Source organism: Rhizobium sp. SVR5-9E (genome assembly GCF_056755095.1).
On the sequence record NZ_JBNDHS010000004.1, the window covers coordinates 1 to 112,538 of the forward strand.

The 112,538-nt window shown below is 60.0% G+C and carries 106 protein-coding genes, 2 tRNA genes and 1 pseudogene (1 of these 109 running past the window's edge); 30 read left to right on the forward strand and 79 right to left on the reverse strand.

Translation table 11 applies throughout. The features are described from left to right. Positions 1-1,200 (reverse strand): FAD-binding protein (locus ACPYOJ_RS03450; RefSeq protein ID WP_481415004.1); only part of this gene is annotated, 1,200 nt, incomplete at its 3' end. Positions 1,201-1,337: 137 nt separating this feature from the next. Between ACPYOJ_RS03450 and ACPYOJ_RS03455 the strand changes: the two genes are divergently transcribed. After that, positions 1,338-2,234, forward strand: coding sequence for a LysR family transcriptional regulator (locus tag ACPYOJ_RS03455; protein WP_481415005.1), 897 nt, complete (start codon positions 1,338-1,340; stop codon positions 2,232-2,234). Here ACPYOJ_RS03455 and ACPYOJ_RS03460 read toward each other — a convergent pair. After that, positions 2,231-3,388 (reverse strand): adenosylhomocysteinase, encoded by a 1,158-nt coding sequence (locus ACPYOJ_RS03460; RefSeq protein WP_481415006.1) that lies wholly within the window; start codon positions 3,386-3,388, stop codon positions 2,231-2,233. The two genes, ACPYOJ_RS03455 and ACPYOJ_RS03460, sit on opposite strands and share 4 nt — an antisense overlap. Before the next feature lie 90 nt (positions 3,389-3,478). Beyond that, positions 3,479-4,360, reverse strand: coding sequence for a LysR substrate-binding domain-containing protein (locus ACPYOJ_RS03465; protein WP_481415007.1), 882 nt, complete (start codon positions 4,358-4,360; stop codon positions 3,479-3,481). 254 nt (positions 4,361-4,614) lie between these two features. Between ACPYOJ_RS03465 and ACPYOJ_RS03470 the strand changes: the two genes are divergently transcribed. The 5 genes from ACPYOJ_RS03470 (at position 4,615) to ACPYOJ_RS03490 (ending at position 9,937) form a co-directional block, all read left to right on the forward strand. Further along, complete coding sequence (locus ACPYOJ_RS03470; protein WP_481415008.1) at positions 4,615-5,127, forward strand: NUDIX hydrolase; 513 nt, start codon at positions 4,615-4,617, stop codon at positions 5,125-5,127. Positions 5,128-5,189: 62 nt separating this feature from the next. After that, positions 5,190-6,683 carry an inorganic phosphate transporter gene (locus ACPYOJ_RS03475; RefSeq protein ID WP_481415009.1) on the forward strand — a complete coding sequence of 498 codons (1,494 nt, stop codon included), beginning with the start codon at positions 5,190-5,192 and terminating at the stop codon, positions 6,681-6,683. A gap of 15 nt (positions 6,684-6,698) precedes the next feature. Next, positions 6,699-7,436, forward strand: coding sequence for a 16S rRNA (uracil(1498)-N(3))-methyltransferase (locus ACPYOJ_RS03480; RefSeq protein ID WP_481415010.1), 738 nt, complete (start codon positions 6,699-6,701; stop codon positions 7,434-7,436). A gap of 149 nt (positions 7,437-7,585) precedes the next feature. Further along, positions 7,586-8,959, forward strand: coding sequence for a glutamate--cysteine ligase (locus tag ACPYOJ_RS03485; RefSeq protein WP_481415011.1), 1,374 nt, complete (start codon positions 7,586-7,588; stop codon positions 8,957-8,959). An 87-nt stretch (positions 8,960-9,046) separates the two neighbouring features. Then, positions 9,047-9,937: a DUF937 domain-containing protein gene (locus tag ACPYOJ_RS03490; protein ID WP_481415012.1), complete on the forward strand. Its 891-nt coding sequence runs from the start codon at positions 9,047-9,049 to the stop codon at positions 9,935-9,937. Between the two features lie 87 nt (positions 9,938-10,024). Here the strand turns inward: ACPYOJ_RS03490 and ACPYOJ_RS03495 are convergent, their stop codons facing one another. Next, entirely contained in the window at positions 10,025-10,324 is a 300-nt protein-coding gene (locus tag ACPYOJ_RS03495; RefSeq protein WP_481415013.1) for a DUF1127 domain-containing protein, read from the reverse strand. 201 nt (positions 10,325-10,525) lie between these two features. Between ACPYOJ_RS03495 and ACPYOJ_RS03500 the strand changes: the two genes are divergently transcribed. Further along, positions 10,526-11,482 (forward strand): LysR substrate-binding domain-containing protein, encoded by a 957-nt coding sequence (locus tag ACPYOJ_RS03500; protein ID WP_168828496.1) that lies wholly within the window; start codon positions 10,526-10,528, stop codon positions 11,480-11,482. A gap of 3 nt (positions 11,483-11,485) precedes the next feature. Here the strand turns inward: ACPYOJ_RS03500 and ACPYOJ_RS03505 are convergent, their stop codons facing one another. Continuing rightward, positions 11,486-12,115 carry a TetR family transcriptional regulator gene (locus ACPYOJ_RS03505; RefSeq protein WP_481415014.1) on the reverse strand — a complete coding sequence of 210 codons (630 nt, stop codon included), beginning with the start codon at positions 12,113-12,115 and terminating at the stop codon, positions 11,486-11,488. 175 nt (positions 12,116-12,290) lie between these two features. After that, positions 12,291-13,787: a catalase gene (locus ACPYOJ_RS03510; protein WP_481415015.1), complete on the reverse strand. Its 1,497-nt coding sequence runs from the start codon at positions 13,785-13,787 to the stop codon at positions 12,291-12,293. Positions 13,788-13,907: 120 nt separating this feature from the next. On the opposite strand from ACPYOJ_RS03510, the gene ACPYOJ_RS03515 reads away from it, so the two are divergent. After that, a complete protein-coding gene (locus ACPYOJ_RS03515; protein WP_481415016.1) occupies positions 13,908-14,813 on the forward strand; it encodes a hydrogen peroxide-inducible genes activator in 906 nt (301 codons plus the stop codon). Here ACPYOJ_RS03515 and ACPYOJ_RS03520 read toward each other — a convergent pair whose 3' ends face one another. From ACPYOJ_RS03520 to ACPYOJ_RS03540, 5 genes are all read right to left on the reverse strand, one after another. Then, positions 14,814-15,689: a dienelactone hydrolase family protein gene (locus ACPYOJ_RS03520; protein ID WP_481415017.1), complete on the reverse strand. Its 876-nt coding sequence runs from the start codon at positions 15,687-15,689 to the stop codon at positions 14,814-14,816. A 97-nt stretch (positions 15,690-15,786) separates the two neighbouring features. Further along, positions 15,787-16,209, reverse strand: coding sequence for an MAPEG family protein (locus ACPYOJ_RS03525; protein ID WP_481415018.1), 423 nt, complete (start codon positions 16,207-16,209; stop codon positions 15,787-15,789). A 66-nt stretch (positions 16,210-16,275) separates the two neighbouring features. After that, a complete protein-coding gene (locus ACPYOJ_RS03530; protein WP_481415019.1) occupies positions 16,276-16,836 on the reverse strand; it encodes a hypothetical protein in 561 nt (186 codons plus the stop codon). 2 nt (positions 16,837-16,838) lie between these two features. Further along, on the reverse strand, positions 16,839-18,323 hold the full coding sequence (gene guaB, locus ACPYOJ_RS03535) for an IMP dehydrogenase (protein ID WP_481415020.1): 1,485 nt from the start codon (positions 18,321-18,323) through the stop codon (positions 16,839-16,841). Positions 18,324-18,500: 177 nt separating this feature from the next. Next, a complete protein-coding gene (locus ACPYOJ_RS03540; protein WP_481415021.1) occupies positions 18,501-19,493 on the reverse strand; it encodes an MBL fold metallo-hydrolase in 993 nt (330 codons plus the stop codon). 243 nt (positions 19,494-19,736) lie between these two features. Here ACPYOJ_RS03540 and ACPYOJ_RS03545 point away from each other — a divergent pair, with 243 nt between their 5' ends. Further along, positions 19,737-21,161 carry a DHA2 family efflux MFS transporter permease subunit gene (locus ACPYOJ_RS03545; protein ID WP_481415022.1) on the forward strand — a complete coding sequence of 475 codons (1,425 nt, stop codon included), beginning with the start codon at positions 19,737-19,739 and terminating at the stop codon, positions 21,159-21,161. A 5-nt stretch (positions 21,162-21,166) separates the two neighbouring features. Here the strand turns inward: ACPYOJ_RS03545 and ACPYOJ_RS03550 are convergent, their stop codons facing one another. Genes ACPYOJ_RS03550 through ACPYOJ_RS03560 form a run of 3 tightly spaced genes read right to left on the reverse strand, consistent with a single transcriptional unit; the run spans position 21,167 to position 23,916 of the window. Beyond that, entirely contained in the window at positions 21,167-21,550 is a 384-nt protein-coding gene (locus tag ACPYOJ_RS03550) for a VOC family protein (RefSeq protein WP_481415153.1), read from the reverse strand. A 56-nt stretch (positions 21,551-21,606) separates the two neighbouring features. Further along, positions 21,607-22,326, reverse strand: coding sequence for an RlmE family RNA methyltransferase (locus tag ACPYOJ_RS03555; protein WP_168828487.1), 720 nt, complete (start codon positions 22,324-22,326; stop codon positions 21,607-21,609). A 6-nt stretch (positions 22,327-22,332) separates the two neighbouring features. Further along, positions 22,333-23,916, reverse strand: a complete 1,584-nt coding sequence (locus ACPYOJ_RS03560) for a Ppx/GppA phosphatase family protein (RefSeq protein WP_481415023.1) — start codon at positions 23,914-23,916, stop codon at positions 22,333-22,335. 244 nt (positions 23,917-24,160) lie between these two features. Here ACPYOJ_RS03560 and ACPYOJ_RS03565 point away from each other — a divergent pair. After that, a tRNA-Gln gene (locus ACPYOJ_RS03565) sits at positions 24,161-24,234 on the forward strand. An 87-nt stretch (positions 24,235-24,321) separates the two neighbouring features. Then, positions 24,322-24,636 (forward strand): DUF6538 domain-containing protein, encoded by a 315-nt coding sequence (locus ACPYOJ_RS03570; RefSeq protein ID WP_481415024.1) that lies wholly within the window; start codon positions 24,322-24,324, stop codon positions 24,634-24,636. 95 nt (positions 24,637-24,731) lie between these two features. Here the strand turns inward: ACPYOJ_RS03570 and ACPYOJ_RS03575 are convergent, their stop codons facing one another. From ACPYOJ_RS03575 to ACPYOJ_RS03585, 3 genes are all read right to left on the reverse strand, one after another. Next, positions 24,732-25,448 (reverse strand): hypothetical protein, encoded by a 717-nt coding sequence (locus ACPYOJ_RS03575; RefSeq protein ID WP_481415025.1) that lies wholly within the window; start codon positions 25,446-25,448, stop codon positions 24,732-24,734. A gap of 117 nt (positions 25,449-25,565) precedes the next feature. Beyond that, positions 25,566-26,024: a hypothetical protein gene (locus ACPYOJ_RS03580; protein WP_481415026.1), complete on the reverse strand. Its 459-nt coding sequence runs from the start codon at positions 26,022-26,024 to the stop codon at positions 25,566-25,568. 416 nt (positions 26,025-26,440) lie between these two features. Then, positions 26,441-26,833, reverse strand: coding sequence for a GFA family protein (locus tag ACPYOJ_RS03585; RefSeq protein ID WP_481415027.1), 393 nt, complete (start codon positions 26,831-26,833; stop codon positions 26,441-26,443). 261 nt (positions 26,834-27,094) lie between these two features. Here ACPYOJ_RS03585 and ACPYOJ_RS03590 point away from each other — a divergent pair, with 261 nt between their 5' ends. From ACPYOJ_RS03590 to pepT, 3 genes are all read left to right on the forward strand, one after another. Beyond that, positions 27,095-27,907, forward strand: a complete 813-nt coding sequence (locus ACPYOJ_RS03590) for a chromate resistance protein ChrB domain-containing protein (protein WP_481415028.1) — start codon at positions 27,095-27,097, stop codon at positions 27,905-27,907. A gap of 6 nt (positions 27,908-27,913) precedes the next feature. After that, positions 27,914-29,320, forward strand: coding sequence for a chromate efflux transporter (gene chrA, locus ACPYOJ_RS03595; protein ID WP_481415029.1), 1,407 nt, complete (start codon positions 27,914-27,916; stop codon positions 29,318-29,320). A 135-nt stretch (positions 29,321-29,455) separates the two neighbouring features. Further along, a complete protein-coding gene (gene pepT / locus ACPYOJ_RS03600; RefSeq protein ID WP_481415030.1) occupies positions 29,456-30,688 on the forward strand; it encodes a peptidase T in 1,233 nt (410 codons plus the stop codon). Positions 30,689-30,733: 45 nt separating this feature from the next. Here pepT and ACPYOJ_RS03605 read toward each other — a convergent pair whose 3' ends face one another. From ACPYOJ_RS03605 to ACPYOJ_RS03635, 7 genes are all read right to left on the reverse strand, one after another. Next, positions 30,734-31,201, reverse strand: a complete 468-nt coding sequence (locus tag ACPYOJ_RS03605) for an SRPBCC family protein (RefSeq protein WP_481415031.1) — start codon at positions 31,199-31,201, stop codon at positions 30,734-30,736. Between the two features lie 105 nt (positions 31,202-31,306). Then, positions 31,307-32,929 (reverse strand): ABC-F family ATP-binding cassette domain-containing protein, encoded by a 1,623-nt coding sequence (locus ACPYOJ_RS03610; protein ID WP_481415032.1) that lies wholly within the window; start codon positions 32,927-32,929, stop codon positions 31,307-31,309. Positions 32,930-33,153: 224 nt separating this feature from the next. Continuing rightward, a complete protein-coding gene (locus ACPYOJ_RS03615) occupies positions 33,154-33,318 on the reverse strand; it encodes a DUF1328 domain-containing protein (RefSeq protein ID WP_022717247.1) in 165 nt (54 codons plus the stop codon). A gap of 92 nt (positions 33,319-33,410) precedes the next feature. Beyond that, positions 33,411-33,938: a hypothetical protein gene (locus ACPYOJ_RS03620; RefSeq protein WP_168828479.1), complete on the reverse strand. Its 528-nt coding sequence runs from the start codon at positions 33,936-33,938 to the stop codon at positions 33,411-33,413. 75 nt (positions 33,939-34,013) lie between these two features. Beyond that, the gene (locus ACPYOJ_RS03625) at positions 34,014-34,808 is read right to left on the reverse strand and encodes an anti-sigma factor family protein (RefSeq protein WP_481415033.1); all 795 of its coding nucleotides are present in this window, start codon (positions 34,806-34,808) and stop codon (positions 34,014-34,016) included. Further along, entirely contained in the window at positions 34,805-35,410 is a 606-nt protein-coding gene (locus ACPYOJ_RS03630) for an RNA polymerase sigma factor (protein WP_481415034.1), read from the reverse strand. The genes ACPYOJ_RS03625 and ACPYOJ_RS03630 overlap by 4 nt, the downstream gene beginning before the upstream one ends. A gap of 40 nt (positions 35,411-35,450) precedes the next feature. Then, the gene (locus ACPYOJ_RS03635) at positions 35,451-36,002 is read right to left on the reverse strand and encodes a tetratricopeptide repeat protein (RefSeq protein ID WP_481415035.1); all 552 of its coding nucleotides are present in this window, start codon (positions 36,000-36,002) and stop codon (positions 35,451-35,453) included. 168 nt (positions 36,003-36,170) lie between these two features. On the opposite strand from ACPYOJ_RS03635, the gene ACPYOJ_RS03640 reads away from it, so the two are divergent. The 3 genes from ACPYOJ_RS03640 (at position 36,171) to ACPYOJ_RS03650 (ending at position 39,047) form a co-directional block, all read left to right on the forward strand. After that, positions 36,171-37,223 (forward strand): type III polyketide synthase, encoded by a 1,053-nt coding sequence (locus ACPYOJ_RS03640; RefSeq protein WP_481415036.1) that lies wholly within the window; start codon positions 36,171-36,173, stop codon positions 37,221-37,223. Then, positions 37,220-37,723, forward strand: coding sequence for an isoprenylcysteine carboxyl methyltransferase family protein (locus ACPYOJ_RS03645; RefSeq protein ID WP_481415037.1), 504 nt, complete (start codon positions 37,220-37,222; stop codon positions 37,721-37,723). Before ACPYOJ_RS03640 ends, ACPYOJ_RS03645 begins: the two co-directional genes overlap by 4 nt. A gap of 76 nt (positions 37,724-37,799) precedes the next feature. After that, positions 37,800-39,047, forward strand: a complete 1,248-nt coding sequence (locus tag ACPYOJ_RS03650) for an NAD(P)/FAD-dependent oxidoreductase (RefSeq protein WP_481415038.1) — start codon at positions 37,800-37,802, stop codon at positions 39,045-39,047. Positions 39,048-39,074: 27 nt separating this feature from the next. Here the strand turns inward: ACPYOJ_RS03650 and ACPYOJ_RS03655 are convergent, their stop codons facing one another. The 9 genes from ACPYOJ_RS03655 to ACPYOJ_RS03695 form a co-directional block, all read right to left on the reverse strand. Continuing rightward, the gene (locus ACPYOJ_RS03655) at positions 39,075-39,461 is read right to left on the reverse strand and encodes an ester cyclase (RefSeq protein ID WP_481415039.1); all 387 of its coding nucleotides are present in this window, start codon (positions 39,459-39,461) and stop codon (positions 39,075-39,077) included. A gap of 91 nt (positions 39,462-39,552) precedes the next feature. After that, positions 39,553-40,086, reverse strand: coding sequence for a gluconokinase (locus ACPYOJ_RS03660; RefSeq protein WP_481415040.1), 534 nt, complete (start codon positions 40,084-40,086; stop codon positions 39,553-39,555). A 27-nt stretch (positions 40,087-40,113) separates the two neighbouring features. After that, the gene (locus ACPYOJ_RS03665; RefSeq protein WP_168828470.1) at positions 40,114-41,067 is read right to left on the reverse strand and encodes a dipeptide ABC transporter ATP-binding protein; all 954 of its coding nucleotides are present in this window, start codon (positions 41,065-41,067) and stop codon (positions 40,114-40,116) included. Then, the gene (locus ACPYOJ_RS03670) at positions 41,064-42,080 is read right to left on the reverse strand and encodes an ABC transporter ATP-binding protein (RefSeq protein ID WP_481415041.1); all 1,017 of its coding nucleotides are present in this window, start codon (positions 42,078-42,080) and stop codon (positions 41,064-41,066) included. The genes ACPYOJ_RS03665 and ACPYOJ_RS03670 overlap by 4 nt, the downstream gene beginning before the upstream one ends. Next, positions 42,080-42,970 (reverse strand): ABC transporter permease subunit, encoded by an 891-nt coding sequence (locus tag ACPYOJ_RS03675; protein ID WP_168828468.1) that lies wholly within the window; start codon positions 42,968-42,970, stop codon positions 42,080-42,082. The genes ACPYOJ_RS03670 and ACPYOJ_RS03675 overlap by 1 nt, the downstream gene beginning before the upstream one ends. A 9-nt stretch (positions 42,971-42,979) precedes the next feature. Then, entirely contained in the window at positions 42,980-43,984 is a 1,005-nt protein-coding gene (locus ACPYOJ_RS03680; protein WP_168828467.1) for an ABC transporter permease subunit, read from the reverse strand. 87 nt (positions 43,985-44,071) lie between these two features. Next, positions 44,072-45,667 (reverse strand): ABC transporter substrate-binding protein, encoded by a 1,596-nt coding sequence (locus ACPYOJ_RS03685; RefSeq protein ID WP_481415042.1) that lies wholly within the window; start codon positions 45,665-45,667, stop codon positions 44,072-44,074. 332 nt (positions 45,668-45,999) lie between these two features. Next, complete coding sequence (gene rirA / locus ACPYOJ_RS03690) at positions 46,000-46,479, reverse strand: iron-responsive transcriptional regulator RirA (protein WP_481415043.1); 480 nt, start codon at positions 46,477-46,479, stop codon at positions 46,000-46,002. Positions 46,480-46,639: 160 nt separating this feature from the next. After that, positions 46,640-48,136, reverse strand: coding sequence for a CoA-acylating methylmalonate-semialdehyde dehydrogenase (locus ACPYOJ_RS03695; RefSeq protein ID WP_481415044.1), 1,497 nt, complete (start codon positions 48,134-48,136; stop codon positions 46,640-46,642). A 114-nt stretch (positions 48,137-48,250) separates the two neighbouring features. Here ACPYOJ_RS03695 and ACPYOJ_RS03700 point away from each other — a divergent pair, with 114 nt between their 5' ends. Further along, positions 48,251-49,132: a LysR family transcriptional regulator gene (locus ACPYOJ_RS03700; RefSeq protein ID WP_481415045.1), complete on the forward strand. Its 882-nt coding sequence runs from the start codon at positions 48,251-48,253 to the stop codon at positions 49,130-49,132. On the opposite strand, the gene ACPYOJ_RS03705 is transcribed toward ACPYOJ_RS03700, so the two are convergent. From ACPYOJ_RS03705 to ACPYOJ_RS03725, 5 genes are all read right to left on the reverse strand, one after another. Then, a complete protein-coding gene (locus tag ACPYOJ_RS03705; protein ID WP_168828462.1) occupies positions 49,133-49,294 on the reverse strand; it encodes a hypothetical protein in 162 nt (53 codons plus the stop codon). It lies immediately after the preceding gene. A gap of 23 nt (positions 49,295-49,317) precedes the next feature. Further along, positions 49,318-49,755, reverse strand: coding sequence for a DUF4174 domain-containing protein (locus ACPYOJ_RS03710; protein ID WP_481415046.1), 438 nt, complete (start codon positions 49,753-49,755; stop codon positions 49,318-49,320). A 128-nt stretch (positions 49,756-49,883) separates the two neighbouring features. Beyond that, complete coding sequence (locus ACPYOJ_RS03715) at positions 49,884-50,126, reverse strand: helix-turn-helix domain-containing protein (protein WP_168828460.1); 243 nt, start codon at positions 50,124-50,126, stop codon at positions 49,884-49,886. 193 nt (positions 50,127-50,319) lie between these two features. Then, a tRNA-His gene (locus ACPYOJ_RS03720) sits at positions 50,320-50,396 on the reverse strand. Positions 50,397-50,525: 129 nt separating this feature from the next. Continuing rightward, positions 50,526-50,975 (reverse strand): phasin, encoded by a 450-nt coding sequence (locus tag ACPYOJ_RS03725; protein WP_481415047.1) that lies wholly within the window; start codon positions 50,973-50,975, stop codon positions 50,526-50,528. Positions 50,976-51,185: 210 nt separating this feature from the next. On the opposite strand from ACPYOJ_RS03725, the gene ACPYOJ_RS03730 reads away from it, so the two are divergent. Next, the gene (locus ACPYOJ_RS03730; protein WP_481415048.1) at positions 51,186-54,716 is read left to right on the forward strand and encodes an ATP-binding protein; all 3,531 of its coding nucleotides are present in this window, start codon (positions 51,186-51,188) and stop codon (positions 54,714-54,716) included. Positions 54,717-54,941: 225 nt separating this feature from the next. Here ACPYOJ_RS03730 and ACPYOJ_RS03735 read toward each other — a convergent pair whose 3' ends face one another. Next, complete coding sequence (locus ACPYOJ_RS03735; RefSeq protein WP_481415049.1) at positions 54,942-56,894, reverse strand: acetoacetate--CoA ligase; 1,953 nt, start codon at positions 56,892-56,894, stop codon at positions 54,942-54,944. Positions 56,895-57,057: 163 nt separating this feature from the next. Here ACPYOJ_RS03735 and ACPYOJ_RS03740 point away from each other — a divergent pair, with 163 nt between their 5' ends. Further along, positions 57,058-58,950 (forward strand): AsmA family protein, encoded by a 1,893-nt coding sequence (locus ACPYOJ_RS03740; protein ID WP_481415050.1) that lies wholly within the window; start codon positions 57,058-57,060, stop codon positions 58,948-58,950. Position 58,951: 1 nt separating this feature from the next. On the opposite strand, the gene ACPYOJ_RS03745 is transcribed toward ACPYOJ_RS03740, so the two are convergent. The 5 genes from ACPYOJ_RS03745 to ACPYOJ_RS03765 all read right to left on the reverse strand — a co-directional run bounded on the left by ACPYOJ_RS03745 (position 58,952) and on the right by ACPYOJ_RS03765 (position 64,571). Next, the gene (locus ACPYOJ_RS03745) at positions 58,952-59,770 is read right to left on the reverse strand and encodes an ABC transporter permease (RefSeq protein ID WP_481415051.1); all 819 of its coding nucleotides are present in this window, start codon (positions 59,768-59,770) and stop codon (positions 58,952-58,954) included. A 3-nt stretch (positions 59,771-59,773) separates the two neighbouring features. After that, the gene (locus ACPYOJ_RS03750) at positions 59,774-60,685 is read right to left on the reverse strand and encodes an ABC transporter permease subunit (RefSeq protein ID WP_481415052.1); all 912 of its coding nucleotides are present in this window, start codon (positions 60,683-60,685) and stop codon (positions 59,774-59,776) included. Positions 60,686-60,688: 3 nt separating this feature from the next. After that, positions 60,689-61,831 carry an ABC transporter ATP-binding protein gene (locus ACPYOJ_RS03755; protein ID WP_481415053.1) on the reverse strand — a complete coding sequence of 381 codons (1,143 nt, stop codon included), beginning with the start codon at positions 61,829-61,831 and terminating at the stop codon, positions 60,689-60,691. Between the two features lie 95 nt (positions 61,832-61,926). Continuing rightward, positions 61,927-63,024: a polyamine ABC transporter substrate-binding protein gene (locus tag ACPYOJ_RS03760; protein ID WP_481415054.1), complete on the reverse strand. Its 1,098-nt coding sequence runs from the start codon at positions 63,022-63,024 to the stop codon at positions 61,927-61,929. A 134-nt stretch (positions 63,025-63,158) separates the two neighbouring features. Further along, positions 63,159-64,571: a helix-turn-helix domain-containing protein gene (locus ACPYOJ_RS03765; RefSeq protein ID WP_481415055.1), complete on the reverse strand. Its 1,413-nt coding sequence runs from the start codon at positions 64,569-64,571 to the stop codon at positions 63,159-63,161. Between the two features lie 183 nt (positions 64,572-64,754). Here ACPYOJ_RS03765 and aceA point away from each other — a divergent pair, with 183 nt between their 5' ends. Together aceA and ACPYOJ_RS03775 are read left to right on the forward strand one after the other, a co-directional pair. Continuing rightward, the gene (gene aceA / locus ACPYOJ_RS03770) at positions 64,755-66,044 is read left to right on the forward strand and encodes an isocitrate lyase (RefSeq protein WP_481415056.1); all 1,290 of its coding nucleotides are present in this window, start codon (positions 64,755-64,757) and stop codon (positions 66,042-66,044) included. A 21-nt stretch (positions 66,045-66,065) separates the two neighbouring features. Further along, a complete protein-coding gene (locus ACPYOJ_RS03775) occupies positions 66,066-66,302 on the forward strand; it encodes an SMc00767 family acetate metabolism repressor (protein ID WP_481415057.1) in 237 nt (78 codons plus the stop codon). Positions 66,303-66,442: 140 nt separating this feature from the next. Here the strand turns inward: ACPYOJ_RS03775 and ACPYOJ_RS03780 are convergent, their stop codons facing one another. Further along, positions 66,443-67,312, reverse strand: a complete 870-nt coding sequence (locus ACPYOJ_RS03780) for a LysR family transcriptional regulator (protein ID WP_481415058.1) — start codon at positions 67,310-67,312, stop codon at positions 66,443-66,445. Positions 67,313-67,398: 86 nt separating this feature from the next. On the opposite strand from ACPYOJ_RS03780, the gene ACPYOJ_RS03785 reads away from it, so the two are divergent. Beyond that, positions 67,399-67,641: a hypothetical protein gene (locus tag ACPYOJ_RS03785; RefSeq protein ID WP_481415059.1), complete on the forward strand. Its 243-nt coding sequence runs from the start codon at positions 67,399-67,401 to the stop codon at positions 67,639-67,641. On the opposite strand, the gene ACPYOJ_RS03790 is transcribed toward ACPYOJ_RS03785, so the two are convergent. The 4 genes from ACPYOJ_RS03790 to ACPYOJ_RS03805 form a co-directional block, all read right to left on the reverse strand. Then, entirely contained in the window at positions 67,614-69,458 is a 1,845-nt protein-coding gene (locus tag ACPYOJ_RS03790) for a methyl-accepting chemotaxis protein (protein WP_481415060.1), read from the reverse strand. The genes ACPYOJ_RS03785 and ACPYOJ_RS03790 overlap by 28 nt on opposite strands. Before the next feature lie 196 nt (positions 69,459-69,654). Next, a complete protein-coding gene (locus tag ACPYOJ_RS03795; RefSeq protein ID WP_481415061.1) occupies positions 69,655-72,189 on the reverse strand; it encodes a methyl-accepting chemotaxis protein in 2,535 nt (844 codons plus the stop codon). A gap of 286 nt (positions 72,190-72,475) precedes the next feature. Further along, complete coding sequence (locus ACPYOJ_RS03800; protein WP_481415062.1) at positions 72,476-72,619, reverse strand: hypothetical protein; 144 nt, start codon at positions 72,617-72,619, stop codon at positions 72,476-72,478. A gap of 153 nt (positions 72,620-72,772) precedes the next feature. Continuing rightward, positions 72,773-73,960 (reverse strand): BaiN/RdsA family NAD(P)/FAD-dependent oxidoreductase, encoded by a 1,188-nt coding sequence (locus ACPYOJ_RS03805; protein ID WP_481415063.1) that lies wholly within the window; start codon positions 73,958-73,960, stop codon positions 72,773-72,775. Positions 73,961-74,075: 115 nt separating this feature from the next. On the opposite strand from ACPYOJ_RS03805, the gene ACPYOJ_RS03810 reads away from it, so the two are divergent. The 5 genes from ACPYOJ_RS03810 to edd all read left to right on the forward strand — a co-directional run bounded on the left by ACPYOJ_RS03810 (position 74,076) and on the right by edd (position 81,029). Further along, the gene (locus ACPYOJ_RS03810) at positions 74,076-75,512 is read left to right on the forward strand and encodes a glutamine synthetase family protein (RefSeq protein WP_481415064.1); all 1,437 of its coding nucleotides are present in this window, start codon (positions 74,076-74,078) and stop codon (positions 75,510-75,512) included. 13 nt (positions 75,513-75,525) lie between these two features. Next, on the forward strand, positions 75,526-76,824 hold the full coding sequence (locus ACPYOJ_RS03815) for an NAD(P)/FAD-dependent oxidoreductase (protein WP_481415065.1): 1,299 nt from the start codon (positions 75,526-75,528) through the stop codon (positions 76,822-76,824). A 133-nt stretch (positions 76,825-76,957) separates the two neighbouring features. After that, positions 76,958-78,433 carry a glucose-6-phosphate dehydrogenase gene (gene zwf / locus ACPYOJ_RS03820; RefSeq protein WP_481415066.1) on the forward strand — a complete coding sequence of 492 codons (1,476 nt, stop codon included), beginning with the start codon at positions 76,958-76,960 and terminating at the stop codon, positions 78,431-78,433. 11 nt (positions 78,434-78,444) lie between these two features. Beyond that, positions 78,445-79,143 carry a 6-phosphogluconolactonase gene (gene pgl, locus ACPYOJ_RS03825; protein ID WP_481415067.1) on the forward strand — a complete coding sequence of 233 codons (699 nt, stop codon included), beginning with the start codon at positions 78,445-78,447 and terminating at the stop codon, positions 79,141-79,143. Positions 79,144-79,208: 65 nt separating this feature from the next. Further along, positions 79,209-81,029 carry a phosphogluconate dehydratase gene (gene edd / locus ACPYOJ_RS03830; protein ID WP_481415068.1) on the forward strand — a complete coding sequence of 607 codons (1,821 nt, stop codon included), beginning with the start codon at positions 79,209-79,211 and terminating at the stop codon, positions 81,027-81,029. Between the two features lie 52 nt (positions 81,030-81,081). On the opposite strand, the gene ACPYOJ_RS03835 is transcribed toward edd, so the two are convergent. From ACPYOJ_RS03835 to ACPYOJ_RS03860, 6 genes are all read right to left on the reverse strand, one after another. After that, positions 81,082-81,435, reverse strand: a complete 354-nt coding sequence (locus ACPYOJ_RS03835; RefSeq protein ID WP_481415069.1) for a hypothetical protein — start codon at positions 81,433-81,435, stop codon at positions 81,082-81,084. Positions 81,436-81,602: 167 nt separating this feature from the next. Then, complete coding sequence (locus ACPYOJ_RS03840) at positions 81,603-82,691, reverse strand: ABC transporter ATP-binding protein (RefSeq protein WP_481415070.1); 1,089 nt, start codon at positions 82,689-82,691, stop codon at positions 81,603-81,605. Between the two features lie 19 nt (positions 82,692-82,710). Further along, positions 82,711-84,363, reverse strand: a complete 1,653-nt coding sequence (gene bglA, locus ACPYOJ_RS03845; protein ID WP_481415071.1) for a beta-galactosidase BglA — start codon at positions 84,361-84,363, stop codon at positions 82,711-82,713. Positions 84,364-84,397: 34 nt separating this feature from the next. After that, the gene (locus tag ACPYOJ_RS03850; protein WP_481415072.1) at positions 84,398-85,561 is read right to left on the reverse strand and encodes a carbohydrate ABC transporter permease; all 1,164 of its coding nucleotides are present in this window, start codon (positions 85,559-85,561) and stop codon (positions 84,398-84,400) included. A gap of 1 nt (position 85,562) precedes the next feature. Then, on the reverse strand, positions 85,563-86,576 hold the full coding sequence (locus tag ACPYOJ_RS03855) for a carbohydrate ABC transporter permease (RefSeq protein ID WP_481415073.1): 1,014 nt from the start codon (positions 86,574-86,576) through the stop codon (positions 85,563-85,565). A gap of 161 nt (positions 86,577-86,737) precedes the next feature. After that, positions 86,738-88,099: an ABC transporter substrate-binding protein gene (locus tag ACPYOJ_RS03860; protein ID WP_481415074.1), complete on the reverse strand. Its 1,362-nt coding sequence runs from the start codon at positions 88,097-88,099 to the stop codon at positions 86,738-86,740. 276 nt (positions 88,100-88,375) lie between these two features. Here ACPYOJ_RS03860 and ACPYOJ_RS03865 point away from each other — a divergent pair, with 276 nt between their 5' ends. Continuing rightward, the gene (locus ACPYOJ_RS03865; protein ID WP_481415075.1) at positions 88,376-89,398 is read left to right on the forward strand and encodes a LacI family DNA-binding transcriptional regulator; all 1,023 of its coding nucleotides are present in this window, start codon (positions 88,376-88,378) and stop codon (positions 89,396-89,398) included. Between the two features lie 3 nt (positions 89,399-89,401). Here ACPYOJ_RS03865 and folD read toward each other — a convergent pair whose 3' ends face one another. The 4 genes from folD to ACPYOJ_RS03885 all read right to left on the reverse strand — a co-directional run bounded on the left by folD (position 89,402) and on the right by ACPYOJ_RS03885 (position 94,238). Next, positions 89,402-90,301, reverse strand: coding sequence for a bifunctional methylenetetrahydrofolate dehydrogenase/methenyltetrahydrofolate cyclohydrolase FolD (folD, locus tag ACPYOJ_RS03870; RefSeq protein ID WP_481415076.1), 900 nt, complete (start codon positions 90,299-90,301; stop codon positions 89,402-89,404). Positions 90,302-90,422: 121 nt separating this feature from the next. Next, positions 90,423-92,081: a GumC domain-containing protein gene (locus ACPYOJ_RS03875; RefSeq protein ID WP_481415077.1), complete on the reverse strand. Its 1,659-nt coding sequence runs from the start codon at positions 92,079-92,081 to the stop codon at positions 90,423-90,425. A 114-nt stretch (positions 92,082-92,195) separates the two neighbouring features. Further along, positions 92,196-93,038, reverse strand: a complete 843-nt coding sequence (locus ACPYOJ_RS03880; RefSeq protein WP_481415078.1) for a WecB/TagA/CpsF family glycosyltransferase — start codon at positions 93,036-93,038, stop codon at positions 92,196-92,198. 267 nt (positions 93,039-93,305) lie between these two features. Beyond that, positions 93,306-94,238 (reverse strand): LysR family transcriptional regulator, encoded by a 933-nt coding sequence (locus tag ACPYOJ_RS03885; RefSeq protein WP_481415079.1) that lies wholly within the window; start codon positions 94,236-94,238, stop codon positions 93,306-93,308. 93 nt (positions 94,239-94,331) lie between these two features. Here ACPYOJ_RS03885 and ACPYOJ_RS03890 point away from each other — a divergent pair, with 93 nt between their 5' ends. Beyond that, on the forward strand, positions 94,332-95,129 hold the full coding sequence (locus tag ACPYOJ_RS03890; RefSeq protein WP_481415080.1) for an NAD(P)H-dependent oxidoreductase: 798 nt from the start codon (positions 94,332-94,334) through the stop codon (positions 95,127-95,129). A gap of 1 nt (position 95,130) precedes the next feature. On the opposite strand, the gene ACPYOJ_RS03895 is transcribed toward ACPYOJ_RS03890, so the two are convergent. The 20 genes and pseudogenes from ACPYOJ_RS03895 to ACPYOJ_RS03990 all read right to left on the reverse strand — a co-directional run. Next, entirely contained in the window at positions 95,131-95,670 is a 540-nt protein-coding gene (locus tag ACPYOJ_RS03895) for a hypothetical protein (RefSeq protein WP_481415081.1), read from the reverse strand. Beyond that, a complete protein-coding gene (locus ACPYOJ_RS03900; protein ID WP_168828425.1) occupies positions 95,670-96,035 on the reverse strand; it encodes a hypothetical protein in 366 nt (121 codons plus the stop codon). Before ACPYOJ_RS03900 ends, ACPYOJ_RS03895 begins: the two co-directional genes overlap by 1 nt. 12 nt (positions 96,036-96,047) lie before the next feature. Beyond that, positions 96,048-96,611, reverse strand: coding sequence for a rod-binding protein (locus tag ACPYOJ_RS03905; RefSeq protein ID WP_168828424.1), 564 nt, complete (start codon positions 96,609-96,611; stop codon positions 96,048-96,050). Between the two features lie 31 nt (positions 96,612-96,642). Next, complete coding sequence (locus tag ACPYOJ_RS03910) at positions 96,643-97,056, reverse strand: hypothetical protein (protein ID WP_481415082.1); 414 nt, start codon at positions 97,054-97,056, stop codon at positions 96,643-96,645. A gap of 5 nt (positions 97,057-97,061) precedes the next feature. Further along, positions 97,062-97,814, reverse strand: coding sequence for a flagellar biosynthetic protein FliR (locus ACPYOJ_RS03915; protein WP_481415083.1), 753 nt, complete (start codon positions 97,812-97,814; stop codon positions 97,062-97,064). Beyond that, on the reverse strand, positions 97,811-99,898 hold the full coding sequence (flhA, locus tag ACPYOJ_RS03920; RefSeq protein WP_168828421.1) for a flagellar biosynthesis protein FlhA: 2,088 nt from the start codon (positions 99,896-99,898) through the stop codon (positions 97,811-97,813). The genes ACPYOJ_RS03915 and flhA overlap by 4 nt, the downstream gene beginning before the upstream one ends. A 90-nt stretch (positions 99,899-99,988) precedes the next feature. Then, positions 99,989-100,255, reverse strand: a complete 267-nt coding sequence (fliQ, locus tag ACPYOJ_RS03925) for a flagellar biosynthesis protein FliQ (RefSeq protein WP_168828420.1) — start codon at positions 100,253-100,255, stop codon at positions 99,989-99,991. A gap of 166 nt (positions 100,256-100,421) precedes the next feature. Then, a pseudogene (flgD, locus tag ACPYOJ_RS03930) lies at positions 100,422-100,844 on the reverse strand (flagellar hook assembly protein FlgD); the annotation flags it as partial. Beyond that, entirely contained in the window at positions 100,835-101,284 is a 450-nt protein-coding gene (gene flbT, locus ACPYOJ_RS03935) for a flagellar biosynthesis repressor FlbT (protein ID WP_168828418.1), read from the reverse strand. The pseudogene flgD and the gene flbT, both read right to left, overlap by 10 nt. Beyond that, complete coding sequence (flaF, locus tag ACPYOJ_RS03940; RefSeq protein ID WP_168828417.1) at positions 101,281-101,628, reverse strand: flagellar biosynthesis regulator FlaF; 348 nt, start codon at positions 101,626-101,628, stop codon at positions 101,281-101,283. The genes flbT and flaF overlap by 4 nt, the downstream gene beginning before the upstream one ends. 36 nt (positions 101,629-101,664) lie before the next feature. Then, complete coding sequence (locus tag ACPYOJ_RS03945) at positions 101,665-102,711, reverse strand: flagellar hook-associated family protein (protein ID WP_481415084.1); 1,047 nt, start codon at positions 102,709-102,711, stop codon at positions 101,665-101,667. A 3-nt stretch (positions 102,712-102,714) separates the two neighbouring features. Continuing rightward, entirely contained in the window at positions 102,715-104,217 is a 1,503-nt protein-coding gene (gene flgK, locus ACPYOJ_RS03950; protein WP_481415085.1) for a flagellar hook-associated protein FlgK, read from the reverse strand. A gap of 19 nt (positions 104,218-104,236) precedes the next feature. After that, a complete protein-coding gene (locus tag ACPYOJ_RS03955; protein WP_481415086.1) occupies positions 104,237-105,580 on the reverse strand; it encodes a flagellar hook protein FlgE in 1,344 nt (447 codons plus the stop codon). Between the two features lie 124 nt (positions 105,581-105,704). Continuing rightward, positions 105,705-106,376, reverse strand: coding sequence for a transcriptional activator Rem (gene rem, locus ACPYOJ_RS03960; RefSeq protein WP_481415087.1), 672 nt, complete (start codon positions 106,374-106,376; stop codon positions 105,705-105,707). Between the two features lie 282 nt (positions 106,377-106,658). Next, positions 106,659-107,222 (reverse strand): transglycosylase SLT domain-containing protein, encoded by a 564-nt coding sequence (locus ACPYOJ_RS03965; RefSeq protein WP_481415088.1) that lies wholly within the window; start codon positions 107,220-107,222, stop codon positions 106,659-106,661. Beyond that, the gene (gene fliK, locus ACPYOJ_RS03970) at positions 107,164-108,621 is read right to left on the reverse strand and encodes a flagellar hook-length control protein FliK (RefSeq protein ID WP_481415089.1); all 1,458 of its coding nucleotides are present in this window, start codon (positions 108,619-108,621) and stop codon (positions 107,164-107,166) included. The genes ACPYOJ_RS03965 and fliK overlap by 59 nt, the downstream gene beginning before the upstream one ends. Positions 108,622-108,623: 2 nt before the next feature. Then, on the reverse strand, positions 108,624-109,931 hold the full coding sequence (gene motC / locus ACPYOJ_RS03975) for a chemotaxis protein MotC (RefSeq protein WP_481415090.1): 1,308 nt from the start codon (positions 109,929-109,931) through the stop codon (positions 108,624-108,626). A gap of 4 nt (positions 109,932-109,935) precedes the next feature. Next, positions 109,936-111,240 (reverse strand): MotB family protein, encoded by a 1,305-nt coding sequence (locus ACPYOJ_RS03980; RefSeq protein WP_481415091.1) that lies wholly within the window; start codon positions 111,238-111,240, stop codon positions 109,936-109,938. Beyond that, positions 111,237-111,878, reverse strand: a complete 642-nt coding sequence (locus ACPYOJ_RS03985; RefSeq protein ID WP_481415092.1) for a hypothetical protein — start codon at positions 111,876-111,878, stop codon at positions 111,237-111,239. The genes ACPYOJ_RS03980 and ACPYOJ_RS03985 overlap by 4 nt, the downstream gene beginning before the upstream one ends. Before the next feature lie 195 nt (positions 111,879-112,073). Beyond that, positions 112,074-112,538, reverse strand: the final stretch of a protein-coding gene (locus ACPYOJ_RS03990; RefSeq protein WP_481415093.1) for a flagellin N-terminal helical domain-containing protein. The gene runs 489 nt beyond the window's last position; 465 of the gene's 954 nt are visible here — the last part of the coding sequence; its start codon lies off the right edge, out of view; its stop codon occupies positions 112,074-112,076.

Here is a 112,538-nt window from a genome sequence, read left to right on the forward strand (position 1 = left end):
GTTGGCGTTGAACAGGATCAACGGATGCATATTGCCGTCTCCGGCATGAAAGACGTTTGCGACTCGCAGGCCATAGTGATCGACAATTTCCGAAGTCTTCTTCAGAACATAGGAAAGCTGGCTGAGCGGCACCGTGCCGTCCATGCAGATATAGTCCGCGACCCTGCCCGTGGCGCCGAAGGCGGATTTGCGGCCCTTCCAGATCTGCGCTGCCTCGGTCGCCGACTGGCACTCGCGAACGGTCTTGACGCCATGCCGGCGGGCGATCTCGACGATGCTTTTCAAGGTCTCGTCCATCTCGGCTTCCGAGCCTTCGACCTCGACGATCAGCAGCGCGCCGACATCAAGCGGATAACCGGCGTGAGCAAACGCCTCGCATATCTCGATCGCCGGCTTATCCATGAACTCGATGGCGACCGGGATAATGCCTGCCGCGATGATATCGGCGACGCAGGAACCGGCCTCCTCGGAACTTTCGAAGCCGAAAAGCACCGGCCGGGCGCCCTCGGGCTTGGCGATCAGCCGCACTGTCGCCTCGGTGACGATGCCAAGCTGGCCTTCATGGCCGCAGACGAGACCCAACAGGTCGTAGCCTGCCGCGTCCAGCGCCTTGCCGCCGAGCTCGATCACGGTTCCGTCCGTCAGCACCATCTTCACGCCGAGCAAATTGTTGGTGGTGACGCCGTACTTCAGGCAGTGCGCGCCGCCGGAATTCATGCCGATATTGCCGCCGATCGTGCAGGCCAGCTGCGAGCTTGGATCGGGCGCATAGAAAAAACCGTCCGCGGCAACGGCTTCGGAGATGTTGAGGTTCGTGACACCCGCCTGGACGACGGCCGCACGGTTCGGAAAATCGATGTCCAGAATGCGGTTCATCTTCGACAGGCCGAGAACAACCGCGTCTTCCTGCGGGATCGCGCCGCCGGAGAGCGAGGTGCCTGCGCCACGCGGCACCACCGGGATGCCGTAGCGGTGGCAATACTTCATCACAGCCGCGACGTCGGCCGTGCTGCGCGGCAACGCAACGGCAAGGGGAAGACGGCGATAGGCGATGAAAGCGTCGGTCTCGAACGGCACCAGTTCGCGCGGTTCGTGGACGAGACATTCCGGCGGCAGCAGGTCGGCGAGATCGCCGATGATCTGGCTGCGGCGGGCCAGCACATCGGCGCGCGGCGCGAGAAACGAGATGGCGTCAGACATGGCGCGTTTCCTCCCAAAAATGGCGGCGAGACCAGCGCGTCCTCCACGACAACCGGCCCTTACCGGCTTAGCACTTTCCCGAAACCGGCGCAAATGCTAAGCATTTATGCAAAAAGGGGCAAAAGTAAAAAACCAATATGACCAATCTGGGCGATCTCGAAATATTTGCCAAGGTCGTTTCGGCCGGCAGCATGTCGCTTGCCGGGCGTATGCTGGGTTTTTCTCCGGCAGTCATCTCGAAGCGCATCAAGCGGCTGGAGGACAGGCTCGGCACACGTCTCCTGCAACGCACGACGCGGCAGATTTCGTTGACCGAGGCTGGCCAGGGCTTTTACGATCGCGTCCTTGGCATTCTCGCCGGCCTGGAAGAAGCAGAGCATTATATTTCGGGAAGCTCGGCGCAGATGCACGGCACTCTGAAGATTTCGGTTCCGACCTCGTTCGGCCGCATGCATGTCGCGCCGCACCTTAAAGCGTTCATGGACGCGCATCCGGAGCTTGCGATCAATCTCGTACTCACGGACGAATTAAGCGATATCGTTGGCGGCGGCTTCGATCTGGCGATCCGCATCGCGGAGCTGACCGATTCCAGCCTCGTCGCCAGAAAGCTCGCGAAAGTCCGGCGACTGCTTTGCGCCGCGCCGTCCTATATCGAAGTGCATGGGATGCCGAAGAGCATCGAGGATCTGAAGAGCCACCGCTGCCTGCCGGCGCACAACAACGATATCTGGCGTCTCGAAGGGCCGGAGGGCGCGATGAGCCTGCGGCCGGAGGGCATGCTCGTGACCAATTCCAGCGAGGTAATTCGCGAGACAGTTATCGCAGGGCTCGGCATTGCACTGCGCTCCACCTGGGATATCGGCGAAGAACTCAAGAGCGGCAAGCTCGTCCAGGTGCTGCCCGCCTATGAGGGCTCGCGCAACCTGGCACTCTCGGCAGTGTATCCCAGCCGGCAGTTCCTGCCCGCCAAGGTGCGCCTCTTCATCGACTATCTGGCTGAGCTCTACGGTCCGATTCCGTACTGGGAACTTTAGCGCGCAAGCGCGAGATAGGCGCTTGCCACCATCTGGTCGATATCCCTCGGCACCGGCACGACGCAGGCTTCTGGTCCGACGCCGCCTTTGGCGACACGCTCGAGGCAGCGCGCCTGCAAGGTGAAGCCGAGGTCCATCGACTCGACCGAATTGCCGAGCGGCCGCGGACCGGCGAGGTTCGCCATATGGCCGCCGCCGAGGATATGAAATGAACGGCCGTCCTTCAGATGCAGCGTTTCGATGAAGTCAGCTTCATAACGGTCGATCCGAACGAGATCAGGATGCGCGCGGAACGCTGCAACATCGATCTCCAGCGGAAAATGGCCGCCGTTCATGAGAATGGCGCCGTCCTTGATGAGCGGGAGGTCGGCAGCCGTGATGATATTCGGAAAGCCGGTGACCGTGACGAGCACATCGGCCGAGCGGATCGCATCTTCCCTGAGCGGTGTCACGAAACCGTCGAGATGGGCCTCCAGCGTCGTAACCGAATCCAGATCCACCACGCTGACGGTCGAGAAGGCGTTGCGGAAGCAGGCAGCAGTGCCCTTGCCGCACGCGCCGTAACCGAAAACGGTGACGCGCTTGCCGTTCGTCGACCGGTTGGTGAAGCGCATGTAGCTCTCGAACAGGCTCTGCCCGACGGCGTGCCTGTTTTCCGCAAACTGCTTGATTGGGCTGTCGTTGATGACGAGGATTGGCATGTTCAACCGCTCGCGCATCGGCAGCAGCCGGGTGCGGCCGGATGTCGTTTCCTCGGTTCCACCGCGCAGGTTCGGGTAGGCCCTTTCCGCGGCGATGGCGAAAAGGTCGCCACCGTTGTCGAGCAGCAGGTCCGGCCTTTCACCGACGACCGCCTCGAGGCTGTCATGATGCGCGACCGGGTCGGTGGTCTGCGTGGCGAAGACCTTGATGCCTTGGGAGCGCAGGTATTCGACGGTCGAAGGCTGCGTGCTGTTCAGGTTGCCGGTGCATATGAGGTTCGCGCCGCCGGCACGAAGCGTCATCAGCAATGCCACGGTCTTCGGCTCCAGATGGATACCGGTGCCGATCGACAGACCTTCGAAGGGCCGCGTCTCGGCAAATTCCGTGGCCGTCGCCTTAAGCAGCCGGCAGCTGCTGCCGATCCAATCGATGCGGGTTGCCGTCTTTTCCATCGCGCGCTCCCTGGAGTTTTCGTAAGTCATAGCGACGGCGCGGCCGGCAATCCATGGAGATAAATTTGACGTTAGGGCAGAAAAACTACCCTATTGTTTGAGGCCGCCGGAGCGAAGCAGCCACTCGCGAAGGGCCTGGAAAGATGGTCTCTCCGCATCGGTGATCCTGCAGCAGAATCTGTAGCCCGATGGCCTCCTGACAAATCCGAAGGGAGCGACGAGGACATTTCGTGCGAGATCATCTTCGATCGAAGCGCGCGGCGCGAGCACGATGCCAAGGCCCGAACGGGCCGCACTGAGCGCCAGCAGCATATCCTCGTATTCCTGCCGGCGGGCGAACGTGACCGGCGGCGTGCCGCTTTCTACAAACCACTCGTCCCACAGCCTCGGCACGCTGCGACTGACGAGTACCGCCGCCTCCGCCATACGTGCCGGGCTTTCCGAAACACCGGCGGCCAGCGCCGGCGTGGCGACGGGGCCAAATTCGTCCTCCATGAACTTGACGGCCGTAACGCCCGCCGAAGGCCGGTATTCTCCGCCCATGATGACGGCGTCGAGCTCTGGATGGAGCAAGAGCGGTTCGGCGACGTTCATCGGCACGATGTCGATCTCATCAGGCCCAAGCGCGTTCTGCAAGTCACCGGCACGCGGCATCAACCACCATATTCCGAAAGCAGACGGTACGCCGATGCGTATCTTGCGCCGTGGTCCGCCCTCAAGCTCTGCGGTAGCCCGCTGCAAGATCGAGAGTGCCGCGCCGGCGGCCTCTGCAAGCGCCCGCCCCTTTGCAGTCGGGACGAGCCGCCGCCCCTCGCGCAAGAACAGCTTCTCGCCGAAATAGTTCTCCAGCGTCGTGATCTGCTGACGCACCGCGCCGCGCACGACCCCGAGTTCTTCGCTGGCCTGCAAAACGCTTCCCTGGCGGCAAACGGCTTCGAAGGCGCGGATCGCGTTGAGAGGAGGCAGGCGCATGATTCCAATTCCCTAAATAAATTCGTGGAGCAATTGATCGCGCCATTGAACGTGACACAAGCCGAGAGCATATTGAACAGGTGTGCATAGTCGCAATCAGAACACGATCTGGCGGAGTTCGAAGCAGAGCGGCAGCGAATCCATAGCAAATGTTGGCTGTGCACTTTCGAGCGGTGCAAGTTTTCCATGCAGCGCTTATATTAGTGGTTCGTAATTATGATTCTGGAGACAAACTTTAGAAGGTGGCCCGCGAATTGACGCTTCTTTCCCGACTGGCTTCTGACGTGCAACTGATGTTTCGGCGCCCGCCGCGACTGCAATATGGTGCGCTCTGTTACCGGGTGAAGAAGAAGACCAATGCGGTTGAGGTTCTGGTGATGACGAGCCGTGATACCGGCCGCTGGGTCATCCCCAAGGGCTGGCCGATGAACGGCAAGTGTTCGCACGAAGTTGCCGCCCGGGAAGCCTATGAGGAAGCAGGCGTTCGCGGCAAGATAGAGAACGAACCGCTCGGCTCCTACACTTATCCGAAGGCTCTGAAGGACGGACTGAAAGTGATCTGCAAGGTTCAGGTCCATGTTCTCGAAGTCTCCGAGATCGTCAAGAATTTCAAGGAAAAGGGCGAGCGCAAAGCGGAGTGGGTTTCCTGCGACGAAGCGGCGGCGCGCGTCAATGAGCCGGAGCTTCGGAAGCTCTTTCTGCTCTTCAAGCGCAGAATAACCGAGAAACTGCAGGCAGACTCGCCGAAGCAAATTCCGGCAGCATGATTCCTGCCATCTTGCGCAACTAGGATTAACGGCGCTAAGCAGGCGCCAGTCCTAGGAAAAGCATGCCCGATCGAATCCCCGTCCTGACCAAACGAACGCTTGATAAGGACCTCGACAAATTCACCCACGTCGAGGACGCGGCGAAGTTTGTCTCTCGAAAGCTGGTCGGACCCGGCCTCGGCCTGATCTTCCTCGGACTGGCGATGCTGTTTGCGGGCGTCTACGTCTTCGAGCGTCCGAGCGCGGTTCTCATCATCGCCGCCACCGCACTCGCGGCATACATGGCCATGAACATCGGCGCGAACGATGTGACGAACAACGTCGGCGCCGCTGTCGGCGCGCGCGCCATAACGATGACGCAGGCACTTGTCATCGCGGCCATCTTCGAAGTTCTCGGTGCGACGATTGCCGGCGGAGCGGTGGTCCGGACGATCTCGTCCAGCATTGTGGATGCGGTGCACGTGCCCGGAGGACTACTCGCGTGGATCATGATGGCGGCGTTGATGGCGGCTGCGCTCTGGATCAACCTCGCGACCTGGCTGAACGCGCCGGTTTCGACCACGCACGCGATCGTCGGCGCCGTGATCGGAGCCGGAATTGCCGCCGTCGGACCGGACCCCGTCAACTGGCGGGTCATGCTTGAGATTACGTCAAGCTGGGTGACGTCGCCACTGATCGGCGGCGCGATCGCAGGCAGCCTGCTCTTTTTCATCAAGACATTCATCATTTATCAAGACGATAAGATCGCTGCAGCGCGGCGCTGGGTTCCGGTGCTGATTGCCATGATGGCGGGCGGCTTTACAGCCTACATGGTCTTGCAGCTGGCGCCGTCGCGGCGGTTTTCGTCACTGACGATTCTGGCGTTGGGGCTGCTGGCGGGCCTCGTCGCCTGGCTGGCGGCGAAGCCGATCGTCGCTCGGCAATCAAGAGATCTCGAAAACCGCAACAGCTCACTTCGGATCCTGTTCAAATTTCCGCTGATCGGCTCGGCGGCCCTGTTGTCCTTCGCCCATGGCGCAAACGATGTCTCGAACGCCGTCGGACCGCTTTCAGCCATTGTGCATTCGTCAACGGCGCTGGCAACCGGGACCGCGCCGCCGCTCTGGGTGATGCTGATCGGCGCGTTCGGCATTTCCGTCGGCCTGCTTCTCTTCGGTCCGCGCCTCATTCGGCTCGTCGGTGACCAGATCACCAAGCTCAACCCGATGCGCGCCTATTGCGTTGCGCTGTCGACAGCCTTCACGGTTATCGTCGCATCCTGGCTCGGCCTGCCCGTCAGCACGACGCACATCGCGGTGGGTTCGGTCTTCGGCGTCGGTTTCTTCCGCGAATGGTACACCCGCAATTCCAGGCGCCGCGTCAAATTCATGCGCCGCAAGGCAGAAACCTGGGCAATCGACGAGCCGGAAGATCCGAACGTACATGAGAGACGCCGCCGCTATCTGGTGCGACGCTCGCACTTCATGACCATTGTTGCCGCCTGGATCATCACCGTGCCGGCGTCCGCTGCGCTTGCGGCGATGGTTTATTTGGTTATGTTCGCCCTCTTCGTTTGACCGGGGTCTTTTGAGATGCGCGCCAATTTCCGCATGCAGCGGCTTTTCGTCGATGCTTCCTTGTCGATGGGCGCTGCCATCGAGGCCAATCCCGACCAGTTCAACTATCTCGCCAATGTCCTGCGCATGACTGATGGCGCCGAGATCCTGGTCTTCAACGGCCGCGACGGAGAATGGAAGGCGAGGCTTTCCTTTCCGAGCCGCAAGCGCATTCAGTTGACCCCGACCGAAGAGACGCGGCCGCAGCCGGCGCCGTCCGATCTGCACTATCTTTTTGCGCCGCTGAAGGTCGGCCGCTTGGACTATCTGGTGCAGAAGGCGGTCGAAATGGGCGCAGGTCTGCTGCAGCCGGTGATGACTCAGCATGTCCAGGGCAAAATCACCAACCTCGACAAGCTGAGGGCCAATGTGGTCGAAGCGGCCGAGCAGTGCGGCATCCTCGGCATTCCTGATGTCGCAGAACCGATGAAGCTTTTCGATCTGCTGGAAGCTTGGCCGCAAGACCGGCGGCTCATCTATTGCGACGAGGGGGACGCCGGGCAAAATCCGCTGCCGCTGCTCTCCAAGATCGAAGAAAGGAGACTTGCTCTTCTCGTGGGGCCGGAAGGCGGTTTTTCGGAAGAGGAGCGCGCGCGGCTGCGGAGCCTCGATTTCGTCACGGCAATACCTCTTGGGCCGCGAATTTTGCGTGCCGACACTGCTGCGGTAGCGGCCATGGCCGTGATCCAGGCGGCGATCGGCGACTGGAATTAACCTTCCAATCAGCCTCCAGCGAAATAACCCGCTATTTTTTTGATGCGTCGTTGAAAGAATTTCACTTGTAACATACCTGAGAGCGGCGCTAATCACCCTTCCAATTGTCCCGGCCCGCCGGGCGTTCCCCAGTATACAGGTTACACTGAATGGCTCGCGATACTACCGACCAGACGCCCATCTCTTCGGTTCAGGAGCTGACCGCCTATATGGCTGCGGGGAGCAAGCCGAAGGACAGCTTCCGCATCGGCACCGAGCACGAGAAATTCGCCTTTTTCCGTGCCGACAACAGCCCCGTTCCCTATTTCGGCGAAGCCAGCATTTCAGCCCTTCTGAAGGCCCTTCAGACAAAGAATGGCTGGGATCCGATCATGGATGGGGACAATATCATCGGGCTCGCCGACCAGCACGGCATGGGTGCGATCTCAATCGAGCCGGGCGGCCAGTTCGAGCTATCGGGCGCGCCGGTGGAAACCATCCATGAGACCTGCCGGGAATCCAATTCGCACCTGGCGACGGTACGCGAAATTGCCGAGCCGATGGGCATTGGCTTCCTCGGCATCGGCGGCAGCCCGAAATGGACGCTGGCCGAGACGCCGCGCATGCCGAAATCCCGCTACGACATCATGACCCGTTACATGCCGAAGGTCGGAACCAAGGGTCTCGACATGATGTACCGCACCTGCACGATCCAGGTGAACCTCGACTTTTCCTCGGAAGCCGACATGCAGAAGAAGATGCGCGTGTCGATGAAGCTTCAGTCGCTGGCAACGGCGCTCTTTGCCTCCTCGCCCTTTACCGAAGGCAAACCAAATGGCCTGCTTTCCTGGCGTGGCGACATCTGGCGCGACACCGACAACCGTCGCTCCGGGCTTCTCGACTTCACCTTCCGCGACGACTTCGGCTTCCATCACTATATGGAATGGGCACTTGATGTGCCGATGTATTTCATCGTCCGCGACGGCCGCTATCATGACTGTACGCATGTCACGTTCCGCCAGTTCATGAACGGTGCGCTGAAGGGCGAGATTGCCGCCTGGGAGCCGACGATGGGCGACTGGACGAACCATCTTTCGACGCTCTTCCCGGATGTACGCCTGAAACGCTTCCTCGAGATGCGTGGTGCCGACGGTGGCCCATGGCGCCGCATCTGCGCCCTGCCCGCCTTCTGGGTCGGCCTGCTCTACGACGATGCCGCACTTGATGCCGCCGACCAACTCACGAAGGATTGGACATTCGCCGAAGTCAACGCGCTTCGGGAGGCTGTTCCGGCGGCCGGCCTGAACGCCACGTTCCGCGGCCATGCCCTCTACGAAGTCGCCCGTGAGGTCATCGGGATTTCCAAGGCCGGTCTCAAGGCGCGCAACCGCTTGAACAAGGAAGGCCAGGACGAGAGCATCTTCCTATCGCCGCTGGACGAGGTGATGGCGAAAAAGGCGACGCTCGCCGAGGACCTGCTGGCGCTCTATCACGGCCGCTGGAACGGCTCAGTCGAGCCGGTCTTCGCGGAATATCAGTATTAGGGCCAGGACCTACTAAATTCATTTGCGCAGTCCATTTTCCGTTTATAGTGGTGAATCATAAGCACTGCTCATGGGGGAAGGACTGTCATGCTGCCACTCTTCGACATGATGATGCAGGCGCAGAATGGCGCGGCGATGGAGGCTGTTTCCAAGCAGTTCAATCTTGCCCAAGAGCAGGCGGCCAAGGCGATGGCGGCGCTGACGCCCGCCTTTTCCGCCGGCCTGAAGCGTACCACCGGCAATCCGTACGACTTCATGGCCCTGATGCAGGCGGTCGCTTCCGGCAACTACGCCAAATATTTCGAGGATATGAGCAAGGCCTTCACGCCGCAGGGCATCTCGGACGGCAACAATATCCTCGGCCAGCTTTTCGGCTCGAAAGAGGTGTCCCGCGCCGTTGCCGCGCAGGCCGCGCAGATGACCGGCATCGGCCAGGAAATCTACAAACAGATGCTACCGGTGATGGCCGACACGCTGATGGGCGGAATCTTCAAGCAAACGACCGGACAGATGGCCCAGACCGCCAATCCTTTCGCCAATACGCCGATGGGCGAAATGATCCAGAACTGGTTGGAAAGTACAGGCTTCGCGCCGAAGCCGAAAGCCGCAGCCGAGCCAAACATCTTCGACAATCCGTTCATGCAGGCGATGCAGATGATGTTCAGCACGCCGAAGCCGCAACCCAAGGAGACCAAGGAGCCTTCCGTCAATCCCTTCTTTGACAATCCCTTCGCCAAGGCCTTTCAGGAAATGATGACGGGCCTCGCGCAGCCGGCGGCGCAAAAGCCACCGGAACCTGCCAAGAAGGCGCTGGAAGCTCCGAAGGAAGAAGCGAAGGAGCAAGCGGAAAGCTATCTGAACATGCTCAATACCATGTTCGACAGCGGGCTCGAGGTGCAGAAGGGTTACCAGAAAAGCATGGAAGCGATCTTCGAGACCTACATGCCAAAACGCACGCCTCCCTCTCCGAGCCCATAAAAAAACCCGGAGACGGCTGGGAGAGCCGGTCACCGGGTTAGGCGGCAGGGCTATTGGTTATCACCCTGCGGGGAAAACAGTCCGCTCCTAATCTGCATAGGAGCGGAATATCGCGAGACGCCAGCGGCGGCGCGCCGAGTTCGTCAGATGTGCCGACGGGTCCTCGAAGAAGGTCGACGTTACCATTGCCGCGGTGATATCGGCCCGCGTCAGGCCGATATCCCGTAATTGATAATCGTCGAGGTCGCTCAAGCCATTGATCGCTCTGCGGTTGCGGAATGCGCGAAAGAGAGCTGCCAGCGGCACAAGGGCTCCGCCGAAACGCTGGGAAAACGTCACGGGCTGCTTGGCACAGTCGAGTTCTACTGTCTGATCAATCATGCGCATCGAACTCTCCTTTCTTTCGGGCGCAACAACCCACCCCTCCCGCGAGGTCGAGCGGAAAGAGAAAGGCTGAACCTTTGAAGGACAGGCAAGGTGTCTGTTCTTCACTATGTTTGATTTGCATCTAGAAGATGCCAAACGGCTATTGATCAGTCCAACGAATGTTTCTAATGATTATTATCAGAGATCGTTATAGGTGAGCCCATGTCCGCGCCCCTCGATATTGACCAGTTGCAGACCTTCATCGCCATCGTCGATTCCGGCAGCTTCACCAAGGCCGCCGATCGCGTCTACAAGACGCAATCCGCCGTCTCCATGCAGATGCGGCGTCTGGAAGAGCGGATCGGCAAGCAGCTCTTCATCAAGGACGGCCGTGGCAACCGGCTGACGGTCGAGGGCGAGAAGCTTTTGAATTACGCCCGCCGGATCATCCGCCTGAACAACGAGGCGATCGCCGCCTTCGACGACAATCGTCTCGAGGGAACGCTGCGCATTGGCACGCCGGATGACTACGCCGACCGCTACATGCCGGAAATCATCGGCCGTTTCGCCAAGACCCATCCAAATGTCGAGCTCTACATCGTCTGCGAGCCTTCGCCCGATCTGGCCGAACGGATGCACAAGGGCGAGCTCGATATCGCGTTGGTGACGCATAACCCGCGCGAGCGGATGTCGGATGTTGTCAGAACCGAGCCGCTCTGCTGGGTCGGCTCCGCCAACCACCCCATCCGCGACGACGCGCCGGTGCCGCTTGCCGTGGGCCGCCGCGATTGCCAGTGGCGGCAGCTTGCCTGCTCGGCGCTGGATGCGGTCGGCCGCGAGTACCAGATCCTGTTCACGAGCTGGTCGTGTACCGTGGTTGCCTCTGCCGTGCTCGCCGGCATGGCCGTTTCGGTGATGCCAGAATCGGCCTTGCGGACCGGCATGAAGGTGCTGAGCCAGGCTGACGGCTTTCCTGCCCTGCCACCGGTTCAGATCGGCATCATGAAGCGTCCGGGCGTATCGCTCTCGCTGATGAATGCGATTACGGCGCATATCACCGCCTGCCTCGACAACATCACGCCCGCGGTGGTTGACGACCATCTGGATGCGGATGGGAAGTCGGCCTACGCACGGCAGTATCCGCGCCTGAGGGCCGCCAATATGGTGCCAAGCTGGTAAGCGTCAGGCCGCCGTCGCGAACAGCGAAGCGCGGATGACGCGCTTCCATTCGGCCAGCATCCGTTGCGCCAGTTGCTCTTCGCTGTTGACCGCGAGGCGGACCGATGCGCCGATCAGGTGGCTGAAAAGATAGGTGCGAGCCCGCATGTCGGTTTCAGGTATCTCGGGTGCGATGCGCTTTATCGCATCATGGAAGATTTCGGCCACGCGATTGCTGTGTTCGATGTTGAGCCGCAGAAGGTCCTGGTCGGTTTCCGTTCCCATCCAGACGCCAAGATAGGTGGCGTCATTGCGGTATTCGCAATAATACCAGTCGATCATGGCCGAGATCAGCTCCAGTGCCTCATCGAAAGATTTGACATCGGCGAACATGCCAGCGGTCTTCGCCTGGACGGCGGTCGCATGGCGGTCGAAAAGGGCTTTGACGATCGCGGCCTTTTCCGGGAAGTACTGGTAGACCGAGCCGATCGGCACCTTGGCAGCGGCAGCCAGCTCCGTCATGCGCATGGCGCTGACGCCCTTTCTGGCGATCAGGTCTGCGGCGGCGGCAAGTATCAGATCAAGTCTTTGGATGCTGCGTTCCTGCTTCGGCTTCCGGCGAAGGCCGATGCGATCCTTACCCTGCTCGCTCATATCGCTCCCATGTATTATCTTTGGCGCACGTGCCTCAGACCGGCGCATTCCGAGCGATATGGCATGCACGTCTTCATGCGGCGTAAATGGAAACGCTCGCATTTTAACGGACTCGAGAAGCCCAAGGAAATCGGGGCTATAAGCCCCAATTTTGGTTTTCAAAACTGTGGATCAGCTACTCTGCTGCCGCCGGCTGCGCACTGATCGAATCGATCTTGTAGCCATGCTGCTTTTCGAGAGCGGCACGAACTCCGGCCTCGTAATCGGCATGCACGAGCTTGAAATGTGCGAGCTGGCGCTCGACGATTTCACCCGGTACGCCGCCCATCGCAGCCGCGATGTTGGAGAAGAGGCGGGCCTTCTGGCCGGCATCGAACAGATTGAAGAGCGCACGCGGCTGGATGTAATCGTCGTTGCCTTCACGATGATTGTAGCGGGACGCGTCACCCGTAATCCTGAGCGGCGGCTCGGCGACGGTCGGCACTTCGACCGGCGAACCAGCGACCGAGTTCGGCTCGTAGTAAGCGTCCGGATTGCCCGACGTGATACCTCCGAAGAAGTTCATCGCGCCGTCCTTGACGTAGTTGTGAACCGGGCACTTCGGCGCGTTGACCGGCAGCGCCTCATAGTGAGTACCGAGCCGGTAGCGGTGCGCGTCGGCATAGGCAAAGAGACGGCCCTGCAGCACGCGGTCCGGCGAGTAGCCGACGCCGGGAACCTTATTGGACGGTGAGAAAGCCGCCTGCTCGATCTCGGCGAAGTAGTTTTCAGCATTACGGTTCAGCTCGAAATAACCGACGTCGATGCAGGGATACATCGAATGCGGCCAGACCTTGGTCAGGTCGAAGGGGTCGAAGGGACATTTGTCGGCTTCGAGTTCGGGCATGATCTGCAGCTGGACGGTCCAACGCGGGAACTCACCCCTCTCGATGCCGCCGAAAAGCGCTTCCTGATAGCCCTCGCGAGTCTTGCCGATCAGAGTTTCGGCTTCCTCGTTGGTGAAGAACTTGTGGCCCTGCTGGGTCTTGAAGTGGAACTTCACCCAATAACGCTCGCCTCTGTCATTCCACAGCGAGTAGGTGTGCGAGCCATAGCCGTTCATGTGCATCGGATCGATCGGCAGGCCGCGATCCGACATCAGGATGGTGACCTGGTGTAGCGATTCCGGCGACAGCGACCACCAATCCCACATGGCGGTTGCCGAGCGCAGGTTGGTCTTCGGATGACGCTTCTGGGTGTGGATGAAGTCGGCGAACTTCATCGGGTCGCGGATGAAGAAGACCGGCGTGTTGTTGCCAACCAGGTCCCAGTTGCCTTCCTCCGTGTAGAACTTCAGGGAGAAGCCGCGAACGTCGCGTTCATGGTCGGCCGCACCGAGTTCGCCGGCAACCGTCGAGAAGCGGGCCAGCATCGGCGTGACCTTACCCTTCTGCAATGCCTTGGCGATCGTGTACTTGGAGAGGTCCTCGGTAATATGCAGCTCACCGTAGGCACCCCAGCCCTTGGCGTGGACGATGCGTTCCGGAATGCGTTCGCGGTTGTGATGGGCGATCTTTTCCATCAGCTGGTAGTCTTCGAGCAGGATGGGGCCGCGGGGGCCGGCCGTCAGCGAATACTGGTTCGAGGGAACCGGGGCGCCGGCCGTTGTCGTCAAGCGTGGGCGATCGGACATGAAATTCTCCATTGAAATAGGTTCTTGAACACTCATTGGGTTCCAGCGGCTTTGTTCTCCCATTGACCATTGATAATTTCCAATCGTATTTAGTGAGGATCACAATCGGAAAAACTTATCATGCTGACACTGCGGCAGATGCGCTATTTCGACGCCCTCGCCACCACCGGCCATTTCCGGCGGGCGGCGGAACTGGTCCACATCAGCCAACCGGCGCTTTCGGCGCAGATCATGGAAATGGAGGAATATCTGGGCGCCAAGCTCTTCGAGCGGATGCGCACGAGCACAATACTTACGCACAAAGGACAGGACGTGCTGCTTCATGTGCGTGCCATCCTGCATCAGGTCGATTTGCTGGAGCAAACAGCCAGGACGGGCGACGGCCTGCTGGCAGGGTTGATCCGCATCGGCATTATTCCGACTGTCGCGCCCTATCTCGTACCGCAGTTCATCCCGCATCTGCGCCGGACCTATCCGTCCGTGGAGGTGGAGCTCAAAGAGGCAGTGACCGACCGGCTCATGGCCGATCTTACAACAGGCAAGCTCGATGCGGTCATTGCCGCGCTGCCGCTCGACGTCGAAGGCATCCAGACGCGGTCGCTCTTTACCGACCGCTTCTATATGGCGGTTGCCGAGAATGGCGAGAGCGTGCTGCTGTCGCCGCTCACCGAAAACGAGGTGAATGTCGACCGCCTGCTGCTTCTGGAAGAAGGCCATTGCCTGCGCGATCAGGCGCTTGCCGTCTGCAGCGCCGGCAAGCGCAGTCTCGTCAACTTTGGCGCCACGTCGATGGCAACGCTCCTGCAGATGGTGTCGCACGACATGGGCATGACGCTCGTCCCGGAAATGGCGATCGCCACCGAGACGAGCCGCAACTCGATCCGCATCGTGCCTTTCGCCGAGCCGCAGCCGGCACGCGAGATCGGCCTCGCATGGCGGCGCAGCAGCCATCGAGCCAAGGAGATGGAGGCTCTGGCCGAGGCGGTCATTGCCGCCTCCGCCATTGCACGCGACGCCGCCGCCTGATCAGCCGAGGTTCTTCTTCAGGAATTCGACGGTGCGGCTCCAGGCGAGGTCCGCCGCTTTCTTGTCGTAGCGTGCCGCAGACGTGTCGTTGTTGAAGGCATGGTTGACGCCGTCATAGACGAAGACCTGGACGTCCTTGCCGTTATCCTGCAGCGCCTTCTTGTAGGCGTCGATGCCGGCGTTGATGCGCTCGTCGAGACCGGCATAGTGCAGCATCAGCGCCGCCTTGATGTTCGGCACTTCTTCCGCCTTGGGTTGCGCACCGTAATAGGCAACGGCGGCCTTCAGCTCCGGCGATTTCGTCGCAAGATTGTTCACGAGGCCACCGCCCCAGCAAAAGCCGATGGCGCCGACATTGCCGTTTGAGAGAGGCAGCGTCTTCAGATATTTGACGCTCGCCTCGGCATTCGCGACGGTCGTCGCCGCATCAAGCTTGCCAAACATCTCGCGTGCCTGATCCTCGTTTTCCGGGGTACCTCCCTGCGGCGACAGGAAATCTGGCGCAAGCGCGATGAAGCCTTCCAGCGCCATGCGGCGGGCAACATCCCGAATATGCGGATTGAGGCCACGATTTTCGTGGATCACGATCACCGCGCCGAGCTTGCCCGACGCATCCTTGGGCTCGACAAGATAGCCTTTCATCTCGCCGCTGCTGCCGGGATAGGTAACATCCTGCGCCTTTAGCCGGTCGTCGTTGGCGGCAATCATTTCCGCGCTCGCCTTGTTTGCGGCGAGCATCGGGGCGATGAGGGCCGCGGCACTCGCCGAGCCTGCAAGCTTCGTCAGCTTGTCCATGAAACTGCGGCGGTCGAGCGTCAGATGCGTGTATTCATCATACGCATCGATCATGGCCTGCGTGATTTGCGGTTTATCCATGTGAACCTCCTCTTTCCCCTTCATTGATTATGGAAGGCAAGATAAGCCATGGCCCGGTAACGCAGGAACAAAACCGCGTTACCGGCGCGATGACCCATCAGCCGTTTGGAAAAATCATCCAGACTGCGAGCCACACCCACATGGCGGCAAGCACCACGTAACCCGCGGCAAAGAGCGGGCTTCGGTATCGCATGTTGTTGGTCGTGACATGGATGAATGCATGCAGATAGCGAAGCGCGACGAAAATCCAGGCAAGGGCGACGGCAAGCAAGTTGTCCGCTTCGGTGATGTAAAGCAGGACGCAGCAGACATAAAAGAGAACCGGCAGCTCGAGCTGGTTGGCGATGCTGTTCCTAACGACAAGGCTCTCCGATGGCTCGCTGCGGTTTTCGCGGTAGTCGGACGCCTTGGCCTTGCCCGCCTGCACCATCTGCCGGCGGCGGAGGCTGAGCAGCATATAGAGGACATAGACCAGGCCGACGTGGGCAATAATTGGCCAGAACATTTCATAGCCGGTCATATGGTTTCCCTCGCAACTTCTCTCATATTTTCAAAGCAGTAGAGGAAAATACCGGCGCTTTCCAGCCTATTGTGGACCGTCGCTGTCCGGACCGGGACGTATGAGCAAAGAACGAACGATGATGATTGCCGAGACGGCGAGCGCTGCGAATTTCAACTTGGTCATCCAGGGCAGCAACGCGGCGGCAGACGCTGCGCCTCCGCCGTCGCCGAAAGCAACGAGACTGGAGATATTCTCGGCATAGTCCGCAATGCCGTAGATGAGCGGTAGAGCGTAAATTGCCTTGCGCAAAACGGGATGCATCGGCTTGCCGGAATAGCTGCGGTCCGGCTGAAGCTTCAGGAGAATCGCCCAAAGTAGCATAGTCACCAGCGCCGGCAGCACGAGCTCCGGGCCGCGATACATGCTAAACAGCAGCCCGCGGGCGACATCGTTCTCGCTCAACAGCTTCTGCATGGCGACGACCGCAGGATAGTCGTAGCCGGAGAAATAGGTGTCGAGCATTGGCCGCCCGGTTTCCTGCTGGAACGGCAGGGCGTAGCCGAAGGCCGTCCATGCCAGCGCGGCGGCAGAAAGAATGGCAAGCAGCCCGATGACCCAAGACGGTATCCGGCTGCCCGCCAGCATGATCAGACGCCGACGCCCGGGTAGTTCGGGCTTTCGCGCGTGATCGTCACGTCATGTGGATGGCTTTCGCGAAGGCCGGCGCCGGAGATGCGCACGAAGGTGGCGCGCTCCTGAAACTCCTTGATGTCCTTGCCGCCGACATAGCCCATAGCCGCTTTCAGGCCGCCCGCGAGCTGGTGCAGCACGCCGGAGACCGGCCCCTTGTACGGCACCTGACCCTCGATGCCTTCCGGCACAAGCTTCAGCGTGTCACGGACTTCCGCCTGGAAGTAGCGGTCTGCGGAGCCGCGCGCCATGGCGCCGACGGAGCCCATGCCGCGATAGGCTTTGAACGAGCGGCCCTGGTAGAGATAGACTTCGCCCGGGCTCTCATCGGTACCGGCAAGCAGTGAGCCGACCATGACGGCGGAAGCGCCCGACGCGATTGCCTTTGCGACGTCACCCGAAAATTTTATGCCGCCGTCAGCGATGACCGGAATATCCTGCGCCTTCGCCGCTTCGACGGCGGACATGATCGCGGCGAGCTGCGGAACGCCGACCCCAGCAACGACGCGCGTCGTGCATATCGAACCCGGGCCGATACCGACCTTGACGGCATCCGCACCGGAATCGATTAGCGCCTTGGTACCTTCAGCCGTTGCGACGTTGCCGGCCATGATGCGAACGGAATTGGAGAGCTTCTTGACGCGGGCGACGGCTTCCAGAACGCGAGCCGAATGACCGTGAGCGGTGTCGACGACGAGCAGGTCGACGCCTGCATCGATCAGCCGTTCGGCGCGCTCGAAGCCATCGTCACCGACGCCGACAGCGGCGGCGGCCCGCAGGCGGCCCTGCGCGTCCTTGGAAGCGTTCGGGTTCAGCTGCGCCTTCTCGATGTCCTTGACGGTGATCAGACCGACGCAACGGCCCTCGCCATCGACGACCAGCAGCTTCTCGATGCGGTGCGCATGCAGCAGGCGCTTGGCTTCCTGCTGATCGACGCTCTCCTTGACCGTCACGAGGTTTTCGCGGGTCATCAACTCGTAGATCTTCTGTGTGGGATCGGAGGCGAAGCGGACGTCGCGGTTGGTGAGGATGCCGACGAGGCGACCGGACTTCTCGACAACTGGGATGCCGGAGATGCCGTGCATCTTCATCAGCGCCAGCGCATCGGCGAGCGTTGCCTCCGGACCGATCGTCACCGGATTGACGACCATGCCGCTTTCGAACTTCTTGACCTGACGAACCTGCTCCGCCTGCTCGGCGGGTGTGAAGTTCTTGTGGATGACGCCAAGGCCGCCTGCCTGCGCCATGGCGATCGCCAGACGGCCCTCGGTCACGGTATCCATCGCTGCGGAGATGATCGGGATGTTCAGTTCGAAGTCGGTCGCGATGCGCGTGGCGACACTCGTCTGGCCGGGCAGAACCTCGGAATGACCGGGCTGCAGGAGCACGTCGTCGAACGTGAGTGCATCCAATCCGGTTGGCGTTTCAATGATGCGAGCCATGGCCAATTTCCTTCAGGTAAGAAAATGCAAACCCTCCCGGAACGAATCGTCCGCCCCGGCGGTATGCAAGGATTGCTTTGGAAGTTGGCGAGGGCTGGTAACACGTCTATGACAGGAAGTGAATAGCAAAACGCCCGGCTTACCGGCCGGGCGCGTGATGGCCGCTATGCGCCAGGCTCAGATGTCGAACTGATAGGTCTTCGGCACGAACCGATAGCCCGTCCCTTCCTTCTCCGCAAAGCCCACCGCCGGAAACGGCATGTGGTAACCAAGGAAAGCGATCTTGTCGGTCGCGATCATGTCGAAGACCTTCTTGCGCGAGGCGGCGGCCTGCGCCTTGTCCATATCGAAGCGCACCTCCCATTCGGGATGCAGCAGCGACAGGATATAGTGGTTCGCAGTGTCGCCGGTGAGGACGATCCGCTTACCCTCCGATTCGGCATGGAAAACCATGTGGCCCGGTGTGTGGCCTGGCGCCAGCACCGCCGTGATGCCGCCGGCGACTGGATCTCCATCCTTGATGAACGTGGTCTTGTCGGCCAGAGGCACGACATTGGCGAGCACTGCCTTGTGGCCGCCTTCGGCCGGCGTGCCTTCGCGGGCCTTGCTGGACCAGAAGTCATATTCCGCCTGGCCCGCCACGTAGCGTGCATTCTTGAAGGCAGGAGCGCCGTTTTCCATCAAACCACCGATATGATCGCCATGCAGGTGGGTGAGTGCGACGACGGTAACGTCATCTGCCGCATAACCTGCAGCCTTCAGTCCATCCTGGAGTTTGCCGAGGCCTCGTTCGCGGCCGGCGGGGCCGAAACCGGTATCGACCAGGATGACGTCGGAGCCGGTATCGATCAGTGCCGGCGAATAACTGTTCACGAATTTCTCGGTCGGCAGGAAATTGTCGGTAAGCAGCTTCTTGACCGTCTCCGGATCCTGATTGGTACCAAAAGTTTCGAAAGGCTTGTCCAGGACGTTGCCGCCGTCCCTGATCGCGGTAATCTTGAAAGAGCCGAGCTTGAACTGGTTGATCTCGGGCAGCATCATTGCACTCATATTACTTGTCTCTCTGCTTGCGGCTGTTGAAGCCGTTGCTCTTAAAATAGCAGGCGCCGCAAGCAGGCCAATGCCTGCCACGATTAGCGTGCGCCGCTTCATCCCCAATGAAGCTGCCATATCCATCCTCCAATAGCGCGGTGCGTCGCCGCGCTGACGCCTTTGGCTCGTTCGCCGGAGACACCGTCCGGCCGGGTGAACATATGCGAATTTTGAAAGGAGCGGTTGTCGCGCAAGCCGCTCACGCATACGTGATAAAAACGTGTAAACACGACAACTTCAGGGGTTGGCAGCGACCGCAGGGGAGACTACAGAGCAGGGGACCTCCCAAGCCTCCTCCAAGATCCACCAGGGCTTTCGCCTATGAACCGCATCGTTCCGCTGATTCTGGCCGTCGCGCTCTTTATGGAGCAGATGGACTCCACCGTGATCGCGACCGCCCTGCCGGCGATTGCCAACGACCTGCATGTCGGGCCGATCACGCTGAAGCTGGCGCTGACCTCCTACATGGTGTCGCTTGCGGTCTTCATTCCGGTCAGCGGCTGGATGGCGGACCGGTTCGGCGCCAAGCGCATCTTCCGGCTGGCAATCTGCGTCTTCGTCGTTGGTTCGCTCTTCTGCGCCTTCTCCTCCAGCCTCATCGAATTCGTCTTCGCCCGCTTCCTGCAGGGCATGGGCGGCGCGATGATGACGCCGGTCGCCCGGTTGGTGATGGTGCGCACGACACAGAAGAGCGATCTGGTGTCGGCAATGGCGTTGCTGACGATCCCGGCCCTGGTCGGACCGCTTGCCGGGCCGCCGCTCGGCGGCTTCATCACCACCTATTTCAGCTGGCATTGGATTTTCCTCATCAACGTACCGGTCGGCGTGATCGGCGTGTGGCTCGCGACGATCTTTCTGCCGGAGGTTGAAGCAACCGCCCCGCCGAAGCTCGATATTATCGGCTTCGTGCTGACAGCCCTTGCTGCGGCCGGCGTCGTCTTTGGCCTGTCGGTCGTCAGCCTTCCCGCTTTGCCGCCGGTCATCGGCATTTCGGCGACAGTGATCGGCCTGATCTGCGGCCTGCTCTACGTGCGCCACGCCAGACGTTATCCGACACCGATCCTCAATCTCGACCTCTTCAAGAATCCGACCTTCCGCGCCTCGACAGGCGGCGGCATGCTTTTCCGCATCTGCGTGGGTGCCATGCCCTTCCTGACGCCGCTGATGCTGCAGCTCGGCTTCGGACTCACGCCCTTTCAGTCCGGCCTCATCACCTTCTCGGGCGCGATCGGTGCAATAACGACAAAATTCATGGCGCGGCGCGTGTACAGAGCCATCGGCTTTCGATCGACACTGCTCGGCGCGGGCGTGGTGACGACTGTCGTGACCATCATCACCGGCCTCTTCACGCCGGAGACGTCACACCTCGTCATCATCGGCGTGCTGCTGATCGGCGGGTTCTCCCGCTCCTTCATGTTCACTGGCGTGAATGCGCTCGCCTTCGCGGAAATAGACGACAAGGAGGCAAGCCAGGCCACGTCGTTGAGTTCGGTGATGCAGCAGGTCAGCCTTGCGCTCGGCGTCGCCGTCGCGGCAACCATCCTCGAGACGTCGATCTATCTCCGCGGCGAAGCACTGCAGGTCGCCGATTTCCACCTGGCTTTCTACGTCATTGCCGGATTAACGGTGTTGGCGATGATCCCCTTCGTCCGCATGGACAAGAACGCCGGCGCCGTGGTTTCAGGACACCGCGCCAAGCGGCTCGATCCGGAGGTCATCGAGGCCGAGGAGCAGGCAGTCAAATAGCCTTCCTATTCCGGCTTTTCGCAAACGGCGCTGAGCTTGTTGCCGTCGAGATCGCGAATATAGGCGGCGTAGAAACTCGCGTGGAACGGCCGCAGGCCTGGTTTGCCCTCGTCGGCGCCTCCAGCTGCCATCGCCGCCGCATGGAAGGCATCGACATCAGCCCGGCTTTCGGCCGAGAGTGCCACCATCGTACCGTTGCCATTCGACGCCCGCCGGCGGTTGAAGGGCGTGACCACCCATAGGCGGCAGCGCGTATCCCTATCCGCGGAGTAGCCGATTTCCTCGTTCGACAGGCGCTGGCAGCGATAGCCGAGCACCGGCAGGACGGCATCATAGAAGCGCCGCGCCTGCTCGATGTCATTGGTTCCGAGGGTCACATAGAGAAGCATGGTCAATGGCATTCCGGTCCTGGGACCGTCATAATCGCCCCAGATGACCGGAAAGATCAAGCTTCCATGGCGTCAGCGTCCGGCTTGCGGCCCTTGAACCCCTTCGCCAGCAGGAACATCTCGACCGATTCCGCGCGTGATGAGGCGGGCTTCACGTGCACGACCTGGCGGAAATGCTGCTTCAGCATGTTGAGCAATTCGCGTTCGGTGCCGCCCTGAAACGTCTTTGCAAGAAAATGGCCGCCCTCGCCCAGAACCTCGACGGCGAAATGCGCGGCGACCTCGCAGAGATGCATCGTCCGCAAATGATCGGTGCGGTGATGACCCGTCGTGGGCGCTGCCATGTCTGAAATCACCAGGTCCGGCGTGCCTCCGACGGCCTCCATGAGTTTCGCGGGTGCTTCAGGATCCAGGAAATCGAGCTGCAATACCTTGACGCCCGGAAGCTGGGTCATCTCCAGGAAGTCGATCGCCGCGACGCGGATGTCCTCGTCCGTCGATCCCGTCACTTTCGCGGCAATCTGCGACCAGCTGCCCGGAGCAGCACCAAGATCGATGATGCGGCGGGCACCCTTCAGAATATTGTACTTCTCATCGATCTCCAGCAGCTTGAAAGCCGCGCGGGCGCGATAACCTTCGAGCTGCGCTCGCTGCACATAGGGATCGTTGATGTGGCGCTGCAGCCACTGGCGCGATGACGCCTTCATCTTCTTGTTCTTGACGCGCTGGCCTAGCTTGCGGCCGGTTCGGTTGCCGGCGATCGGTGCCTTAGTCATTCTTCCCTACCTTGCGCGCTGGCCGCGGCGGTTTCGATGACGCCGCCAGACTCCGTCGTCCGCCATCATGTCGGTCAACAGGCCTTCCCTCAAGCCGCGATCGGCAACGCGCATGCGCGGGCTCGGCCAGCGGCGTCGGATCGCCTCCAAGATGGCGCAGCCGGCCAGCACCAGATCGGCGCGATCAGGCCCGATGCAAGGGTTGGCGGCGCGGCTTGCAAAGTCCCAGGAGAGGAGTTTCGCCTGCATGGCCGAAACCTCGTCATCCGAGAGCCAAATGCCATCCACCTTGCGGCGGTCGTAGCGAGGCAGGTCGAGGTGGACGCCGGCGAGCGTCGTTACCGTGCCCGACGTGCCGATCAGGTGAAAATCACCGGATTGTGCGATTTCGATTTCAGGGCAACTGAAGCTTGCAAGCATGTCCGCCACTTCCGACACCATGCCCTCGAAGCTTTCGGGAGTCACATGCTGTCCGCCATGCCGCTCGGAAAGCGTAACGACTCCGACCGGTAGCGAGGTCCAGTGGGTGATGTGGTTGGCAAGGCGGCTGAAGCGATTCTCGCCAATGCGGATCACGGCGATTTCCGACGAGCCGCCGCCGATATCGAAAAGCACGACGGAACGGGCTTCACGTCCGACAAGTGACGAGCAGCCGGATACGGCAAGGCGCGCTTCCGTTTCGCGGTCGATGATCTCGAGTTCGAGCCCGGTTTCGGCAACCACGCGCTCGAGGAACGCCTCGCCGTTTGCGGCCTGGCGGCAGGCTTCGGTGGCGATCAGACGCATGCGGCGGATTTCACGGTTCTTGAGCTTCCCGGCGCAGACGCGCAGCGCGTCAATGGCGCGATCCATCGCCTCGTCCGAGAGGCGGCCGCTTGCGGCAAGCCCCTCGCCGAGGCGGACGATACGCGAAAAGGCGTCGACGACGCGGAACTGTCCCGGCCGGGTCGGCTGCGCAATCAGCAGACGGCAATTATTGGTGCCTAGATCGAGCGCGGCATAGAGCTCGTCCGGCCACGGGTTATCCAGCGCGCGATCGCGTCCGCGAGCCGGAAACTGGCTGGCGCGTCTGTAGGCGTCGCCGGCCTGAGCCTCGGCACTCCCATTGGCGCGCGCGATGCCCGGAACCGGCGCTATGCCGGCAGCTCTGGCGGCGGTTGGCTGTGGAACGATCGCCGGCTGACCGACAGCCTTGCCGGGCGCCAGAGGACGTCCTTGAATGCCGCGCTTTCCGCGATGCTTGCGCCGGTTGCGGCGGCTGGACGAAGCCTCTTCGCCCGCATGCGCCGCCAGATCGGCCGAAGCCGGTTTCTCACGCTGCTGGATCGTTGCGGAAGCCCCGCCATGCTGCTGCCCGCCGTTGCCACGGCGACGACGTTTGCGCTTGCGGGCCGGATTTTCGGCCGCAACTTCTATGGGGCGCGCAGCCTCTCCGGATGTGCCAGAAGGAGCCTGCCAAGCAGCATGAGCCACGTTGCGGGATTGGCCGCCTCGTTTGCCCTTGCGGCGCCGGGACTTCTTACCATCCCTTCGCGCTGCCGCCGACGCCCCGTCAAATTGCGGCTTTGCGCCGCCTTCGGGGTCTTCCACGTTCGTTTTCCACGCGCCGCGCAAGTCCATGACGGTATGCAGCAGGCGCTCACTAGTTTTGCGTTGCCGCGAGAATACCAGCGCCCGTTCAAATCACCAAATTCTTTTTGAATTTCTGAAATTACACCCGCCAACCTCGACTGTTCACGGCGCGGAAATTTTTTGGAAACAGGTATTTGCATTCTCGCGGCTTTTGTTTATAAGCGCCGCACACCAGCGCAACCGCTTCGCCGGCCGCACCTGCTGGGGAATAGTTCAATGGTAGAACAGCGGACTCTGACTCCGTCGATCTTGGTTCGAATCCAGGTTCCCCAGCCAATTTCATTGTTTTAATTCAATAACTTAGCTTAGTGTCGCCAGTGCTGGGAATACCCCCACGCTGCGCCCCCACAAGGGCGCTTGGCGATGTCCAACTACCTGCGGCGAGAAGCCGATTCCCTCTTCTTCCGGCGGCGTGTACCCGCTCTCCTTCAGCCTAGACTCCAGCAAACAGAGATATACCGGTCCTTAAAGACCACCGTGCGAAGAACAGCCAGGGCGCGGGCCGCGCAATCCCGTCCGGCTTGCCGCTCTCGATGCGAACGGCAGTGTCAACAATTAGATTTTCAAAGGAGCTTGCGACGTTTTCCGGAGCGAATATTTCGCTCCCGGGGCTCAAACTGCCGTCAACGGCGGCTTTACAATGTCAGCAATGTCGTTCAGCATTCTGGAACACCTTGATAAAAAAACGCCCGACGGTTGCAGCCCGTTGACGGCGGTTTTTCTATGCTCATCTGACGGCGTGTGCGGGTCAAGGCGGGATCGTCGTAAACAGGTCAAATTTCAAGCTTCGTGCCGAAACTTGCTTCCTTGAGGGTTTCAATAAAGTCTGCGTGTTTGACGGTAAGGTCAGCACGACGCAAGAGAATCTGAGTTATCATCCAAGCAATATAGTGGACGTTGTTGACCTCGATCTGTGCCACGCTTCGCTCGCCATTGTGAACAATGCGCGATCGGAGATTGTAATGCTTCTTGAGGCTCTTATACAATGCCAGCCGAGTCTCGGGCTTCTCGCTCCATATCACGCCAGCATAGCGCGAAATCGTTTCAGTGACGGGGCCGTCGTTGCTAGTTCCCGAAAGCAGCGCTTCGATCGTCGTGAAGAACAAGAGCACTCTCTCCGCAGGCTCCTGGGCACGGCGTGCTCGCGTCAGCCATCCCAACGCCTGTTGCATACGTTCTGCCAGCGTATTGCTCTTGGGATCGAACACCTGTCCCGCAACGCGGGCTACCGTGGAGCTTTTCAGAACATCTATTATTTCGGTATCAAATTCGTACCAAGGCGCAGCCGAGCCTCCACCGAAGGCGGGCCCCTCCGGGCCGATACTCAAGCCGTGGGATTGGAATGGATGTGGGTATATGGGATGCGGTTCAACATCCGCAAGCTTAGGGAACAACCCCTTCGGCTCCTTGTAATGCAATCTAACGAAACTAATCGCCACATCGATGAACCATAGGGCTTGTAGTTCCAACCCTTTCGGCATTCCCTGCACTGACACATCCCAGCAAAGCTCCGGGAGATGGATATGCGCGTTTAAGGAAGTTCCATCCTCTACAAGGGTGAAGGCGTTTCTTTCTTGCTCAAGGGGAGAAATCCGGATTTTTGATGATCAGCTTTCTACATCCTGGCGAATGAATTCACGTTTCACGATTCGGACAGGTCCAAGCTTGACCTCATCCACACTACCCATGAAGCGAATAAGCGTATTCGGACGGATGATGCGGTACTCGGTACTCGCCGCGTCACCAATACCAATTGCTATCGCCTTGGCGATGTCCTTCACACTGTCAGTGTCGCCCTTGCTAAAGGCGATACTACGCGCAACCTCTTCAACTGACTTCTGATGAATACGACTGGCGCCGAAAACTTTAGCCGCTCGGGATGACAGATTTCGCGAAGCCTCCAGCAATTCCTCGGTAAATTCCACAGTGCCATGCGCTCCACTACTAAATCCCTTTTCTGAACTCTTCAGCAGTGTGCGAAAAACTTCCTCGCTGCTAACAAGCGCAGCCCGAAACGCCTCGACAAACACCTCCGCAAGTTGAATCAACTGTTGATCACTGGCCATTACGATTTGAACTCATTCTGCATGCCCCCGAATCGTTACTCACGAGCCATCATAGCGGTAAGGATGAGCGACGCATTCATCCTTAGATTGAAGTCCGAAGATCGCCCGAATGAATCGTGATCGCATGCCTTGGCATCCAATTGTTGACACCCCCACAAACTACCTCCACATTGTTGACGCGACATCGAGCAACAAGTTGAAAGTAAACGGTTTTTAGGAACGGCCGTCCGGCTCCAGGTTCCCCAGCCAAACATCTTCTTTCCACTAGCTTCAACAGTCAGCTAACTGTTCGGTCACGTCGCCGCGGACTTGCTCCTCCATGTCGAAGGCGCAGTCCTGGAACACTGGTTCGAGATGCCGATGAAGGCATACGTCTCTGTCACCTTGTAACGGCGCCTTCGTACCGTTCGTGCGACCTACTCCTCGAAACGATCCGTGGCATCACGATCGCGCTCGTATCGTCTCTTGAGCGGAAACGGCGGCAACCAGGACTCGCGACGGACGGTCCAGAGTTCGTAGGTCGGCCTCAGTTGGTCAGGGGCATCCAGGGATCCCAGGTTCACCTCGATTTCGTCTGCAGTGCATCCGAAAATTGACGAGCCGCAGCGGGGACAGAAAAATCGCCCGGCATAGTCGCGTGTTTCGCCATCGATCGTCACCGCATCCCGAGGGAATACGGCGGAAGCGTGAAAAAGGGCTCCATGATGCTTGCGGCAGTCGAGACAGTGACAAAGGCCGACCCTGTACGGGCGTCCCGACGCCGCAATCCGGACGTTGCCGCACAGGCAGCCGCCTGTGAATCGGTCCATGCTGCGTCTCCTCCAAAATCAAGCGGGCGGAATAATTACAACGAACTGTACCGTCAGTGCAATTTTCCGCTGTGGCGGAGGACGCGTAGCCGCTCGCGGCAAGGAGAATTTAGGCTATGCGGAGGGATTGCGCTCGGTGGTCCGCCCCTTGACAATCACCAGCGCTGCTGCAAATTTTTGGACATGGGGTAGCGATCACCCCACGAGGCGACAGCTAGAGAATCGCGTCCTTGAACCCCGAAGCAACGGAGGGACGCAGCTATGCCGTCATATCTCGAAATCACATCTGACAAGCTGACCCGCATCGTCGGCACGCCGAACGTGCCAATGCTTATTGACGTCCGCACTGACGACGACTTTGCGGACGACCCACGGCTCATCCCGGGCTCTATCCGGCGGGACTATCGTGAGGTCGAGGCCTGGAGTTCTGAGGTCACCGGCCCTTCGATCTTGATATGCCAGAAGGGTGAGAAGCTCAGCCACGGCGTCGCTGCCTATCTGAGGTACGCAGGAAACCAGGCTGAGGTGCTCGACGGCGGTTTCGAGGCCTGGCGCGCGGCAGAAGGCATCCTCGTTCCGGACGAGAAACTGCCGCCGCGCGATGCAAAGGGCCGGACGGTATGGGTGACACGGGCTCGCCCGAAGATCGACCGCATTGCTTGCCCCTGGCTCATCCGCCGTTTCGTGGACCCCTCCGCAGTCTTTCTGTTCGTTCCTGCAAGTCAGGTGCCCGCTGTTGGCGAGCGCTTCGGCGCAATGCCTTTCGACATCGAGGAGGTCTTCTGGAGCCATCGTGGCGAGCTTTGCACATTCGACGTGATGGTCGAGGAGTTCTGCCTGAAGTCGAAGCCCATTCTCCATCTCGCGAGGATCGTGCGCGGCGCGGATACGGCGCGGCCAGACCTCGCACCGGAAGTGCCTGGACTATTGGCCGCCTCCCTTGGCCTCTCCCGAATGTTCGACGACGACCTCGAACAGCTGGAGGCAGGCTTGACGATCTACGACGCTTTCTACAGATGGTGCCGCGACGCGACGGACGAGACGCATAACTGGCCGAATCCGAGGAAGGGATAGGAAACGATGACCGAGTTGGCCAGAAAGGCAGGAAACGCACCTCTCTCGGCCGAGAGCGATATCGTTCCCCTGTCCGAAGCAACGAAAGTCTGGGCCCGCGTCGCCGCCTTGAGTTTCGGCGGTCCCGCGGGACAGATCGCCGTCATGCATCGCATCATCGTCGACGAAAAACGCTGGGTTGGGGAGCACCGTTTCCTGCATGCGCTGAACTATTGCATGCTCCTTCCCGGTCCAGAGGCGCATCAGCTCGCCATCTATATCGGCTGGCTCCTCAACCGAACGCTGGGCGGCGTCATTGCCGGCGCTTTGTTCGTCTTGCCGGGCTTCGTGTCCATTCTCGCGCTCAGCTATATCTACGTGCTCTTCGGTAACGTGACGTTCGTCGAAGGGCTTTTCTTTGGCCTCAAATGCGCTGTCCTGGCAGTCGTCATACAAGCGGTGTTCCGGATCGGCAGCCGGGCGCTCACGAACAATGTGATGATCGGCATGGCGGCTGCCGCATTTATCGCGATCTTCTTCCTGCACGTGCCCTTCCCGCTCATCATTGTCGGCGCGGGTGTCATCGGCTTCCTTGGCGGCCGTGCCGATGTGGCCGCCTTCAAGGTTGGCGGCGGTCACAAATCGGGCTCAGGCAAGATTCTGGAAGACCGAGACTCGGCTCTGGGCGAAAATGTCCCTCTCCACGCGCGGCCGAATCTGGCCTGGTCGCTGAAGACGTCAGGGGCATTGGCCGCTTTGTGGCTCCTTCCGGTCGCGGGGCTCTGGGTCACTCTCGGCCCTGATAACGTATTCTCCAAAGTTGGCATCTTCTTCAGCCAGATGGCTGTTGTCAGTTTCGGCGGAGCGTATGCGGCTCTCGCATATGTCGCCCAGGAGGCTGTCCAGCGATTCGGATGGCTACAACCCGGGGAAATGCTGGACGGCCTCGGAATGGCGGAGACCACGCCGGGTCCGCTGATCATGGTAACGCAGTTCGTTGGCTTCCTGGCGGGCCACCGCGATCCTGGTACGCTGAGCCCGCTGACGGCGGCCACGCTTGCCGCGGTCCTGACGACCTGGGTGACCTTCCTGCCGAGCTTCCTATGGATTTTTCTTGGCGCCCCGTTCATCGAAAAACTGCGGGGAAACGCGGCACTCTCCGCAGCCATGTCGGTGATCACGGCTGCGATCGTCGGCGTGATTCTCAATCTGGCGATCTGGTTTGGCCTGCACGTTCTTTTTGGAGAGGTCCGCACGCTCACCTTTGGAAGCTGGTGGCTTGATGTCCCGGTACTTTCGTCGCTCAACCTGCCGTCGCTGACTTTGACCGTGCTCGCCGCCATTGCGATATTCCGTCTCAACTTCTCCGTCATTGTGACGCTTCTTGCTGCGGCTATCCTCGGCGTCGGATGGACAGTAGTGGCACTGGGTTAGACGATCGCGATCAGGCCGACGACTGATAACTGGTCGTCATGGTGGCAAACGCGTTGGCAAAGCAAAAATGCCTTCACCGCGACACGGATGAAGGCTACAGCAGTCCATAGCCGACGCTCATCATTGGATTTCGCCATGACCGATACTGTTACCGATCGCTTTCTTCGCTACGTCGTCATCGATACGCAGTCGGATCCCAAGTCGCCGACGCAGCCCTCGACAGAAAAGCAGAAGAACCTCGGCCGTATGCTGGTGGAGGAATTGCTGGCAATCGGCCTGTCCGATGCGCATCTCGACGAGCACGGCTATGTCTATGCGACCATCCCGTCCAACACCGACAAGCCGGTCCCCGTCATCTGCTTCTGCTCGCACATGGATACCGCGCCGGATTTCACAGGGACGAACGTGAAACCGCAAGTCGTGCGCAACTATGGCGGTGGAGACATTCAGCTTTCGGGCGATCTGCAGCAGGTCATTCGCGTCAGCGATCATCCGGCACTGAAGGACCAGATCGGCAACGACATCATCACCACCGACGGCACGACGCTGCTTGGTGCCGACGACAAGGCCGGAATTGCCGAGATCATGACCGCGGCGCAATACCTGGTCGGCAATCCCGATATCAAGCATGGGACGATCAAGATCCTGTTTACGCCCGACGAGGAAATCGGGCGCGGCGTGGACAAGGTCGATCTCGCAAAGCTGGGCGCACAGTTTGCCTATACCATGGATGGCGAAATGCCTGGGCACATCGAGGATGAGACCTTCTCGGCCGATGGCGTCGAAATCACTATTCAAGGTGTCGCGATCCATCCCGGTTTCGCCAAGGGGAAGATGGAGAATTCCGTCAAGATTGCCGGAGCGATTATCAGCCGGCTACCGAAGGACGTGGCGCCCGAGACGACCGCAGGCCGACAGGGTTTCGTTCACCCGACGGGTGTGACCGGCTCGATGGAAAAGGCAAACCTCAGCCTCATCGTCCGCGACTTCGAAGACGACGGGCTTGCCGCCAAGGAGGCCATGCTCGAGGGGATCGTGCGGGAGGTCATGGCCGACTATCCCGGCTCATCCTACACCTTCAAGGTCAAGCAGCAGTACCGCAACATGAAGGTCATCCTCGACCGTCATCCGGAGATCGTCGAAAACGCCCTCGAGGCGGTGCGACGGGCGGGCATGGAGCCGGTGCGCGGCAGCATAAGGGGCGGTACCGACGGTTCGCGGCTTTCGTTCATGGGGCTGCCCTGCCCCAACATCTTCGCCGGTGGCCACGCCTTTCACTCGCCGCTCGAATGGGTCAGCCGGCAAGACATGGAGAAAGCCGTAAGGACGATCGTCGAACTGGCGAAGATCTGGGCGGAGCGCGCTTAGAGCCTGCCTATCTATTCAAGACGCGAAGCTACAGCGACATTTCTGTCAGCGATTGCGCGCTAGGTGGTGCACGAGACCGCGCCGGCCGCGTTCCATGACCACGTTATGGTTCCATCTGAAGACCGGCCGCAGGATGAATGCAAATCTGACCATCCAGGGCTTTGTCACCTTGACGATCCAATCGTAGCGAACCTTGCATTTGGAGCCTTCGGGCCGCAGCGTCCACCGTCCGATGCCATCGAGTTCGCCGGAAGCCCGGCCCTCGATGGTCACGAGCGGCTCTACCCTCACCGTCTGCATCTCGAAGATCAGGTCGTAAGGCAGTGCGGTCGACCATCGCATCCGGTAGATGGAACCGATGCCTGCCTCGTCCCCTTCCTGCAACAGATCGACCTGTTTCACGGACGGCCACCATTCAGGCCAGGTCTCAGGCGTATTGAGCACCCGCCAGACATCTTCAACCGCTGAATCGACGATCCATTCCGTCGCAAGATGAAACTCGGTCGATGACATCGCTCATCCGGCTACTGCTTTAATTCGCTGCAAGCGCCGACAAAGAGGCGCTTGCGATATGATACATGAGCGCGCTTGAAAATACTCCTGCTGAAGGCCAAGCGCTCAACTGCGCAGCCCGGGAGCTTCATAGCCCGTGCGCGCCACATATTCCGTATAGCCGCCGGCATACTGGTGGATGCCGTCAGGCGTGAGCTCCAGCACCCGGTTGGACAGAGCGCCGAGGAAGTGGCGATCGTGCGAGACGAACAGCATCGTTCCCTCATACTCCGACAGGGCCTTGATGAGCATTTCCTTGGTGTCCAGATCCAGATGGTTCGTCGGCTCGTCCAGCACGAGAAGGTTCGGTGGGTCGAAGAGCATGATCGCCATGACCAGCCGGGCCTTCTCGCCACCCGACAGCACCCGGCATCTCTTCTCCACATCGTCGCCGGAGAACCCGAAGCAGCCTGCCAGCGCACGCAATGAGCCCTGGCCCGCCTGGGGGAACTTATCCTCAAGCGACTGGAGCACGGTGCGGTCGCCGTCCAGCAGGTCCATGGCGTGCTGTGCGAAATAGCCCATCTTCACGCTGGCACCCAGAGCGACGCTGCCTTCATCCGGCTCCGCAGAGCCCGCTACCAGCTTCAGCAACGTCGATTTTCCCGCGCCGTTTATGCCCATGATGCACCACCGCTCCCGGCGCCGCACCATGAAATCCAGTCCCTCATAGATGGTTCGGCTGCCGTATTTCTTGTGCACGTTCTTGAGGTTGATGACGTCCTCACCGGAGCGCGGCGCCTGCTGGAACTCGAACGAGACCATCTGGCGGCGCTTGGGCGGCTCCACCCGGTCGATCTTTTCCAGCTTCTTCACGCGGCTCTGCACCTGCGAAGCGTGCGAGGCGCGCGCCTTGAAGCGCTCGATGAACTTGATCTCCTTGGCGAGCATCGCCTGCTGACGCTCGAACTGAGCCTGCTGCTGCTTTTCGTTCTGTGCCCGCTGCAGCTCGTAAAAGCCGTAGTCACCCGAGTAGGTCGACAATGTCCCGCCATCGATTTCGATGATCTTGGTGACGATGCGGTTCATGAACTCGCGGTCGTGCGAGGTCATTAGCAACGCGCCTTCGTAGCCCTTGAGGAATTCCTCAAGCCAGATGAGGCTTTCCAGATCCAGATGGTTGCTTGGCTCGTCGAGGAGCATGACATCGGGCCGCATCAGGAGAATGCGGGCGAGCGCCACACGCATCTTCCAGCCGCCCGAGAGCGCGCCGACATCGCCATCCATCATCTCCTGGCTGAAGCTCAGGCCCGCCAGGACTTCGCGCGCACGCCCTTCGAGCGCATAGCCATCCAGTTCCTCGTAGCGCGCCTGCACTTCGCCATAGCGCTCGATGATCGTCTCCATGTCGTCCGCCTGATCGGGATCGGCCATGGCAGCCTCAAGAGCCCGCAATTCGGCGGCAACGATGCTCACGGGGCCTGCGCCATCCATCACCTCGGCGACGGCACTGCGGCCCTCCATCTCGCCCACATCCTGGTTGAAATAGCCGACGGTGACGCCCTTCTCGACGGCGACTTGTCCCTCGTCCGGGTGCTCTTCCTGCGTGATCATCCGGAAGACCGTCGTCTTGCCGGCACCATTCGGACCGACGAGACCGATCTTCTCGCCCTTGTTGAGAGCCGCAGAAGCCTCAATGAAGAGGATACGGTGGCTAAGCTGTTTGCTGATGTTTTCGATGCGTATCATTGGCGTTCGGGCATCCCGGAATGGTTTCGGCGCGCCCTTATGTCACGTGTCGCGCCGCCTGTCGCAGATTTTCAGCATCGGGATTTATTTTGGGATGGGTTCGGGCGAACGTCAATATTGTGCGCCGCACATCGAAGATCCTGACAGCGCGGAGGCAGACCCGATCTGTCAAAATAAAACCCGGCGCCGCAACGCCGGGTTCCGAATTCCAGATATCCGTCGCGTTACTCGCGGCGCATCAGGCGCATGACGAGCGAGACGACGAACAGCACCAGGAATATGAAGAAAAGAACCTGTGCTATGGAAGCCGAAGCGCCTGCAATGCCGCCGAATCCAAGTACACCGGCGATCAGGGCTACGACGAGAAATACCAAAGCGTAGTACAGCATGGTGAACTCCTCTATCCGATCCTGGCCTAATAACGGCGATCCTTGGCAATTTGTTCCAGAAGGCCTTGGAAAGTACTGCGGCCCCTGGGATGTCAGCCGAGCTGAAAGGCGCCCCGAGGTGAGCGGTCACCTTGATCGGGGGTGGGCGGCTCGGCCGCTTCGAGGTAGAACTTCACCGGCGCGGTCAATACGAACCACATGCATGCGCCACCCATAAATGCCGCTCCGACCGGCTCGTCGATGCGTGTCACGAACGGCAGGCCCGCCGAAACGAAGAGAACCGTCATGCGCAACGACCACTCCGCCTCACGTTTGCTGATCGCACGGGCCCGGAGCGATTTGTAGCGCCGGGCGTCATAGCCGCCTGCTCCGGTTCTCGCGGAGGAAACCAGCTTCCAGACGGATGGCAGCGCCAGCATGAACAATGCCGCGAGGCTCAGGACAAGAGGCCAGCCGGAGAGAATGTACCGGCTTGCGATCGCAAGCAGCGAAAGCATCGCGAGATTCCACACCGGTTCCAAACGTTCCGGATGTTGCGCCGTATAAGCATGCCAAGCCCGCAGCGTACGTGCCGCGCCGGAAAGCAGCGGCTCGTCAATATAACGATTGATCCAATCCATTTAGAATACCGGTCCTATCGCATCGAGATGACCGGCAACACCATGCAATCTGGTCATCATAATGGCGGGACGGCTTCACACCGTCAATTTTGCCCTGACGCTATCGGCGATTTCCTGCATCCGATCCGCCGGAGCATGACCGATCAGCATGAAAGCATGGGTGTTATCGGACCAGTAAACGACATTCATGCCCAAGCGACCCTCGATATCCGGCGACTTTTCGCCGCTGTTCGAACGGATGATGCAGAGTGCCATCGGGCCTGTCTCGGGATCGAGATAGGCGATCTGCGCGAGCGGTTTTTCTTCATACTCGAGGAGCTGCGCGCGCTTGAAGTCCACGCCGGGCAACGCGACCTTCTCCGGAGAAAGCGCAAGACCCAGCTTTCCCTCGAGCAGGGCGAGCTGAGCGCTCTGAATATCGGCAGGTGGCACGGGACCCGCAAGCGTGTCCGCCGTGTAGAGCGAGAGGTATTCGGCGACGACGCCGCGCCATTCCGTGCTCTCTTCCCTCGATGGACGGCGACTGAGACCGATGTAGGCACGATCGACAATGACGCCCGCGACAACCGAGGCAGCAATGGCGCTGAGAAAGCCGCGACGGCTCGTCAAAGTCGAGGCTGTGGTGTCCTGCCGCTCGGGGATCGCAGAGAGCACCGCTTCCAGCTCGGCCTTTGGCGCGGCAGTAAGAAGCGGCGCGAAAGCCTCCTTGAACGGCAGACTGCTACGGGAGAGGAATTCCAGCCGCCCGGCCACGTGGTCGTCGACTGTGGCAAGCGCTTCGATACGCGCGGCATCCTGAGGCGGCAATTCACCGTCAATGAAGGCCGTCAACTCTTCGTCAGAGGGCATAATATGGATATCGTTGCTCATTCTCGTGCCTCTTTCGAAAGAGCCCCGGAGAGCGTCGCACGGGCTGCCGCCAGCCGGCTCATCACAGTTCCGATCGGTATTCCCAAGACTTCTGCCACCTCGCGATAAGAGAGTCCTTCCACATAAGCGAGGAAGACGGCGCTGCGCTGTGCTTCCGGAAGCGCATCCACCTGCCGAAGCACCTGGTTTGCCATGACGTGCGTTTCGGTGTCGTGGGCGCCATCGAAGACCAGCGCTTCTTCCGGATCCGCGAAGCCCCTGCCCTGGCGGACCTTGCGGGAGCGGATCTCGTTCAGCCAGATCGAATGCTGGATCGAAAACAGCCAGCGATCGAGCCGGGTTCCCTGTTCGAATTGCGCAGCGCGCTCAAGCGCCCGGACGCAGGTCTGTTGCACGAGATCATCGGCCACATCACGCTGACGCGAGAGTACAAGGCCATAACGCCAGAGCCTGGCAAAGTTCTCTGTCAGGCCTTTCCTGATATCCGCTTCGCTCGCGATGGCCGCCTCCGCCCCGGTTCTTCTTCCGGAGATCGCCGGTTGAGCCGGCGATTCCATTTTCAGGCGACTATACGCAGGAAATGTCGTGCGCGCGACCGACATCCGAATATCCCCTCCTGCCTGCCCCGCGTCCTGCTTCGATTTACATCTTCGACGGATTGAGGATGGCAGCGTTGAGGTCCTCATACGGCTCGCATTCGGTGCCGCAGATCGTCTTGATGATGCCTAGCTGCTCCTTGGCAAGATCCATGCGGCCTTTGACGACATAGGCTTCGCCGAGATACTCACGGACCTGCGCATAGTTCGGGTCGAGCTTTACCGACTGGAGGTAGTAGGTGATGCCTTCGTCCGTACGGCCGAGCTTGCGCGTGGCGTAGCCGCGATAATTCAGCACTTCCGCATTATTCTGATCCTTGACGGTATCGAGCATATCGAGCGCCTCCTGGTATCTGGCGGCCTTGGCCAGCGCATAGGCATAATCGGTACGGTCCTCGTCCGGCACATTGGCGCTGCTCTGCTTTACGCATCTCTTCGATTTCTTGTCGTAGATTTGACCCTTTTTGCAAACGGGCGTGCTCGCGTCGCTGCCGCTACCACCACCGCCGACTGCGAAAACCGGGGTAGAAAGCATGGAGGCGGCGATGAAGCCGCCAAAAACGAGAGAAGCAATGCGAACGGTCGTGGTCGTCGTCATGGGAATATCTCCGTGGAAAATGACGTTGCGCCGAAAGAACACTCCTGCCCTTCGTTTTATTCGGACGGCGTAAGGGATTTTTGCATCACCTTTTTGTGACGCTGACGGCCGAATAAATCGCCGTGCCAAGTGTTCTCCGTTTTGCCGCCGGGCAACAAGGAGAATGCAGTGAGCGATACGGTGAAATTGCTGAGCCTCGCGGTTGCGGTGCCGGAACACGTCATCACGCAGGCAGAAGCTGCCGCGGCTTCCGCCCGCCTCTTTGCTGGCCGCTTCGCGGACTTTCGGCATCTGGCCGGCGTCTTCGACAATGCAGGCATTAGCAAACGCCATGCAGCGCGGCCGCTCTCATGGTTCGACGAACCGCATGGCTGGCCGGACCGCATGAACGCCTATGCGGAGGTCGCGGGCAGCCTCTTCGTTGAAGCAGCGACAAAGGCACTGCGGCGTGCCGATCTGAAAGCAGGCGATGTCGATTGCGTCGTGACCATCTCCTCTACCGGGTTCACGACGCCGAGCCTCGACGCGCAACTTGCCGGGAAGATGGGGTTCCGACCGGATATCGAGCGTGTGCCCGTGTTCGGGCTTGGCTGCGCGGCGGGCGTCTCCGGCTTCGGCATCGCGGTCCGGCAGGCGAAAGCCAGAGCGGGCAAGATCGTTCTCTTCGTGACCATCGAACTCTGCACCCTCGCCTTCCGGCTGGACGAGCTGACGCGGCCGAACATCATCGCAACTGCGCTATTCGGCGACGGCGCTGCGGCTTGCGTGCTACGCAACGGCGGAGACGGCATCGCCGCGGTGGAATCCACCGGCGAACATCTGTTTCCGGACACGCTCGACATCATGGGCTGGAAGATCGACGATACCGGCTTCGGCATCGTGCTTGCGCAATCGCTGCCGCCCTTCGCTGAAAGGGAGCTTGGCCCGGCCTTGGACGGCATCCTTGCCCGCAACGGGCTTTCGCGCCGGGACATCGACCGCTTTGTCTGCCACCCGGGTGGCACCAGGGTGCTGGAAGCGATGGAAAGCGCGCTGGCGCTTTCGCCCGGGTCGCTCGATCATGAACGCTCGGTGCTGTCCGATTATGGCAACATGTCCTCGCCGACCGTGCTCTTCGTGCTGGAACGCGTCATCCAAGCCGGTCTGCCGGACCGCGCAGCGATGATTGCGATGGGACCGGGCTTTTCGGCCAGCTGCGTCACGCTGCGGAGGACCGCATGATGCTCGCCTCCGTCGCACTCCTAACCTTCGTGACGCTTCAGCGGCTCGGCGAGCTTGCTCTTGCCAAGCACAACACCGCCGCGCTCTTTGCGCGCGGCGCGCGGGAGTTCGGGGCCGAGCACTATCCCTATATGGTTGCACTTCATGCAGGCTGGATCGGCGGATTGTGGCTGCTTGCCACCGACCGGCCGGTAAACTTCTTCTGGTTCGGCATCTTCATGCTCCTGCAGGTCCTTCGTCTCTGGGTACTTGCCACTCTCAAGGAGCGATGGACGACACGTATCATTGTTCTTCCGAACGCGCCGCTTGTCCGCAGTGGACCCTATAGCCTCATCCGGCACCCCAATTATGCGATCGTTGCCGGAGAGATCGCAGCCCTGCCGCTGGCGTTCGATATGTATTTGTATGCCGGGATCTTCACGGTGCTGAATGCGATCATACTGACCGCCCGCATCCGCGCCGAAAATGCGGCACTCCGAGCGGCAATGATTTTGAAATGAAATGCATTTTTCAATTGCGCCGTCGCGATCCAGGGGGCATTTTCGGCCCTTGGAATTAAGTGGGCTGCAAGAAAAAATGACAAAGAATGCAATAGTGCTCGGTGCCGGCATCATCGGTGTTTCGGCGGCAATTCATCTGCAACGGCGCGGACGGCAGGTGACATTGATCGACCGCAAGGCTCCGGGGAGCGAGACCTCTTTCGGAAATGCCGGCCTGATCCAGCGCGAAGGTGTTGTGCCTTACGGTTTCCCCCAACAGTTCGGGATGTTGCTGCGCTATGCGCTGAACAACCGCATCGACGCGCATTACCATCTGAAGACGCTGCCAAGTCAGGTCGCTTTCCTTGCCCGCTATTGGTGGAACTCCAATGCGCGGCGACACGAGGCAATCACGCGCGCCTACGCACCGCTGATCGAAAACTCCGTGTCCGAGCACAAGGACCTGATCGAGGCCTCGCATGCCGAGGCGCTGATCCGCAAGGATGGCTGGATGCGGGTTTTCCGCACGGCCGAAAAATATGATGAGGCGATTGCCGAAGCCACCCTCTGGGAAAAGGAGTTCGGCGTCACCTATGACAAGCTGAGTTCCGCCGATGTGGCGCGCATCGAACCGAACCTGACGCAGAATTTTACGGGCGGCCTGCGCTGGCGCGATCCGTGGTCTGTCCTCGATCCGCATGCGCTGACGAACGCCTACTGCACCTATTTTGAAAGCCTGGGCGGTCGTTTCGTTACCGGCGATGCCGCTTCGCTCGGCCAAGTAGGCTCCGGCTGGCGCATCTCCACGGCCGAAGGCCCGCTGGATGCCGACGATGCCGTGCTGGCGCTCGGCCCCTGGGCCGCGGTGGCGACGAAGCGGCTTGGCTACTCCTTCCCGCTCGGCGTCAAGCGCGGCTACCACATGCACTATGCGGCAGAGGGCAATGCCGTCCTCAACAACTGGACGCTCGATGCCGAGCGTGGTTATTTCCTCGCACCGATGAACCGCGGTATCCGTCTGACCACCGGCGCGGAGTTCGCCACGCTCGACGCACCGAAGACGCCGGTTCAGCTCGACCGCGCGGAAAAGGTGGCGCGCACCGTGTTCCCGCTCGGGCGCCGTCTTGATCCGGAGCCGTGGATGGGTGCCCGCCCCTGCACACCGGACATGATGCCTATCATCGGCAAGGCTCCGCGCCACAACGGGCTGTGGTTCGCCTTCGGACATGCGCATCACGGCCTGACGCTCGGACCGGTGACCGGCCGCGTGCTTGCGGAATTCATTACCGGCGAAACGCCCTTCATCGATATTTCGGCCTATTCGCCGCAGCGCTTCAACCCGTGACGGCACAACATGACATGGCGGCTTTCATCAGAGCTGTGCTTCGATTGCCGCCTTGTCTATCACCGACCAAACCTCATCGATCTTTTCCCGATCGAAGCGATAGAAGACATTTTCGGCGAAAGAGACGCGCTTTCCGTTGACGGGAAGGCCGAGGAACGTTCCCTTCGGCGTACAATCGAAAACAAGCCGGCTGGCGATAAAGGGCGGATCGGAGATCAGCAGCTTGACGTCGAAATGAAGGTCCGGGATCTCCTCGAAGTCCCGCTCCAGCATCGCCTGATAGCCTGCCAGGCCGAGCCTCCGATCATTGTGGCGTACATCGTCGCCGACGAAGTGTCCCAGCCGCTGCCAGTCCTGCGCATTCAGGCAGGCTATGTAATCGCGATAGATCGCTGAAAGTTCCGCTCGGCTCAAGGCAGGTCCTCCGGCTCCGGGCGGCTTCTGCGGCGACCGCCACTGAGCACGCGAAGATGGTCGCTTCCAAGAGGCCGTCAATAGGCCTTGGTCAGGCAACGCCAAGCGGCGCGAGCTTCTTTCGCGCCGCTTCCGCAATACCTTCGACCGTGTCGTCGATATCGACGGTCACGACGCCGGGCTCGCCGGTCGGCACTTCGAGCGTCTGGAGCTGGCTATCGAGCAGCGACGCCGGCATGAAATGGCCCTTGCGCTCGCCCATCCGCCGCGTAAGCAGATCCCGAGAGCCATCAAGATAAACGAAGAAGAGGCTGCCGCCGGCGGCGGTGCGAAGACGATCGCGATAGATACGCTTCAGCGCCGAGCAGGAAACAACGATGCCTTCACCCTTTGCGAGAGCGGATTTGATGGTTTCGCCGATCACGTCGAGCCAAGGCATGCGGTCGTCATCGGTCAACGGGATGCCTTTCGACATCTTCTCGACGTTCGAAGCAGGATGAAGCCCGTCACCTTCGACGAAGCGGAGGTTCAGCGCCTCCGCCAGTTTCTCGCCAATCGAGGATTTGCCGGAGCCGCTGACACCCATCACGATGATTGCGTGGGATGTGTCCGTCCGTTCCGGCATGTATCCTCCGTCGTCGCCTGTACCCGCTCAGTCGAGCGGGAAGTGACAGGCGTATTGTTGCGTGCCTGTTCCACTTAGTAGAGGCTCGACCCGACGGCAATAGTCCTGAGCCTTCCAGCAACGCGGATTGAAGTGGCAGCCGCTCGGCGGCTTCAGCGGCGACGGAAGCTCGCCCTGCAGACGGATGCGGTTCTTGGCGCGGTCGGGATCAGCGATCGGCGTCGCGGACAGCAGGGCGGCTGTATAGGGGTGACGCGGGTGCGCAAAGACTTCGGCCGCCGGCCCCGTCTCGACCGGCCGGCCGAGATACATGACCATCACGTCGTCGGCGATGTGGCGAACGACCGAAAGACCATGCGAGATGAAGAGATAGGCAAGGCCCATTTCCTTCTGCAGGTCCATCAAAAGGTTCAGCACCTGAGCCTGGATGGAGAGGTCGAGGGCGGACACGGGCTCGTCGAGCACAAGCACTTTCGGCCGCAGCATGAGCGCACGGGCAATGGCGATACGCTGGCGCTGACCGCCCGAGAACATATGCGGATAGCGACCGTAATGTTCCGAGCGCAGGCCGACGCGCGCCATCATCTCTTCTGCCCTACGACGGCGGGCCGCGGCATCGAGATCGGTGTTGATCTTCAGCGGCTCCTCAAGAATCGCGCCGACTTTCTGGCGCGGATTGAGCGAACCGTAAGGGTTCTGAAATACGATCTGAACCTGGCTGCGCAGGCTTCGATCACCGATCCGTGCAGGCTTGCCATCGATGAACAATTCGCCGCCCGTCGGGTCCTCGATCATGGTGACGAGACGCGCGAGCGTCGACTTGCCGCAACCGGATTCGCCGACGACGGCGAGCGTTTTTCCGGAATAAAGGCTGAAGCTGACACCATTCAGCGCCTTGACGGTCGCTTCAGGTTTGAACATGCCGCGATTGACGGTGTAGAAACGGGCAAGATCCTTGCCCTCGAGAACGGCTCCGCTCATACGAGGTCTCCAGCGGATTGCTTCGGCATCGCGCCCGGATGACCGAGCGGCTTGCCGTCTTTCAAGGGATAGTTGCAAAGTGCCACGCCGAGGTCCGGTCCCTGGCGCACGACGCCGCGCTCGCATTCGACTGTGGCAAAACCGCAGCGTGGCGCGAACAGACAGCCGCTGGGGCGGTCATGCTGGCCCGGCACCACGCCGGCAATCGACGGCAGGTGCTGCCCGACGGCGGCGCGCTCCGGCAGAGCGGAAAGCAATGCCGCAGTATAGGGGTGATGTGGGTCGCGGAAGAGTTCCTTGACCGGCTGTTCCTCTACCTTTTGACCGGCATACTGCACCTGAACGCGCTCGGCGGTCTCGGCGACCACACCCATATCGTGGGTGATCAGCACGAGCGCCATGCCCTGCTCGCGTTGCAGGCGGACGAGCAGGTCGAGGATCTGTGCCTGGATCGTCACATCGAGCGCAGTCGTCGGCTCGTCGGCGATCAAAAGCTTCGGATTGCAGGCGAGCGCCATGGCGATCATGACGCGCTGGCTCATGCCGCCGGACATCTGGTGCGGGAAGTTCGACAGGCGATCTTCCGGAGCAGGGATGCCGACGAGATTCAGCAGTTCGATCGAACGTTCGCGGCGTTCCTTGCGGTTCATGCCCATGTGCACGCGCAGGGTCTCGCCGAGCTGGAAGCCGACGGTAAAGCACGGGTTGAGGCTCGACATCGGCTCCTGGAAGATCATCGCCATGTCCTTGCCGATGATCTTGCGGCGCTGGCGGCCGGAAAGGCCGATGAGTTCCTTGCCGTCGAAGGTCATGCGGTCGGCGGTGATCTTGGCCGTCCAGGGCAGCAGCCCCATCATGGCAAGCATGGCAACGGACTTGCCGGAGCCGGACTCGCCGACGATCGAGAGGATCTCCCCCTTGTCGCAGTTGAGCGACACGCCATCCACGGCGCGAAACAGACCGGAAGACGTCTGGAATTCGACAGTCAGATTCTGGATATCGAGAAGCGGCATCACGACCTCTTCAGCTTGGGATCGAGCGCATCACGCAGACCGTCGCCCATCAGATTGATGGCTAGAACGGTGACGAGGATGGCAAGACCCGGGAACGTTACGACCCACCAGGCGCGCTGGATGAACTCGCGCGCTTCGGCGAGCATCGTGCCCCATTCGGGTGTCGGAGGCTGTGCACCCATGCCGAGGAAGCCGAGAGCCGCGGCATCGAGGATCGCCGCCGAGAAGGCGAGCGTTGCCTGGACGATCAGCGGCCCGAGACAGTTCGGCAGGATGGTCTTGAACATCAGACGCAAGGTGCCGGCGCCCGCCACGCGCGACGCGACGACATATTCCTTCTCGCGCTCCGCCATGACGGAGGCTCGCGTCAGGCGCACGAAATGCGGCTGGTTGACGATCGAGATCGCGATCATCGCATTGGTAAGGCCGGGACCGAGGACGGCGACCAGCACGAGAGCCAGAAGCAGCGACGGGAAGGCCAGAATGATATCCATCAGGCGCATGATGACGATATCGACGCGGCCGCGGAAATAGCCCGCGACGAGGCCGATCAGTACGCCCGCGATCACAGACAGCGTCACGACGACGACGCCGATGAAGAGCGAGAAGCGCGCGCCGTAGATCAGACGCGAGAGAATGTCGCGGCCGACGGCATCCGTTCCGAGGGGGAAGGACGCGCTGCCGCTTTCCGACCAGAACGGCGCCAGCAGCAGCATCTGACGGTTCTGCTCATTCGGCGCATGCGGCGCAACGAAGGGAGCAAAGATTGCCAGCACAAGAATGACGACGAAGACAGCGAGGCCGATGACAGCCCCCTTGTTTCGCGAGAAGTAGTACCAGAATTCCGCAAGGGCGGATGGCTGGACGGTTTTGGTCGTGACCGTGCTCATGAACCGCTCCTAGTGCCGAATGCGTGGGTTGATGAAGCCATAAGTGATGTCGACGATCAGATTGACCAGCATGATGATGCCGGCAATCAGCAGAAGACCACCTTGGACGACGGCATAGTCGCGCTTGAACACCGCGTCGACCATCCATTTGCCGATGCCAGGCCAGGAGAAAATCGTCTCCGTCAGGATCGCGCCTGCGAGCAGCACGCCGACCTGCAGGCCGATCGTGGTGACGACCGGGATCATGGCGTTGCGCAGAGCATGCACGCCGACGACGCGCAGCGGCTTCAGGCCCTTGGAACGGGCCGTGCGAACGTAATCCTCGCCAAGCACTTCGAGCATCGCCGAGCGTGTCTGGCGCGCGATGACGGCTAGCGGGATGGTGGCAAGCACGATCGTTGGCAGAATGAGATAGCTTACCGCCGAGCGGAATGCTCCCGCCTGACCGGAAAGAAGACTGTCGATCAGCATGAAGCCGGTGACCGGCTTGAAGAAGTACATCAGCGAGATACGGCCCGAAACGGGCGTCCAGCCGAGGTAACCGGAGAAGAAGATGATGAGCAGCAAGCCCCACCAGAAGATCGGCATCGAATAGCCGACGAGGGCGACGCCCATCACGCTTTGGTCGAACCATGTGCCGCGCTTGACGGCGGCGAAGACGCCCGCCGGCACGCCAAGACAGATCGCGAGAATAATGGCACAGAGCGAAAGCTCGAGCGTCGCGGGGAACAGCGCACCAAATTCGCCGAGGACCGGACGCTTCGTGACGATCGACGTCCCGAGGTCGCCATGCAGCACCTTACCAACGTAATCGAAGTACTGGATATACATGGGCCGGTCGAAACCGAGATTGTGCATGATCTGGGCATGACGCTCTGGCGCCATCACGCGTTCACCCGACATCAGCATGACGGGATCGCCGGGAAGCAGACGGATGAACGAGAAGGCAATAAGCGAAACGCCGAGAAATGTCGGGATCAGGACGGCAAGGCGCCCAATGAGAAATCGCAGCATGACAGATGGTCCAACAATTACCGGCGGCCAGGATATTGCCCGACCGCCGGAGAGCCCGGTATTCCGGGCATTTTGCACTATTTTTCGTTATTCGGCGATATCAACGCCGTCGAAGCGGTGAACACCGACCGGATCCTGCACGAAGCCGGAAACCTTGGCGCTCATCGGGACGAATTCGGTCGAGTGGTCGAGCGTTGCCCAAGGAGCTTCCTTCTTGAAGATCACCTGAGCCTGCTCGTAGAGTTTCGTACGCTCTGCGACGTCGGCCGTCTGCTTGGCCTTCGTCATCAGGTCGTCGTATTCCTTGTTGCACCACTGAGCACGGTTGTTACCACCGACTGCACTGCAGCCGAGAAGCGTGTCCATGAAGTTGTCCGGGTCGCCGTTGTCGCCGGTCCAGCCGAGAATGACGGCACCGTCACGGTCCTTGGCGGAGGAGAGCTTCAGGTATTCAGCCCACTCATGGGTGACGATCTCGGCCTTGACGCCAGCTTTGGCGAGGTCGGCCTGCATCAGTTCGGCGGCGCGGCGCGCGTTCAGCATGTAGGGACGGGAGACAGGCATCGCCCAGATCTTCATGCTGAGATCCTTGACGCCAGCGGCCTCGAGCATCTTCTTGGCTTCGTCCGGATTGTATTCGTCGTCCTTGACGGCGTCGTTATAGGACCACATCGTCGGCGGGATCGGGTTCTTGGCAACCTGGGCCGAGCCCTGGAAGACCGCGTCGACGATCGCCTGCTTGTTGACCGCCATGTTGAGCGCCCTGCGGACTTCGGCCTTGTCGAAGGGCGCAACGAGCGTGTTATAGGCGAGGTAGGCGACGTTCAGGCCCGGCTGTTCCAGAACCTTGAGGTTGGAATCGGCCTTGAGATCCTTGATGTCGGCAGCGTTCGGGTAAGGCATGATGTGGCATTCGCCAGCCTTCAGCTTCTGCGCGCGCACCGATGCGTCCGAAGTGATCGCGAAAACGAGATCGTCGATCTTTTCCTTGCCCTTGAAGTAGGTGTCGTTGGCCTTGTAGCGGATGACGGCATCCGGCTGGTAGGCGACGAAGGTGAAGGGACCGGTGCCGAGCGGCTGCTGGTTCATCTGCTCCATCTTGCCGTCGGCCTGCAGCTTATCGGCATATTCCTTGGAGAGGACGGAGGCAAAGTCCATCGCGAGGTCGGCGATGAAGGGCGCTTCCGGATGGTTGAGCGTGAACTTGACCGTCAGGTCGTCAACCTTCTCGACCGTCTTGATGAGGTCCGGGAAGCCCATGCCGGCCGCATATTCGTAGGAGCCGCCTGCGACATAGGTGTGCCACGGATTGTCGGCCTTCAGCTGGCGCTCGAAGGAGAAAACGATATCGTCGGCATTGAGGTCACGCGTCGGCGTGAAGAAGTCGGTCGTCTGGAACTTGACGCCCGGACGCAGCTTGAAGGTATAGACCGTGCCGTCGTCGGAAACGGTCCAGCTCTCGGCAAGACCCGGCTCAACCTCGGTGCTGCCGTGCTTGAATTCGACCAAGCGGCTATAGACGGTGCGCGACGTCGCATCGAATGTCGTGCCAGCGGTGTACAGGCCCGGATCGAAGCCTTCCGGCGAACCTTCAGAGCAATAGACAAGGGTTTTTGACCAGGCGGACGTTGCCATGACCGAAGCCAAGGCCGTCGCTGCCAGCAGGACGGAGAACTTTTTCATAATGGTGTTTTCCCAGCTTTGTTCTTTTGACTTTCTAGACCGGAGAGCAGCCTTCCGGTCAGCGGCACCGATGGAACGACATTTATCTACTGAAAGCAACGGTATTCGAAGGAAATTTTCCCAGTTGGACAACTTTAGAAATTTTCGGTCAAAAATAGGACTTAATTGGAAATAAACGACATGAAACCCGCTCATTTTTGTCATATTTGGTACGATTTCACACATTTAGCGTAACGGCAGAGAGCTTTGCGCGTCGAAAAAGCCGCCTCAAAAAGCAAAAATCGCAGCTACTGGGCGTAGCTGCGATCATTAGGATACTCGACTATGACGTGTTAGGCTGCCGGAGCGCTGATGGCGGGCCTGCGATAGTCCTGGTCGCCTGTAAGGCCAAGAAGGAAGTTGATCTGCGGACGCGCCTTCACGAGGTCATCGATCGAATACTCGGTCAGCACATCGAAAAAGGCGTTGAGGGCCTTGCGCAGTGCCGAGTTCAAACCGCAGCTATCGACCAGAGGACATTCAACCGCGCCGTCTTCGAAGCATTCGGCCATCGCAAAGCTGTCCTCGGTGACTTTGACGACGTCAAAAAGGCTGATGTCCGCCGCCGGCTTGCCGAGGCGGACGCCGCCGTTGCGGCCTCGAACGGTTTCCACCAGGCCCGCTCTGGTGAGCGGCTGCAGAATCTTGAACAGAAAGAGCTCGGAAACCCCGTAAGCCTTGGCAATTTCAGGAATCCGGCTCAAGTGTCCTTCATTGGCAGCGCAATACATCAACATGCGAACCGCATAGTTGGTCTGCTTCGTCAAACGCATGCCGATCTCCTGAATCGTGTGGGGCTGGAGCCTATATAGTGGCTTTGGTAGTTTTGAACAATTCCAAAATATGAAAATTACATTCACGTTTGCGCGGGCCGCCGCACAAAAACGAAACGGGCCACAAGGGCCCGTTTCCTGGTGTGTTCTCAGAGTCGCATCATTTCATCGTCGGCATGACAAATTCGGCGCCGTCCTTGATGCCCGACGGCCAGCGGGCGGTAACCGTCTTGGTTCTGGTCCAGAACTTGATCGAGTCCATCCCGTGCTGATTGAGGTCGCCGAAGCTGGAGGCTTTCCAGCCGCCGAAGGAGTGGTAGGCCAGCGGAACCGGGATCGGAACGTTGATGCCGACCATCCCGATATTGATGCGCGCAGCGAAGTCGCGGGCAGCATCGCCGTCGCGGGTGTAGATCGCAACGCCATTGCCGTATTCGTGCTTCATCGGCAGCGAGAGGGCTTCTTCATAGTTATGGGCGCGGACGACGGAGAGCACCGGCCCGAAGATTTCAGTCTTATAGATATCCATCTCCGGCGTGACGTGGTCGAATAGTGAGCCGCCGACGAAATAGCCGTCTTCATAACCCTGCAGCTTGAAGCCGCGGCCATCGACGACGAGCTTGGCCCCCTGCTCGACGCCGCGATCGATCAGGCCGTTGACGCGCGCATAGGCTTCCTTGGTGACCAGCGGACCCATGTCTGCCTTTTCATCGGTGTAAGGCCCGATACGCAGCGACTCGATCTTCGGCGTCAGCGCGTCGACCAGACGGTTTGCTGTTTCTTCACCGACCGGAACGGCAACGGAAATCGCCATGCAGCGTTCGCCGGCGGAGCCGTAACCGGCACCCATCAGCGCGTTGACGGCCTGATCCATGTCGGCGTCCGGCATGATGATCATGTGGTTCTTCGCGCCGCCGAAGCACTGGGCACGCTTGCCGTTCATTGCCGCCGTACCGTAGACATAACGTGCGATCGGCGTGGAACCAACGAAGGTCACAGCACCGATATCCGGATCCGTCAGGATCGCGTCGACGGCAGCCTTGTCACCGTTGACGACGTTCAGGATGCCTGCCGGAAGCCCGGCTTCGATCATCAGTTCGGCAAGACGCAGCGGAACGGACGGGTCGCGCTCCGAAGGCTTGAGGATGAACGCATTGCCGCAGGCGATCGCCGGCGCAAACATCCACATCGGGATCATCGCCGGGAAGTTGAACGGCGTAATGCCGGCACCGATGCCGACCGGCTGACGCATGGAATACATGTCGATCGCCGGGCCTGCGCCCTCGGTGAATTCCCCCTTCTGCAGATGCGGAATGCCGCAGACGAATTCGCAGACTTCGAGACCGCGGACGAGATCGCCCTTGGAATCTTCGACCGTCTTGCCGTGTTCGCTCGAAAGCAGAGCGGCGAGCTCGTCCATGTGCTTGTTGAGCAGTTCCACGAACCTGAAGAAGACGCGGGCGCGGCGCTGCGGATTGGTCGCTGCCCATTTCGGCTGCGCTTCCTTGGCATTGGCGACGGCCGCACGAATTTCCTCGACGCCCGCCAACGCAAGGGTCGCTTGGATTTCGCCGGTGGCCGGATTGAAGACGTTGCTGCTGCGGCCGCTTTTGCCCGCGACATGCTTGCCGCCAATGAAATGACCGATCTCACGCATGGATGTGCCTCCTCTTTTATTTCTTCAGATGGCGCACAATCGCACTTCAATTTGCACAAATCAATGAGTTCGGATAAGCAACCGCTGTGCAAAAATTAAAGTCAAAGGTGTGCTTTGGACTGGGATGATGTGCGTATGTTTCTCGCCGTCGCGCGCACCGGGCAGATTCTAGGCGCCTCGAAGCGACTGGGCGTAAACCACGCGACGCTCAGCCGCCGCATGACCACGCTCGAAGAGCGGCTGAAGAGCCGCCTTCTCATCCGGCGGACCAATGGCTGCGAACTGACGGCCGAGGGCGAGGTCTTTCTCCACGCCGCGGAACGCATGGAAACGGAGATGCTGCGGGCGCAGGCGGGTATTGGACGCCTGGACAGCACGATTGCCGGCACGGTCCGCATCGGCGCGCCCGACGGCTTCGGCGTTTCCTTTCTCGCGCCGCGTCTCGGCCAGCTTATCAAGCGGCATCCGGAGCTTCGCATCCAGCTGGTGCCGGTGCCCCGCTCGTTCTCGCTCTCGCAGCGCGAAGCCGATATCGCGATCACCTTGGAGCGGCCGGAACAGGGCCGTCTCGTTTCGTCGAAACTCACCGACTATACGCTCGGCCTTTACGCATCGCGCGGCTATCTTGCTACCAACGGCGAGCCCTTTGATGTCGACGGCCTGAAAACTCATCCCCGGATCGGCTATGTCGAGGATCTGATCTTCACACCCTCGCTCAATTTCTCCGGCGTGGTGATGCGCAGCTGGGATGCGTCCTTCGAGATATCGACGGCGATCGGGCAGACCGAAGCCGTGCGATCCGGCGCCGGTATCGGTATCCTGCATGACTATATCGCGCGGCAATATGACGAACTGGTTCGGATCTTGCCCGCTGTTTCCATCAAACGCGCCTACTGGACGACGTATCACGAGAGCGCCCGCGATCTGGTTCGCGTGCGCACCGTTGCGGACTTCCTGCAAGAACTGGTGAGCGTCGAGCGGCAGACATTTCTTTGATCAGCAGGCCTGCTTGGCAGGCTCTTCGTTTTCGTCCGGATTGGGATTGGGCGCCTCGTCCGGCAACCGGTCAGGTTCCGGTTCCTTGATCGGTGGTATCGGCTTCCAGCCCGGTAAGGGCATCGGCGGCTGATCGGGGATAGGTTCGTTGGGAACGGACATATCCTGCTCCTTCCGTCTTCTCTTTATATGTCGGGCGTTAGGGAATCCGCTGCCCGGATGGGCATGCTGTCGATGATGGCGAAGAGCTCAACGTTGCTCACCGGCTCGCTCACCTTGAGTTTGACGGTTCCATCCTTGCCTATCAAGACGGCCCCGAACTCGCCGCTCTCGGGGGCGTCGAGCTCCTTTCGGATCGTTTGTTCGTCCAAATTCTCGCCTGCACCGAAGACAGGCTTGATCGAACTGCCGGAGATCTTGAGAACGACCATATGCCGCTCCTCCAAGCCGGGGCGATCCGCGAGCAGCTGGTTTTCCTGACGGGCGGCGCGGCTGTTGTCCTTATAGACGAAGATCACCATGACACGGTTCCGCCACCGGAACTGCTCAAGGCTTTCGAGCGCCGCCTTGCCGCCTTCGGTCTCTTCCACCTTCGTTGCACCGTAAAGAAGCTCTTTCGACATTCTCATTCTCCCGTCCACCTTAGAACGAATGGAGGAAGAAGCCGGTTCCATGAATTCGGAAGCTTGGAAAAGCCAACGAAAAAGCCGGCCTGTTCGGCCGGCTTTTTCGGTCCCTTCACAATGCAATCTTACATGGGAATGAAGGCAGACACCGGAACCTGCAAGGCGGCGGCAATACGCTTCAGCTTCGCCGGATCGGCATCTTTGCCATTTTCAATGTCGATGATCTCACTTTCGACGAGGCCGCAAGTCTCCGCCAGATCATCGACGCTGTAGCCAACGGCTTCACGCGCCTTCCTGACCTCGGCAGCGACGTTGATTGCGGAAACGGTCGCTTTGGATTCATCCAGATTTTTAAGGGAAATGGACATTAAAGTCTCCTTCTTAAAAGCACCCTGATGTAACCCCCGGCACAAAATGGCACTCCGGCTCACATTTTGCAACGCAACATTACAGAAAGTTTACTAACGCTGCGGTCGCAGATAGGCGGCAGGGGTCAGAGGGCAAGTGTCGGTCAACGATAAGCCAGACGCTTGATACGATGAACTCGAGTTTGAGAAGAAATGGTACGGTTGGGGGGTCTCGAACCTCCGACCTCAGGTGCCACAAACCTGCGCTCTAACCAACTGAGCTACAACCGCACAAGTCGCGCCGGGCGCGACGGGGGTCACATACGAGGACTTGGAAATTAATTCAAGCCCTATCTGCCCCAATATACAAAAAGGCTGGATATACGGTCCAGCCTTTTGTTCGATCGTAGCCGGTGCTGATCAGGCCGCCTTGAACGAAGCCATGACCTTGTCGGCGGCTTCCTTGGCAGGCTTTGTGACCTTCTCGGCAACCTGCTTCGAGGTTTCCTGCATCGACTTCGCCTGCTCGACCGTCACCTCTGCCTGCTTGCGCAGGAAAGTCGTGTGGAGTTCGACAAGTTCTGCGACCGACTTCACGCCGAGCAGCGCTTCCATGTAGGAGAGCGAGTTTTCAGCGTTCGTGCGGAGCGCATCGATCGCCTTCAGGCCGATTTCGACGGTGCCGGCCTGCGCATTCTGAACGGTCGCTTCGAGAGTCTTGCTGGCGTCTTCGCCTGCAGCCTTCATTTTGGCATAGGCCTCGCGCGACTGCTCGGCGCCCTTTTCAGTGAAATCACGAAAGGATTCGGCGAATTTCGTCGGGTCGAAGGACGACATTGAAAAAACCTCGTTGGTCTTTATGGTAGCCATCTGCATTAAACTCCTTGGGTCCCGGAGATAGTTGCCCGGTAGTTTCGATAAATCTCATATAGAGGAGTTTATTGTGCATTGCAACATATTTGTGCGCCGCACAACGCATTAACCTTTTCACCCGAAAGCCAGGCGCCAAGCTGGACCGGTTTCCGGCGCGTCGTTATTAATAGAGCGTTAATTTAAAGAGGCCGAGGGACCGGTTCCGACATGCCCGCAGTCCAGTACCCGTTCATCGACATTGCCGTGCATCAGCGGGTGCGTGAACGCTTTGCGCGCGGCGAAGCGATCGCCCTTTTTTCGGCAGATCTTTCCCGCTTGCTTTGGGCGAACGGCGCCGGCGCGGAACTCTTCGGCCAGACGGCAGTCTACGACCTTCTTGATCAGGGCGTAAATCGCGCGGATATCACCTTCCGGCAGCTGGAGACGACGGCACGCCAGCTCTCCACGGTTGGCGACAGCAGGGACCTCATGATCCGGATCGCCAAGGGCTTCCAGCGTGTCCCCGCCAAGGCAACGTCCGAGCTGATCGGCCTTTCCTCCGGCGAACGAGCCATTCTCTTCTCGGTGCCTGTTTCATCACGGCCACTTCCTGCCGCGGAAGCCGCAGCGCAGATGCTTCAGGGGCTCGACGACCCCGATACTCATATGGCCGTTATCGGCGCGGAAGGCGAAGTCATTGCCTCTTCGCCCGGTTACGCATCGCTTGGCATCACCGGGCAGACGGCAAAGATGCTGACTCGCCTGGCAGGCGCCCATCCTGACCGGCTTGTTAAGCGGCCCGTCGCCACCGGCAAGGGCTACCTACCGGCTGCCATCGGCAAGCTCAGCGATGAACCGGCACTCAACCTACTGTTCGCCGTCGAAACCGTAATCGGCCATCTCGACCCGATCGAAACGCCGGCACAAGAGGAGGCGTTATCCACAGCCGCCGTTAACCATACCGCGAACCCGGGGAGCGAAAAATTCCACCAGGCGCTCGATGCGGTCGCGCGTATCGAGGATGTGGAAGAGACGCTGGAGGACGTGGCCGAAGACGAGGAAATCGGACCTGCCGCCGAAGCTGAAAACGAGCCGGTAGCCGATGGCACCGAACAGAACGAACTTATCTTTGCGGAACCGGAAAACGTGCTCACCGATGATGCTGGGCACGCGGCTATCGATCGCGCGGAACCGAAAACAGGAACGCAGCCTTTGGGCGTCGAGCGGGCTGAGCCTGCCGGAGAGAACCCAGGGTGCGAGATCGCGGAGCGGCCGGCTTCCAAGCCTTCCGGAACAGATGAGATTGCCGCCCCGCCGGCGGCTGAGGGCTTTACATTCAGGCCCAACAGCCGTGCCACGCGTTTCGTCTGGAAGATCAACGCTGACGGGCACTTCAGCGAAGTATCCGCCGAATTCGCCGCCGCGGTTGGTCCGCACGCGGCAAATATCATCGGCGTTGCCTTCAGCGACATTGCGGCGCTCTTCAATCTCGATCCCGAAGGCAAGATCACCGAGGCCCTCGAGCGCCGTGATACCTGGTCCGGCAAGACGATCCACTGGCCCGTCGAGGGAACGAGCCTGATCGTTCCTGTCGACCTCGCCGCGCTCCCGACCTATACGCGTGCCCGGGAATTCGACGGCTTTCGGGGTTTCGGCGTTGTGCGGCTTTCCGACGCGACCGAGGATCCGCTGGCGCTCGGCCTCGCGCTCGGTCCGGATACCCTGGACCACGATGTGGCCAGCCCTGATCAATTGCCGGAAGCGGCTGCGGAACAAGTTGCCCCGACAACATCGGAGGCACAACCTGCGTCCGATGCTCCGGAAGCCACCCCGGAGCCGCAGAAGGCGGCTGAACCCGCGCCTGTTGAAGAGCCGCCGGTCCTGCGAATAGTAGAGACGCCGAGCCGCCGGCTGACGGATAAGATCGTTCAGATCCATGGCGCAGGCCCGAGCCTGAGCGTCGCCGAACAGGCAAACTTCCGCGAGATCGCAAAGCGCCTCGAAGCCTTCGGCGTTCGCAACGAGGAGGCGCCGGCTCAGGACGAACCGGAAGAGCCTGCAGGCGAAGCTGCGCCGGAGGAGGCAATCTTCGAAAGCGCCAGCGCGGCGAGCGACGAACCTGCCGGAGCCCCAAAAGCGGCGGACCAGCACACCGACTCGTCCGAGCAGAATGACGACGACGCCACCGAAGGCCTGCACGAGACCTTCAGCCCTATGCAGGTGCTGAGCAGCGCCATTCCGCCGCGTGTGAAGATGACGAGTGGGCTATCGGCCGACACGGTCGATCAGTTGCCGCTTGCCGTGCTGATCCACGCCGGCGATGCGCTGCTCCATGCCAATCCCGAATTCATGCGCCTCACCGGCTATGCTTCGCTCGCCGAGTTGAGCGACGTCGGCGGGATCGACGCGCTGCTTCAGCGCCGCGACCTGGAAGGGCGCCCGGGCACGATGATGCTTGTTACCGCCGACGATACTCTCGTGCCGGTAACCGCCCGGCTGCAATCGATCCGCTGGGAAGAATCCAGCGCGCTGATGCTCGCGCTGATGCCGGTTGAAGCAAGCGACGCGACGCCGATGCGGAGCGTAGAAGTGCCCGCGGAAACCCGCTCAGAGAACCGGATGGTCGAGAAGGTTGCCAAGTTGCAGATCGAAGTGGAGGAGCTTCGCTCGATCCTGGAAACGGCGACCGACGGGGTCGTCGTCATCGGTGCAGAGGGCGACATTCGCTCGATGAACCGCTCGGCAAGCGCGCTTTTCAACTTTGATGAAGAAGAAACACGCGGCAAGCCCTTCGTGATGCTCTTTGCGCATGAGAGCCAGAAGGCGGTGCTCGACTATCTGCACGGCCTCTCCGGCCACGGCGTCGCGAGCGTTCTGAACGACGGGCGGGAAGTGATCGGCCGCGAGGCGTCCGGCGGATTCGTGCCGCTCTTCATGACCATGGGCCGGCTCACCTCATCCAATGGCTATTGCGCCGTGATCCGCGACATCACCCAGTGGAAGCGGACCGAAGAAGAGCTTCGCAGTGCCAAAGGTGCCGCTGAAACGGCGAACGCCCATAAGACGGATTTCCTGGCGCGCATCAGCCATGAAATCCGTACGCCGCTCAATGCCATCATCGGCTTCTCGGACATGATGGCGAGCGAGCGCTTCGGACCAATCGGGCATCCGCGCTACATCGAATACGCCAATGACATCGGCCGCTCGGGCCGCCATGTCCTCGATATCGTCAACGATCTTCTCGATATCTCAAAGATCGAGGCGGGCGAGATGGACCTTGATTTCGCGGCCGTCGGTCTCAACGACGCCATTTCCGAAGCCGTGGCGCTGGTGCAACCGCAGGCGAACGGTCAGCGCGTCATTATCCGCACGGCGCTATCGCAGTCGGTTCCGAACGTCGTTGCCGATCTCCGCTCCATCAAGCAGATCGCGCTCAACATCCTGTCCAACGCAATCCGCTTTACGCCGCCGGGCGGCCAGATCGTTGTCTCGACGTCATATGAACCAAACGGAAGCGTCGTGCTGCGTGTCCGCGACACCGGCATCGGCATGACGCGTAGCGAACTCGACCAGGCAATGAAGCCGTTCCGGCAAGTTTCTGCCCATGCGCGCCATCGAGGCGACGGTACGGGTCTCGGCCTGCCGCTGACCAAGGCGATGGTCGATGCGAACCGGGCGACTTTCTCGATCAATTCGGCGCCCAACGAAGGCACGCTGGTGGAAATCACATTCCCGTCTCAGCGGGTGTTGGCAGGCTGAAACAAAAAAGGCAGCCGAAGAGGCTGCCTGAAATTTGGTGCTGTTCAACAAAGAGCTTAGTCGTACAACGTCATGTTTCGGGGGCCCGAAGGCGCCAAGCTGCATCGTTCATGCGCAGCCCCAAGTTGGTTTCACCTTTGACAAACCTTTCTTAACAAAAGGTATCCGAGCCAGCTTATCTCTCGCAGGTGAAAGCTTGCAGTTTCCGCCGCATTTTACGGAAACCTACACCCGCAGTTCTTCAATCCCGACAAAAAGGTCGAGGGCCTCGGGATTGGCCAGCGCCTCCTTGTTTTTCACCGGCCGGCCATGCACGACTTCGCGGACCGCGAGTTCGACGATCTTGCCGGATTTCGTGCGCGGAATATCGCGAACGGCGATGACCTTTGCCGGGACATGGCGGGGCGAAGCGCCGGTGCGAATGCGGGTCTTGATGGCTTTGACGAGGTCGTCCGTCAATGTGACTCCCGGCGAGAGACGAACGAAGAGCACCACGCGCACGTCATCATCCCACTCCTGGCCGATGCACAGCGCCTCGGCCACCTCTTCCATCTGCTCGACCTGATTGTAGATCTCGGCAGTACCGATACGCACCCCGCCGGGATTGAGCGTCGCGTCGGAACGGCCATGGATGACGAGGCCGCCATGCTCTGTCCATTCGGCGAAATCGCCGTGGCACCAGATATTGTCGAAGCGCTCGAAATAGGCGGCCTTGTATTTCGTACCGTCGGGATCGTTCCAGAAGCCGACCGGCATCGACGGGAAGGCCTTGGTGCAGACCAGTTCGCCCTTCTGCTGGCGGACCGGGTTGCCTTCGTCATCCCATACGTCGACGGCAAGGCCGAGGCCCGCGCCCTGGATTTCGCCGCGCCAGACCGGCTGCAGCGGATTGCCGAGTACAAAACAGGAGACGATGTCGGTGCCGCCCGAGATGGAGGCAAGCTGGATATCTTCCTTGATGCCCTCATAGACGAAGGTGAAGCCTTCAGGCGAAAGCGGCGAGCCGGTCGACATCATGAGACGCAGGCTCGAAAGATCGTGCGTGGTGCGCGGCGTCAAACCGCTCTTTCGCACCGCGTCGATATACTTGGCGGAGGTACCGAAGACCGCGAACTTTTCCGCTTGCGCATAGTCGAACAATACATTGCCATCAGGCGCGAAGGGCGAGCCGTCGAACAAACAGAGCGTCGCGCCGGCGGCAAGTCCGCTCACCAGCCAGTTCCACATCATCCAGCCGCATGTCGTGAAATAGAAGAGCTTTTCGCCGGGCTTGATGCCGCAATGCAGGCGCTGCTCCTTCAAATGCTGCAGCAGGGTGCCGCCAGCGGAATGAACGATGCATTTCGGCACACCCGTCGTGCCGGACGAGAAGAGAATGTAGAGCGGATGTGCAAAGGGCAGTTGGACGAACTCGACGGCCTTCGGCTGGTATGGCTCGATGAATTGTTCGAGCGTCTTTGCCTTCGGCGCATCGCTCGCGACTGCGTCGGCATCGCCGGCATAATGGACGATGACTGCCGGAGCGCCGAGGCTCTTAGCAACCGCACTGACCTTCGTCCTGACATCCTGCAGCTTGCCGCCATACCAATAGGCGTCGCAGGCAATAAAGAGTTTCGGGCCGATCTGTCCGAAACGATCGAGCACGCCCTGTTCGCCGAAATCGGGCGAGCAGGACGACCATATGGCACCGATCGAGGCGGCCGCCAGCATGCAGGCAACGGTCTCCGGCATGTTCGGCATCATCGCAGCGATGCGGTCCCCCTCCCCGATGCCGAGCGCGCGATAGGCCTGCTGCAGCCGTGAGACCAGCGCACGCAGCCGATCCCAAGACCAGCGGTCTTCTACCTTGTCCTCGCCGCGAAAGACGATGGCATCCGCCTCCCCCTCGCTCGACAGCAGATTTTCCGCGAAGTTCAATCTCGCATCGGGAAAGAAGCGGGCCTTGAGCATGAGATCGCCGTCGGTAAGCGTTCGCGCGCCTCGCTCCCCCTTCACCTCACAGAACGTCCAGATCGAGGTCCAGAATTTTTCCCGCTCGGCAATCGACCAGGCGTGAAGCTGCGAATAGGTTTCGAGGTTCAGGCCGAACTCGGCGTTGCAGCGCTGCATGAACGCGTACATCGGGCTTGCTTCGATCGATCCCCTCGAAGGTACCCAAAGCGGCACGGTATCGCTCATTCAATCTCCTCCCTCTTTCCCGCTATATACCATGCTGCATTGCATTATAAAGTGTGCATTGCATTGAGCGCCTCGTCGGGGGATTTGCATAGATCCGTCATTTCATATATCCGGCCAAATCTGCACTTAACGGGTAAGCAGCTCAAAAATACTGGCGAAACTTATGGGTACGTCAAGACAACCAAAATGGCGGCGAAAGATGGTACCCCTGTCCCGCTGGCTGCCGGGCGTTGCCCGTATCGCAACGAGCCTCGTGCTGATTGCTGCACTCATTTTCGTGGCGCTGCGCGTTGCCGCGCCTTACCTGGTTTCGACCGGGCTGGTGCGCACCGGCATTGAGAACCAGCTGTCGAAATGGACCGGGTACCATGCCGAAATCAAAGGCACGCCGGTTCTGGAATTCTGGCCGACGCCGCGCATAACGCTGAACGAGATCACCATCCGCCAGCCTAAGGGCCGCGGGGATAAGCTGCTCGGCACAATCGACAGCCTTTCAGCCGACTTCAGCCTTATCGACGCCATCCGAGGCAGCGCCAGCTTTCACGAATTTCACCTCCTACGCCCCAATCTTTCTCTCACTCGCGATCAACAGGGTCTGATCGACTGGACCTATGCGGGGCAGCTGGCGAAGGCGATTGCCAGAGCGCGGCAGGAAGGTGGTGCGGAAGTCCTCGACGAAAAGCATGACGCGCCGATAGGCACCATCACTGTCGAGGACGGTACGTTCAACGTCGCAGATCTTGCGAGCGGCAAGACCTACCATTTCGAGGACGTGAGCGCGGATGTCAGCTGGCCACGGCTTTCAAGCCCGATGACAGCGGTGCTGATCGCCAGGACGGGCGGCGAGGATTTGAAACTCGACTTCTCTTCCAGAAGCCCGCTGCTGGTCTTTGATGGCAAGGTTGCCGACATCAAGACTTCGCTCAACTCCAGCCTCATGACGGCGGAGTTCACCGGCCTTGGCAGCATAGCAAGTCTCGCCGGCGTATCCGGCAACATGGCGGTCAACGTTCCTGATGTGCCGGCGCTATTGACCTGGTCAGGCAAGTCCATCCCGGGGGTCGAGACCCTGAGATCGTTCTCGATCCAGGGTGACATCTTTTCGACCGGCAATGCCCTGCGTTTCAACAATGTCGCGCTTGGGCTCAACGGCGCAAACGCAACCGGCGTACTGGATGTTTCGCTACGGCCAAACCAGCGGTCAAGACTTGGCGGCACGTTGGCGTTCGATAGCGTAAATCTGCAGCCTTTCTTCGACGCGTTCGCCCTGCGCCTGGCCGCCGGTGAGGCTGGAGCGCCGGAAGACGGCGGTTCATTGCAGAACCTCGATGTCGACCTCAGGTTTTCCACCAAGGAAATGCAGCTTCCGCCTTTCCGGCTTGCCGATGTCGGCGCGAGCATCATCGTGTCCAGCAACGAAGCCAAATTCGATATTGGCGACAGCCAGTTCGAAGGCGGCGAGATGACGGCGCATCTGGAAGCGATGCGAGGCGACTTCGACGGCGGCGGCAAGCTGCAGATCTCCATCCGCGGCGCAGATTTCGCAGGGCTGATCGAGCGACTGCAATTGAAGGGCTCCTGGCCGCTTGCGACCGGGTCGCTCGACATTTCCTTGAAAACCGGCAAGCCGATCTGGACGGCGCGCGCCGCCGACGTGTCCGGGCAGTTGGCTTTCCATACCAACGCCGGGTCAATCCGTGGTCTCGATGTGGCAGCTATGCGGGGCCGGGCCACCCAGCAGCAGTTCTTTCCGCTCAGCGCCGTTTCCGGCGAGAATTTCAACTTCAACCAACTCGATATGACGGCAACCTTTGCAGGCGGATCAGCGGAGCTACGCGGCGTGAACATTCAAGGCCCCGACGAGACGCTGACGCTTTCGGGCATCATTCCATATGAATCCGATGGGCTGGCGCTGTCCGGCTCGCTACAGGCGACGGATGACACCAGAGCGGCGGAGTTTCCGCTTTTGCCGTTCTTCGTCGGAGGCTCGTGGCTGAACCCGGTGATTTCGCCGGTGCCGGTGATCAATCAGCAGGCGACCGGCAACTCCCCTTGATTCAGGCTGCGGCGGCGGCCGCGCGCTCGTCGCGCTCCCGCTGCACCTCGCGCCGCTTGGTGATGATCGAGGCGCCAATCACGCCAAACGCCACGAGGGCCATCAAGATCGTGCAAACCGCGTTGATTTCCGGCGTCACGCCGAGACGCACCTGACTATAGATCTTCATTGGCAAAGTGGTGGCACCGGGTCCCGACGTGAAGCTCGATGTGACGAGGTCGTCGATTGAAAGGATGAAGGCGAGAAGCCAACCCGAGAAGACAGCCGGTGCGATGATCGGGAGGGTGATCTCGAAGAAAGTACGGATGGGCGGGGCGCCGAGATCCATCGCCGCCTCCTCGATCGAACGGTCGAAGCTCAGCAGCCGCGACTGCACGACGACCGCAACGAAACTCATGGTGAACGTCGTATGCGCCAGCGTGATCGTCCAGAACCCGCGATCGAGACCGATCGCGACGAAGAGCAGGAGCATGGAGAGCCCGGTGATCACCTCGGGCATGACGAGAGGCGCGTAAACCATGCCGGAGAACAGGATGCGGCCGCGAAAGCGCGTGTAACGCACGAGCGCGATGGCTGCGAGCGTACCCAGAATCGTAGCGAGCGTCGCGGAAAGCACGCCGACCCGCACCGTCACCCAGGCGGCATCGAGCAAAGCCTGATTATACAGCAACTGGGTATACCATTTTGTCGAGAAGCCGCCCCAGACCGTGACAAGCTTTGATTCGTTGAACGAAAAGATCACGAGCAACACGATCGGCAGATAGAGGAAGGCGAAGCCGAGCGTAACCGAGACGATATTGAAGCGCGTCCATTTCAACATGGCTTACCTCCCCTGCTCGTCTGCTTTGGCCTGCGCATTCTGGAAGAACACGATGGGGATCACGAGGATCATAAGCAGGATCGTCGCGACGGCCGAAGAGACCGGCCAATCGCGGTTCGAATTGAACTCGTTCCAGAGCGTCTTGCCGATCATCAGCGTTTCGGATCCGCCGAGCAGGTCGGGGATGACGAATTCACCAACGGCCGGAATGAAGACGAGCATGCAGCCGGCAATAACTCCGGGAAGCGAAAGCGGAAATGTCACGCGCCAGAAGGCGGTGATCGGCGGGCAGCCGAGATCCTGTGCTGCCTCGATCAAGGTGCCATCCATTTTCTCAAGCGAGGAATAGAGCGGTAGCACCATGAACGGCAGGTAGGAGTAGACGATGCCGATATAGACCGCGATGTTGGTGTTCAGGATGATGAGCGGGCTATGGATGATGCCGGTGGCCAGCAGGAGCTGATTGAGCAGACCTTCAGGCTTGAGGATCGCGATCCAGGCATAGACGCGGATCAGAAAGCTCGTCCAGAACGGCAGGATGACCAGCATGAGAAGGGTCGGACGGATGCTGCGCGGCGCCTGCGCCATGCCATAGGCGATCGGGTAAGCGATGATCAGCGTCAGGAATGTCGAGATCGCGGCAATCACGACGCTCGATACGTAGGCGTTGAAATACAGCGGATCATCGATCAGGAAGCCGTAGTTTTCGAATGAAAACTCCGACACGTTGTCCCAGAAACCAGACCAGCCATCACTGAATGAAAAGACGGGGGTGTAGGGCGGCATGGCGATCGCCGTCGCCGACATCGAGATGCGGAACACGATGAAGAACGGCGCAAGGAAGAAGAGCAGCAGCCAGGCATAGGGAACGATGATCACTAGGCGGCTGTAAACGGCAGAACCGAGCTTGCCCATCGATCAATCCCTCAAAAGCACGCCGGCGTCTTCGGCGAAGGAGATCCAGACTTCCTGATCGTAGGTGAAAGGATCATCCACCGCGCGCTGGGCATTGAGCGAGGAAGCCTTCACGATCTCGCCATTCTTCAGCTTGATGTGGAAAACCGTCATGTCGCCGAGATAGCCGATATCCCACAGTTCGCCGGAGGCCGTATTGACCGAAGGGTTCGGCGGCGGATGACGGAGCACCTTGAGTTTTTCGGGACGGATCGCAAAGCCGGCGCTGCTGCCCTTGGCGGGCATGTCCGAAGCGGCCACCTTGATGGTAAAGCCGGCATCGACGGCGAGCTCGACATTCGTGCCATCGGCCGAGACAACCTTGCCGTCGAAGATATTCACGTCGCCGATGAAGTCGGCCACGAAACGGGAGTTCGGCGCCTCGTAGATCTCGGCAGGCGTTGCAACCTGGATGACCTTGCCGTGGCTCATGACGGCAATACGGTCCGCCATGGTCATTGCCTCTTCCTGATCGTGCGTCACCACGACGAAGGTCAGGCCGAGGTTCTGCTGCAGGTCCATGAGTTCGAACTGTGTTTCCTCACGCAGCTTCTTGTCGAGGGCGCCTAGCGGTTCGTCGAGCAGCAAAACCTTCGGGCGTTTGGCAAGCGAGCGGGCGAGCGCCACGCGCTGCCGTTGACCGCCGGAAAGCTGGTTCGGCCTTCGGGAGGCAAACTGTTCCAGCTTCACCATCTTCAGCATCTGCGCAACGCGCGCGGCAATCTCGTCCTTCGTCATGCCATCCTGGCGGAGGCCGAAGGCGACATTCTTCTCGACCGTCATATGGGGGAACAGCGCATAGGACTGGAACATCATGTTGACCGGCCGCTTGTAAGGCGGCGTTCCGGCCAAGTCCGTGCCGTCGAGGATCACCTCGCCGGAGGTCGGCTGCTCGAAGCCCGCCAGCATGCGCAGCAGCGTTGACTTGCCGCAGCCCGACGCGCCGAGGAGAGCGAAGAACTCACGGTGATAGATATTCAGCGAAAGGTCATCCACCGCGGTAAAATCGCCGAACTTCTTCGTTACGTTCTTGAAAGCAATAAAGGGCTTGGAAGCCGGATCGGCCCAAGGGGCGAAGGTGCGGCGAATATTGCCAAGTGACTTCATCTGGTTCCCCGAAGCATGATTTAAGTACCGGCCTTCCCTCACGGCCGGAGACCTCAAGAAAAGGCCCGGGCGTTACCGTCCGGGCCTGATTGCCTTTATTGGCCAGTAATGACCGTCGTCCACAGTCGTGTCACGACGCGCTGGGCCTTCGGATCGAGCGGCGGGACGGTGAAAAGCTTCGCCATGACTTCCGGCGGCGGATAGATCGCCGTATCGTCGATCACCTCCTTGTCGAGAAGCGGCTGCGACGCCTTGTTGCCGTTGGCGTAGAAGACGTAGTTGGATGCCTTGGCGGCGACTTCCGGTCGCATCATGTAGTTGATGAATTCATGCGCCTCTTCGACATGCGGAGCGTCCTTCGGGATACCAAAGACGTCGAAGAAGATTTGCGCGCCTTGGGTCGGGACGGAGTAGTCAAGCGTCACACCGTTCTTTGCTTCGGCAGCGCGGTCGCGTGCCTGGAAGACGTCGCCGGAATAGCCGAGCGCTATGCAGATATCGCCGTTGGCGAGCGCGTTGATATATTCCGACGAGTGGAATTTGCGGACATAGGGGCGGACGGCCATCAGTACGTCTTGCGCCTTCTTCAGGTCAGCCGAATCGGTACTGTTCGGATTCAAGCCGAGATAGGCGAGGACGGAGGGGACGACATCCGTCGGCGAATCCAGCATGTAGACGCCGCAATCCTTGAGTTTGGCAGCCTTGGCGGGATCGAAAAGCGCATCCCAGCCCGGCTTCTCGTCGGTGCCGAGGGCAGCCTTCACCTTGTCGACATTGTAGCCGATGCCGGTGGTGCCCCACATATAGTCGACGCTGTACTCATTGCCGGGATCGAAGGTGGCGACACCCTTCATCACGACGTCCCACATGTTCTTGAGATTCGGCAACTTCGACTTGTCGAGCTTCTGGTAGACACCGGCAGCGATCTGCCGCTGCATGAAGGAGACCGTCGGAACGACCACGTCGTAACCCGTGCCGCCCGCAAGCAGCTTGGCCTCAAGCGTCTCGTTGGAATCGAAGGTGTCGTAGACGACCTTGATGCCGGTTTCCTTGGTGAAATCGTCAAGAATGGAACTGTCGATATAGTCCGACCAGTTGTACACGTTGACGACGCGTTCCTGCGCAAAGGCCGGCGCCGCAATGACGGCGGATGCGACGGCTGCGGCTGCAAGCTTAGCGATTGTTGACCTCATGATCTCTCCTATCCGTTTCTTATTATAGGCACCGCGCCCGCGGATACCTTTTCCTCTGGATTTTTGCGTAGACTAGAAAGGATTTTACGAGGCGACAAGAGCAAAATACTGCCTAGTCTCAATGATTTCGCCGGCTACTGAAAATCGAAAGCACTAAACCCCGCTACCATTTCATCTAGCCCGAGCGGGCGAGTGACGGGTGGCTCGGCGCGCGCCAGACAGCCCCTCCGTTCACAGAGGCGACAGGCAGGCCCGATTGCAACCGTATGTGGCACGGCCGGGAGCGCCTGGCCATAGACAGTGCCGTCCCTGAACGCCAGGTCGCAACCGAGCAGAAGCGCGGTACGCCGAGGCCGTTCGCCGAAAGGTGCGTTCGGCCCCTCAAGAGTCCGGGATATGGTGAGGTATGCGGAGCCGTCCGGCATCTCCGCGGCTTCGGCCAGAATCTGCGCCGGCTGGAGAAAGGCGGAATGGATGTTGAGCTTCGGGCAGCCGCCGCCGAAACGCGCATGCGGAAAGCCGGCCGCACCGGCCCGCCGCAGCCGATGGCCCGCGGCATCGATTTCCATGAGAAAGAAGGGAATGCCGGCATTGGCCGGCTGCTGCAGCATCGTCAGCCGCGTCGCGACTTGCCCGAATGAACAGCCGAAACGTGCGCAGAGAACGTCGAGGTCGTAGCGCGACGCTTTCGCCGCGGAAAGAATAGCGCCGTAAGGCATCATCAGGGCAAGCGCGGCATAGCGCGCAAGCTCGAAGCGTGCGATGCGCTTGGCCTCTGGCGTTGACAGGCCGAGCGTTTCCAGTTCTCGCGAAATTGCGTCACCAAGCGCAAGTGTCGCGGCCTCGACGGCGATCTCCTGAAGCTGATCGCAAGCGGCAAGACGCTCCGATATGAAGAGCCGCATCGAATGCCGGTCAAAGCGGCGGCGCAAATCAGGCATCACATGCACCGGCAGGATGCGAACGCTGATGCCGCGCTCCTTCTGCAGCCAGTCCTTGAGTACCTGGGACAGCTCACCGGCCGACAGGGCAGTGCGGAAAGCCTCCGCCGCATCCTCAAGCGTGCCGAAGTAAGCGGAGCGGCGCTCCAAAACATCTCGCACCTCATCTGACGGCAGGCGCGCGCCTGCCGCCGGAGCCTGACCCTCTCCCGCCATCAGGACCGTCAGGTCCGAAAGACGCGAGGCCTGCTCGCGGTAGGCGCGATAGAGCTTGACGATCCCGCTTGCCGCGTTCGGCGCGGCATCGGCCAGTTCGACGAGTTCGTGATCGCCGGGAAGTTCGCCCGAAAGCAGAGGATCGGCGAACACTTCGCGCAACTGAGCGAGATTGGCTCCCGACTCGGCCTGCAGCTCCTCCAGATCGACCTTGTAGACCGATGCCAGCTTCAACAGCAGCTGGACCGTCAAGGGCCGCTGATTGCGCTCGATCAGGTTGAGATAGGACGGCGAAATCCCGAGCGCATCGGCCATCGCCGTCTGCGTGACGGCCAGCCCATTGCGTATCCGGCGGACCTTCGGCCCGGCAAATATCTTCCGCTCGACCACTCGGCGCCTCTCCGTCGACAGGAATTTACAAATATTTACAAATTTACAGAGCGAGCCTGTAAGATCCAAGCCAATCTAACCTCATTTATCTGCTGAAAATCAAGCTTCCTCTGGCTATTCGACGCCATTTTGTAAATTCTGTCACATGACACCATCAGGTTCTTCATCCAGAAGGAGGAAATCGTGACTGAATTTGACAAGCTGATCCGCAACGCCCCATCTGGCCGTTTCGACGGCATCGAGCGGCCCTACTCGCCCGAGGACGTGAAGAGGCTGCGGGGGTCAGTCGAACTGCGCTATTCGCTTGCCGAAATCGGGGCAAACCGCCTGTGGCAGCTCCTGCATGAGGACGAGTTCGTCAATGCGCTCGGTGCGCTTTCGGGCAATCAGGCGATGCAGATGGTGCGTGCCGGCCTGAAGGCGATCTACCTGTCCGGCTGGCAGGTCGCGGCCGACGCGAACACTGCTTCGGCGATGTATCCCGACCAGTCGCTCTATCCTGCCAATGCAGGACCGGAACTCGCCAAGCGGATCAACCGGACGCTCCAGCGCGCCGACCAGATCGAGACGTCGGAAGAGCGCGGGCTTTCTGTCGAGACATGGTTCGCGCCGATCGTTGCCGATGCTGAAGCCGGCTTCGGTGGACCGCTCAATGCTTTCGAGATCATGAAAGCCTATGTCGAGGCTGGCGCCGCCGGTGTCCATTTCGAGGATCAGCTGGCGTCGGAAAAGAAGTGCGGTCATCTCGGCGGCAAGGTTCTCATTCCGACCGCAGCACATATCCGCAACCTCAACGCTGCGCGGCTTGCGGCGGACGTCATGGGTGTTCCGACTCTCGTCATCGCCCGCACCGATGCGGAGGCCGCCAAGCTGCTGACCTCGGACATCGACGAGCGCGACCGTCCCTTCGTCGACCACGATGCTGGCCGCACCGTCGAAGGCTTTTACCAGGTCAGGAACGGGCTGGAACCCTGCATTGCCCGAGCTGTGGCCTATGCCCCCTATTGCGATCTCATCTGGTGCGAGACCTCCAAACCGGATCTGGAGCAGGCGCGGCGCTTTGCAGAAGGCGTGCACAATGCCTATCCCGGCAAGCTTCTTGCCTATAACTGCTCGCCATCCTTCAACTGGAAGAAGAACCTTGACGACGCGACGATCGCGAGGTTCCAGCGGGAGCTTGGCGCCATGGGCTACAAGTTCCAGTTCATCACGCTCGCCGGTTTTCATCAGCTGAACTTCGGCATGTACGAGCTGGCACGCGGCTACAAGGACCGGCAGATGTCGGCCTATTCGGAGCTGCAGCAGGCCGAGTTCGCCGCCGAGGCGCACGGCTATACTGCGACCAAGCATCAGCGCGAAGTCGGTACGGGCTATTTCGACGCCGTGTCGCTCGCGATCACCGGCGGCCGGTCCTCGACCACGGCGATGAAAGAATCGACAGAACATGCCCAGTTCAAACCCGCAGCCGAGTAGCCATACCGAAGGAGAAAAGACATGGCTTCCATCGCACGTGTCCGCGAAAGAGCGGAAGAACAGTCGTCCAGCATGAGCGCCGATCAGCAGGCCATGATCCGCATGCTCGCAAATGACCTGCACCGTCTGAACCATGCCGTCATGCAGGCAGTTGAGGCGGGGGTATCCGTCGAGCTCGTGCGCTCCGCCCGCCACCATGGCGGCAACGGCAATTGGGGCGATCTGCTGATCCCGGTTATCGTCGCCAACCGGACGTAAAATTCGAGATGGCGGCGCCTGCAGCGCCGCCATCTGCATCACTCGACGTAACTGTTCCCGTCCTAAGGGCAGCATAATAAGTATCCGCTCATTGGGGATCACGGATCCCCTCCGAAGCCATTGCTGCTGTTGTCATCGACCTAGCTGCGGGTGGCGCGTTTTCCCGCGAAAAGATCGGAGTAGCTTTTCAGCAGCTTCGTTATTCGGTCGGCCACCGTGCGGATTTCCGGGCGGTGTCGGTCCTCGTTGTTCATCACGATCCACTGCCCATGCCGCAGCTCTGTCAGTTCGCCGCCATGCCGCTGCAGATCTGTGTCGAGATCACCGACAAAACAAGGCAGGACCGCCTTCCCCGCGCCCGCACGAACGAGATCCGGGAGCGAACGAGGCCTATTGACCGTCGCCACTATGGATTCCGACGCATGACGGTAAGGCCAGCGAAGATAGGCGGAAATGGCGTCGCCCTCGGCTACCGCGATCCATCGGTTCTCCACCTCGCCGGCATTGCGCCGGACATAAACGGCATAGGCGACGTCGCCAAGGCGCCGCGCGGCAAGATTGGATTCGTCCGGTTCGAAAGCACGCATACCGATGTCGCTCTCGCGGTAGGCAAGATTTGCCCGCGTCTCGCCGATCGTCAGTGCGATGTGGAAACCATCGGCGGGCGTTCGGATCGCGGAGAAATTCTCGGTCAGCAGCCAGGCCACCCATGTACCGGCTGCGATCTTCACCGTCGTGCCGCCCTCGCCGGCCTGGCGCCAGGCATCCACTTTCCGCGCGGCCGCCTCCATCTCCTGAAGGTGATCGACGAGCATCTGGCCATCGGCTGTCAGGCGGTAGCCGGTCTGACTGCGACCGAAGAGCGTCCGCCCCGTTTCCTGCTCCAGTTCAAGCATGCGCCGGCCGATGGTAGCAGGGCTCAGACCGCTTGCCGAACTTGCTCCGGTCAGCCCCCCAAGGCGAGCGACCTCCAGAAAAAGCTGATAGGAATCCCATGGAGTGTTTTTCATTGGTGAAAAACATAATCGGATTTTAGTTGTTTATGAAGCGATTTTTGGTGTGTAGTTGAAGGGATGTCTTGAACGGAGGACATCACATGATCGACCAGATCACCGTCGCAAATCTCCTCGCGGCCTCACACGGCCTGCCAATCCACCGGCGCGCACGAAGCGAGAACGATTTCTACGAAGAGTTTGGAAACTCGCTTGTCGCGCGCTTTGCTGCGTGGCTCGCAAGGATCGGCCCAAAAGAGAAAGAGAACCGCGCGTCGCCGGCGCGATCCTCCACCATTACCTCAAGCTGCGAGCCCAGTCAGGCCGCCTGCCTCATCCGGCCCTGAGCCTGTCGCGATCCTTCGATCCTAAACTGATGCAATAGGCTCATCAGCAGATCGGCCTCGTCGGCGAGCTGGCGGCTGGCCTGGGTTGTCTCCTCGACCATCGAGGCATTCTTCTGCGTCATCTGATCCATAGCGTTGACGGAACCATTGACCTCCTGCAGCGCTGCAGACTGATCCTGGCTTGCGGTGGCGATCGTCTCGACATGCTTGCTGATCGCGATAATCTCTTGGCTGATCGAAGCGAGCACGCTGCCTGTCTTCTGCACCAGCGCCGAGCCCGCCGTGACCTCCTGGCTGGATTTCTCGATCAGGCCCTTAATCTCCCGCGCGGCCTCGGCCGAGCGCTGCGCCAGTTCGCGGACTTCCTGAGCTACCACCGCGAAGCCCTTGCCTGCCTCTCCGGCGCGCGCGGCTTCAATACCGGCGTTAAGCGCCAGAAGATTCGTCTGAAAGGCAATGTCATCGATGACTTCGATGATCTGCTCGATCTGCTGCGAAGCCTGCTCGATGCGGCCCATGGCGGCAACGGCATCGCTGACGACGGCGCCGGAGCTGTCCGCCGTCTTCTTCGTCACGGCAACGGCATTGTTTGCTTCGCGGGCACGCTCAGCGGACGAACGTACGGTCACGGTGATCTCTTCGACGGCAGCGGCGGTTTCTTCCAGGCTCGCCGCCTGTGCTTCCGTGCGCTTGGAAAGCTCGCCGGCGGAGGTCAGCATCGCACCGCTGTTGCGCTGGATGGCATTGGCGTTATCGCGAATTTGAACCAGGGTATCCTGCAGGCGGACGAGCGACGCGTTGAAATCGACGCGAAGCTGTTCGAGCCGGCCGACAAAAGGCGTCTCGATCGTCTGCGAGACATCCCCCCGGGCGAGACGTCCGAGGCCCGCTGCGAGCTGGTTGACCGCAAAGTCGATCTGACCGTCGAGCGAACGCTTATCGGCGTCGTTGCGGGCACGCTCAGCTTCGCTCAGCGCCCGTTGTTCGGCAGCCTGGGTCTCGAGCTCCTGCCGGGCCCTGGCGCTATCGCGGAAAGCTTCCAGCGCGCGGCCGATCTCGCCGAATTCGTTCTTCTTCTCAACGCAGGGTATCGTGCCGTCGAGCTTACCTGCGGAGATCGCGTGAACGGTGTTCGTTAGCCCAAGCAGCGGCTTGACGGACGATCGGATCGCGAAGAAGGCCAGCACGCCGACAAGCAACATCACCGCAGCGCCCACTCCGACGACCAGAGCCTGCAGATGATTGAGCCGGGCGTAATAGACTTCCATCGGAATGCCGATGAAGAGGATACCGACATTGGCGCCCGCCGCACTCCTGACCGGGAAGTAACCGGTCATGAAATTGCGGCCGAAGAGCTGTGCCGGGCCGTAGTAGGTTTTCCCCTGGGAAAGAACCGGTTGCGCCGGGTGATCGGCGGCAAGCTTGGTCCCGACGGCGCGGCTGCCGTCTTCCTTCTTCACGTTGGTCGAAACGCGGACATAGTCCGTGCCTTGCTTCTGAAAAATCGTGGCGACGCCTGCGATCGACTGGGCCGTGCGATCGACCAGAGCATGATCCTTGAGTTCGGGAATGGCATCTTCCGTGACCGAGAAGAGTTCATCGTCCCTCACGCCGATAGCCGCGCCCGCGTCCGCTGCGCCATAGAGTACGGCCATCGTGCGGCTCGCTCCCTTGGCATCCGAGACGGCGCTCTCCATGACGTAACGGCTGAGATTGTAGTAGGTGACGGCGACGATCGCCGCGGTGCTGCCGGCAAGCAATGCGAGCGTGATCGCAACTACCTGACGCACGATGGACGTCGAAAAGAAACGCGGCATAAAAATCTCCCGCCATGAACTCCCTCAAATTTAAGGGAAAAGCGTTAAGGAAAATTTTCCTTAACGGGGATCGCTTGCATATCAAAGGCAGCATCCTTCGGCGGTCGCCGAGACTGTTCCCTCAACGGGGCCGATCATACGCAAAACAAAAGCGGCCCCGAGACGGAGCCGCTTTCGACTGGCTTGATTAGGCGGTTCACGCCGCGCGGTACATCGCTGTCTCGGCGATGCCTTCGCCGTCGATCTTGAACTGCTGCACGAGGTGGAGAAGCGCATCCGCCTGGCTGGCAAGTTCGCGGCTTGCTGCCGTCGTTTCTTCGACCATCGCGGCATTCTGCTGGGTCATTTGATCCATCTGATTGACAGTCGAATTTACCTCCTGCAATGCGCTCGACTGGTCGTGGCTTGCGCGGGCGATCACCTCGACATGCTGGCTGATGGTGACGATCTGCTCGCTGATCTTTGCGAGGACCGTGCCGGTTTCCTGAACCGAGTGCGAACCGGAGCTGACTTCGGTCGTCGACTTGTTGATCAAGCCCTTGATCTCCTGGGCAGCAGCGGCGGAGCGCTGGGCGAGTTCACGGACTTCCATGGCGACGACTGCAAAGCCCTTGCCCGCTTCGCCGGCTCGCGCGGCTTCGATACCGGCGTTCAGCGCCAGAAGGTTGGTCTGGAAGGCGATCTCGTCGATGACGCCGATGATCTGCTCGATCTGGCGGGAGGCTTCCTCGATGCGGCCCATGGCGTCGATCGCCTTGCTGACGACGGTGGCCGAGTCATCGGCGCTGCGTTTTGCCTGGCGGACGATCTGGTCGGCATCCTTAGCCCGTTCCGCGGAAGAGCGGACCGTAACGGTGATCTCATCGACAGCCGCAGCCGTTTCTTCGAGCGAAGCGGCTTGCTGTTCCGTGCGCCTGGCAAGATCTTCGGCCGACTGGGCCATCTGGTTGCCGTTGCCCTGGATCATTTCGACGTTGTCGCGGATCTGGCTCATGGTCGCCTGGAGGCGCAGCATCGAGCCGTTGAAGTCTTCGCGTAGCTGTTCGAGACGGCCGATGAAGGGCGTGTCGATCGTCGTCGAGATATCGCCCTGCGACATGCGCTCGAGACCGGCGGCGAGTTCGTTGACCGCGAATTCTATCTGGCGGTCCATCTCGCGCTTTTCGGCATCGTTGCGCTGGCGCTCGTGTTCGGCGGCCTGACGCTCTTCGTCGCTCTGCTCTTCGATGCGGATCTTGGAGATCGCATTTTCCTTGAAGATGCCGAGGGCGCGCGCCATGTCGCCGATTTCGTCATGGCGCTGCTCGCCGGAGATATTCGTGTCCAGCGCACCATCGGCGATGCGGCGCATTGCGGCAGTGATCTGGCCGATTGGGCGCTGCAGCGTCAGCACCAGCGCAATGCCGCCGATGATGGAAAGCAGAATCCCGAGCCCGGTCGTGAGAACCGAGATACTGTTTGCCTGAGTGCGCTCCGTACCGGCCGTCTGCTTCTGAAGCTCGGCGAAATCGGTAAGCTTCATCCAGATATCGTCGAGTTCCTGGCGTGCTGCCGCATAAGCGCCGACACGCTGGCTGATTGTATCGACGATCTTCGTGCCGCTCGAAGAAATGTTGGCGAGCTCAGGCTTGATCGCCCCGGAGATGCCCTCGGCGAAACCCATCCCTTTGGCGCTGGCCGCCAGAACTTCAATGTCCTTGTCCAGGCCGTCGATCGCCTGCTGCAGCGCTACCAGATTGTCCTTGCTGGAATTCCCGAGGAAATCGGAAAGGGCGATCTGCAGCGCATAGACGGCGTTTTCCAGCGTGCGGGTGTCTTCGAGAACCGAGTTAGCCTGAGCGATACGTCCGTCGAGCTCGGCAAACTGCTGCGTGGCATCACGCATCTTCTGCGTTGCCGTCAGCTGCGTATAGGTGGAGGTCTGGCGGAAGCGGGAGACCAGACGGTTGAGGTCCGCGACTGTTTCGTCGGTCGGCGCAGCCGTCTCGGAAAGCGTCTTTATATCCTTGATCGTCGAAGCGATGGTATCGACCACGCTCTTCTGGCTGCCCGGCACGGAAATAGAGATGAGGCGCTGGGCATCCGTCATGCCCGGTAGCTGCTTCTTGATGTAGTCGATCTTGTCCTGTGTCGTTGCCGCCTTGTTGAAATCGGTGGCGATGCCGCCGAGGAAATCACCCCCCTTGAGAAGATGATCGGCGGTGCGGAGAATGGTCGTCGCCGCAGTCTCATCACGCCGGACTTTCGTCTGAAGCTCCTCAGCTTGATAGGAAACCATGAAGCGGGTGTTGACCAGGTTCTTTTGCGACTTGTCGATGGCCTTATGGAGGGCGACTTCCTGTTCGTGAAGAGCCCAGAGTTTGCCGACGACATCGGACACATCCTTCGTGCGCCGCGCAGCTTCCGCGAGGCTTTCACGACCGGAAGCATCTTCGCCGATCTGCGCGAGCGTCGCGTCCAGCACGCCCTCTTGTGTCTGGAGGTCGGCAAGCAGCTTGTCGCGCGACTTCTCATTTGCCGTGCGCAGGAAGTCGTCCATCGAACCGTAGAGATCCTTGAATCCGCTCAGCGACTGCAGAACGCTGTTCGATATCTCCATGCGCCCTTGCAGAAGTCCCGACGCGTAAAGGCCAGTCAGGCCAACCGCGGAAATGCTGATCACAAAGGGCAGAACGAAGATAAGTACCTTGGTCTTGATCTTGAAGCGCGAAAGGATCTTGTCAATAAACATGTCGGTTCCGGCCTTCCATACACACTCCTCCCGCAGGCCTGACGACAGCGCCTGCCGAGTGCATCTCGAGCTGATTTCTTGTGGACTCTGGGAACCCGACGGATCAGGCGGCAGTCATTGCCAATACGCTTCCGTAAGAAGGAAACGCCCAATATTCATCGGCAATTCTGACCGAACATCTATTAATATTCGGATAAGCGCTTAAGGCGGGATCAGGTATGCCGCGGGCAAGCATAAATAAGCACTGCGGCAGGCAAACGCTCTTCGTGAAATAGGATGGAAGAGATCAGATCGCGTGAGAGATCAGAAATGCGATCACGGCTGCGGTTGCGCCGGTCGCGAGCATCAGAAAGCGGAGGGTGACGAGCTTTGTATCAGGCTTGGCCTGAGCGATTGCAATGGCGCGGGCGCGTCGTGTGTTCCTGTTCATGCGAGAACCTCACTTCCTTCATAACTCAACAATCCACTAAAATGGCTTGCCGGTAAAGCTTAATTTAGGAAGCTCTTTCCAAACCACCATTGGGACACGATGGCGCACCCTTCTTAAGAAGTCTTGAATCTCTTTCTCCAGATTCGTGCCTATCTATAAGGATTCGCCAGCGGCAAAGCCCGAAGCCCAGGCCCACTGGAAGTTATAGCCGCCAAGCCATCCGGTGACGTCGACGCATTCGCCGATGAAATAGAGGCCGGGCACGCCCTTCGCCTGCATCGTCCGGGAATCGAGCCCAGAAGTATCGATGCCTCCAAGCGTCACTTCGGCCGTGCGATAGCCTTCCGAGCCGGACGGCTTGATCTTCCAGTTCTGCACGGCATCGCAAAGGCGGGCGAGTGCCTTGTCGGCAAGGTCGGCCATCTTGCCCGAGATGCCTTCCCGCTCCGTCACATATTGTGCCAGCCGTTTCGGCAGGATTTCGCCGAGTGCCGTCTGTGCCGACTGGCGGCCGTTCTCCTGCTTGGCTTTCTTCAGATGCAGCAGCAGATCCACATCAGGCTCGATATGGACGGCGATCTCGTCTCCCTCGCGCCAATAGGACGAGATCTGGAGGATTGCCGGTCCGCTGAGGCCGCGGTGGGTAAAGAGCAGCGCCTCGCGAAAGCCGGTTTTTCCATGCCGGATTTCGGAAGGTGCCGAGATGCCCGAAAGCGCAGCAATGCTTTCCAGCAAGATCGGATCGAGGGTCAGCGGCACGAGGCTCGGGCGGGTTTCGACAAGACCCAGCCCGAATTGCTCGGCGATGCGGTAGGCAAAACCCGTCGCGCCCATCTTCGGAACCGATTTGCCGCCGGTCGCCACGACGAGCGCGGCGCATTCATGTTCGCCATCGGAGGTCCGGATCCGAAAACCGTCACCGCTTTTTTCGACAGCCTGTATCTCAGTCTGCAGTTGCAGCTCAGCACCCGCAGCTCTCATCTCGTCGAGCAGCATCCGGATGATGTCCTTGGCGCTATCATCGCAAAAGAGCTGGCCGAGCGTCTTTTCGTGCCAGGAGATTCCGTGCCGATCGACCATGGCGATGAACTCGGCCGGGCTGAAGCGTGCGAGTGCGGATTTGCAGAAGTGCGGGTTCGCCGAAAGGAAGTTCTTCGGGCCGGCGTTGACATTGGTAAAGTTGCAGCGCCCGCCGCCCGAGATCCGGATCTTCTCGCCCGGCGCCTTCGCGTGATCGAGCACGACGACCGAGCGGCCGCGTTGCCCGGCGCGGATGGCGCACATCATTCCGGCGGCGCCCGCGCCTATCACGATCACGTCGCTCTTGCGTCTCAAACCCATTTTCCTCTGCGAAGGCGCCTTCTTTTTCCATCAGACGGCGAAAGTCAACGCCACCTCTCGCCAATTGCCAAACTCCGGTTATGATGGCCTTTCGATCAACGCGAACATGTGTGTCATGTCACCAAAAAAGACGACGCTGAAGCCTGCCAGAAACGTGCCTGCCTCCACGAAAATTCCTCCGGATCCCGGATCTTCGCGCGGTGTGGCAAACTGGAAGGAAGCGGCGCAGTGGCTTCGCGCACGTGGTATCGAGGACATCGAATGCATCACCCCGGACCTCGCCGGAGTTCCGCGCGGCAAGATGATGCCGACCTCGAAATTTACCTCGAATACGTCGCTCGCCTTACCCTCGGCGATCTACCGGCACACAATCTCCGGTGAATATCCGGAGGAGACCGAAAGCTTCCGTTACGAGCCGCGCGACAGCGACCTCAAGTTGATGCCTGATCTTTCGACGCTCTCCGTGGTTCCATGGGAGACAGATCCGACGGCGCAGGTGATCTGCGATATCGTCAATTCGGAAGGCGAGGAAGTTCCCTATACGCCGCGCAACCTCCTCAAGCGGATCATGGGGCTATATGCGGAACGCGGCTGGAAGCCGGTCGTCGCACCAGAGATCGAATTCTATCTGGTCGCCAACAACGATGACCCCGATTATCCGCTGCGGCCGCCGAAAGGCCGTTCCGGCCGCTCCATCCTCGGCGGTCAGGGCTACTCGATCGCCGGCATCAACGAATTCGACGAACTGATCGACGATATCTATCACTTCTCCGAGAAGCAGGGCCTCGAGATCGACACGCTGATCCATGAAGAAGGCCCGGCGCAGCTTGAGATCAACCTGCGCCACGGCAACCCGATCGAGCTTGCCGACCAGGTCTTCATGTTCAAGCGCACCATCCGTGAGGCTGCGTTGAAGCACGATATCTACGCGACGTTCATGGCGAAGCCGATGCAGGGCCAGCCAGGCTCGGCGATGCATATCCATCAGTCGGTCGTCAATATCGAGACCGGCAAGAACGTATTTTCCAATCCCGACGGATCGGCTTCGAAACAATTCTTCCACTTCATCGGCGGCATGCAGAAATACGTGCCGAGCGCACTTGTGATGCTGGCGCCCTACGTCAATTCCTACCGGCGCCTTGCACCGAACATGTCCTGCCCGGTCAACAACGCCTGGGGCTACGACAACCGCACGACGGCATTCCGCGTTCCGGTTTCCGATCCGCAGGCGCGACGCGTGGAAAACCGTCTGCCGAGTTCCGATGCGAACCCATATCTGGCGCTCGCCGCCTCACTGGCTTCGGGCCTCCTCGGCATCATGAAGGAGATCGAGCCCACGGCACCGACCGAAGACGCGGCCAACGAGGGGTCTATCGACCTTCCCAGGGGCCTGCTCGAGGCCGTGGCTCTGCTGGAAGACGAGCCGGCATTCGAGGAGGTGTTCGGCGAGGAATTCATCGGCCTCTATGCTGGCGTGAAGCGAGGCGAATTCGAGACCTTCATGCAGGTGATCAGCCCCTGGGAACGCGAATTCCTGCTGCTCAACGTATGAGGAGGCCCGCCTCATGACGGTGCAAGAGAACTGGCAGAGCCCAATCGCGCCCGGCGTTTCCTGGTATCAGGCAACGGTGGGCGAGCGGCCGACCTATCCCGAGCTCGATGGGTCGAAGACATGCGACGTCGCCATCGTCGGCGGCGGCTATACCGGTTTGCAGGCGGCTTACAACCTGGCAAGAGCCGGCGTTTCGGTTGTACTGATCGATGCCTGCCGCTTCGGCGACGGGGCATCCGGCCGCAACGGCGGACAGCTTGGCACCGGCCAGCGCGCGTGGCCGGAGGAACTTGAAGAGAAGATCGGTCACGAGCGTTCCAAGGCGCTCTTCGACCTTGCCGAAGCCGCCAAGAGACATCTCCTCGACTTCGCGAACGAGCATCAGATCGATATCGAGTTCATGCCGGGCCAGATGAATGTCTCGCATAAGGCGAGCTACAAGCGTTTCTATTCCGAGAACGCGGAAATCGCCGCCCTGCGTTACGACTATCCGCATCTGCGTTTCATGGATGCGGAGGAGACGCAGGAGCGTCTCGGCTCGAAGCGCTACTACTGCGGCGTGCGCGATACGGGCACCGGTCATATTCATCCGCTGAAATTGTTGATCGGGCTGGCGCGCGTTGCGGCCAATGCCGGGGCTGAGCTTTTCGAAATGACCAAGGCGACGGCCATCCGTCAAGGCAGCGGCAAGGTGACGATCGAAACGCCGAGAGGCCTGATCAACGCCGACCGTGCGCTGATCGCATGCAACGGCTATATCGGCAATCTGGAGCCGGTGACGGCAAGCCATGTCATGCCGATCCGCTCCTTCATCGGCGCTACCGTGCCGCTTGACCAATATCCAGCCGTGCTTCCCGGCGGCGAGGCCGTCGCGGACTCGCGTTTCGTCGTGCGCTATTTCCGAAAATCGAGGGACGGAAGGCTGCTCTTCGGAGGCCGCGAGGCGTACACCTCAGACAACCCGCGCGATATCAGCAAACATATCCGGCGCCAGATCGCCGAGATCTACCCAGCTCTCGAGGAGATCGAAATCACTCATGCCTGGGGCGGTTCCGTCGGCATAACGATGCCGCGCCAGCCCTTTGTGCGCGAAGTCATGCCGGGCGTTACCTCGATCGGCGGTTATTCGGGCCATGGAGTGATGTTGTCAAATTACTGCGGCAAACTTTATGCAGAAACAGTACTGGGAAAGTCGGCCGATCTCGAGCTCTTCAAGTCACTCGATATCCCGGCGTTCCCCGGGGGTGCGACAATGCGCGCACCACTGCTGTTCCTGGCTTTGTCATGGTTTGCGCTACGGGATAAGTTTTAACGCGATTGCGGGATTTCCTCGTTGGGCAATTCGCTCTAAAACCGGGAGCCGACAAATTCATCGCATCGAACGCTGGCTTTTTTAAATCGATTAGATTAAAAGGCCGCAACCAGCCTGATTGAGAGAAAAGCTCATGAGCAGCCAGATCATTCCCGTTGAACCCTTCGACTGCGTCGTCTTCGGCGGCAGCGGCGACCTTGCCGAGCGCAAGCTCCTTCCTGCCCTTTATCATCGCCAGATTGAGGCTCAGTTCACCGAGCCGACACGCATTATCGGCGCTTCGCGCAGCCCGCTTTCCAATGACGAATACCGGAAGTTCGCGCAGGATGCCCTCAAGGAGCATCTCAAAAAGGGCGAATATAACGAGGAAGAGGTCGAAAAATTCTGCCGGCGCCTCCACTACGTTCCCGTCGATGCACGGTCGGACGCCGGGTGGGATCAGCTCAAGAAGCTGCTCGATGAAGGCAAGGATCGCGACCGCGCTTTCTATCTCGCCGTCGCGCCGGCGATCTTTGGCGACATCTCGCAGAAGCTTGCCGAGCACAAGCTGATCACGAAGGCGTCGCGTATCGTCGTCGAAAAGCCCATCGGCCGTGATCTTTCCTCGGCACGGTTGCTGAACGACACAATCGGCCGCGTCTTCAAGGAAGAGCAGATCTTCCGCATCGACCATTATCTCGGCAAGGAAACGGTGCAGAACCTGATGGCGCTGCGCTTTGCAAACGCCCTTTACGAGCCGCTGTGGAACGCCAATTACATCGATCACGTGCAGATCACCGTTGCCGAGGCTGTCGGCCTCGAGGGCCGCGCCGGTTACTACGACACCGCCGGCGCATTGCGTGACATGGTGCAAAACCACATTCTGCAGCTTCTCTGCCTCACCGCCATGGAAGTTCCGGGATCGATGGATTCCGAAGCGGTTCGCGACGAGAAGCTGAAGGTGCTGCGCGCCCTGAAGCCGATCGATGCCTCCAACGTCGAACAGGTGACCGTTCGCGGGCAATACCGCGCCGGGGCTTCCGGCAGCGGCCCTGTCAAGGGCTACCTCGAAGAGCTTGAGGGCGGCGTATCCAACACCGAAACCTTCGTTTCCATCAAGGCCGAGATCAACAACTGGCGCTGGGCAGGCGTTCCGTTCTTCATCCGCACCGGCAAGCGGCTCGCTGGCCGCGTGTCGGAAATCGTCATCACGTTCAAGCCGATCCCGCACGCAATCTTTGATCAGGCGGCCGGACGCATCAGCCAGAACCAGCTCATCATCCGGCTGCAGCCGGATGAGGGCGTCAAGCAGTCGCTGATGATCAAGGACCCTGGCCCAGGCGGCATGCGCCTGCGCAACGTCTCTCTGGACATGAGCTTTGCGGAAGCGTTCCATGTGCGCAATCCGGACGCCTACGAGCGCCTGCTGATGGACGTTATCCGCTCCAACCAGACACTCTTCATGCGCCGCGACGAGGTCGAGGCCGCTTGGCAGTGGGTCGATCCGATTCTCAAGGGTTGGGAAACGACCGGCCAGCTCGTTCAGGGCTACACCGCTGGCACCTGGGGCCCGAGCCAAGCCATTGCGCTTATCGAGCGTGACGGCCGCACCTGGCACGACAACATTTAGGAGCACTAGCGATGGCCGCGACCATGCATGCTTTTGCCAATGCCGCAGATCTTGCCCGCAGCCTTGCGGACAAGGTGGTGGAGAGGCTTTCGGCCGCGATCGCCGCGCGCGGTGCGGCGAGCATTGCCGTGTCCGGCGGCTCGACGCCGAAGGCGTTCTTTCAGGAGCTGTCTACCCGCGATCTCGACTGGGGCAAGGTGACGGCGACGCTTGTCGACGAGCGCTTGGTCCCAGCCGACAATGATCGTTCGAACCACCTTCTGGTCGCGGACAATCTGCTGCAGAACAAGGCGAAAGCGGCGCGCTTCGTGCCGCTCTACCAGAAGGCGGGCTCCGCCGAAGAGGCGGCGAAGCTTGCGACTGTCGAGACGAAAGCGATCGGCAATCCGTTCGACGTGGTGATCCTCGGCATGGGTGGCGACGGCCACACCGCATCGTTCTTTCCCGGCGGCAACAACCTTGCCGTGGCGCTCGATCCGGCGACGCCGCGTGGCCTCATTTCCATGGAGGCGGAGGGTGCCGGCGAGCCTCGGCTGACCTTCACCTTCTCCAGCCTCCAGGATGCCGGGCTCCTGGTGCTCCATATCGAAGGCAACGGCAAGAAGGACGCCCTGACGAAAGCCGAAGGGGCCGGAGACGAGTCGGAGATGCCAATTCGCGCCGTTCTGCGGCGGGCAGTGACGCCGGTCGATATCTACTGGGCTCCGTAAGACCAAGCCTCCGGGCCGAGCCGCGAACGTACAATTTGAACAGCAACCAAGGCAGGATAACTCCCATGTCCGCTAACGCACGCATATCTGCGATCACGTCCCGCATTGTCGAGAGATCGAAACCGACACGCGAGCGATATCTCGAGCGCCTGCATGCCGCGGCTTCCAAGGGCGTCCAGCGCTCGATCCTTGGCTGCGCCAACCTTGCCCACGGCTTTGCGGTCTGTTCCCCCGCCGAGAAGGATGCGCTGGCGGGTGAGCGCGTGCCCAACCTCGGCATCATCACCGCCTATAACGACATGCTTTCGGCCCACCAGCCGTTCGAAACCTATCCAGCGATTATCCGCGAAGCCGCCGCCGAAGCGGGCGGCATTGCCCAGGTCGCCGGCGGCGTTCCGGCCATGTGCGACGGCGTCACGCAGGGCCAGCCGGGCATGGAGCTCTCGCTGTTTTCCCGTGATCTGATCGCCATGTCTGCCGGCGTCGGTCTCTCGCACAACATGTTCGATGCCGCGCTCTTCCTTGGCGTGTGCGACAAGATCGTGCCCGGCCTCGTCATCGCCGCGCTCTCCTTTGGGCACCTGCCATCGATTTTCGTTCCGGCGGGGCCGATGACGAGCGGGCTGCCGAACGATGAGAAATCGCGCGTTCGCCAGCTTTATGCAGAAGGCAAGGTCGGCCGCGCCGAGCTGCTGGAGGCCGAGTCCAAGTCCTATCACGGCCCCGGCACCTGCACCTTCTACGGCACCGCCAACTCCAACCAGATGCTGATGGAGATCATGGGCTTTCATCTGCCCGGTTCTTCCTTCGTCAATCCCGGCACGCCTTTGCGCGAAGCGCTGACGCGCGAGGCCGCCAAACGCGCTCTGGCGATCACCGCACTCGGCAACCAATTCACGCCGGCCGGCGAGATGATCGATGAACGCTCCATCGTCAACGGCGTCGTCGGCCTGCATGCGACGGGCGGCTCCACGAACCACACGCTGCATCTCGTCGCGATGGCGCGCGCCGCTGGCATCCAGCTCAGCTGGCAGGACATTGCCGAACTCTCCGAAGAAATCCCCCTGCTCGCCCGCGTCTACCCGAACGGCTTGGCGGACGTGAACCATTTCCACGCCGCAGGCGGCATGGGCTTCCTCATCAAGGAACTGCTGAAAAAAGGCATGCTGCACGACGACGTGCGCACAGTCGTCGGCCAGGGGCTTCAGGCCTACACGATCGACGCACGCCTGGGACACAACGGCACTGTCGTCCGCGAGCCCGCGCCGGAAAAGAGCCACGATTCCAAGGTGCTTGCCAGCATCGAAACGCCCTTCCAGGCGAATGGCGGCCTGAAGATGCTGCGCGGCAATCTCGGCAAGGCGGTCATCAAGATTTCTGCAGTAAAGCCGGACCGCCATATCATCGAGGCGCCCGCCATCGTCTTCCACAGCCAGCAGGAGCTGCAGGACGCCTTCAAGGAGGGCAAGCTGAACCGTGATTTCATGGCGGTCGTGCGCTTCCAGGGACCGAAGGCGAACGGCATGCCGGAACTGCACAAGCTGACACCGCCGCTCGGCGTGTTGCAGGACCGCGGTTTCCACGTTGCGCTCCTCACCGACGGGCGCATGTCCGGTGCTTCGGGCAAGGTTCCGGCCGCGATCCACGTCACGCCGGAAGCTGTCGAAGGCGGGCCGATCGCCCGTATTCAGGACGGCGACATCATCCGCCTCGATGCTGTCCGCGGCACGCTGGAAGTCCTCGTCGACGCAGCCACCATGGCGGAGCGTGAGCCGGTGACGGCCGATCTGTCCGACAACGAATTCGGCATGGGCCGCGAGCTCTTCGCCCCGTTCCGCCGGGCCGTCGGCGCCTCGGACCACGGTGCGACCGTCCTCTTCCACTGAAGAAAAAGCCCGCGACGCAATCGCGGGCTTTTTCAAGTGCAATGTGCTCCGATCAGCCGCGAACGTCGAGAACGTAATCGCGATGGGCCGGATGCGTGCTGTAGACGAATATCTTGTTCATCTCCTTCTGCGTCAGCATGCGCAGGAACCGCACTTCGATGGTGTTGTTGGCGTTTACCCGCATCAGCATGCAGCCGACTTTTGTGATGCGCGCATCCGGAATATCCAGATAAAACTGCTTTGGCAGATTGAACTGCGTCAGGAGGGCGAGCGTTGCGCTGCTCATCGAGATTCGGACGATATCGCAGCGGCGGGATGCCATGTGCATGACACCCTTTTCGGTATATTCGATGCGCGCTGCGTTCATCGTATCCTCCATTCTAAACCGCTGTTCGCGGTCGTACATGAAGGATTCTTCCTTGTTTAGAAAATGCCCTGGCGGCAATGGATTGGATGCACCCACAACCTTAATTCCCCTTAAAAAACGACAGGGAAAAACCTAGCATCGGTTGCTTAACAGAAGGTGATGATCGCATCCCTCAAGGCAGAAAGGAGCAGTCCGGCAATGTAGTCCTACTTTCTGTAAGTGTACCCCTCCGCATCGAAAAGATGCAGTTTCGACCGATCGGCGGCGAACCTCATCTTCTGACCTTTCTTTATGCCGGTTATTCCCGGAATCTTGACGATGATCGGCTCGCCCGGCACCAGCCCCTCGATATAAAGCAACGTCACTTCGCCGAGCGCCTCAACGAGCGCAACCTCGCCCTCGAAAAGGTAATCATCGCCATCGGCGACCTGGAGGTCTTCCGGGCGGACTCCGAAACTTGCTCTTTTGTCCTTCTCTGATCCGGCCGTCGGAATATCAAGCGTGACGGACTTGCCGCCGGTCAGCGTGACCCTCGTCGCGGCGCCGGTTTCGCTGATGGTGGCGGGAATGATGTTCATCGCCGGAGAGCCGATAAACTTTGCAACGAACAGGTTTGCCGGACGCTCATAGAGTTCCAGCGGCGCGCCGACCTGCTCGATGTGCCCGGCCGAGAGCACGACGATCCTGTCCGCTAGCGTCATGGCCTCAACCTGGTCGTGGGTGACGTAGATCATCGTCGTGTCCGCCATCTGCTCACTAAGGCGGGCAATCTCGATACGGGTCGCCACGCGCAGCGCTGCGTCAAGGTTCGACAGCGGCTCGTCGAACAAAAAGACTTTCGGATTGCGGCAAATGGCGCGGCCGATGGCCACGCGCTGGCGCTGGCCGCCGGAAAGCGCCTTGGGGAGGCGGTCGAGGAATTTGGTGAGTTGCAGGGTTTCGGCGGCGGCTCTCACACGCCGATCGATCTCCCTTTTATTCTCGCCGGCGATCTTCATGCCGAAAGCCATGTTGTCGAAGACCGTCATATGCGGATAGAGCGCATAGGACTGGAACACCATGGCGATCCCGCGCTTCGACGGCGGGACCTCGTTGACGAGCTGGCCATCGATGTACATCTCCCCGCCGGTGATCTTCTCGAGGCCTGCAATCATGCGCAGCAGCGTGGACTTGCCGCAGCCGGACGGTCCGACGAAGACGATGAACTCGCCCTGATTGATTTCCAGGTCGATGCCGTGAAGCACGTCCACGGCCCCGTAGGATTTGCGGATATCCTTTAACATAACTCCAGTCATCTGATCCCCTCCCGATTCCTTATGCAAGACGGGCGAAATACGCCCCCCAAGCCGGAATATCGATCCTGTCGCCATAGTTGTTGCTGGTGAAGCCGTGTCCCGTCAGCGCCTGCCATTCTCCCATTGGCAAGGTGACGTTGGTTTCCGCCGGGCTCATATTGAAAATGCAGAGCAGTTGTTCGTTGCCGTATCTGCGCGTGAAGACAAGCGCCTCGCCTTGCGGCGGCTCGAACTCGATCTCGCCCTTGGCGAACGCCGGATACTGCTTCCGGAAGGCGAGGAAGCGGCGGTAGTGCTCAAGCACGGAGTTCTCGTCGCCCTGCTGCACGCTGACGGCGCGCAGGATGTGCTCGACCGGCACCGGCAGCCACGGCTTGACGGTCGAGAAGCCTCCTTGGGCGACCTGACTGTCCCACACCATCGGCGTGCGGCAGCCGTCACGGCCCTTGAATTCCGGCCAGAACTGGATGCCGTAGGGGTCCTGCAGGTCCTGATAGGCGAGGTCAGCTTCCGTCAGACCAAGTTCTTCACCCTGGTAGAGGCAGACGGAACCACGCAGCGTCAGCAGCAGGGAAGCATAGTGCTTCGCGAAGGCGTCGTGATCCGCAACGAGCGAGCCCCAGCGGCTGACATGGCGCATGACGTCGTGATTGGAAAACGCCCAACAGGCCCAGCCGTCGGGGGCAGCAGCACCGAAATCCTTCATCACCTCTTCGACGCGCTCCGGCGCAAGCGGATCGGGAGAAAGAAACTCGAAGGCATAACACATATGCATCTTGTCGTTTCCGGACGTGTATTGGCCGACGATTTCAAGACCCCGCTGGCTGTCGCCCACTTCGCCGACGGCTGCGATTGCCGGAAACTCTTCCAGAACGGCGCGAAAGCGCTTCAGGAACGCCAGGTTCTCGGGCCGGTTCTTGTCGTAGAGGTGTTCCTGGAAATTGTACGGGTTGACTGCCGGCGCGGTCGAGGCATTGCGGCGTTCCGGCGCCAGCGCGGGATTGTCGCGCAATTCCTTGTCGTGGAAATAGAAGTTGATCGTGTCGAGGCGGAAACCGTCGACGCCGCGCTTCAGCCAGAAGCGGACGACATCGAGCAGCCGGTCCTGGACCTCAAGATTGTGCAGGTTGAGGTCTGGCTGGGAGGTCAGGAAGTTGTGCATGTAATACTGCATGCGGGTGGGATCCCAGGCCCAGGCAGAGCCGCCGAAAATCGACAGCCAGTTGTTCGGCGGCGTGCCGTCCGGCCTTGCATCGGCCCAGACATACCAGTCCGCCTTTGCATTCGTCTTGCTGGAACGGCTTTCGACGAACCAGGGGTGCTGGTCCGAACTGTGCGAGATGACGAGGTCGATCATCACCTTGATCCCGAGGCGATGGGCCTCGGCGATCATCGTGTCGAAATCCACCAGCGTGCCGAAGATCGAATCGACGTTCTCGTAGTCGGAAACGTCGTAGCCGAAATCTCGCATCGGTGAGGTGAAGAACGGCGAAATCCAGATCGCGTCGGCGCCGAGGCCAGCGACATGCGGCAGGCGGGCGGTAATGCCCTTTAGATCGCCGATGCCGTCGCCGTTCGAATCCTGGAAAGAGCGCGGGTAGATCTGATAGATCACAGCGCCGCGCCACCAGTCCTTGTCGACCGTTAAATCAGGTTGGGATTGCATGCTCATGTTTGTTCCTGTGGGATATGCATATTCAATTGGATCAGCCACCCTTGACCGAACCCGCAAGCAGCCCGCGCACCAGATAGCGCTGCAGCCCGAAGAACACCAGCAGCGGTATGACGATGGTGACGAAGGCGGACGCCGTTAGAATTTCCCAGTTGCCGCCGCGGGAACCGAGCAGCGCATTCAGCGCGCCGGTCAGCACGAGGTGCTGCCGGTCGGTTCCGAGGAAGACCATCGCCACAAGCAGGTCGTTCCACACCCACAGGAACTGGAAGATCGCGAAAGACGCGAGAGCGGGGAAAGAAAGGGGCAAGACGATGCGGGTGAAGATTTCGAAATCGCTTGCGCCATCGACGCGCGCGGATTCGATAATCTCCCTTGGCAGACCCGCGATATAGGCGCGCAGCAGATAGATGGCGAGCGGCATGCCGAAAGCAGTATGCGCCAGCCAGATGCCGGCATAGGTCTTTGACGGCACGTCGAAAGCCGAACCCACCATGTTGTAGAGACGCAGCAGCGGGATCAGCGACATCTGCAGCGGCACCACGATAAGGCCGACGACGAGGGCGATCAGCAAGGCGCGGCCGGGGAATTCCATCCAGCTCAGCGCATAGGCGGCGAAGGCCGCAATGAGGATCGGGATGATGGTCGCGGGGATGGTGACAGTCAGAGAGTTGATGAAGGATTGGCCGATCCCCTCGCCGGTCAGAACTGTCTTGTAATTTTGCAGCGTGAATTCCGGAGGCGTCAAAACCGCAAGATAGACGCGGCGGCCGGCATCGTCATCCGTGAAGGGCGCGCTTTTTACGAAGCGATACGTGCCGTCCTCATTGACTTGAAGGCTGAGGCCCTCACCGAGATCAGCGGTCTCGCCCGCCTTGTAGGCCGACGGCTGCTGGATGCGCGTGCCGAAAGCCGTTAGCGAACGGCCCTCCTGGCCCTCCAGCAGATTGCCGGAAATGACGTAGACGGCTCCCTCCTGTTTCTGCTGGTCGGCGGTTCCGACGCGGCCGGCAACCGTGCGCGTCGAGCCGGCAAAGGCGGTCCACCAACCGGAGACAACGATCTGGTTCTTGTCGCGGACGGCGCTGACGAAGATGCCGAGCGTCGGGATCAGCCAGATGATCACGATCAGGAGGACGCAGAAGTGAACGAAGAGACGAGCCGCGCCAATCCTGACGAAGCGTTCCGACAAGGTCATCTCAGTGGCCTCCGAGTTCGCGGTTCGCACGGCGGACGTTCCACACCATGATCGGCGTCACCGCGAGCATGATGATGAGGGCGATGACGGCGCTTCGGCCGGAATCGCCACCGCCGCGGAACAGCCAGTTGAACATCAGATTGGCGAGCACCATCGAATCCCACTGACCGTTCGTCATTGTGAGAACAATGTCGAAAACCTTGAGGACGAGGATGGTGATCGTGGTCCACACCACGGCGATCGTGCCCCAGACTTGCGGCACCATGATGCGCCAGAAGATCTGCCAGCCGTTGGCGCCGTCGATCACAGCGGCCTCGATGGTTTCTTCGGGAATGCCGCGAAGGGCGGCAGAGAGAATGACCATCGCAAAGCCGGTCTGGATCCAGATGAGGATCACCATCAGGAAGAAATTGTTCCAGAAGGGAACGGAGATCCAGACTTGCGGCGAGCCGCCGAAGAGCTGGACGATGGCGTTGAGAAGGCCGATCTGGACGTCGTTGCCGCCGCGGTATTCATAGATGAATTTCCAGATGACCGACGCGCCGACGAAGGAGATCGCCATCGGCATGAAGACGATGCTCTTTGCAATATTCCCCCACCAGATGCGATCGGTCATGACTGCGATGACGAGGCCGAAGAACGTGCAGGCGGCCGGAACGACGGCGAGCCAGAGGATGTTGTTGAAGATCGATTGGCGGAATTCGCGGTCATTGTACGCCCACTGATAGTTGGCAAAGCCTACGAAGTTCGAGCCTGAGCGATCGTAGAACGACAGGATGAGCGTCGCGATGACCGGGTAGACGAGATAGACAATCAGCAGAAACAACGCCGGCCCGATAAACAGCCAGGGGCGAATCATGCCCCGGCGGTTCAGGTTGCGCGCAGCCGAGTGGATGTCGCCGTCCTTGACCGGTAGCGCCAGATCGAGAAGCTTGTTCGAGAAATAGAAATAGGCGGAGCAGGCAAACACCGCCACGATCACAACGCCCAACGCGGAAACTATCTGCGACAGCATTCGTCCCTCCCCCTGCTACTTGTCGACCCTGAAAGGCTGGCGCCGGTTACCGTCAACGTCTTTGTTGCGCTGATCAAATTGTCCGGCGCTGTCCGGTCCCCATGCTTCCGGCCACCCATGCCAAATGCCGCGGGTTGCCCCGCGGCACCGGCTCACGACGGTTACTTGATGGCGTCCCAAGCGGCCTGGATTTCCTTACCGGTATCTTCCGCCGACTTGCCGCCGACAAAATCGACCATGCCGGTCCAGAACGCACCCGCCCCGATCTTGCCAGGCATCAGGTCCGAACCGTCGAAACGGAAGGTCGTAGCTGTCGTCAGGATCTCGCCTTCCCTCTTCATCTGATCATTGGCATAGGCTGCCGTGCTCACCCCCTTGTACGGCGTCAGGAAGCTCGACTGCGCCATCCAGACCTCATGTGCGATCGGCGTCTTCAGGAAGTCGACGAAGGCGCGCGCCGCCTTGGAGTCCTTGGTGATGGTCACGAGCGTACCTGCGCCGAGAACCGGCTTGCCGAGATCCGCATGCGCCGCGTAGGTCGGCAGGTAGAAGAAGTCGACGTCCTGGCCGAGCTTCGTGCCTTCCGGGAAGAAGGAGGGGATGAACGAAGCCTGGCGGTGCATGTAGCACTTCGGCGGAACGGCGAAGAGGCCCTTCGGGCTGTCGCGGAAATCGGTTGCCGCCACCGCGGCAACGCCGCCATCGACATACTTCTCATTCTTGGCGAACGAGCCGAATTCCTCGATCGCAGCAACAACGGCGGGATCGGTGAACTTCACCTCGTTGGTGGTCCACTTATCGTAAACCTCTGGCTTCTGCTGGCGCAGCATGATGTCTTCGATCCAGTCGGTCGCCGGCCAGCCGGTGGCGCCGCCCGAGCCCAGACCGATGCACCACGGAACGCCGCCGTCCTTGACGATCTGATCCGACAGGGCATGCAGCTCTTCCATGGTGGTCGGGATCTTGTAGCCCGCTTCCTTGAAGTTCTCCGGCACATACCAGACGAGCGACTTCAGGTCGGCCTTGTAAGGGAAGGCATAGAAGGCTTCCTTGCCATCCTTGCCCTTGTAGGTGCCGTAACCGACCCAGCTATCGCCGGCGCCGTAGTTATCCTTCACCCATTTGGAGTTCTCGTCGCCGAGCGGCGTCAGGAAGCCCTTGCTGGCCAGATCGGCCAGAAGACCGGGCTGCGGCAGAATGGCAACGTTCGGCGGAGAGCCCGCCTGCGTATCGATGACGATCTGCTGTTCGTAGTTTTCGGATGACGAGTAAGTGGCGTCAACGCCGGTCGCTTCCGTGAAATAGGCAAGAATGCTGCGGAAAAAGGCTTCGTCCTCGCCGCGCCACGGTCCGAAGATCGTCAGCGGCTGGCCTTTCAGGTCGGCGTGAGCGGCCTTGAAATCGTCGTAGCTCTTCCAGTTGAACTTCGCGTCCTCGCCCGGAGCGAATTTCAGGTCGGCAGCGGAAGCCGCTCCGGCAAAAAGCGCAGCCGCGGCGACGCCCATCAAAAGGATCTTCTTCATGTGATCAACCTCCCATCACAATCGCAATCACGCTTTCGCCCTCCTCAGGAATTCTCAAAGCGCTTTGACACATCACGCATTTCAACTCCCGGCAGAAAAGAGTCAAGTGATTTCGAAAATAAGCAAAATGAAGTGTCTAAGTTGTAGAATGCAAGCGCGCCTCACGGGAATATGGAGCGATTTTTCTTGAGTCAAGCGCCGCAGCTGGTACATAATTTAAAGCGCTTTGGGAGCACGGGGGATGCGCCCAAAGCCTTTAGAGAGGAATCATAACACGTGAATCTCAAACAGCTATCGGAATTGCTCGGTCTTTCGCAGACGACCGTCAGCCGCGCGCTCAACGGCTACCCCGAAGTCAATGAGGCGACCCGCGAGCGCGTCCTTCGCGCCGTCAAGGAAACCGGGTACCGGCCGAACAAGGCCGCGCAACGCCTTGCGACCGGCAAGGCGGGCTCGATCGGGCTGGTGATGCCGACCGCCCCCGGTCATCAATCAGACGTGCACTTCGGCGAATTCCTGGCCGGGCTTGGCGAGGAATCCGTAAGGCATGACTTCCATTTCGTCATCATGCCAGCGCATCCGGATGACGAAGTGGCGGCCCTTCGCCGCCTTGCGATAAGCGGCAACGTCGACGCCCTCTTCATAGCTTATATGCGTGGCCATGACCCGCGGCTCGTGATGCTGAAATCGCTGTCGATGCCCTTCATCGTCCATGGTCGATCGTTCGGCTCGGAGCCGGACTACCCCTATCTCGATATCGACAACGAGGCGGCTTTCTACGATGCGGCGAAACTGCTCCTGCAGCTCGGCCATAGGCACTTCGCGCTGATGAACGGCCCCGCGCATCTCGATTTCGCGATCCGGCGCAAGAATGGCGTGGTCACAGCACTTGGCGAGCGCGGACTGGAGCTTTCCGAAAACCGCACGAGCCACACGCCGATGACGGACGAGGAAGGTCTCATCGCCATGGAGCGCTTCCTGCAGCTTCCGGAGAGACCGACGGCCATTCTCTGCTCGAGTACGGTGCTTGCCCTCGGGGCGATCCAGGCCATCAATCAGGCTGGTCTCAAGCTCGGCGAGGATATTTCGCTGATCGCGCATGACGACGTGCTGCCGCTGCTGAAGCCGGAAAATTTCTCCGTGCCGCTAACGACCACTCGTTCGTCGCTGCGCGCAGCGGGCGCGCGCATCGCCCAGCGGCTCATCGGCACCGTCACGCAGTCCGGTCCTTTCCCCGAGCATGAACTTTGGAAGGCAGAGCTGATCGTCAGGGCCTCGACCGGCCCTGCCCCGGGCTAAACATCAGAATATCGGCGGCGTCTGGCGTGCCGAGCGATACGCGGCAATGACCGTATTGGCCATCAGCATGGCGATGGTCATCGGGCCGACCCCGCCTGGGACGGGCGTGATCACCCCAGCAACCTTTTCCACCTCGGCGAAGGCGACGTCGCCGACGAGCCGCGTCTTTCCGTCACCCTTTTCCGGAGCTGCAACGCGGTTGATGCCGACGTCGATGACCGTGGCGCCGGGTTTCACCCAATCGGCCCTGACCATCTCCGGACGACCGACGGCGGCGACCAGGATATCGGCATTGCGGCAGACCGCAGGCAGGTCCTTGGTGCGCGAGTGGGCGATCGTCACGGTCGCATTGGCATTGAGCAGCAGCTGCGCCATCGGCTTGCCGAAGAGGTTCGAGCGGCCGATGACGACGGCATTCAGGCCTGACAGGTCCTCGCCGTGCACGCGACGGACGAAGACCATCGCGCCAGCCGGCGTGCAGGAGACAAGACCGGTGGCCAGATCGCCGGTCGCGAGCTTTCCGGCATTGACGACATGAAGGCCGTCGACGTCCTTTTCCGGCAGGATCGATTGAATAATCGGTTCGCTGTTCAAAGGCTTCGGCAGCGGCAGCTGCACGAGAATGCCGTGGATCGACGGATCGGCGTTAAGAGAAGAGACGAGCGCCGCAAGATCTTCCTGCGTCGTCTCCGCCGGCAAGGTGTGCTGAACGGATTTGAAGCCGCTTTCCTTCGCCATCTTGCTCTTCGAATTGACGTAGGCGTGGCTTGCCGGATCGTCGCCAACGATTACGACTGCAAGACCGGCTTTGACGCCGCTCTGCTTTTCAAGTGCGGCGGTCGCCATCTTCACGGTTTCGATTACGGAACCGGCCACCTGCTTGCCATCGATCACTGTCGCCACGCGATTCTCCTGCCATGCCATGGCGCCAAGCTAGGCGTTCATGCGCCGTGCTGATTGCCTCAGAACGCCCTATCCTGCCTAAAAACGGCAAATGCAAGAGCAATGATGCCGCATCGCAAGATCAACGGCGGCCCGGACCGTAGGATTGTAGCCTGTCGCGCAGGCTCTCGAGCTGGTCGCGCAACTGCTCAAGTTCGTCGACCTGCGGCTCCGGTGGTTCCGCAGGCGTTGGCGCTATCGTCTCAGGCAAGGGTGCGGGACGTTTTCGCAGGCGGCGAAAAGCAACCATACCCGCAAGGCCAAGCGCCAATCCGATCGCGGCACCAATCGCTGATCGAAGCGGTAGCGTGCTGCCTGAAGAGACAACGGTGGTGTGCATCGGCTTGACAACGGCAACCGGTGGAACAATGGAAGCGGTCGCCGTGACGGCATTCTCCATCCGCGATTTTGCCGCTTCCGCCTTGTCGTGCAGTTCGGTGAGCTTGGCGAGATCGACACCCGTATCGCGGCTCTGGGCAATCAGTGCGTTGCGCCGATCGTTCAGCGGCTTTCGGGCGTCCGTAGCAGTCTTGAGGCTGACATTGGCGTCCTGGGCCTGTCGGGCAAGTTCCTTCGCGACCTTCTCCTTGATGCCATCGACGACTGCCTGCTGCCCAAGAAGGCGGGGATGGCGCGGGCCGAGGTCGCTCGCAAGCTGAGAAAGAGTGGCCTTCTCTGTAACGAATTTGTCGCGCTCGGCCTGCAGCGCCGGCGAAATGGTTTCAGCTGGGAGCGAACCATTCAGGACATCGTCTGCTTTGGCTCTCTTCAGGCGATCAGCCTGCTCCTTTGCCAGTGCAATCCGTTGTTCGGCAATCTTGAGATCGGCATCGAGTTGATTGATGCGCTGCTGAAGGTCGGCCGCCACCTTGACGTTGCCTTCGCCGCTCCTGGCGGTGAAGGCGCCCAGTTCCGCCTGCGCATCGTCATAGGCTTTGCGGAGCCCGGTGCGCTCTTGCGCCGACGCGGAATTGCCGCCGGAGGTCAGCATGTTCGACAGCCAGACGGCGACGCGCGAAGACTTGGCGCCATCGGCCGTCGTCACTTTCAGGTGCACGCTTCCCGAAGCCGCGTCGGCATCGGCCTCGATCATTCCTCCAAGCGTCTTTTCCGCGCGGGAGGCCGCATCGGCAGCGGCGCCGCTGCCGGAGAGAAGGTCGAACGCGACGCCGATGGCGTTTGACGGCCCGCCGGTAAATTCGTGGTCGCGATCAAGTTTCAGCGCCCCGACCGCAGCGGATATGGTGCTGGCGGAGAGCAGGCGCCGCACGGCCGCGGCGGTCATCGCTGGGCGCTCGGCACTGTCCGCCTGAATGCGAAATGCCGTCTCCGCCGCATAACGCGCCGGTTCTGTCGGCATCAACAGCGGAATGCCCGCCCCGATCATGACCGCAACTGCGATTGCGGCGAGCGGCTTTGCCACGCTGCCGCGACGCTCCGGAGGCCTTCCGATATCTGCATCGTCGATCTCGCCGTGAACGGCAGGCGGCGCCAGTGGCTTGGGCGGCTCTTCCTGCGAGCGGACATCGTTGGCAGCTTGCAGCCGGGTTCCGAGAATCGTCTCGATGCGGTCGACGAGCGGAGGTTCGGGAGGCACGCTACGCTGCAGGCGCTGCTCTTCAAGCGCCTTGCCGATCACTCTCAACAGTTCGGCCTCGGAAGGACGAATGGGTAGCGCTTCGACGCGCGCCGCTGTCGATCGTCTCCTGTCAGTGCTGCTTCTTAATCTGCTGTCGTACATGACGCCATATCTCGTGCACGCAAACCGAACTGCCTTGCCGCGTGAAGCGGATGATTAAGGCACTCTAAATATTTACGGCAAAGAAATGGTTAACTCGGAAGGCAAGAAGCAACCTCAGCTTGCCAGGTCGTTTCGCCTCTGCGGAACAGGAAGTGCAACGCTGCGCTCCTCCGAATGGCTAAGGATGCGGTCGCGGCGGCTGAAGCGGTATTGCATCACATGAAGCAGGAAGACCGGAATGCCGAGCACATAGCGCCGCCAGAGCCGGCCTGGCTCCTGCAGCAGGCGGTAGGCCCATTCCAGCCGCATCGCACGAACGGTCTGCGGAGCACGGGGAACGGTCCCTGAAACGAAATCGAAGAGCGCGCCGACGGTCAGGACGAGCCGCGCGTGATCGGCACGAACGTGACGGTGCGTCCACTTCTCCTGCAACGGCGTCCCCATGCCGATGATGAGAATGTCGCACTTCTGGCGGTTGAGCTCGTCGATAAGCTCCCGCGGGTCGTCCTTGTCGAAATAGCCGTCCGAAATGACGATGAATTCGTGCCAGGGCGCATGCTGGCGAAACTTTGCAGCCGCCTTTTCAACAACCTCGCGCCTGCCGCCGATAAGGCCGACACGGCGCCGGTTTTCCATAAAGGTCAACAGCGCAGGAACGAAATCCGTGCCATTGAGATTGGCCGGAAATGGCGCGCCATGCGCAATCTTCGAAGCGATATTCAGACCGACGCCATCGGGCAGAACGAGATTCTGCAGGAGGATATTCCGGTATTCGCCATCGCGTAGCGTCATCAGCATGTTGTGAGCATTGGCAAAGGCAATGACGGTCTGGCCGACGGGAAGCGAGGCAAGCTCGTTGATGAAGACGAGTGCGTCATCCCATCCGAGATCGCATACCGGCACGTCGAAGATCGTGCGGCGTGATGCAAGAACCGCGAAATTCGCGATCAGGTTCATTCCAACCTCCAGCAGGGGCTTCATGCGCCCAGCATTGCGGAAAACATCAGACACATTCCGCGCCGGCAGGTTTGGTAAACCGGCAGCGCCGGCCGCGTGCAGCATCCGTAGTTCCGAATGCCGCTCCAAGGCTGTAAGGCGAGCTATAGCAGGATGATTTCAAACAACTCTTAGAAAAGTCGTTCGAATTCCGAGGGTGCTCTCAAGGTTCTGTTAAGCTTGCGGGGCAAAGCAAAGCGGCCTCAATGTGCCCTTGATGCTCACCGGCTATCGCTCCGGCTGCACCCTCTCGATCCCGGGAATGCCGCCAGCCTGCTCTACGAGGAAGTCGACCAGTAGCCGGACCCGGGCAATGCCCGCCCGTTCTGGGACAATCAGCATGCTAAGTGGAGTGCTAGGAAGCGAATACTCGGGCAGGATCGCTTCCAGCCGGCCGACCGCCAGGAGATCATCAACAAGCCATCGATGAGCGGGTGCAATGCCGCGTCCGGCGATAAGGGCCTCGCGCGCCGCAAGCCCATGGTCTACCCGAAAGCGCCCTCCGAATGGCACGACATGGCGCTCGTCGTTTGGCCCCTTCAAGGCGAGCGTGTCGCTGCCCGCCACATTCGACATGCGGATGCCTTCGTGGGCGGACAGATCCTGTGGAGCGACCGGCCTGCCCCGCGCCGCCAGATAGGCCGGTGCTGCGACAAGCAAACGCCGCGACTGACCAAGCGCCCGCAGCTTCATGGAGCTGTCGGTGAGCGGGCCTAGCCGAAGGGCAATATCGACGCCCTCCCGCACGAGGTCGACGCGCTCATCGGTGAGACTGAGGTCGATCCCGATGTCGGGATAGCGGTCTTGAAACGCGAAGATCCGCCGGCTGACATGCAGGACTCCGAAAGCCGCGGTGCAAGATATCCGGATCATGCCCGCCGGCGCGCCGCGCTTGCCTCGCGCCTCATCACCGGCCTGCTCCACGAGGCGCAGGATCTGGACGCCGTTGGCATAGTAGCGGCTGCCTTCATCGGTGAGCGTCACACGCCGGGTGGTTCTGCTGAGCAAAGGCACGCCAACGGCTTCCTCGAGCTCCCGCAAGTGCCGCGTGACGGTCGACTGACCGACGCCGAACTCGCGCGCAACCGCCGATAGGCTGCCGCGTTCGGCAACGCGGACGAAGGTTCGCATGCGCTCCAAGGTGACGTCTGAATTATCCATTATTCGGCATAATCTTATGCATTAGCTACATCTAGTGGATGATTTGTGCGGTGTCTACCTTCGGGCAAGTTCTCACGTCACAGGATCACGACCATGAAAGTTCTGCATGTCTTTGCTCATCCCGAACCACGCTCGCTCAACGGCGCGCTGCGCGACGTCGCCATCGCGGAACTCGAGGCCCAAGGCCACGACGTGCGCGTATCCGACCTCTATGCGGAGGACTGGAAGTCCGAGATCGACCGTGCCGACTTTCCCTCGCTGGCGTCCGACACGCGGTTCATACCAGTCGAGGCATCGAAGAAAGCCTTCGAAACGGGCGGGTTGACCGAAGACGTCAAGACCGAGATCGACAAGGTTCTGTGGGCCGATGCCCTAATCCTCCAGTTTCCGCTCTGGTGGTTCAGCATGCCGGCAATCCTCAAAGGCTGGGTCGAGCGGGTCTATGCCTATGGATTCGCCTATGGCGTCGGCGAGCACAGCGACAAGCGATGGGGCGACCGCTACGGTGAAGGAACACTGGCCGGCAAGCGGGCTATGTTGATCGTGACTGTCGGCGGCTGGGAAGAGCATTACTCCGCCCGCGGGGTCAACGGACCGATCGACGACCTGTTGTTCCCGATCAATCACGGAATTCTCTATTATCCGGGCTATGAGGTGCTTCCGCCCTTCGTGGCCTACAGGGTCGATCGCCTCGATGGGGCGGGCTTCGAGCTCGCAGCTGAACGCCTGCGCGCGAGGATGCGCACGCTGGAGAACACTCCGCCCATCCCCTACCGGCTGCAGAATGGCGGAGACTATCTGATCCCCAGCATGCAGCTCCGCCCGGAGCTGGAGGAGCCGGATGCGACCGGCTTCGCGCTCCACCTGAACGGCACAAGCGAAGCCGGCTAGATTAGTGGGCGGCAGCGGCGGCTGCTGCAGCAGGCGACGGCGCATCGATGATTTTGATCGGGTTGCCCGTTTTCTGCTGCTGGCCGGAAGCGTTTGCTTTCACCTCTTCCTTCGAGAGGTACTCAAGCTGCTCCAGGATAACCTCGGACACGTAATCGCCCCCGAGCTTTTCGTTCATGTCTTTCTTGATCGCGTCTCGGAAGGCCTGCGGATCGAAGGATTTCAGCTTGCTGATATCGACCATCTTGTTGCCCATAAGCAGCGTGAACAACTCGTCCGTGGTCATTTCGGTCAGCGGCAGGGTCACGCCTTTTACTGTATCCTTGTTCATCATGTACGACACGCGGCCTAGAAAATAACCGGTTACCGCGCCGTTTCCGATGATCGGAACGGTGATCGTCTCGCCCTTAACAAGCTCAAGCTGGCTCTCTTTCGAACTGTCGACCGGCGCCGCCGGTGCTGTGGCCATCTTCACCGAAAAATAGACCGAAGCCAGCGTGATGGCGCAGACCCAGATGCCTGTAAGAACGAGCTTCACCATCAGGCATCACGCGCGACGAACTGTTCCTGGGAATAGGTGCCGTCAGCGTCAGCGTCCTGAACCGCATTCTTCAGAAGATCCGCCACTGCACGAACGGCTTCGAGATGCGCCTCGACGCGCCGGGCATTGAGCGTCAGCTTCTTCTTCAGCCCATGAAGCTGTTCGAGATGCGAGGCGGCAAGCTCGGCCGGATCGGTATCGCGAAAGAGCATGGAAAGCTCATAAAGGCAGCGGCTCTTGTGGGCATTCGAGACCTTGAGATCGAACTGGGGATCGCTGCCGATCCGAGAGTTCTCGTTGTCGATGATCATTTCCAGCCGGCCAAGGACCGATTTGATCCTGTATTCGTTCGAGATTATTTCCATTTTTATCCTCGGTTATGCTTCTTTGGCCGCCTTGGCTTCCGCCGTGGGGGTGCCGAATGTCTTACGCTGGAATTCGTCGATCATGCTGAAGGCAACCTTGCGGTCATCCTGATCCGCCGACGCATTGACGATCGCGCCTTCCTTCTTGCGAAGCGCGTCGTGATACATCTCCTTGGCAATGCCGATGCCATCGCCCTGGGAAATGACGTTGCCGAGCTGCTCGGCCATCATGCCTTTCCAGATATCGCCGGTAGCGCCCTTCCCGTAAACCTGTTCGCTATCGCTGGGCAGCATGTTCTTGATGAAGTTCTGCAGGACCATCGCCTCGAACTTCCGGTAGGTTTCCGGAATCTCTTCGGCCTTGGTCCGGTTCTTGACGTCACCGAGCCCGGTCTTCTGAGTGGGGCTCTCAACCACATCGAGCTTGGAAGAAAAGCCGTTGCCATTCTCGGCAAGGCTCGTTGCCTGGAAAGCGGCGCGGGTCGCTTTCAATCTCTCCTGGGCTGCCTGCACCTCTGTCGGGTCGGCAGCTTTGACAACGTCCAGCACCAGATCACTTGGAGGTGATATAGCCAATGTTGCAATCCTCTAAATTACGTTGTGAGGATTATGGTTTTTGAAGCTTGCTGGAGGCTGGCGTCGCGAATTTCTGATCGATGATGTCGTAGACCGCGTTGTCGTCCGCCTCGCGGCGTTCCTCCTCAAGAGCGCCCTTCATGCTCTCCTCCAGCCGGTCGCCTTTGGCCCTCTCCTGCTGCAGGCGCATCTCGTGCAGCTGTTCCATGCCGGTCAGTTGCTTGTCCTTGGTACTCAACCGTTCGAATCGATCAGCGTAATTTTGGGAAAAGGCGCGATGAATCGGATCCATGGAGCCGAGGGCCGTGACGACAGCGTCAATCGACCGGCTAACCTCGGCACGCTGGCGATTCGTTTCTGCAAGGTCGTACTCGGCCATCTGTTCGAGATGCCGCTGAACGGCGACCAGCCGCTTCAATTTCTCGGAACGGGTCTTCTCCGCCATGCCGGCTACCTACCGACAAACACGCTTGGGAACGATTGCGCGTATTGGCCAATCAAAGCGGCAACCGACACGTAGAAGAGGAACAAACCGCCAAGCAGCATGTAAGGGGTCGAGATAAAGTAAACCGGAATCTGCGGCGCCAGCTTGTTGATGAAGCCGATCGAGACGTTGAACATCATGTTGTAGATGAGAAACGGGCTCGCGAGCCGCAACATGATATAAGTCGTCGATTCCAGCGTATCGGTCAGCGAAATCAGATTGGCCCGCATGTCGGCACTGCCGCCAAAGGGCATGGTCGTGTAGGAGTCAATCAGCGCCCGGAACACAGTATGATGGAAGTCCATCATGAAGAGAATCATCATTCCCGCGAAGGTGATGAAACCGGAAAGGCTCGTTTCCGGCGAATCTTCGATGATATCCATCCCGCCCGGGGACGAGTATCCGAGCATCATGGCGATAATGCTGGCCGCGAACTGAAAGCCCAACGTGTAAAGACGTGCCAGCAGGCCATACATGACGCCGATCAGCGATTCGCTGAAGATAAGCCCGATATAGGTTGCTCCCGGATTGCTGACTGCCGGGTAAACGGTGTTCCAAAGAACCGGCAGCACGGCGATCGACAAGCCGCCCGCAACAAAGACCCTTAGCAATCCAGGCACCCGCGCCGAGGAAAAGCCCGGCATCGCGAGGACACAGCCGCCGATCCGGCAGAAAACCAGAAAGACCGCCAGAACTGTCCCTTGCGGGTCGGTTATCATGAAATCGAGCCCAAAATCTTTATCTCGATACCTTTGGCCAGTTCGACATGCGAGAGAACCGGAAGTGTGGCGAACAAGCGTTCGACGATCATGCGCACATAGGAGCGTGTTTCCGGTGACGTGACAAGGGCGAAAGGCAGACCGCGGTCCATGAATTCACGGATAACCCTCGTCGCCTGTTCGCTGAACTCCTCGAGACTGCGCGGGTCGATGTCGAATTCGATGACGTCGCCTTTATTGTCGCGCTTGAGCGCCTGGTGAAAGATCATGTCCCATTTGCTGCCGAGCCGCAGCACGCGAAGCACGCCATTGTCCGCCAGGTCGCCGCAAAGCTGCTGTGCCATGCGGACGCGCACATGCTCGACGATCTGTTCGGTCTTGCGGACATGCGGCGCGAGCTCGGCTACGGCTTCGAGGATCAGGTGCAGGTTGCGGATCGAGACGCGCTCGGCAAGCAACAGCTTGAGCACGGCCTGCAGGCCCGAATAGGACATATGCGAGGTGCAGATTTCGTCGGCGAGCTTCTTGTATTCCGGGTCGAGGCGGTCGATCAGTACCTTGACGTCCTTGTAGGACAGAAGCTGCGGCAGGTTGTTGCGGATGACCTCGCTCATGTGGGTAAGGACGACCGAGACGTTGTCGATCGGCTGGAAACCTTCGCGCTTCAGATCCTCGGTGAAGGCCTCAAGAATGGAAACCGAGGGCATGCCGAATGCCGGTTCGCGGATTTCGTCCCCCGGAATGCGCGGCTTGCGACCGGAACCGGTGACGACCAGCACTTCGCCGACGCGCAGCTCGTTCGATGCCACTGTCGTGCCATGGATACGGATCTGGTAAGACTTCTCGGGAATGGTGATGTCATCGGTGACCTTGATCTCCGGAACGACGAAGCCGTACTGGGTCGCAAACTTTTTGCGCATCTTGCCAACACGGAAGGCGAGTTCCTGATGCGCGCCGAGGAGGCGCGTCGAAACCATCTTGCCGAGCGCAAGTTCGACTTCCGACGTCCGCAGCACCGATTTGACGGAGTCCTTTTCCAGCTCCTTGCTTTGGACGACCTTCTTCTCCTCCTGCTCGCGGCGGGCTTTGTTCTCCGCTTCGATCTGCCGTGGAATGAACCATGCACCGAATGCCATCAGGCCGCCGAGCAACATGAAAGGAATTGTTGGCAGACCGGGCATCAAGCCCAGGACCGCCATCAGCACGGCGGAGACGGAAAGCGCACGCGGATAGCCGCTCAGCTGATTGACGACGGCTTGATCGGTCGAGCCGACGGTGCCGCCGCGCGAAACGAGAAGGCCGGCCGCCAGCGAAACGATAAGGGCCGGCATCTGGGAGACCAGACCGTCACCGACCGAAAGCTTGACGAAAACGTCTGCGGCTTGGGAGATCGGCATACCGTGCCGGAAATAGCCGATGATGATGCCGCCGAAGACATTGATGGAGGTGATGAGGAGACCGGCGACCGCGTCGCCCCGAACGAACTTGGACGCACCGTCCATGGCCCCGAAGAAGGAACTTTCCTCTTCCAGTTCCTTACGGCGGCGCTGGGCCTCCTTTTCGTCGATGATGCCTGCCGAAAGATCGGCGTCGATCGACATCTGCTTACCGGGAATCGCATCCAGGGTGAAGCGCGCGCCCACTTCCGCGATACGCGTCGCGCCCTTGGTGATGACGATGAAATTGATGGTGATCAGGATCAGGAACACGATCAGACCGATCACGAAGTCACCCGACATGACCAGGCTTGCAAAGCCCGCGATCACGCCGCCGGCCGCATCATGGCCCTCGTTGCCGTGCGAAAGGATCACACGCGTCGTCGCAATATTCAGCGCCAATCGCGTCATGGTCGCGATCAGCAGAATGGTCGGGAAAGACGAGAATTCGAGAGGCTTCTGAATCCAGAGTGCAACCATCAGGATCAGAACGGAAAAAGCGATCGAAAAGGCCAGCCCCAGGTCGATCAAGAAAGGCGGAATCGGCAGGAAGAGTATGCAGATGATGACGACGATGCCGAGGGCAAAGCCGATATCGCGCATGTTCGGAGCAGATTTCGGAAGGGGTAGTGCAGGTGGTTGCGCCATTTCGATTCCGTCTCTTCATGAGAGGAGGCAGGTACAGTCCTGCCCAGTTCCGGATCGAGAGTTAACTGGCGAAGCTTGCGCGAAGGTGGCTCAGAAGCCTGTCTGGATGCGCGAAAAAACCATATCGGTGAAAATGGAAATCTGCGAGCCGACGAAATGTGCCGATAAGCCTATGGTAACGAAAACCGCCACGATCTTCGGAACGAAGGTAAGCGTCGCTTCCTGAACCTGCGTCAGCGCCTGAATCAACGCGATGATGAGGCCGACGACCATGGCCGCGCCAACCGCGGGGCCCGCCGAGATGAGAACGGTCCAGATGGCCGCCTGGAAAATATCGAGCGCGTCGGCTTCATTCATCGTCTGGCAACCTCATATTGCCGTTGGAAAGCAGCCAGCGTCAGCTGGACTGCGTCTCATTCGAAGTACCGGTACCGCCAGTTTCGCCAGCACCATCGGTTTCGCCAGCACCATCGGTTTCGCCAGCACCATCGGTTTCGCCAGCACCATCGGTTTCGTTATCGCCGCTCGATACTGGGGCCGAATCAGCAATGGTGACGCCGGCCTGGACCAAAATCTTACCGCCATCCTTCGTCGTTGCAATGATGCCGTCGGAATAAACCTTGACCGAAGAGATGACGCCTTTGACGCTGCCGTCGGCGCTTTCCATATACTTGCCGATGTAGCTGCCGGCCTGAGTGAGGCTCGAGCTGGCAAGCAGCGTGTCGAGCTTGCTGTTCGTCTGGATCGTCTGCTCGACCTGCGAGAAGCTTGCAAGCTGCGCCATCTGCTCACTGGCATCTACCGGGTCCGTGGGATCCTGGTTCTTCATCTGCGCGACGAGCAGTTGCAGAAAATTGTCGTAGTTGAGCGTGGCTTTCTGCTGCGCAGCCTGTGTGCCGTCCGAGGTGGTCGAAGAGCCTACCCCGCTAACGCCGTCTACCGCCATGGCGCAATCTCCTTGCGAATCTGCTCGACCATCGTCGGATGCATTTCCTGGTTGTTCAGAATGCCGTCCTCTATCGGATAGAGGCTGCGGATAGCCTTCAGGGCATCGAATGCACGGCCGGTCGAGACGAGACCGTCGATGCGCTTCAATTCGGCCAGAACCTCTTCGTTCCTGAAGCAGGTCAGCAGCATGGTGATCGACTTGCGGAACATCGCCGTCGACTGCTCCTTGCCTTCCGGATTGATCAGGATCATCTGGGCGATGAAGTAGAGCTGACGCAGCGGCGTCGTGGCCTCTTCCGGCTGGAGAACATGGTTTTCAAGAAGGAACGTCACATCATTCAGGAATTCCAGTGCGACCTTTCGATCAACGCGCAAAACTGCGCCGTTGATGAAGATCTTCTCCCCAGCTTTAAGCGAAATACGAAGTGTACTTTTCATTTAAGTCCATCCCTGATGATGGTGGTAACGTCAATAACGCCTTGGTAGTTACTTGATTGGCGCCGCCGAATCTTGTCGCATTCCTTCAAGATCCAGATTGCAATCGAAATCAGATTGGCCCGCAATTCGATTTCGAGCTGATTGTCGGGATGCTTGAGATCTTCGATAAAGCTCACCCAAACACGCCGGGTATAGAACAGTGCTTCAACGGCTTCCTGGGTGTATTTTTCCTTGTCGCGCGCCACCTTGAGCATTTCTATTGACCGATCGAGAACTTGCCGTTCCCGCTCCTTCGCATCGGTCACCGAGTCTTGCATAACCTCGGAATAAGAGAACTGATACATTCATGCATCCTTCTTTGGATTACGCGCCTTTGATCATCAAAGGTAATTTACAAGGCTCAGTTGCTGTATTTTCGATACGATCGTGTAGGCCGCTTCCAGCTGTGTCTGCAAAGACTTGACGAGGGTGGAGGCCTCCGCCGGGTCTACACCCTGAAGATCAACGACCTTGTTGTTGATGATGGAGGCCTGCGCATCGAGAGCATCGTTCGCCTTCGTGACGCGCTCCTCCGAGAGACCGAGCTGGCTTTGTTGCGCGACGAGACCCGCGGTCGACTGCGCTGCATAGCCGATCGCCCGGTCGGAGACGGCGTCCATGGCATCGGAACCAAGGCCCTGATCGATCAGCGCGTTCGTCATCACCGTAGCCATCGCGAGATAACGCATGCCGTCGGAATTAGCATTGGTGGACGACGTGATGACTTCCGAGTTGCTGATGCGGCTCGTCATGTTCTGGTTCGATGCCTGGGACCAGCCGGTCACCGGATCCGTCCAGCTCGCCACGCTGAACATCGGCTCGACCGTGTTGGTCATGAAGGTATTCATTTCAGCCGCCGACAGATCACTGACCCCCTTGCCCAACCCGGTCGCATAGCTGTTCAAATCAGCGACGATCTGCGCCTCTACGGCCGCACTGCGATCCGTCAGCGGCGGAACGTCTGTATTGACGCCGGAGAACAGGTATTCACCGCCGGAAATCATGTTTCCGGTGTCCATCAGCTGCGCAAATGCTGAGGTGGCGGACTGGAGAGTAACAGCAATGGAGGTCGCTGTCTGGCTTCCCTTGAGCGCTGTCAGATTGCCAACAAGAGTGTCGCTGGCCTTCTGCATCTCGGCCAAGCCGCTCTGGGACATTTCAAGACGAAGCGCGACGGTCGAATTGCTGTCCTTGAAGGACGAAATGCGATCGAGTTCGCGCGTATAGTTTATGCTTTTAGCCGAATCGATGCCGAGCGATAAGCCGATGTCGGCGTAGGTTCCCGTTGTGGCTTCGATTGAGGCCTGGACCATCTGGTTCTGCGACTGACGGATCGTCAGGCGCATGGCATTCTGAATGGCTGAACTAGAAATGAAAGAGCTCTTCATGGCTTAACTCGCTATATCCAGCAATGACTTCAGCATCTCATCCACGGCGTTGAGAATCTTCGTCCCTGCTTTGTAGGATTGCTCGATGTCGAGAAGCAGCGTCAGTTCCTCGTCAAGATTGACGCCCGTCTCGTTGGAATAAGCCTCATCCGATCGGGAAAGCGCTGCTGCAGTATTTTCCGCCGCACCGCTTGCGTCGCTGCGGTATTGTTCCAGCCAGCCGATGGAGTTCGATGCGAAGTCCATGATGCTGACATTCGAATCGAGACCGGTCGCCGAATTGAAGCCGGTGACGCCTGCGCCGGGATCGAAGTCCATCTTGGCGCCCATAGCGTTGTAGAGCTTGTCGAGCTGTGTCGCGTAGCCGCCATTCTTGTTGGGGGCGGGGTTTTGATCGAACGCGGCGCCATTGATCGCGCCATCGCGCAGTTTCATCGGGTCGCCGCCGAGTGATGTCACCACCGCCGGATTGACCTTGATGCTGCCTGCAATTCCATCGATGACGGCACCGGCGGTTGGTGTGTCGCCCGCAGTGCCGTCCGGCTGCGTCCATGTAAAAAGACCTGGCAGCGTGCTGGTTCCGGCCGTATTCGTCTCCGAAAAGAGGCTGACGAGACCCTTGGCGACTTCATCGAGCTGCGACTGGAATGTCGGCGCGACTTCGTCGCGAAGCTGGAGAAGCGCCGTGAGGCTGCCGCTTGCGGACGTCGTTCCACCCTTTCCAGGGACCAACGCCACGCCGTCAATGTAAACCGCGTTTCCGACTGTGCTTGTGTCGTAGGTGCTTTGGCCCTGGAACGTGACGGAGCGCGGGACGGTATCGAAAAGCACGACGCCGTCCGGCGTGTAGAGCGCCATATCGTTGCCGTTGCGCGTGACGGCGTTGACGCCAACAATATTGGAAATCTGCTTCAGGAGGCGGTCGCGTTCATCAAGCGCCGTTGAAGGATCGGCATTCGTGTTGACGGCATTCTTGACCGCGTTGTTCGCGGTTTCAAACTGGGAGAGAAGCGTGTTGAGCTGGTCAACTGAGTTGCTGATCGACTTGTCCGCACTCGCACGGACCTGCTGGACAGCGTCCGTCGAATTGTTCAGCGAGTTCGCGAGGTCCTGCGCCGCGGTGATCGCGCCCTGAGCGGCAATCGCGTTGTTCGGCGTAGTCCGGAACGCGGAGAGCGCATTCCGGAAATTCGCCAAATATGTGGTAGGGGCGGTTTCGTAGTCATTGCCACCGACAATGGATTTCAGGTCCTCGAGACCGTTCAGGAGCGTCTGCTGCGCACTGTCTTTTGAATTGGCATTCACAAACTGGCGAAGGAGGGCATCCTCCTTCGCGCGGTCAATCTTGACGACCTGAGCCCCGTTCAGCGATGTGCTGATTAACGCCTGCCGACGCACGTAATCCTTATTGCCGGCATTGGCGATATTGTTCGATACGACGCTGCTCTGAGTGCCCGTCGTATTGAATATGCTTTGAGCCGTATTAAGTGCGGAAGTGAGCGACATGGCTTGGTCGTTACCTTACTTATCTCTTGAGGTTGACGAGGACGTCCATGATGTCCGCGCCCGTCTGGAAGACCTTCGAATTGGCCGTGTAGCTACGCTGCGACTCGATCATTTCCGTCAGTTCGCCAGCGAGGTCGACATTCGAGCCTTCAAGGGCACCGGACTGGATGGACCCGAGACCGTTCGTCTGCGGGAAACCGGTAACGGTGACGCCCGAACGTCCATTTGCCTGGTACACGTTGCCGCTGAGGAGGGTCAGTTCGTCGGGACTTGCGACGGTCGCAAGAGGAATGCGGTAGATGGGCCTCGGATCGCCTTCGTCATAGTTGGCATAAACGGTGCCGTCCTTGTCGATTGTGACGCCGGTTACCTCGCTCGCCGGCTGCCCATTCGGCGTGCCGGTGCCGCTGTTGGATGCAGCCTTTTGCGTGAACTGCGAGAGGTCCATGTCGATGTTCAGGTTGCTGATGTTATCAACGAGCGGGAGATTGCTCGTGATAGTGCCGGCATCCGGATCGGTTGCGTCCGTTATGAGGTTGCCCTTCGTATCGAAAACCATAGTGCCTGAGCCGACGAGTGCGTCACCAGGGGCAGCAGGCGGAGCGGCCGAATAGGGGAACGGGCTGCTGCCGGTGGCGGCGGCGTCGTGTCTATAGACGGCGACGTCCCACTCGCCAGAGGTGGTGCCCGTCGCACCCGCGCTCTTGGTAAAATAGAGATCGTACTGAACCTTCGCGCCGAGTTTGTCATAGACAACCATCGACGTTTTGAAGGTGTTCGCCTTGCCTGTGGAGTCAACACCCGGATCCTGGTTTGCACTTGGCAGGTCAGCCACGGGGACGACCGGCATATCGGAGTCGAGGTTGCCCTTGAAGTTTGCTGCCGTCGATTCAATGGCGGTCAGACCGGACTGGTTGACATTGATCGGAAGGAGACCATCGAAGCCGTTGACGACGACCGCCGGCGGGCCGGAGGTGTAGGGATAACCCATGAGCGTAAAGCCGGCAGCATTCACCAGATTGCCGTTCTTGTCCGGGCTAAAATCGCCAGCTCGGGTCAGCACCGGAATGCCGTCCGGGCTCTGCACGATGAAGAAGCCGTCGCCAGAGATCGCCAGATCGGTACCCGACGTGGTGTAGGTCATATCACCCTGGGCGCTGACCGACTGACGTACCGACGTCTGCACGCCGCCCGAATTGTAGTTGCCCGCAGTCGACGGCAGAACCAGCGAAGAAAAGGAGGTCGAAACCGCCTTGTAGCCGGTCGTGTTCGCGTTCGCGATATTGTCGGAGACGGTGCTCAGGCGGTTTGCCTGTGCATTCATGCCCGACACGGCCGTCTTCATGCTCCCGAAAATACTCATCTGAAAACCTCGTTTTCCTTGATAGCCTGGAGAGTATTTGGCGGGCCTTGCGTGAAGCTGTCTGGGACGGACTGCCTGACCGAAATATTGAAAGGCACGTCCGCGTCGGCCCGCTGCCGTAAAATCAATTCCAGTCGATGCAGTAACCGAGGAAGCGCTTGGAATCGACCGGATCGAAGCCCAGTTTCTTGCGCAGCTTCTTGCGGAGCTTGGAGATGTGGCTTTCAACGACGTTCTCTTCGACTTCCTCGTCGAAGATGCCGTAGATGGCGTTGAAGATCTGGGTTTTCGTGACGCGGCGGCCGCGGTTGGCGATCAGGTACTCGAGAATACGGCGCTCGCGACGCGGAAGCGCAAAGACTTCGCCGTTGATTTCGGGATCGCGGCCGTCCGAGAAGACGCGGATCGCGCCGATGTCGGTGTGCGTCGAAATCGCCTTCAGGCGCCGCCGGATTGCAGCAGCCCGCGCGAGTATCTCGCGGGGATGAACCGGCTTGCGAACGACATCGTCGACACCGCAATCAAAAAGTGCAAGCGTGTTTTCGAGCGAAGGCTGATCGCTGACCGCGATCACCGGCGCCTGGGAGCGATCCCGGATGGCGCGCGGCAGCTCCAACGTCTGCCTGCCCTGACCAATCAGAAAAGCCTCGACAGCCGCAATATCGGATTCGGCCGCCGTCTGCACCCACTCTCCGAATTCCTTGGGATCAAAGCCGGTGGAGGGAATGCCCTCACGGCCAAACAGTGATGTGTACCCATCTTTCACGAGCTCACGCTCATCAACCACGACGATCATTCGTCCGCCTCCGAATCAGTGTGGCACCTCGATGCGCCTATGGGTACGAATCGCGCGATTCTGGGACAAGCTGCTGGAACTCAATGGCAGAAATTAATAGTTGATTAACAATTTGGCCGCGATTTGCTCTATATTTAGTATGTCTCATCGACTTTCGACACAAAAATCGCGTGGAAAGTTTAATGAACTGTAAATTAGGCCTTGCGAATCCAATTTTGGGCCAAAAGTTGCCACATTGCGGCACGATTCCGTTTTGTTCACATTTTTCAATTTTTGATTGTATCAGTTCTGGCAAAAAGTACTCGCATTGGGAGTCCACTTGCCGTAGCCGGTAGCGACCAGATTCGCGATAACACGACAGACATATTGCTTCTGGGCAGGGTTATTGTTCGGCCCAGCATGGTATCTGGCTACCGCCATGGTCCAGGTCTCATGGCGGTCGTGGAGATTGCGAAGGAACTTCGCCGCATATTCGACATTGCGATGCGGGTCGAACATGTCTTCCGCTGAACGGAAGTTCTCACCATGAAAGTAATGGTTGATTTGCATGCACCCGATATCGATCAGCTTGGCACCGCTATTGAGCGCCAAATAGAACTGTCTCAACGCGTCCTGCTCGGACGGAGGAAAGACTGCCTTGCCTTCTATGTTGAGCGCGAAAGGATAAAGCGAACCCTTGCGCCCGGTCTCCGTTAGCCCCACGGAATAGAGAATGCCTTCCGGTATGCCGTATCTCGCGGCAGCAGACTGGATCTCCTTCTCGCAGGCTCCGGTGGAGGCACTTGCGCTAGAGGTAAACGCTGCCAGGAGCACTACTGCCAGAGGCGCCAGAAGCAGTCTCAGCATCGGTCTCGCCTCCACCATTGAAGCCTCCGTTTCCGCTCTGCGGTTGGCTGTGTCGCTCGCGTGCTTCACCGCCCTGCCCCTGCTGCAGCGATTGCTGCTGCTGCGGAAACTGTCCCTGCGCATTTGGCTGGTTGCCGGCATCCGGCTGCGCCGCAGGGGTCATGCTGATCGTCACTTTGTCGACGGCATAACCCTGACTGCGCAGCGCTTCGATGATGTGGTCCTGATCTTCCTTGAGCTGACGGTATGCGGCGCCGGTCGCAACCTTCAGATCGACGTTCAGAGCGTCGCCGGAAAGCCGCATGGTTGCCGTGACGACCCCGAGATCGACCGGCGCCATCTGGATCTTCAGGGTATTGACCACCTTTCCGGTGGTCGTCCATTCGGCAGCATTCGAGAGCGCGGAACCGGGCTGCATCGCACGCGCCCATTCGCTGTCACCGCTGATCGCCGCTGTAAGGGACGCAGAATTCTGTGCGAGTCCGATAAAGCGGCGCGAATCGAGGACCGTGACGGTCTCGCCATCGCCCTTGACCTTGCCGCTGGCCGAGCTGTCCTGATCAACAGCGATACGCATGTCCATCGACTGGCCACGTCCGTCTGCGCGACTTAGCCGGAATTTCGTCTTTCCATCGGCGTCGGCAGCCCCGTCGGTGGCAGGCAGTTGCTCACCGCTCGTGTTGGCACCGATTGCCGCCAAGGCTGTCTGTGCAGCACCTGGCTCAGCCGTCTCCACCCCGCGTAAACGCGCAGTGGACGCGCCCCCCTTGCCGCCACTCGCCTTCTCGCCGGCAGTGTCGTTCTTTGCATTCATATGCACGAGGGGTATCGCCGTGGCGACGCGGGCATCCGGTGAATCGCTGTTCAGCAGGCCGAGCACATCAGAGGCTGAGTCTGTGCCAGAGAGGGAGCTTGGGTCCGGGTCGGCGTTTTTGTCTCCACGGGTCCCGCTCGTTTTCGCTGGCTTGGTTCCCTTCACCGGATGAGCCTCGGCCTTGTCGTCGCGGCTTATGCCGTTCTTCACGTCAAGCGTCTCTGCGGCCGTATCGCCGCCGTCCTCGATTTGACCCTTGCCGGATTTGCCAATCGTGATTGCTGCTTCCGGCGGCGTCAGCACCTGTTGCTTCAAGGACGCGTCGCGAAGATCAATCATGGGCTTCATCCGGGCGCCTTGGCGCACGCCATCTGCTGCATGTGCATCTTCACTACCTGGCGCATCCCCACGGTCGGTGCCGGCCTGGTTTACAGAATCATTGTTCTGAGAACTGCTTCCGGCCTTGGAGACCAGGTCGGAAAAGCCGCCCTTATCTTGATCGTTGCGCTTTGCAGCCGCACCATTGCCTCTGGCAGCCTGCGCTGCCTCGGCGGCGACGCCTCCTCCCGGAACGCTCATGTCCATCGTCAATTGCCTTCTTTGCTTAAAAGCCCGTCGATTTCATCGAGTTTCGCACGGCTCGTCGTCATGAAAGATGTGAATGCCGAGTCAGCATCCTGCTGACCCTCAGTGCTGCCGGATGCCGGGCCTGGCGCTGCCCCATCGTCAACGGGCTCGGAAGGTGCCGAAGACCCGGGCAGAGATCCATCGCTGGCCGATGCGGCAGCCTGTCCAGAAGTATTTTCTTCATTAGCAGGCTTAGATTTTGATGCTTGCGTCAGGCTTGCCACGTCCGGTTCTTGCAACACCTGCTCCGCAATTGATTGCGCCGCGGCTCGAAGCGCACGATCACGCGGGGAGAGTTCGCTGTCGGCAACGCTGCTGATGCTTTTGGCCGCGGCGTCGACATCGGCGGTGGAGACTGAGGCCATGTTTCCGTAAAAATCCGCAACCGGGCCGAGGGCATTATCCTCTGCACCGGCAAGCGACTGCGCATATGTCGCCGCTGTTTTCGCAAGCTCGGCCTTGCCCGCAATGCCGGCAGCGCGCGCGATACGAAGATAGACCTCGCGCCGCCTTGGCTCATCCATGAAGGACAGGATGGCGACGATATCTTCCGTCTTCACTTCGTTGTGTTCGATCACCAGCTTGACGAAGAGATCAGCGAATTGGCTTGCATAGGGCGAGTGAAGGAAGCGCCGCACATAGCGCTGCGAGTAGCCGAGCCCCCTGTCGACCAGGCCCGCTTGGACGCTGATCGCGACAGAACGGCGAAGCGCTGCTTCTTCGACGATCGTGCCTGGGACAACAAGACGTGCCTGATCGTAGAGCTTGAGCGCTTCGGTAGGGTTCTGCGCCACCATGACATTACCCGCGACCAGATCGAGGTAAGGACCGATCTTCTTGTCCTGATACTCGTTGGCGATATCGACCAGTGACTTCGCGACGAGCAGGCCCTTGCCGCTTAGATACTTGCGTAGAACATCGGTCACGCGATTGTCGAAATAGCCGTTCACATCGCGAGCGATCAGATACTCGAGCGTAGCCGGATTGCCGCCGCTCATGGCATAGATGAGTGCGGCATCGACATTGCGGGCGTCCTCGAAGACGGAAGGGTCCACGGACCGCAGGCGCTGATCTATCGTCCCCAGCATGAAGCGCTGCATCTCGCCGGCCGAGCTATCCCCGAGAGCAACCGAGTCCTGCACGAACTGGAGCGAACGCAGCATCTTGTACGGCGCCGCGTTTTCCTGATCTCCTCCGGCCGCGACGGCAGGCGAAGCGATCGCCAGTCCGACAGCCAGAAGAAGATGACGGTGCTGCAAGCGCGCCATGAGCTTATCCTTGATCCGCCTGAACCAGGATTTCAATGCGGCGGTTGGCAGCATTGAATGGGTCATCCGGCAGCTTCAGCTTGCGATCGGCAAAGCCGGAAACCTGGGAGATGCGTTTCTCATCCAGCCCGCCGCGGACGAGCATGTAGTAGGCTGCCTGGGCACGATCCGTCGAGAGGCGCCAGTTTGCGTTGTCGGTTCCCTTGTACTGGCGGCCATCCGTATGGCCGCGGATTACCACCGCTCCCTGACGATCCTTTAGAATTTCGCCAATCTTTTCCATTGCCAGCACCATTTCCTTGCGCGGAACGGCGGAGCCGACATTGAACATGGAGCTGTCGCTCTGGTCAGAGAGGCTTACGAGCAGCCCGCCTTCCGCCGGTGTGACGGTCAAGCCCTCCGCAAGCTTACCCGCGACCCCACCGATCTGCTTGGCGATTTCCTGCTGCAGTTCCTCGGCCTGCTTCTGTGCGTCGGCCGCCGTTTGCGCGGCAGATGTCTGTCCGCCAGTTGCGGCTGCACTCGGCTTGCCCGGGGATAGGGCGGCGCTTTCATTGGGCGCTTTGTCCTGTGGCAAATTGACAGGTTCTGCTGCCTGATCCGCGCTCGAGGCGACAGCCTCCGCCTTCGCTAGTTCCGTCGCATCGGGTTTTGGATTCGGGTCGGCTTGATCGGCTGCAGCCTGTGCGGTCTTTTCGGCTGGGGTCTGGGGGGCCTTGTCTGTCTGTGAAACCTCGACCTGCTTCGTCCAGAAATCCGGGTCGAACGGATCGCGATAAGCCTGCCCGCCATCGGCGCCGGTTGCAGGGCCGGAATCGCTCGCGCCACCCTCTCCCTTAACGCTGACATTTGCCTGCTGACCGACTTCCTGTGCAATCTCAGCCAGAACAGAGTAAGGATTTTCGAAGAAATTGGCTTCGGAGTAATTCGTCTTGTCGCCGGAGGACGAGGTCTGATCGTCACCATTGGCTGCAGACGCGCCCTTGGTGGGCTCATCCTCCTTTTCCTTTGATTTGTCCTGCTTCTCCTCGCCGTCGGCTTGGTCGACAGGCTTTTTCAAGCCTTTTTCGGTCGGCTTCTCATCCGCGAGCTTGATCGGATTGAAGTAGGTGGCCACCGACGCCTTCGTCTCCTCGTTCGCGGCGTTGACAAGCCACATGACGAGGAAGAACGCCATCATCGCGGTCATGAAATCGGCATAAGCGATTTTCCATGCTCCGCCATGCCCGCCCTCATGGTCGCCGCCACCATGCCGTTTGACGATGATGACTTCGTTCCTGCCGTGGTGATGATTTTCGCTTTCGCTCATTCAAGAACTTTCTTCAGGCTGGCAGACCAAGCGGAAATGCGCGTGACCAGGACGGAATCCTCGACCTCAACAGCGAGATCGACATCATCGGTCTCCTGATGGCGCAGCAGATTCTGTCTTTCGCCCATTTCGGCCTTGAGCAATTCAAAGAGCTGTGCCGGGCCTTTGACTGTCATCGAGCCTGGCGCGCCTTCCAAGATTGCCTCGTGCAATAACGTCGCAAGACTTGAGACGGCTTCGGCAGCAACCGCTTCCGTCAGCACCGGCGCTATCGCTTTCGCGGTCGCGGCGCTCACGAGATTGGCGACCTCCGCGGCAATTGCATCTAGCCGGCGTGCGATCACCCCCGCCATCTCTTCTGCATGCTTTGCCACCAGGTCGTCTTTCTCCCGCTGGTGGACAAGCGCGATTGCCTGGGCCTCGAGCTCGTATTTCTCGGTCAACTCGGCCGTAGCCGCCGCGTGGCCTTCGCTGTAGGCCTCGCGGCGCTCGGCCTCGACGTCGACCGCCGGCGGCATTTCCGATGTGTCCGGCAAGCCGCCGTAGCTATCGTCCGCAAAGCTGTTAAGGTCGATGACCGGCTCAGCGGGTTTCGTCTCTCCGAAGTCCTTCAAATACCGGGAAAGCATAGCGCTCATCAAAACCACCCGGCCTTTGCAATCAGTTTCGGCATGCGCGCGTCCCGCCTCAAACGAATCAAACCTACGCCAGCAGCGGCTTCGAAGGCCTTCGGCAGCCCTCGGCACGGCTCACAACGTCTCTGGTCGAAACTAGAAAGCCAAACTTGCGCGAGGATGAATGGCAGTCTCCCGCCTGCCATTCGCGAGGCGCAACTACTCAAGCAGGATGAGAATCTTGCTCGCGGAGGTGTTCATGATCGAGAGTGCTTCAGTCCCCATGTCCCGCGCCGTTTCGAACGCGGCCTGTCGGGCCGAAGCTTCATCCATATCGGTATCGACAAGAGCGCCAATGCCCGTCTTCAGGGATTTCGAAAGCGTCTCCACGTAGCTCTGCCGATCCTCGATGCGCGCGTTCATCGTGCCGAGCCCGGTGGCCGTGGTATTGAGGCTCGAGAGGACGTTATCCAACACGTTGAGCATGTCCTGCAGGTCTTGCGACGTCGAGTTGACCGAGATCGATATCTGGGTGCCAGTTGCGGGCGTGGTCGAACCAGCATCGAGCAGATAGTAGTTGCGGGCTGGCACGGCAGCTGGATCGGCACTTATCGATTTCGTCAGCAGGCCGCGGTTGGCGTCGGCCGTATCGATCATGATTGCGTCGGCAGCCGGGTAAGTAAT

What these genes read in the sequence shown, in the direction of transcription:
- ACPYOJ_RS03780 (WP_481415058.1), bottom strand. Translation starts at nt 67,312, where the DNA reads ATGAAAAACACTCCATGGGATTCCTATCAGCTTTTTCTGGAGGTCGCT.
- flhA (WP_168828421.1), bottom strand. Translation starts at nt 99,898, where the DNA reads ATGGCGCAACCACCTGCACTACCCCTTCCGAAATCTGCTCCGAACATG.
- ACPYOJ_RS03545 (WP_481415022.1), top strand. Translation starts at nt 19,737, where the DNA reads ATGAACCGCATCGTTCCGCTGATTCTGGCCGTCGCGCTCTTTATGGAG.
- ACPYOJ_RS03775 (WP_481415057.1), top strand. Translation starts at nt 66,066, where the DNA reads ATGGCTTCCATCGCACGTGTCCGCGAAAGAGCGGAAGAACAGTCGTCC.
- ACPYOJ_RS03850 (WP_481415072.1), bottom strand. Translation starts at nt 85,561, where the DNA reads ATGACCTTGTCGGAACGCTTCGTCAGGATTGGCGCGGCTCGTCTCTTC.
- ACPYOJ_RS03650 (WP_481415038.1), top strand. Translation starts at nt 37,800, where the DNA reads ATGACAAAGAATGCAATAGTGCTCGGTGCCGGCATCATCGGTGTTTCG.
- ACPYOJ_RS03590 (WP_481415028.1), top strand. Translation starts at nt 27,095, where the DNA reads ATGCCGTCATATCTCGAAATCACATCTGACAAGCTGACCCGCATCGTC.
- flaF (WP_168828417.1), bottom strand. Translation starts at nt 101,628, where the DNA reads ATGTATCAGTTCTCTTATTCCGAGGTTATGCAAGACTCGGTGACCGAT.
- ACPYOJ_RS03815 (WP_481415065.1), top strand. Translation starts at nt 75,526, where the DNA reads ATGACGGTGCAAGAGAACTGGCAGAGCCCAATCGCGCCCGGCGTTTCC.
- ACPYOJ_RS03505 (WP_481415014.1), bottom strand. Translation starts at nt 12,115, where the DNA reads ATGAGCGAGCAGGGTAAGGATCGCATCGGCCTTCGCCGGAAGCCGAAG.
- zwf (WP_481415066.1), top strand. Translation starts at nt 76,958, where the DNA reads ATGAGCAGCCAGATCATTCCCGTTGAACCCTTCGACTGCGTCGTCTTC.
- ACPYOJ_RS03490 (WP_481415012.1), top strand. Translation starts at nt 9,047, where the DNA reads ATGCTGCCACTCTTCGACATGATGATGCAGGCGCAGAATGGCGCGGCG.
- ACPYOJ_RS03715 (WP_168828460.1), bottom strand. Translation starts at nt 50,126, where the DNA reads ATGTCCATTTCCCTTAAAAATCTGGATGAATCCAAAGCGACCGTTTCC.
- ACPYOJ_RS03530 (WP_481415019.1), bottom strand. Translation starts at nt 16,836, where the DNA reads ATGCTGGCGGGCAGCCGGATACCGTCTTGGGTCATCGGGCTGCTTGCC.
- ACPYOJ_RS03710 (WP_481415046.1), bottom strand. Translation starts at nt 49,755, where the DNA reads ATGTCGAAAGAGCTTCTTTACGGTGCAACGAAGGTGGAAGAGACCGAA.
- ACPYOJ_RS03550 (WP_481415153.1), bottom strand. Translation starts at nt 21,550, where the DNA reads ATGCTTCTCTATGTGACCCTCGGAACCAATGACATCGAGCAGGCGCGG.
- ACPYOJ_RS03725 (WP_481415047.1), bottom strand. Translation starts at nt 50,975, where the DNA reads ATGGCTACCATAAAGACCAACGAGGTTTTTTCAATGTCGTCCTTCGAC.
- ACPYOJ_RS03895 (WP_481415081.1), bottom strand. Translation starts at nt 95,670, where the DNA reads ATGGTGAAGCTCGTTCTTACAGGCATCTGGGTCTGCGCCATCACGCTG.
- ACPYOJ_RS03630 (WP_481415034.1), bottom strand. Translation starts at nt 35,410, where the DNA reads ATGTCGGTCGCGCGCACGACATTTCCTGCGTATAGTCGCCTGAAAATG.
- ACPYOJ_RS03860 (WP_481415074.1), bottom strand. Translation starts at nt 88,099, where the DNA reads ATGAAGAAGATCCTTTTGATGGGCGTCGCCGCGGCTGCGCTTTTTGCC.
- ACPYOJ_RS03900 (WP_168828425.1), bottom strand. Translation starts at nt 96,035, where the DNA reads ATGGAAATAATCTCGAACGAATACAGGATCAAATCGGTCCTTGGCCGG.
- ACPYOJ_RS03890 (WP_481415080.1), top strand. Translation starts at nt 94,332, where the DNA reads ATGAAAGTTCTGCATGTCTTTGCTCATCCCGAACCACGCTCGCTCAAC.
- ACPYOJ_RS03580 (WP_481415026.1), bottom strand. Translation starts at nt 26,024, where the DNA reads ATGGCCAGTGATCAACAGTTGATTCAACTTGCGGAGGTGTTTGTCGAG.
- ACPYOJ_RS03645 (WP_481415037.1), top strand. Translation starts at nt 37,220, where the DNA reads ATGATGCTCGCCTCCGTCGCACTCCTAACCTTCGTGACGCTTCAGCGG.
- ACPYOJ_RS03855 (WP_481415073.1), bottom strand. Translation starts at nt 86,576, where the DNA reads ATGCTGTCGCAGATAGTTTCCGCGTTGGGCGTTGTGATCGTGGCGGTG.
- ACPYOJ_RS03570 (WP_481415024.1), top strand. Translation starts at nt 24,322, where the DNA reads ATGTCCAACTACCTGCGGCGAGAAGCCGATTCCCTCTTCTTCCGGCGG.
- ACPYOJ_RS03735 (WP_481415049.1), bottom strand. Translation starts at nt 56,894, where the DNA reads ATGAGCGATACCGTGCCGCTTTGGGTACCTTCGAGGGGATCGATCGAA.
- ACPYOJ_RS03465 (WP_481415007.1), bottom strand. Translation starts at nt 4,360, where the DNA reads ATGCGCCTGCCTCCTCTCAACGCGATCCGCGCCTTCGAAGCCGTTTGC.
- ACPYOJ_RS03835 (WP_481415069.1), bottom strand. Translation starts at nt 81,435, where the DNA reads ATGTACGACCGCGAACAGCGGTTTAGAATGGAGGATACGATGAACGCA.
- ACPYOJ_RS03740 (WP_481415050.1), top strand. Translation starts at nt 57,058, where the DNA reads ATGGGTACGTCAAGACAACCAAAATGGCGGCGAAAGATGGTACCCCTG.
- ACPYOJ_RS03800 (WP_481415062.1), bottom strand. Translation starts at nt 72,619, where the DNA reads ATGAACAGGAACACACGACGCGCCCGCGCCATTGCAATCGCTCAGGCC.
- ACPYOJ_RS03485 (WP_481415011.1), top strand. Translation starts at nt 7,586, where the DNA reads ATGGCTCGCGATACTACCGACCAGACGCCCATCTCTTCGGTTCAGGAG.
- ACPYOJ_RS03880 (WP_481415078.1), bottom strand. Translation starts at nt 93,038, where the DNA reads ATGAACCTGATCGCGAATTTCGCGGTTCTTGCATCACGCCGCACGATC.
- ACPYOJ_RS03910 (WP_481415082.1), bottom strand. Translation starts at nt 97,056, where the DNA reads ATGGCGGAGAAGACCCGTTCCGAGAAATTGAAGCGGCTGGTCGCCGTT.
- ACPYOJ_RS03520 (WP_481415017.1), bottom strand. Translation starts at nt 15,689, where the DNA reads ATGGATAAACCGCAAATCACGCAGGCCATGATCGATGCGTATGATGAA.
- ACPYOJ_RS03695 (WP_481415044.1), bottom strand. Translation starts at nt 48,136, where the DNA reads ATGCGTGAGATCGGTCATTTCATTGGCGGCAAGCATGTCGCGGGCAAA.
- ACPYOJ_RS03745 (WP_481415051.1), bottom strand. Translation starts at nt 59,770, where the DNA reads ATGTTGAAATGGACGCGCTTCAATATCGTCTCGGTTACGCTCGGCTTC.
- fliQ (WP_168828420.1), bottom strand. Translation starts at nt 100,255, where the DNA reads ATGAATGAAGCCGACGCGCTCGATATTTTCCAGGCGGCCATCTGGACC.
- ACPYOJ_RS03680 (WP_168828467.1), bottom strand. Translation starts at nt 43,984, where the DNA reads ATGCTGCGATTTCTCATTGGGCGCCTTGCCGTCCTGATCCCGACATTT.
- ACPYOJ_RS03840 (WP_481415070.1), bottom strand. Translation starts at nt 82,691, where the DNA reads ATGACTGGAGTTATGTTAAAGGATATCCGCAAATCCTACGGGGCCGTG.
- ACPYOJ_RS03510 (WP_481415015.1), bottom strand. Translation starts at nt 13,787, where the DNA reads ATGTCCGATCGCCCACGCTTGACGACAACGGCCGGCGCCCCGGTTCCC.
- ACPYOJ_RS03455 (WP_481415005.1), top strand. Translation starts at nt 1,338, where the DNA reads ATGACCAATCTGGGCGATCTCGAAATATTTGCCAAGGTCGTTTCGGCC.
- motC (WP_481415090.1), bottom strand. Translation starts at nt 109,931, where the DNA reads ATGGCGCGCTTGCAGCACCGTCATCTTCTTCTGGCTGTCGGACTGGCG.
- ACPYOJ_RS03460 (WP_481415006.1), bottom strand. Translation starts at nt 3,388, where the DNA reads ATGGAAAAGACGGCAACCCGCATCGATTGGATCGGCAGCAGCTGCCGG.
- ACPYOJ_RS03500 (WP_168828496.1), top strand. Translation starts at nt 10,526, where the DNA reads ATGTCCGCGCCCCTCGATATTGACCAGTTGCAGACCTTCATCGCCATC.
- ACPYOJ_RS03525 (WP_481415018.1), bottom strand. Translation starts at nt 16,209, where the DNA reads ATGACCGGCTATGAAATGTTCTGGCCAATTATTGCCCACGTCGGCCTG.
- ACPYOJ_RS03705 (WP_168828462.1), bottom strand. Translation starts at nt 49,294, where the DNA reads ATGTCCGTTCCCAACGAACCTATCCCCGATCAGCCGCCGATGCCCTTA.
- ACPYOJ_RS03675 (WP_168828468.1), bottom strand. Translation starts at nt 42,970, where the DNA reads ATGAGCACGGTCACGACCAAAACCGTCCAGCCATCCGCCCTTGCGGAA.
- ACPYOJ_RS03805 (WP_481415063.1), bottom strand. Translation starts at nt 73,960, where the DNA reads ATGGGTTTGAGACGCAAGAGCGACGTGATCGTGATAGGCGCGGGCGCC.
- ACPYOJ_RS03985 (WP_481415092.1), bottom strand. Translation starts at nt 111,878, where the DNA reads ATGAGCGCTATGCTTTCCCGGTATTTGAAGGACTTCGGAGAGACGAAA.
- ACPYOJ_RS03625 (WP_481415033.1), bottom strand. Translation starts at nt 34,808, where the DNA reads ATGAGCAACGATATCCATATTATGCCCTCTGACGAAGAGTTGACGGCC.
- bglA (WP_481415071.1), bottom strand. Translation starts at nt 84,363, where the DNA reads ATGAGCATGCAATCCCAACCTGATTTAACGGTCGACAAGGACTGGTGG.
- ACPYOJ_RS03760 (WP_481415054.1), bottom strand. Translation starts at nt 63,024, where the DNA reads ATGAGGTCAACAATCGCTAAGCTTGCAGCCGCAGCCGTCGCATCCGCC.
- ACPYOJ_RS03555 (WP_168828487.1), bottom strand. Translation starts at nt 22,326, where the DNA reads ATGACTAAGGCACCGATCGCCGGCAACCGAACCGGCCGCAAGCTAGGC.
- ACPYOJ_RS03665 (WP_168828470.1), bottom strand. Translation starts at nt 41,067, where the DNA reads ATGAGCGGAGCCGTTCTCGAGGGCAAGGATCTTGCCCGTTTCTACACC.
- pgl (WP_481415067.1), top strand. Translation starts at nt 78,445, where the DNA reads ATGGCCGCGACCATGCATGCTTTTGCCAATGCCGCAGATCTTGCCCGC.
- ACPYOJ_RS03885 (WP_481415079.1), bottom strand. Translation starts at nt 94,238, where the DNA reads ATGGATAATTCAGACGTCACCTTGGAGCGCATGCGAACCTTCGTCCGC.
- rem (WP_481415087.1), bottom strand. Translation starts at nt 106,376, where the DNA reads ATGATCGTCGTGGTTGATGAGCGTGAGCTCGTGAAAGATGGGTACACA.
- ACPYOJ_RS03795 (WP_481415061.1), bottom strand. Translation starts at nt 72,189, where the DNA reads ATGTTTATTGACAAGATCCTTTCGCGCTTCAAGATCAAGACCAAGGTA.
- ACPYOJ_RS03515 (WP_481415016.1), top strand. Translation starts at nt 13,908, where the DNA reads ATGCTGACACTGCGGCAGATGCGCTATTTCGACGCCCTCGCCACCACC.
- ACPYOJ_RS03610 (WP_481415032.1), bottom strand. Translation starts at nt 32,929, where the DNA reads ATGATACGCATCGAAAACATCAGCAAACAGCTTAGCCACCGTATCCTC.
- ACPYOJ_RS03475 (WP_481415009.1), top strand. Translation starts at nt 5,190, where the DNA reads ATGCCCGATCGAATCCCCGTCCTGACCAAACGAACGCTTGATAAGGAC.
- ACPYOJ_RS03965 (WP_481415088.1), bottom strand. Translation starts at nt 107,222, where the DNA reads ATGCTGAGACTGCTTCTGGCGCCTCTGGCAGTAGTGCTCCTGGCAGCG.
- chrA (WP_481415029.1), top strand. Translation starts at nt 27,914, where the DNA reads ATGACCGAGTTGGCCAGAAAGGCAGGAAACGCACCTCTCTCGGCCGAG.
- ACPYOJ_RS03495 (WP_481415013.1), bottom strand. Translation starts at nt 10,324, where the DNA reads ATGCGCATGATTGATCAGACAGTAGAACTCGACTGTGCCAAGCAGCCC.
- ACPYOJ_RS03945 (WP_481415084.1), bottom strand. Translation starts at nt 102,711, where the DNA reads ATGAAGAGCTCTTTCATTTCTAGTTCAGCCATTCAGAATGCCATGCGC.
- ACPYOJ_RS03635 (WP_481415035.1), bottom strand. Translation starts at nt 36,002, where the DNA reads ATGACGACGACCACGACCGTTCGCATTGCTTCTCTCGTTTTTGGCGGC.
- ACPYOJ_RS03785 (WP_481415059.1), top strand. Translation starts at nt 67,399, where the DNA reads ATGATCGACCAGATCACCGTCGCAAATCTCCTCGCGGCCTCACACGGC.
- ACPYOJ_RS03660 (WP_481415040.1), bottom strand. Translation starts at nt 40,086, where the DNA reads ATGCCGGAACGGACGGACACATCCCACGCAATCATCGTGATGGGTGTC.
- ACPYOJ_RS03685 (WP_481415042.1), bottom strand. Translation starts at nt 45,667, where the DNA reads ATGAAAAAGTTCTCCGTCCTGCTGGCAGCGACGGCCTTGGCTTCGGTC.
- ACPYOJ_RS03620 (WP_168828479.1), bottom strand. Translation starts at nt 33,938, where the DNA reads ATGGATTGGATCAATCGTTATATTGACGAGCCGCTGCTTTCCGGCGCG.
- ACPYOJ_RS03750 (WP_481415052.1), bottom strand. Translation starts at nt 60,685, where the DNA reads ATGGGCAAGCTCGGTTCTGCCGTTTACAGCCGCCTAGTGATCATCGTT.
- ACPYOJ_RS03980 (WP_481415091.1), bottom strand. Translation starts at nt 111,240, where the DNA reads ATGAGCGAAAGCGAAAATCATCACCACGGCAGGAACGAAGTCATCATC.
- ACPYOJ_RS03605 (WP_481415031.1), bottom strand. Translation starts at nt 31,201, where the DNA reads ATGTCATCGACCGAGTTTCATCTTGCGACGGAATGGATCGTCGATTCA.
- rirA (WP_481415043.1), bottom strand. Translation starts at nt 46,479, where the DNA reads ATGCGTTTGACGAAGCAGACCAACTATGCGGTTCGCATGTTGATGTAT.
- ACPYOJ_RS03915 (WP_481415083.1), bottom strand. Translation starts at nt 97,814, where the DNA reads ATGATAACCGACCCGCAAGGGACAGTTCTGGCGGTCTTTCTGGTTTTC.
- ACPYOJ_RS03755 (WP_481415053.1), bottom strand. Translation starts at nt 61,831, where the DNA reads ATGAAGTCACTTGGCAATATTCGCCGCACCTTCGCCCCTTGGGCCGAT.
- ACPYOJ_RS03480 (WP_481415010.1), top strand. Translation starts at nt 6,699, where the DNA reads ATGCGCGCCAATTTCCGCATGCAGCGGCTTTTCGTCGATGCTTCCTTG.
- guaB (WP_481415020.1), bottom strand. Translation starts at nt 18,323, where the DNA reads ATGGCTCGCATCATTGAAACGCCAACCGGATTGGATGCACTCACGTTC.
- ACPYOJ_RS03670 (WP_481415041.1), bottom strand. Translation starts at nt 42,080, where the DNA reads ATGCCGCTTCTCGATATCCAGAATCTGACTGTCGAATTCCAGACGTCT.
- ACPYOJ_RS03540 (WP_481415021.1), bottom strand. Translation starts at nt 19,493, where the DNA reads ATGGCAGCTTCATTGGGGATGAAGCGGCGCACGCTAATCGTGGCAGGC.
- ACPYOJ_RS03585 (WP_481415027.1), bottom strand. Translation starts at nt 26,833, where the DNA reads ATGGACCGATTCACAGGCGGCTGCCTGTGCGGCAACGTCCGGATTGCG.
- ACPYOJ_RS03875 (WP_481415077.1), bottom strand. Translation starts at nt 92,081, where the DNA reads ATGTACGACAGCAGATTAAGAAGCAGCACTGACAGGAGACGATCGACA.
- ACPYOJ_RS03730 (WP_481415048.1), top strand. Translation starts at nt 51,186, where the DNA reads ATGCCCGCAGTCCAGTACCCGTTCATCGACATTGCCGTGCATCAGCGG.
- ACPYOJ_RS03615 (WP_022717247.1), bottom strand. Translation starts at nt 33,318, where the DNA reads ATGCTGTACTACGCTTTGGTATTTCTCGTCGTAGCCCTGATCGCCGGT.
- pepT (WP_481415030.1), top strand. Translation starts at nt 29,456, where the DNA reads ATGACCGATACTGTTACCGATCGCTTTCTTCGCTACGTCGTCATCGAT.
- ACPYOJ_RS03955 (WP_481415086.1), bottom strand. Translation starts at nt 105,580, where the DNA reads ATGAGTATTTTCGGGAGCATGAAGACGGCCGTGTCGGGCATGAATGCA.
- ACPYOJ_RS03790 (WP_481415060.1), bottom strand. Translation starts at nt 69,458, where the DNA reads ATGCCGCGTTTCTTTTCGACGTCCATCGTGCGTCAGGTAGTTGCGATC.
- fliK (WP_481415089.1), bottom strand. Translation starts at nt 108,621, where the DNA reads ATGGACATGAGCGTTCCGGGAGGAGGCGTCGCCGCCGAGGCAGCGCAG.
- flbT (WP_168828418.1), bottom strand. Translation starts at nt 101,284, where the DNA reads ATGAAAAGTACACTTCGTATTTCGCTTAAAGCTGGGGAGAAGATCTTC.
- ACPYOJ_RS03810 (WP_481415064.1), top strand. Translation starts at nt 74,076, where the DNA reads ATGTCACCAAAAAAGACGACGCTGAAGCCTGCCAGAAACGTGCCTGCC.
- flgK (WP_481415085.1), bottom strand. Translation starts at nt 104,217, where the DNA reads ATGTCGCTCACTTCCGCACTTAATACGGCTCAAAGCATATTCAATACG.
- edd (WP_481415068.1), top strand. Translation starts at nt 79,209, where the DNA reads ATGTCCGCTAACGCACGCATATCTGCGATCACGTCCCGCATTGTCGAG.